This is a genomic window from Pseudomonas sp. S30, assembly GCF_016518545.1.
Taxonomy (GTDB): domain Bacteria; phylum Pseudomonadota; class Gammaproteobacteria; order Pseudomonadales; family Pseudomonadaceae; genus Aquipseudomonas.
Genome location: NZ_JACVTO010000012.1, coordinates 1 through 114023 on the forward strand (window position 1 = coordinate 1; position 114023 = coordinate 114023).

Genomic DNA, 114023 nt, shown 5'->3' on the forward strand with positions numbered 1-114023 from the left:
GGGCGGCGGCGGGCGGTGGAAGCGCCGGGGTTTTCGCGGCAGCTGGCCACGCTGCTCAAGGCTGGGGTACCGCTGCTGCAAGCGTTCGAGGTGATGGCGCGCAGTGGGGTGGATGAGAGGATGGTCGAGCTGCTGCGGCGTGTGCAACAGGATGTGGCGGCGGGGCTGGGGCTGGCCGATGCGTTGCAGCGTCAGCCGCAGGGGTTCGATGGGCTGTACTGCAATCTGGTGCGGGTGGGCGAGCAGTCCGGGACGCTGGATCGGCAGCTGGAACAGTTGGCGGACATGCTCGAACGGCGGCAGGCGCTGCGGCGGCGGGTGAAGAAGGCGATGCTGTATCCGATGATTCTGCTGCTCACGGGGCTGGGGGTGGCGGCCCTGTTGTTGCTGGAGGTGGTGCCGCGCTTCGAGGGGATGTTTTCGGGGGTGGGCAAGGAATTGCCGGCGTTCACTCGGTGGGTGATCGACCTGTCCGAGGGGTTGGGCCGGCATGTGCTGTGGTTATCGGCGCTAGTGGTGGGTGTTGGGCTGGGGGTGGGCAAGGCGTATCGGGATCACCTGCCGGCGCGGCTGTGGATGATTCGCCAGGCATTGCGGGTGCCGGTGTTCGGGCGCCTGCTCAGCCATGCGGCGCTGGCGCGGTTCGCGCGCAGTCTGGGCACGGCCTACGGCGCGGGGGTGGCGCTGCTCGATGCGCTGCACACGGTAGCGCCAGCCAGTGGCGATGCCTTGCACGAAGCGGCCATCCGGCAGTTGCGCCAGGGCATGGCCAATGGCTTGGGGTTGAATCAGGCGATGGCGCTGGAGCCGCTGTTCACGCCGTTGCTGGTGCAGCTCACGGCCATCGGCGAGTCCAGCGGCACGCTGGATGCGATGCTGAACAAGGCGGCGTGCCATTACGAGGAACAGGTGGGGCTGGCGCTGGAACAGTTGACCAGCCTGCTGGAGCCGGCCATCGTGCTGATCCTCGGCGTGCTGGTGGGTGGTCTGGTGGTGGCCATGTACTTGCCGATTTTCCAGTTGGGTAGCTTGATCTGACATGAACCTATGGACATTACTTGCCGAGCAGCCGGGTGTTTTCCTAGCGGGCGCGGCGTTACTCGGGCTGCTGGTGGGCAGCTTTCTGAACGTGCTGGTGCTGCGCTTGCCGGTGATGCTGGAACGTCAATGGCAGCACGAGGCCCGTGAGGTGCTGGGCCTGCCGACAGTGACCCATGCGCGGTTCGACCTGTGCCTGCCCGCCTCCCACTGCCCGGGGTGCGGGCATCGGATTCGGGCGTGGGAAAACATCCCTGTAGTGAGTTACCTGATGCTGCGCGGGCGCTGCTCGGCATGCCGGGGCCGCATCGCCGTGCGTTATCCACTGGTGGAGGTGGGCAGCGCGGGGCTGTCGCTGGTGGTGGCCTGGCATTTCGGGTTGGACTGGGCGGCGCTGCTGGGGCTGGTGCTGACGTGGTGCCTGCTGGCCTTGAGCCTTATCGATGTGGATCATCAGTTGCTGCCAGACAAACTGGTGCTGCCGACGCTCTGGCTGGGGCTGTTGGCCAATGCCTTCGGAATGTTCGTGCCGCTTACCGACGCAGTGTGGGGCGCGGCGCTGGGTTACCTGAGCCTGTGGTCGGTGTTCTGGGTGTTCAAGGGGATCACCGGCAAAGAGGGCCTGGGCTATGGCGATTTCAAGCTGCTGGCGTTGCTGGGTGCCTGGGGCGGCTGGCAGGTGCTGCCATTGACTGTGCTGCTGGCGTCGGTGGTGGGCGTGGTGATCGGCCTGAGCTTACTGAAGCTCAAGCGGACTTCGTTGCAGACCACCCTGCCCTTTGGTCCCTATCTGGCGATTGCGGGGTGGATTGCCTGGCTCTGGGGTGATGAAATATATGCTTCCTACATGCAACTGCTCGGATACTGATGACCACAGCAGCCTTCACCCCTTGGATTCTCGGGCTCACCGGCGGCATCGGCAGCGGCAAGAGTGCGGCGGCCGAGCGTTTCGTCGAACTGGGCGTGCACCTGGTGGACGCCGACCAGGCGGCCCGGTGGGTGGTGGAACCTGGCCGACCAGCGCTGGCGAGCATCGTCGAGCGCTTCGGCGCGGGGGTGCTGCTGGATGACGGCACGCTCGACCGTGCGGCGCTGCGTCAGCAGATTTTCGCCGACCCGGCCCAGCGGCGCTGGCTGGAGCAACTGCTGCACCCGTTGATCGGGCAGGAGATCTTCAGCCATCTGGCCAAGGCCGAGTCGCCCTATGCGGTGTACGTGTCGCCCTTGCTGATCGAGTCGGGCCAGTACCGGAAAACCCAGCGCATTCTGGTGATCGACGTACCGCAGCAGGTGCAGATCGCTCGCACGTTGCTGCGCGACGACACCAGCGAGGCGCAGGTGCAGGCGATCCTGGCGGCGCAGTTGTCGCGCGAGGAGCGGCTGCGTCATGCCGACGACGTGGTGACCAACGACCGTGACCTGACCTGGCTGCACGCGCAGATCGATCAATTGCATGCCTTTTACCTGACTTTACGAGGAGGCCAGCCTTGAGCCAGCCAATGACCGTCGATTGCCCGACCTGTGGCGCCCCTGTGGAATGGACCGCAAAAAGCCCCAACCGCCCATTCTGTTCCGACCGCTGCAAGCTGATCGACCTGGGCGCCTGGGCGGCCGAAGAACACAAGATCCCGGCAGCGCCGGAGTCCGAAGACGAGCTGTACTCGGGGGATCTGGAGCCGCGTCATTGAGAGGCCGACACTGCATGCCCCCAGCGTGCATCTGGCCTCACTCCTGCAAATACCGGGTACGGTCGAAGGTTTCCAGCCACTCCGGGCAGAACACCACCAGGGCGCTGATCACCGTGCCGTTGATGAACGCCTCGGGGAACAGCATCAGCCAGAGGTAGCCGACGAAGTCGCCCAGCCACTCGGGCATGGCGAACAGGCCGTCCCACCACAACAGGGTCATCGCCGCCAGCAGGCACAGCACGGTGGCCAGGGCGGCGGCGAAGAAGCCGGAGCAGAAGATGTAGACGAACAGGTTGCGCGGCTGGGCGCGCTCCACCAGGTTTGCGCAGGTTTCGGTGACCAGCACCGGCAGGCCGACGATCAGCAGGCCATTGATGCCCAGTGCGGCGAGGTCCTGGCGGCCCAAGGCGAGCAGGCCGAGCTGGGCCAGGCAACCGCCGAGCACGGCCAAGGGCCAGTCGAGCAGCAGGGTGACGGCGGTCATGCCGAGGAAATGGAAAGACACGCCCGAGTCGAAATCCCGCCGTACCAGCCACAGGGCGAACAACCCGAGCACGGTGCCGAACAGCAGGTGCTGGCGGCGCAGGTCGCTGAACAGCTCGATCCAGCGGGTGCGGCTGGCGGCCCACAGCAGCAGCGGCACATAGGCCAGCCAGCCGAGGGTCAGGCTGGTGGTGGACAGGACCTGGGCGCTGATCATGGCGAGCTCGGCTGAAGGCGGATGCAGCCGAGTCTAGTCCATTGCGCAGCCGCGATTATTGCGTGAAGACAAGCGCTTATCCTTCACAATTGCAGGCTAAGCTGTGTGCATGGATGACTCAGATTACCTGCGCCTGCTCACCATCCAGGCCGAACAAGCCAATGCCTTCCTGTCCAATGCCCGCAAATGGGAGCGCGAGCGTTGGGTCTGCCAGCGCCTGCTGCAAGGGCTGAACATTCCCTACCGCAGCGAGGACTTCACCCCTGCCGGGCAGGAGCCACCGGACGTGCTGTTTCGCGATGCGGCGTTCGAGGTGTTCTTCGTGCTCGACCAGGGCCGGCGCCTGAACGACGAGTGGCGCGAGGAATTGCAGCGGCGGCGCAGCGCCTTTTCCCTGGCCCAGCTGGTACGGCGCGAGGCGAGGCCACGGCGCATCAGCGCCCAGGAGCTGATCGGTCGTCTGGGGCCGACGCTGAACAAGAAGGCGCGCAATTACCGTGAACGTGGCCTGGTGCTGGGCGAGCTGGACATCATCGCCTTCGCCAGCCTCAAGCGCGAAGTGCTGGACCTCAACAGCCACTTCCCGCCGCCCACCGAGTACCTGCGCCAGGGCTGGCGCTCGCTGTCGCTGGTGGGGCCGACCTTCGCCCGGGTGTTGTTCGCCCACCCGGATGCCCCGGATTTCCTGCGCGCCAACCTGGGGCGCAGCATTCTGTTCGACGTGGGCATCAGCCTTTGAGTGGGTGCCGCAGCCGATGGTGATGATGGACACTCGGCAGCGCAGATGAAAGGGATTATCATCCGTTTCACCTGATCGCTCCGAGGCTCTGCGAACGTTGTACCGCCTTCGCACTCCAACACGTCTATCCCTGCGACACACCGCCCCGTCCCGGGCCGTGCCGTCGAGCCGCACGCCCTGTGGACCGGTGCTTCGAGCTGCCTTGCGCTCGCCCTCCCCTGTGCTGAAGCGGCCGGACCTCGTGTCCCCGAATTCCGTAAAACTTGTGAGATATTCCCATGACTCATCGCATCGTGATTGTCGGCGGCGGCGCCGGCGGCGTGGAACTGGCGACCCGCCTGGGTAAAAGCCTCGGCAAGCGCAAGCAGGCCGAGATCACTCTGGTCGACGCCAACCTGACGCACATCTGGAAACCGCTGTTGCACGAGGTGGCGGCCGGTTCGCTGAATTCGTCCGAGGACGAGCTGAACTACGTGGCCCAGGCCAAGTGGAACCACTTCAATTTCCAGCTGGGCCGCATGAGCGGCCTGGACCGTGAAACCAAGCGCATCCAACTGGCCGCGACCCTGGATGAAGACGGCCGCGAGCTGCTGCCGGCGCGCACCCTGGGCTATGACACCCTGGTGATCGCCGTGGGCAGCAACACCAACGACTTCGGCACCCTGGGCGCAGCGCAGCATTGCCTGTTCCTGGACAGCCGCAAGCAGGCCGAGCGCTTCCATCAGCAACTGCTCAACCACTACCTGCGCGCCCATGCCGGCGACGCGGCGAGCGAGAAGATCAGCGTGGCGATCGTCGGCGCCGGAGCCACCGGCGTGGAACTGGCGGCCGAATTGCACAACGCGGCGCAGGAGCTGGCGGCCTACGGGCTGGACCGGATCCGCCCGGAAGACATGCACATCACCCTGATCGAGGCCGGCCCGCGCGTGCTGCCGGCGCTGCCGGAGCGCATCAGCCAGCCGGTGCACAAGACCCTGGAGAAACTTGGGGTGAAGGTGATGACCAACGCCTCGGTGAGCGAGGTGACCGAGGATGGGCTCAAGACCGCTGGCGGCGAAGTGATCCAGGCCAGCCTCAAGGTGTGGGCGGCAGGCATTCGTGCGCCGGGCTTCCTCAAGGACATCGACGGGCTGGAAACCAACCGCATCAACCAGCTGGTGGTGCGCCCGACCTTGCAGACCACCCGGGACGACGACATCTTCGCCTTCGGCGACTGCGCCGCGTGCCCGCAACCGGACAGTGACCGCAATGTGCCGCCGCGCGCGCAGGCGGCGCACCAGCAGGCCTCGTTGCTGGCCAAGAGCCTCAAGGCACGGCTGGAGAACAAGCCATTGGCCACTTACACCTACAAGGACTACGGCTCGCTGGTGTCGCTGTCGCGCTTCTCGGCGGTGGGCAACCTGATGGGCAACCTGACCGGCAGCGTGATGCTGGAGGGTTGGCTGGCGCGGATGTTCTATGTGTCGTTGTACCGGATGCACCAGATGGCGTTGTATGGGGTGTTCCGCACGGCGATGCTGATGCTCGGCAGCAAGCTGGGCCGCAGCACCGAGCCGCGCCTCAAGCTGCACTGAGGGAGGGGGCGGGGGCGGCTGCCAGCGGCTCCCGCCTACCGGCTGGCTCTGTCTGAAAAACCTAGCCGTAAAGGTGCGCGAGCAGCCGTGACACGGTGTCGGCCAATGGCCCGGAATTATCCAGCACCCGCAGGCCCGGCTCGGCCTCGCGCGCCTCGCTGGCGAAGCGGGCGTTGCGCGCCAGGCGTGCCTGCACCTCCTCCAGCGTTTCCCGCCCGCGATCCAGCAGGCGCTGGCGCAGCACGTCCTGGGCGACGCTGAGCAGCACCACCTGCAATGCCGGATAACGCTCTCGGGCCTGGTTCAGGTAGCCGCGCGAGCCGTTGACCAGCACGTCGCGCCCCTGCGCCAGCCAGTCGTCTATCACCCGTGGAATGCCATAGTGCAAGCCATTGGCCTGCCAGTGCAGGGCAAATTCGCCTTGTTCGCGCATCTGTTCGAACTGCGCGGTGCTCACGGCCATGGCGGCCTCGCCGGTGGCCTCGGCGGAGCGGGTGATGACCCGCCGGGCGATGCACGCCCCCCTGGCCGTAAGCGGTTCGCGGGCCGCATCCAGCAAGCTGTCCTTGCCCGAGCCGGACGGCCCGATGAGGTAGATCAACCTGCCTGCCATCGCTTCCCCCTCTACCTTCGACGGCCCCGCCCCCGCGTGACCTGTCGTCATGACCGAATTGTCGCAGCCGTTGGCCGATATCGCGACATTCGCGCGCTCGGCGGCCTGGAGCCCGCGCTGTGCGCGGCTTCACGTTCTGCGACACGCTAGCACATGCGTACTATTTTCAGCGCGTCGACCCCTCCCGATACTTCCCCTGTTAACCCGTTGCACACAAGGAACGCCCTCGCCCACCGGGCTGGCAGCCACTTGCGTGGCCACTATGGAGTATCTGGAGTCACTATGAACCCCTTATTCAGACTATCCCCGCTCACCTTCGCGATCACGCTCGCCGTGATGCAGAATGCGCACGCGGCGGACTACACCTTGACCAGTGGACAGGAAACCTGGAGCAGCGATCGCGTGATCGACGGCTCCATACAGATCCGTCCCAGCAATGGCGTGCCGGCCACCTTGACCATCAACAGTGGCGCCGATGTCATCAGCCAGGGCGGCCGCGTCGGTGGCGTGTCGAGCAACAGCGCAGACTCCGCCGCCATGGCCACCGTGGTGGTCGAAGGCGCTGGCAGCCGCTGGGTAGTACCGCGCAGCAACGCCGTGCTGGGCAATACCATCGTCATTGGTGGCTCAGGCCAGGGCACGCTCAATGTGCTCAACGGCGGCGAGGTGTCGGTACGCGATCTGCAGCTCAGTGACAATGGCAACGCCGGCAACCAGTTCTCCCGCGCCAACCTGCTGGTCGACGGCCAGGGCTCGAAGGTGGACACGGTCAACGTGACTTCAGGTGGGGTGTTCCTCTACGACTCGCGCATCACCTTGCAGAATGGCGGACAACTGAGCAGCGAAAAGGTCGCCATCAACTCGATCAGCGACCTCTCCGGCGCAGGCACCCGCTGGGACAACACCGGCACGTTCAGGAACCGCAACGACCTGACCGTGCGCGATGGGGCCGTGCTCACCACCGATTCCATCGCCCTGGGCTCGGCCAACATCGACCGCAATACCGTCGTCAACGTGACCGGGGAAGGTACCCGCCTGAGCACCCGAGCGATGACCCTCGGTACCACCACCTCCACCACCAATCTGGTATTGGCCAATGGTGCAGAGCTGAGCAGCACCGAAGGGATCGACATCAGTGAGCTGACCAGCATCAACTCAGCCGGTCGTGGCACCCTGAGCATTGGCGGCGCCGCGGTCCGGAACGACGACCTGACCGACATCGACGCCATCACCGCAGGCACTGCGCAAGCGGCCGGCCGCCTCGACCCGCAGAGCGCGATCCGCTTCGGCGCCAGCGGTGGCGCCGTGGCCTTCAACCATACCGACAGCGACCTGCAGGTGAGCAACGCCATCAGTGGCGCGGGCCGGATCTACTCGTTCAGCGGCAACACCACCTTGAGCGGCGACCTCACCGGGCTGTCCGGCAGCACCGTGGTGCGCGGGGGGCGCTTGGTACTGGCCGGCAACGTCGACCAGACCAACCCGCGCGGCACCTCGCTGCTGAGCGTCGGCAACGGCACCCTGGTGGTGAACGGCATCGTCGGCCACACCGACAGCACCGGCGCCTACAGCAACCGCGCCCAGGTACTGGACGGCGGCGTGCTGGCCGGTACTGGGCAGATCGGCAACACCCAGGTCGCCTCGGGCGGTACGCTGTCGCCGGGCGAAGGGGCGCTGGGCACCCTGTCGATCAACGGCAACCTGGAGATGGCGGACGGATCGCGCTATGCCGCCGACATCGCTGGCGACGGCGGTGCCGACCGGGTCAACGTGACCGGTACGGCGACCCTGCGCGGCACCCGCGTGGACGTCACCACCCTCAACGAAGCCCAAAGCTACCAGAACGGCCAGACCTACACCCTGCTCGCCGCGCAAGGGGGCCTGGTCGATGGCGCCGCGGCAGGCACGGCCTACGCCCAGGCGTTCACCAACTCGGCGTTCCTCAACGTCAGCCTGCAACGTACGGCCAACGAACTGAACCTGACCATCGCGCAGAAGACCACCACCCCCGAGCCACCGGTCGAACCGCCCGTCGAGCCGCCGGTGCAGCCACCTGTGGAGCCGCCCGTCGAGCCGCCGGTGCAGCCGCCTGTTGAGCCGCCCGTCGAGCCACCGGTACAGCCGCCCGTCGAGCCACCCGTCGAGCCGCCGGTGCAGCCACCGGTAGAACCACCGGTCCAGCCACCGGTAGAGCCGCCGGTCCAGCCACCGGAAACCGGCGGTGGTTCGGGCACGCCAGGCATCTTCCAGACCGTCGCGCTGACCCAGAACCAGTGGAACACCGCCGGCGCCCTGAGCGTGCTGCAACAAAGCGGCGACCCGCTGCGCCTGTACAACAATCTGCTGGTGCTCGATGCCGACAGCGCCCGCAACGCCATCGACCAGCTTTCCGGCGACTTCCACAGCAGCACCGGCACCGCGCTGATCACCAACAGCCAAGTGGTCTCCGGCGTGCTGGGGACCCGCCTGCGCGGCCTGCTCGACAGCGGCACCGTGCGCATGCCGCTGGGCGCGTCGAGCTTCATGCCGACCACGCCTGAAGCCCCGGGCGGTGCCTGGGCACAGACCTTCGGCAACTGGTCGCGCACCGACGGCGGCAACGGCGCCAGTGGCCTGCACCAGAAGACCGGTGGTGTGCTGGTCGGTGCCGACGGCAGCATCACGCCAGACTGGCGCGCCGGGGTGTACGGCGGCTACAGCCGCTCGAAATTCGACGCCGACGACCGCGATGCCAAGGGCAACAGCGACAACTACCACCTGGGCCTGTACACCGGTGCCCAGCTCGACGCCCTGCGCCTGAGCGCGGACGTCGGCTACACCTGGCACAAGCTCGACAGCACCCGCAACGTGGCCTTCGCCGGCTTCGACGATCACCTCAAGGGCAAGCGCGACGCCAACACCCTGCAAGCCAGCGGCGAAGCGGCCTACCGCATCGGCCTGGGCGCGGTGGCGCTGGAGCCGTTCGTGGGCGTGTCCTACGTCAAGTACGACGCCGACAGCTTCCGTGAGAAAGGCGGCCCTGCGGCGCTGTCGGTGTCCAGCGAGAAGCAGGACACCTGGTTCTCCACCGTGGGCCTGCGCGCTTCCACCCACACCCGCGTCGCCGAGCGCGACACCGAGCTGTACGGCTCGCTGGGCTGGCGTCGTGCCTACGGCGATCTGGACCCGCGCAACGAGCAGTCCTTCGCCGGTGGACCGAATTTCGAGGTGCAGGGCATCGCCCAGACACGCAACGTGGCACTGACCGAAGTGGGGGCGAAGGTGCGCCTGACGCCGCAGACCGACCTGGGGCTGTCGTACCAGGGCCAGTTTGGCACGGACACGCGTTTCCATTCGGTGAACGCGGGCGTCACGGTACGCTTCTGAGTCGTCGTGGCGGCCTTTCCAGGTCGCCGCTCAGCCGCCCGGGCCCGACGCTGGATGACAGCGCCAGGCCCGGGCGTTTTCATGAAACCGCCCTGCCCCCACGAGTCCCCCATGAAAAAGACCTTGTCCACTGCCCTGGCAGTGACGATCGGCCTGTGCGTGACCATCAGCTGGCTGCCAGAGGCAACGGCTGATGTCGCCCCCACGGCTACCAAGAACCCGGCACCTTTCGAAGCCGCCAGGCTGCCGGTATCCAGCGTCGCCCTGGGCGCCTTTCCCTACCTGTCCCTGCCTGACGGCTACACCACCGGCAGCACACCGGAGGTCATCGACTTCGATGAGATTCCGTTCTGGACCGGCGACCGGCTACAGCCGGTGGAAGGTCGCGCATGGTCGGCCAACATCACGGCGGCCGAAGGCAGAACCTTCTCTCAGCTGGAATTGACGCGCAATATCGAGGCGCTAGTAAGGGCCATGGACGGTCAGAAGATCTTCGACGGCAGGTTCGACCAAACCACTCTCCAAGCCCTGGACACCTGGCCACGGGAGTTCACCCAACGCTACAACAGCGGTCTGGGCGATGTGTGGAACAACCCGGCGCAGGTCTTCGTGGTCCATCGCGCCGACCGCGACATCTGGATTCACCTGTGCAGCTACGCCTACGGCGCCGGCCTGCTGATCGCCGAAAGCAAGCCGCTGGACATCACCGCCCGGCTATTGCCGGCCGAACAGCTCAAGGCGCAGATGGACGCCAACGGCAAAGTGTCCTTGAACGTGAACTTCGCGACCGACCAAACGCAGATCCTGCCGACTTCGCGGCCGCAACTCGATCAGGTCGTGCAGTGGCTGCAGGCCGAGCCGTCGCTGCACTTGCAGATCGATGGTTACACCGACGACCAGGGCGATGCAGCCCATAACCAGGCGCTCTCCGAGGGCCGGGCCGGGGCGGTGATGGCGCTGCTGGTGACCCAAGGGATCGAGCCGGGCAGGCTGTCCTCGGCAGGCCTGGGCGCCGCCAATCCGGTCGCCGACAACGGCTCGCCGGCAGGTCGTGCGCAGAATCGTCGAGTGGAACTGGTCAGGCGCGCGCCCTGATCTTTCATCGGACTAGCACACCTGTACTAGCCCACGTGCGCTATTTCTAATGCGTATCGAGTCCGACATCATCGACGCCAATCATTATTGTGCCGAATGGATTCCACGTCCTCAAAATGACTTGCCGAATTATTGTGGCAGATGAACATCCGCTATATCGCGAGGGGATGATTGGGCTACTCAAATCCTTGATCCCCGACGCGACCATCGCGCAAGCGGGACACTTCGAACAGGTGCGTTCGCTACTTGAGGACGCGCCGCCGGTGGTGATGTTGATGATCGAACTTCGCCTGCCCGGGCTAAGTGCCGTCGCCGAACTTTCCAAGTTGCGCCAGTTGCAGGAACGTTCATTGATCGTCATCGTCGTCTCCGCCATCGAAGACCCGGAGCTGGTCGAACTGATCATGGACACCGGCGTCAACGGTTTCATCGGCAAGAGTTGCTGCGCCGACCAGGTGCGCAAGACCATCAGCGCCATCCGCAAGGGCCAGGTGGTGGTCAATTGCCAGGCCGTCGAAGTGCAGGCCTGCGAAGCGGACGAGCAGACCGGTCGGCTGACCGCGCGCCAGCGTGAAGTCTGGCAACTGGTCGCCCAGGGCAAGACCAACAAGGAAATCGCCGCGGCACTGGAGATCTCACCCTACACCGTGCGTATTCACGTCTCGTCTCTGATACGCACGTTGAACGTGCCCAACCGCGCGGTGGCCGCCGCGCGCTTCGCCGGTCGCTACACCAGCCAGGCGCTGTAGCGGGCCGGCCGCTCGCGCCCTCAGGCTTCGCAGCGCTCGCCGGCGATGGCCTTGACCTGCTCCAGCAACACCGCGCGCAGCTCGGGCGGGCGTACCGGCTTGGCCAGTACGGAAATGTTCAGGTCCGCCACCAGCGCGCGAATGCGTGACATCTCGTGACCGGTCATGATCATCGCCGGCACGTCCCAGCCTCGCTGCCTGCGAATGGCGGCGATGCATTCGGCGCCGGAAATCCGCCGACCCAGATCGTAGTCGGCGATGATGATGTCGCACTCGGTGACCACGTTCAGCCCGTCGCTGTGTCCCTCGACCTCGCAGCCCCACTTCTCCAGCAGCGCCGAGGTGGCCATCAGCACACTGGCGTCGTCTTCCACCAGGCACACCCGCAGCCCCTGCAAACGATTCTGGGTGGGGATGGGCCGTGTTTTCTCGATGCCCGGCGCGGTGCGCACCAGCCCATGAACCGTGGCCCGGGTACCGTGGCCCTCGCGGGAATCCAGCTGCACCTGCAAGTCGATCAGCCGGCCGATGCGCTGGACGATGGACAGCCCCAGGCCCAGGCCCTCGACGTCCTTGTCGCGCTCATGGCGCACCCGGTAGAACTCCTTGAACACTTCGGGCAGGTGCTCGCGGGCAATGCCGCGGCCCTTGTCGTAGAGCACGATGGCCAGCCCTGTGCCGCGCCGCCGCACGCCGATCAGCACCGGTTGGCCGGCGGCGTACTTGAGGGCGTTGGACAGCAGGTTCTGCACCATGGTGGTCAGCAGCCCCGGATTGACGTTCACCCAGTGCCGGCAGGGTCGCAGGCGCAGCTCGACGCCCGCCCAGCGGGCCGCTTCCTGGTTCTGCTTGACCACATCCTGCAACAGCGCGTTGAGGTTCACGGGCTCGGATTGCGGCTCGAACTGGCCGTTGTCCAGGGTATAGATGTCCAGGATGGAGCGGAACAGTTGCGAGACGGTGTGCAGCGAGCGGTCGATGTTGTCCACCAGTCGCAGCTCTTCGCGCCCCAGGTCGGCATCGCGCAGGCAGGCGGTGAACAGGCCAATAGAGTGGATCGGTTGGCGCAGGTCGTGACTGGCCTGGGCCAGGAAGCGGGACTTTTCCTGGTTGGCGGCCATGGCGTCCTGGGACGCCTGGCGCGTGCGCTTGAGCAGGATATCGGCGTAGGCCGGCACCACGATGGTGGTGACCATCAACGTCAGGAACATGAAGGGTTGCGAGTGCCAGTAGGGGTCGAACCAGAACACCAGCACCAGGGTGGCCAGCGCAATGACCGTGGCCCAGGCCAGGTAGCGCGAGCCGAAGCGCATGCCGTTGCCCAGGGTCACCCACAGCAACGCCGCGTAGATCGGCAACGCCGCCTCGCCCCCCAGCGCCAGGGCGAAGGCGATGCCGGCGTAGTCGTGGAGCATGGACAGCAGCCGTCGCCAGAAGAAATGCCCCGGCCAGCGCTTGATCGCCAGGCGCAGGAACACCGAGACCACGATGAAGGTGGCGATGTAGGTGACGATCGGCAGGTAGACCACCGCATGGTCGGCGCTGAGCAGGGCCAACGCCAGGATGTACAGCAGCGCCAGGCTACTGACGATCAGCCTCAGGGTGGCCTGGTCGACCTCGCTTTTCACCTCGGCCATGTTCAATGCACGGTGTCCCGCGCCAGCGCTGTTCAATGACAACCTCCTTGTTGAATGTCAGACCGCCAGGCGGGCCTGCTCCATGGCCTTGACCTGTTCGAGCAACACCGCGCGCAGTTCGGGCGGGCGCACCGGCTTGGCCAGCACCGAGATGTTCAGGTCGGCCACCAGCGCCCGGATACGCGCCATCTCGTGGCCGGTCATGATCATCGCCGGCACGTCCCAGCCACGCCGCTGGCGAATGGCCGCGATGCATTCGGAGCCGGAAATCTGCGTGCCTAGATCATAGTCGGCAATGATGATGTCGCACTCGGTGATCACGTTCAGCCCATCGCTATGGCCCTCCACTTCGCAGCCCCACTTCTCCAGCAGCGCCGAAGTGGCCATCAGCACACTGGCGTCGTCCTCCACCAGGCACACACGCAGGCCGTGCAGACGGCTCTGGATCGGCGCGGGACGGGCGACTTCCTGACGCGCGGCGATGACATTCAGGCCGTGAATGGTCGCGCAGGTGCCGTGGTCCACGCGCGAGTCCAGGCGCACCTGCAGGTCGAGCAACTGGCCGATGCGCCTGACGATGGACAGCCCCAGGCCCAGGCCCTCGACGTCCTTGTCGCGCTCATGGCGCACCCGGTAGAACTCCTTGAACACGTCCGCCAGATGCTCGCGGGCAATGCCGCGGCCCTTGTCGTAGAGCACGATGGCCAGCCCTGTGCCGCGCCGCCGCACGCCGATCAGCACCGGTTGGCCGGCGGCGTACTTGAGGGCGTTGGACAGCAGGTTCTGCACCATGGTGGTCAGCAGCCCCGGATTGACGTTCACCCAGTGCCGGCAGGGTCGCAGGCGCAGCTCGACGCCCGCCCAGCGGGCCGCTTCCTGGTTCTGCTTTACCACATCCTGCAACAGCGCGTCGAGGTTCACGGGCTCGGATTGCGGCTCGAACTGGCCGTTGTCCAGGGTGTAGATGTCCAGAATGGAGCGGAACAGTTGCGAGACGGTGTGCAGCGAGCGGTCGATGTTGTCCACCAGTCGCAGCTCTTCGCGTCCCAGGTCGGCATCGCGCAGGCAGGCGGTGAACAGGCCGATGGAGTGGATCGGCTGGCGCAGGTCGTGACTGGCCTGGGCCAGGAAACGGGACTTTTCCTGGTTGGCGGCCATGGCTTCCTGCGACGCGATGCGCGTGCGTTTGAGCAGGATGTGCGCATAGGCTGGCACCACGATGGTGGTGATCATCAGCATCAGGAACATGTACGGCTGCGAGTGCCAGTATGGGTTGACGTTGAACACGACGACCAGCATCGACAGGGCGATCACAGTGGCCCACGCCAGGTACTGCGAGCCGAAGCGCATGCCGTTGCCCAAGGTGACCCACAGGAGTGCGGCGTAGACCGGAAGTGCACCCTCGCCACCTACGCACAGGGCAAAGCAGATGCCGGCATAGTCGTGGAACATGGCGAACAGACGGCGCCAGAAGAAATGCCCGGGACGGCGCTTGATCAACATGCGCAGCGGCACCGCCACCGTGATGAAGAAGGCCATGTACCAGAGGATCGGCGAATACAGGGCGAAATCGTTCGACGGCAGGCAGGCGACGATGAAGATGTACAACGAAGCGCACGTACTGACCGTCAGGCGCAAGGTAGCCTGGTCCAGCTCGCTGTTTTTCTCCGTCATGTTCATGCACCGGCTCCAGCGCGGGTTCGCGCCTGAAAGTTGGGAAACCCCAGGTAAACGTTTGCGTTACTATGCCCGCATTCGAGCGAGGAATGGATCTGGGACATGTCGTGCAGAATCATCGTGGCAGATGACCACCCGCTATTTCGCGAAGGCATGCTGCGCACGCTCGAAAGGCTGCTGCCCACTGCCCAGGTGGAACAGGCAGGCGACCTGGAAGCGGTGCTGAAACTCGCGCGCCAGGGCGATGAAATCGATTCGCTGATTCTCGACCTGCGTTTTCCCGGCCTCACTTCCCTCTCCGTCATCGGCCAACTTCGCGCAGAATTCAAGCGAACCTCCATCATCGTGGTGTCGATGGTCGACGACCTGGATATCATTTCCCAGGTCATCGCCCAGGGCGCCGACGGCTTCATCGGCAAGAACGTCGATCCCGCGGGTATCGCCGAGGCCATCATGGCCATCCGCGAGGGCGAGGTGGTGGTGCGTTACAACCCGGAAAACCCGGTTCTGGATCCGAGCCTGTCAGCGCTCACGGTGCGGCAGAAACAGGTGCTCGGGCTGATTGCGGCCGGTAAGACCAACAAGGAAATCGCCAAGGAACTGGGCATATCGCCTTTTACCGTGCGCATTCACGTGTCCACGCTGCTCAAGGCCCTGGGTGTGCCGACGCGCGCGGCGGCGGCGGCCCAGTTCAGCAACTTCGCGAGCCTGTCGGGTTGGCCGCAAGAGCACTGAAGTGCAACGACCGAGCATGCGGAAGTGGCCAAGTTCTCGCCCCACAAGTGCCTATCAGGTGATCGAGCCCGCGCAGTTCGCCGACCGCCGATGATGGCCGCCGGCAATTATATACAAGCGGCCCTCAAGGGCACTTAGCACATGTGTGCTATAGCCTAACGCGACCGGCGCGAATACCCTTTCCCCGCACTTTAAACTCTTGAAATGACTGACCCAGCCGATACTTTGCTATATCGCTGGATGTGCCCCCGTGCGCGTCCCGCTCGATGCCCGTCGACAACTTCAGCTGGCGCAGTCGCTCTCCTCTACAGGTGATGTCATGGCGCATGCAAACATTAAACTCATGAATGTCGGATTCGCCCTGTGCCTGATGACTGGCGCACTCGCCGGCTGCAATGGCTCGGGCAACATGGACGTGATGAAGTCCTTGAACGCATTCAATTCCGGCTCGCAGAAATATGACGTGGCTTATTTGAAGAGCACCCTGATTCCGGGCAAGACCACCAAATACCAAGTGCAGCAATTGTTCGGTGCACCCGCGCAACAGTCCCTGGATTCGACCAGCCGTAGCAATGGTTCCAACTGGACCTACAGCAAGAGCGAAGAAGGCCTGGACAAGTATATGGCACTGGCTCACAAGTATGTGTCCACCGAAAACAGCTTGAAGATGTACAACGCCACCGCACAGCTGTCCAAGGCCCAGGGCGTGATGAACGATGTGGGCGGTGTCGCCGGCGTCACCGCACCGAGCGGTCAGCCCCAGGGCTCGCAGTTGATCATCTACTTCAAGGACGATGTCGTGGATTACTACCGGCTCTACTGAGGCCGCGCGCGGTTCGCCGTCCGTGGCAGGCTGCGCCGGACGCCTGGCACGGGCCGGGCGGTGAATGCGGGACCTGGCACGAACTGGAATATTCCGGCAACGGCCAGCAGGGGGGCTCGCTACAGTCGACCTCCCGCAACGACCCGCCGGCCTTCCTGCAATGACCCGTGCCTTCATCCGCGACTCTTCGCGCGAACACAGATCCCGATCATCGCTGCCCCGCGACTTCACCAGCAGCGCTCCTTTGGCCTACGCGCAGCCGCAGATCAACCTGCGCTCGCTGGAACTGGAGGGCTTCGAGATCCTGGCTCGCTGGGCCCATCCGCAGCACGGCCTGCTGCACCCGGCCCAGGTGCTGCCTCATATCGGTTTCATCCAGCACCTCAATGCCTTGACCGAGGCCTTGCTGCGCCAGACCTTGGCGCACATGGCCAGCTATCAGCCGCCTGTCGCAGACTGCCGAGTAGGCTTGAATGTCGCGCTGGGACAGCTGACCGATGACGCGTTCGTCGAGCGCCTGTGCCAGCTGTGCGATCAACGCACCTCGGGCCTGAGCCTCGTCCTGGAGATCACCGAGCAAGCGTCGATCGCCAGCGAACGGACGCCGGGCGCTGCGCAGCGCGCGCTGCAGCGACTGACCGGCTGCGGCTGGCTGATCTCACTGGACGACTTCGGCACTGGCACCTCGACCTACGAACGGCTCTGCACCTTGCCGGTGAGCGAGATCAAGATCGAGCGGCACTTCATCGAAAAACTCGGCGCGCCCAACGCCCGCGAAGAGATCATCGTGCAGCACCTGGCGCGGCTGGCCGCCGAACTCGGCGTGGACTGCGTCGCCGAGGGGATCGAGCGACGCGAGCAGTTGCTGACGGTACAGGCCCTGGGTTGCAGCCGTGGCCAGGGCTACTTGTTCAGCCCGCCCATGGCCTTGCAGAGCCTGCACAGCTGGTGCGCGGGGTGGCAGACGGCGCGCTGCCGCACGCAGTTTCTCGAGCAACTGCGCCAGGGCGCGGAGTTCACCGACGGGGCGAGCCGGTCATGAAACCGACCTGCCCGCTGTCGGTGTTCGTCTGCACCAGCAGCCCTTATCGACGCGCCACCTTGCAGAGCAAGCTCAACAACCTGCGCCAGTTTCACATCCATCACTGCTCCAGCCTGCAGCCCGCCCCGCTGATGCTCGCCCAGGCGCCCATCGGCCTGCTGTTGATCGATCCCGCCGAGCTCTACGACCTGGCCCCGCTACTGGTCGCGGCGCCAAGGCCGGTACGTGCGGTGCTGTGCACGCGAACCGTCGAGCGATTCGAGCAGCGCGTGCTGGCCCGCCTGTTGCGCGCCACGGGCGCGGAGTTGCTGGGTGAGCTGCCTGCGGATTGCCCTGTGGCCAGCCGCCAGCGCGCACTGTGGCTTCACCTGCAAGCGCTGGCGCGCTCGGCGACACCGCGCTGAAGACTGGAATTTTCCAAGGATCGGCGGCCCGTCCGACTTTTATTCTGGTCATGTAACCACCCTACCTCTAACACCCAAGGAGTACATGACCCATGTTTCACCCCCGTGCATGCCTGACCCTCAGCCTTCTGGCGCTGGCAATGTCCACCACGGCCGCGCAGGCGAGCGACGGCAAGATCACCTTCAACGGTTCGATCACCGATGCTGCCTGTGCCATCGCGATGGGCAGCGAAGACCTGACCGTCAATCTGCCTCAGGTCACCGCCCATGCATTGCCGAAGAAGAACGCCAAAGCCGGGAGCACCCCGTTCCAGATCAAGCTGGACGACTGCTCGGTGGAAACCTTGAAGAACGCCACCATCACCTTCAACGGCCGGCCCGATGACAGCGATGAGACCCTGCTGCACCTCAGTGGCGCCAAAGGCGTGGCGCTACAGCTGGGCTACGAGGACGGGTCATTGCTGAAGCTCAATACAGCCAGTACGGCGATGAAGCTCAACAAGTTCAGCAACGCGTTCGACCTGACCGCTGCCTACGTCAGGACCGCCGCCGATGCTACCCAAGGCACAAACGCCAACGACGCCAACTTCACCGTCGGCGCGGTCAGCGGCGTCGCCGACTTCACCATCAACTACAAGTAACGTCGGCCCGCACCCGCAGCCTGGAGATCGAGATGAACCACGCCTTACTCGCCAGCCTGGTGCTGCCATGGCTGATGGCAGCCCCCATGGTCCAGGCTGCGGTCGCCGTCGGCGCGACCCGGGTGATCTACAACGCCGCCCACAAGGAAGCCAGCCTCGGGGTGAGCAACAAGGGCGAAGGGCTTCCTTACCTCATCCAGTCGCGGGTGCTGCCCTATGCCAGCGACCAGCAGAACGACCATCCCGACTTCATCGTCACCCCGCCGTTGTTCAGGCTCGATCCGAACAGCGAGGGCGTGCTGCGCATCATCGCCACCCCGCAGAGCCTTTCCGACACCGAGGAAACCCTGCTCAGGCTGGAGGTCAAGGCCATCCCGGCGCTGCCCGAGCAGGCGGACAATCCGAACATGCTGCAGATCGCCATCAAGACCTCGCTGAAACTGTTCTACCGACCCGCAGCCCTGCAAGGCGACCTGCCCGGCGCCGTGCAAGCGTTGCGCTGGCGAAGCGAGAACGGTCGGCTGAGCGTGTTCAATCCTACCGGCTTTCACGTGGTGGTCGACAGGCTGACCTTGAACGGCCAGGCCGTCACCACTGATGCTCCGGTGCTCGCGCCGCACCGCAGCACCGCGTTGTCCGTCGCCACGCGCGCCGGCGCGCGCTTGCACATGGACTACATCAACGACTACGGAGGCGTTGCCGGCACTGCGTACACCGTAGAGTGATCCGGCGCTTCCTGGTATGGCACGACTGCACTCCCCTTCTCGTGGACCCGGCGCCGCCCTGGCACTGGGCCTGGCCTGGTCGGCCGGCTGCTGGGCCGACTACCGGTTCAACCCGATGTTCATCAGCCAGGGCCGGGCGCTGCCGGCGGAAACCGTCGCCCAGCTCGAACGCCTTGGCCGAGGACAGCTGCCCGGTACCTACGAGGTTGAACTGTCGATGAACGACCGGCTCGTCGGGCGCCGCAGAATCGAGTTCATCAGCGACACCCAGAACCTGGGCGGCTCGGCCAGTGGCCTGTACCCCTGCCTGAGCATCGAGCAACTACAAGCCCTGGGCGTGCAGGGCGACACCCTGCGCAGCATCACCGTGCAGGGCCAGCGCTGCGTGCTGTTCGGCAGCATCCTGGACGGGCTTCGCTATACCCATGATTTCAACCATCAACGCCTGCGCTTGCAAGTTCCACAGGCCTATCTGGGCAGACCATCCCTGCAGAGCATGCGCCAGCAGTGGACGCCTGGGGAAAACGTGGCATTTCTCAACTATGGGCTTTCGGGCAGCCAGCAGCAGTCCAGCCATGGCAGCCGACACCACCAGTTCGGCTCGTTGAACAGCGGCGTGAACCTGGGCAACTGGCGTCTGCGCAACTTTTCGACCCTGCGTTCGGGTTCATCGGGTTCGGGCACGCGGATGCAGTCCCTGGAGAACTACGCACAGCGCGACCTGCCCGACTTCATGGCGACCTTGACCCTGGGTGATGCCCAGACCGACGGCGAGCTGTTCGACGCCCTGCCCTACCGAGGCGTGAGCCTGGCATCGGATCTGGGCATGCTGCCCGACCAGGCCCAGGGCTTCGCCCCGGTGATTCGCGGCACTGCCACGGGCCGCTCGCGGGTGCAGATTCGCCAGAATGGCAACCTGATCAACGAGCGGTGGGTGCCTGGCGGGCCCTTCGTGATCGACGACCTCTACCAAACGGCCAACAACGGCGACCTGGACATCCGGGTGATCGGCGAGGATGGCACGGAGCAGCGCTTCACCCAGTCGTTCACCTCGGTCCCGTCCATGCTGCGCGAGGGGCAAACGGTTCATGCCTTCATGGCTGGCCAGTACCGCCCCGGCGAAGGCGCCGACCTCCAGCGCCCAGGCTTCGTGCAGCTCACCACGCGCCGCGGCCTGGCGTCGGATCGCACGCTGTATGGCGGCATCCAGGCCAGCGAGGATTACCAGGCTGCCGTGCTTGGCCTGGCCACGAGCCTGCGCTACTTCGGCGCGCTGTCGCTGGACGTCACCCAGGCTCACAGCGGCGCGGTCGGCCTGCGCCAACGCAGCCGTGACGGGCAGTCCTATCGCGTGCGCTATGCCAAGTCGTTCGCTCCCTCCAGCACCAACTTCAGTCTGGTCGGCTATCGCTATTCCACGGCGGGCTACTACTCGTTGCAGGAGATGCTCGAAAGCCAGCGCGACCAGCGACCGGACGATGCGCCGTGGGATGGCGGGCATGTACGCAGTGGCCTGACCGGCAACATCGTGCAGCCGCTCAATCGCTACGGTGCGATCTACGTGAGCGCCTCACGCCTGGACTACTGGAACCGGACGCGCGCCACGTCCTCACTGCAGGCCGGTTACAACTTCTCCTGGGGCGACGCGTCCTGGTCGCTGACCGCCAGTCACAGCAGCGGCAGCGGTCCGGCGTCGAACAGCCTGGCCCTGAGCGTCAGCCTGCCACTGGGCCGCGCCGGGAGCAGCCAGCGTTTGTCGCTGAGCCACAGCCAGGGCGACGATCACCGTCAGTTCAGCACCGCCACCCTCAGTGGCAATGCCCTGGCCGACCAGAGCCTGGGCTACAGCGTCCAGGTCGGGCAACGTACCGACGAGCGCCGCGCCGAAGCCAACTACACGCTGTCCGCCCGCTACACCGGCACCCAGGCCGATGTGCAGGCGTCCTACAGCGAGCAGTCGCAGAGTCGTCAGTTGGACTACGCCGTCCAGGGCGGCATCGTGCACTATCGCCACGCGACCGTGTTCACCCAGCCGCTGGGCGAGACCAACATCATCGTCGAAGCTCCCGGTGCGGCCGGTGTGCCGGTGGTCAATCGGCAATCGGTGGCCACCGACGCTGGCGGCTATACCGTCCTGCCCTCGACCCAGCCCTACCGCGTCACGCGCGTGGCCTTGCAAGCTGCCGAGTTGCCGGACGACATCGAAATCCGCGACCTGGTGCAGCGCGTCACCCCGACCCGTGGCGCCTTCGCGCTGGCGCGATTCGACACACGCCAGGGCCGCAGGATTCTGCTGACCCTCACCGACCTGCAGCAGCGGCCAGCGCCCTTCGCGGCCACGGCGGTGCTGCGCGACGAGCAGGGTCAGGTGCTGGGCGATGCCATGGTCGGCAACCAGGGCCAGGTGTACCTGACCGGCGTGCCGGCGCGCTCGCGCCTGAGCGTCAGGGTCGGCCAGCAGCTCTGGTGCCAGCTCGACTTGCAGCTGCCTCCAGAGACGTCCGCAGGTGTCCGGGTGCAGCGCCTGGAGCGACAGTGCCCTCGCCCGGCGCCGCATTGACCCCTTGCCGATTTTCCTTCGCTCGAGACCCATTACCCATGACTTCCCTATCGCATCACGTTCTGCGGCTGATCCCGCTCATCGGCCTGTCAATGTGGGCCAGCCTGGCCCAGGGCGAGGTCAAATGCTCAGGCTACTACGGTCACTCACTCCCCTGGGCCACCTCCACCATCAAGCTCGAGCCCGTCACGGTCCCTCCTACCCTGGCGGTCAACCAGGTCATCGCCCAGGTTGAAGACGCCAGTCTCAGCCAGGTGGGGGAGTTGCTCGATTGCGATGGCCTGACCGATGGTGAACTGGCCTGGAATGGCGGCGACTTCCCCCAGACCAACTTTCCGAGGGCAGGCGACATGGACTCGGGTATCCCGGGCGTGGCCATCCGCCTTGTGATCAGCCCAGGCAGTACCGGGCACTTTCTCAATTGGCCCACCGGCAGTTTTCCCCGACAGGTGTGGCATGTGAAGGGATGTCGCCAGTCCAGCGACTGGATTCATTTCTTCTGCGGCGGGATGTGGGGCAAGTTGACGGTGCAACTGATCAAGACCGCGGCGCGTACAGGCACCGGCCGCATCGGCTCGCGGCACTTGGCCGCGGCAGGATTCGTCAGGCGCGTACCGCATGCCTACAACTTCACCCTGGCGCCGGTGGACGTTCGCAGCAGCGGCTGCGAAGTGCGCACTCCCGAAATCAACGTGAACCTGGGCGAGGTGTCGAGCCGCGAGATGCAGGGCGTGGGCAGTACCTTCCAGGCCCAGGCCTTCAGCATCGGGCTGGACTGCATGGCCGAAACACGGATTCGCCTGAAGCTGGACGATGCCGGCGGCCGCAAGTCCGCGGTGCCCGACATCGTGTCGTTGACCGAGGCATCCGGTCACGCCAGTGGTGTCGGCGTGCAGATTCTGCACGGCAACGCGCCGGTGCGCCTGGGCGAGTTCATGGATGTCGGTCAGCCAGGCAGCGCCGGGGCTTACGACATCGCCCTCCAGGCCCGCTACTACCAGACCGAGGAACAGGTCAAGCCCGGCACGGCGAACGCGCTGGCGTTTTTTTCCTTGGAGTACCGCTAGAGCGCTAGACTCACCTCCAACGGATGGATGAAACGTTTCAGGAAAACACTCCAGAACCTCTCAGCCACCTTTCTGAATCCACTGGCCCTTCTCACTGACGGAGTATGGATGAAGCCACGCGTGATCATTGCCGACGATCATCCCGCCATCATCCATGGCTGCCGGTTCATTCTGGAAAAGGACGGCTTCGCCTCGCTCCAGGCGACCGCGGGCGATGCCCAGGCGTTGCTGCAAGCCTTGCGTGAGCATCCCTGCGACGTGCTCATCGTCGACTACTCAATGCCTGGCAAGGAGCTCGATGGCTTGCAGATGCTGGGCATGCTGCGCCGCCAGTATCCCAGACTGCCGATCCTGGTGCTGACGGCACAGGAGAACCTGGGCATTCTGCGGCTGATCCTGGCGTGCTCGGTCCAGGGCCTGATCCAGAAGAACAGCGATATCCTGTGCCTGCCACGTGCCATCCGCACGGCCCTGCGCGGCGGCTGCCACTTGAGCGACAACCTGCGCCTGGCATTGGTCGACAGCCAGCCGCCACGCCACGGGCCCTCGCCATTGACCGCGCGGGAACTGGAGGTGGTGCGACTGCTGGCCCAGGGTCACTCCCCCGACGAAGTCGCCGCCGTGCTGCACCGCAGCATCAAGACCGTGAGCTGGGCCAAGACATCGGCCAAACGACGCCTGGGGATCAGCTCCGACGCTCAGTTGTTCGAGTACTACGCCTCGCTGAACCACCCTGCCGAGACGTCATGAACTGGACCGCCCTGCCGCGCAGGATCTACCTCGTGGCAGCCCTTGTGCTGGTGCTGTGTACGCCTGCGAGCCTGGCGGACAGTCGCCGGGTGGTGGTGGTCGGCCTGCCCCAGCAGGCAGCGGCCCCCCTGGGGTTCTGGGAGGCCGACCAGCCCAGCGGCTTCAGCGTCGACTACCTGCGGGCACTTGCCGAACAGGCCGGGCTGGAGCTGAAGTTTCGCCGCTTCGCCACCTTCGAGCAGGCCACCGCCGCCCTGTGCGAGCGCCAGGTGGATATGGTCGCAGACCTGTTGACCAATGCCTTGCGCCAGCGCTGCATGATCTTTTCCAGGGCCTACCTCGATGCGCCACTGGTCATGGTAGTGCGCCGCAATACCCCGGCCGTGGCCACCGAGCGCCTGAGCCAGCGTCAGTTCGTCGGCGAGCAGGGCTACGTCACCAGCCAGTGGCTCGCGCAGCGCCTGACCCCTGGCCACCTGCGCCTATATCCCGATACCCGGGCCGCGCTGCTGGCGCTGCAGTCAGGCCAGGGCGATGCCTACCTGGGCGAACCCTACCCGTTGCACGCCCTGCTGCGCGACCCGGCCTTGAGAGACTTGCAGGTTCGAGCACAAGCGCTCTACCAGAATCCCGCCCTGCATCTGGGCATCCGCGCCGATCGGCCCGAGCTGCGCCAGGCCCTCGACCTGGCCATGACGCGCCTGCCGGCGGACGTGCTGCACCGGCTGCAGGAACGCTGGCTGGACCAGGCGCCAGCGTCGACCCAGGCGCCCGCGGCCGTGGTCGACGCCAGGCAACGTCGCTGGCTGGATCGCCTGCCCAGGTTGCGCGTGGGCTACAGCCCGGACATGCGTCCCTTGAGCTTTCGCGACGAGCACGATCGACCGCGCGGCCTGAGCATGAGCTACCTGGACTACCTGATGCAGGGCCTGGGCCTGGTCACGGTAGCGCAGCCGGTGTCGGATACCAGCGGCGACGACGAAGACCTGGACTTGCTGATTCCGGTCAACAGCGCCGCCGAGCATCGGCCAGGCTGGTTGTACACGCTGCCGTTCGTCCGCATTCCCAACGTGCTGGTGACGCGCAACGAGGCGCCGGCACAAACGGCCCTGGAGGAGATGAACGGCAAGACCCTGGCCATGCCTACCAGCCCCTTCTTCGCACGGCAGGTGCACCGCCGCCTGCCCGACAGCCAGATCGTCCAGGTCAGCGACGCCGCCGAGGGACTGGCGCAGGTCCGTGACGGCAAGGTCTACGGCTACCTGGGCAATCTGGTGGTGGTGGACCAGTTGCTGGGCAAGACCTTCGGTACCCAGTTGAAGATCGCCGCCACCACCGACATTCCCATGAACCTGTCGATCGCCGTCGCCGAGCGGCACGCGCAGTTGGTGCCGCTGCTGGACCGCATGATCCAGCGCGTACCCGCCGAACAGCGCGAGCTGTTCGCCCAGCAGTGGTTGCGCAACCAGTACAAGATCGGCATTTCCGCCCAGCGCCTGTGGTGGAGCCTGGGCAGCGTGGCAGCCGCCGCGCTCACCATCATCCTCGTCCTGCTGGGGGTGCAGCGTTCGCTCAAGGCCCGGCAGCGAGCGCTCAGCGAAGCGCAAACGCAACTGACGGCGCAACTGCGCTTCATCGAAGAACTGCTCGACGCCTATCCCTACCCGCTGGCGGTCAAGGATCGGCAACGGCGCTATCGGATGTTCAACAAGGCCTACGTGAACACATTCGGGCTCGATCCACACTCTGCCATCGGGCGCGCTATCGACGAACTGCAGCATTACCCGCAGGCCATTCGCCGACGCATTTCCCGGATGACCAGGACCGCACTCGCGCGCGACCGCCGCGAGCAGATCGAGCTGGTCATGGAGGACGCCAATGGTCGATCCCGCACCTGGCTCTACCTGGTCACGCCGTTTCACCAGGGCGCGGATCAGGCCCAGGGAGTGCTCACCACCTTCATCGACGTGACCAGCATTCGCGCCGCAGAACGGCTCGCCGAGCAGACCGCCGAAGCCAAGGCCGCGTTCCTGGCCACCATGAGCCATGAGATTCGCACGCCCATGAACGGCGTCATGGGGCTGCTCGAACTGATGGGGCACTACCGACTGCCGCCCGAACCCCATGCCATGCTGATCACCGCGCAGGAGTCGACCCGCGCCTTGCAACAGGTGCTGGACGACACCCTGGATTTTTCCCGGCTCGATTCGGGCAAGTTCAGGCTGGTCGAAGAGCCCGTGGACCTGCGGCGGCTGATCGACAGCGTTCTGCGCCTGATCGCACCCCAGGCCCAGGCCAAGGCCCTGGAACTGATCTGCGTGGTCGACCGCCGCCTGGCGAGTCGGTTGCGGGTCGACGGCAACCGCTTGCGCCAGGTACTGCTCAACCTGCTGAGCAATGCCTGCAAGTTCACCGAGCAGGGACAGGTGATACTCGAGCTGCGCGTGCTGCGCCAGGATGCGCAGAACCAGCGACTTCGGTTGAGCGTCATCGATACCGGCGTGGGCATGAGCTCGGCCCTGCAGCAGCGGCTGTTCAGCCCATTCGTGCAGGACGACAGCGACCGCGCCAGCCGCTACGGCGGCTCGGGGCTGGGCTTGATGATCTCGCGGCAGCTGATCGAGCTGATGGAGGGCAGCCTGCTGCTCGGCAGCCAGCCCGGTGAAGGCACGCGCATCGACATCTGCCTGCGCCTGGCCGTGGTCGAACCCCTGACGCCGGCCTTTCCCGGCATCAGGGCACGCCTGCCCGTCGGCGTCGGCCCGGCCTGTCCCGGCCTGGACGAGCACCTGGCGGCGTTGGGTATCCAGACGGTTGTGGATGACGCGCAATTGGCGATCGTCCTGGAGCCCGACGGCGCCGACCCTGACCTGCCTACCCTGTTCATCACCCACACGCCATTGAGCGCAGGGTATGCGAGCGAGGCCGGCCGGCTGCGCGTCAGCAGCCAGCCACTGGCCTGGAGTGCGCTGCACACTGCGGTGGAGCAATTGCTGCGCGAGGGCATGGCGCCGCCAGATCTGCCTGTGCCTGCGCGGCCCTGCCGCGTTCAGGGCCATGTGCTGGTGGTCGACGACCACCCCACCAATCGCCTGGTGTTGATGAACCAGTTGCAGCGCCTGGGCCTGAGCTATTCCCTGGCCGAGAACGGTCACCAGGCACTCAGCATCTTGCAGCAGGCCCCTGCGGACCTGGTGCTGACCGACTGCTACATGCCAGGCATGGATGGCTACGCGCTGGCGCGCAGTATCCGCCAACTGGCCGCACCCCATTGCGACGTCCCCGTAGTGGGCATGACCGCCAGCATTCATGCCGACGAGCAGGTCCAGGCCCGTCAGGCCGGCATGACCCAGTTGCTGCGCAAACCCTTCAGCCTCGACAGGCTGCGCAGGACCCTGGAGTCGGTGCTGTCCATGGACAGCGCGCCCGACGGCGCTGCCGGCGATGACCTGGGGCAACTGCGCGCCGCCATGCAGGCGAGCTTCGTCGAGGAAACCCTCAAGGACACCACCGAGCTGGAGGCGGCGCTGCGCCGCGACGACCGGCAACGGGTCGACGACCTCCTGCACCGGTGGATCGGGTGCCTGCGGCTGCTCGAGCTCGACGGCCTGGCCGACCAGGCGCAAGCCCTGTGTGGCGAGCCGAGCGACAGCGCCGCGATGAGCCGCTTCATCGACGAACTGCACGTCGCCCTGCGCAGTCTTGGCTAAAGCGAAGGTCGCCGAGATCGAAGAACAGCCGCCGCAGCCCATCAGCGTGTGGCGGATACGCGCAGCAGCACGTAGTCGTCATTGTCGAAGTGCCCGTTCAGCAGCACGGGAGCATCGCTCAAGCGCGAGTGCTCGAGCGCCTGCCAGTCATCGCGGCTCATCATCACGTAAGCAGGCCACTGGGAGGCTTCCAACTGCTCGCGGGTGTCGGTGAACAGTGGGCGCAGGTCCTCATGCACGTTGACCATGAACTTGATGCCCTTGGCATCCTTGCCCATCTGGTGCAGGAGCAGGGGCAGATCGTCCTCGCGCTTGACCTCCAGCACCTGCTGGGTGAAACGCTGAGTGTCGTACAGCCGTCTCTGGACCGTCTCGACCACGGTGATGTAGGTGCCCCAGACGGCCAGCACCGCACAGGCCGGCAGGCCATGAAGACGCCACCGGGCACTCATGAGCAGTGCCAGCGCAAGCAGTTGCGCCGCCACCAGCGCGGCCAGCAGCGGCATGATGTCGCCGAATGTCTGCGGCAGGCGCGAACGCACCGCCCATAGCGTCGCCACCAGCACCCCGGGAATGCAGCAGCAGATCGCCAATGTGGTGCCTCGCAGTACCGCGAAGGCCTTGCCGGTCGACACCTGGAACGGGTAGGCCGCCATGATGGCGAGCATCGGTGCCATCGGCAGGATGTACCTGGCTTTCTTGGCCTGGGGAATCGACAGGCCGACCATCACCGTCGCGGCTGCGAAGGCGCAGAGGTAGAACAGCGACAATGCCGGGGTCGGTTGCCGGCGACCGCTCAGCCCGACCACCACCAGCGCCAGCAAGGCCAAGGGATACGCCAGCGCATAGTTGCCCATGGCGCTGGTGAAATACCAGAACGGCGGGCTCGCGCCCTCGGTGCCATCCATGCGCGAGGTCACCTGCATGCGCAGCACCTCGGCCAGAAACGCCTCGCCGCCGCTCAGCCATGCCAGCGACAGCAGCACCGCCGCGCAGGCCACCAGCAACACGGCCGCGGCCGGAGCGAAGGTCAGTAACCGGCGCCATTGGCCGCTCAAAAGGTAATAACTGCAGACTACCCCTGTGGGCACCACGAGCCCGATCGGGCCACGAATGGCGAAGCCCAGGGCCAGCAGTACGAAGATCCAGCCCAGTCGCCGGGGCGCAGCGAAATGATCGGCCGCATAGGCCAGGTAGAACACCGCGAAGGTGACCGTCGCCAGCATCTGGTCCAGCGACACCGAGCGGGTCTCGGTGATGAAGGTATTGCTCAGCAACAGCAAGGCGACGCTCAGCCATGCCCAGCTTCGGGAATAAGGCACCAGCAGGCGGTACATCAAGCCTACGGTGACCGCCGAGGCCAGGCTGGTGGGCAACCACGCCGAGAAGCTCGTCACCTGGCCGAACGGCAAGGCGCCCAGGTAGATGAGCCAGGTGGAGAAGGCCGAATAGTCAGCGTAAGGCTCGCCGTAGGTGGTGGGGAAGAAGCCCGGGCCGTGGCGCAGCATCTCCTGGGCGAACAGCACGAAGCGCGAGTCGAAACCCACGATACTCAGGTTCCAGCTGGCCGCCACGAACAACGACAGGGCCAGTACGCCCGCGCACCCGGCCTGACGGCGTGCCTGGGCTGGCGTGACGCCGGAGGGTGAATCGAAAACCGCTGTGCTCAAGGGATACTCCTGGGTCGATGGCGCCACGATATGCGCCTGGGCGCGTCATGAAGGTGGCGGACGCTCGGGACGCTGGGTATCCGCCGCCGCCTCGCCAATTCGCTCAGGGGTTGTCGTGCGCGGCAAGGCTCAGGCGCATTGTGCTCAAGAGAAAGCACCTGGGCCTGTCTGAAAAACCTGGGGATGCCGGCAACACCTGAGCAACAGGACGATGCGCAAGCGTGCTCGAGCAGCATCGAGGTGTCGGCGAAGCGGGCGTTGGATGGGGTGATGATGGGCCTAGTCGCCGTGGAGTTCGTCGCGACTTACCTGAGCGTGCTGTACGACTCATCGTCATCGATCGGGCAATGACGTTCATGGCTGAGCTGGCCGACGAGATTTTCTCTCGGAAACGAAAAAGCCCGCCATAAAGGCGGGCTATTCGATATTCCTAGGGGTTTCCCATACCAGGTCGACTCTTGCGAGCCTTCATTCACCGGCACGGACAAACCGCTGCGAATATGGTGGGTCGTGTAGGATTCGAACCTACGACCAATTGGTTAAAAGCCAACTGCTCTACCAACTGAGCTAACGACCCGGAAAATGGTCGGGGTGAGGGGATTCGAACTCCTGACATCCTGCTCCCAAAGCAGGCGCGCTACCGGACTGCGCTACACCCCGAAATTGGCTCCGCGACCTGGACTCGAACCAGGGACCCAATGATTAACAGTCATTTGCTCTACCGACTGAGCTATCGCGGAACTGCACTTCGTACAACCTTTACAGCTTCGAAGAGTGTTTCAGCTTCGATCTCTTCAGCGTTGTCGCTGCTGAGGTCGGCTATTCTACATTCTTCGTTTTGCTTGTCAACACCTTTTTTCAATCCAACTTACTGATTTGTAAGTTGTTTTCAGATCGACGTTACCGCTGCCGATCTGGGTAGTGCGTGACAGCGGGGCGAATATTAGGCGCACTCTTTTCCACGCGCAAGTGTTTTTTTTCAAAATTTTCAGCGGCTTAGGTCGAAAGCCGGAAAATCAGGGGGTTGCGGGCGAGCATCACACTCCACCGCGCTCTAGCAGGTCAAAAGAAAGGGCCGCGAAGCGGCCCTGGAATCACAAGATGACGTGGCGAGCGCCTCAGGCGAAGACGATCTCGTCGCCTTCCACTTGCGCCGTGATCGCCGCGCCCGGCACGAACTGGCCGGCGAGGATCAATTGCGCCAGCGGGTTCTCGATCCAGCGCTGGATCGCCCGTTTCAGCGGCCGCGCCCCGTAAACTGGGTCGTAGCCGACGGCAATGAGCTTGTCCAGCGCCTCGGGGCTGAGGTTCAGCGACAGCTCGCGCTCGGCAAGCCGACCACGCAGGCGGCCCAGCTGGATCTCGGTGATCCCGGCGATCTGCTCGCGGCCCAGCGGCTCGAACACCACCACTTCGTCGATGCGGTTGATGAACTCGGGACGGAAGTGCGCCCCAACCGCGTCCATCACCGCGGCACGTTGCGCCTCGCGGTCGCCCACCAGTTCCTGGATCTGCGCCGAGCCCAGGTTGGAGGTCATCACGATCACGGTGTTGCGAAAATCCACCGTGCGCCCGTGGCTGTCCGTCAGGCGACCGTCCTCGAGCACTTGCAGCAGCACGTTGAACACGTCCGGATGCGCCTTCTCGACTTCGTCCAGCAGCACCACCGAGTAGGGTTTGCGCCGCACCGCTTCGGTCAGGTAGCCGCCTTCTTCGTAACCCACGTAGCCTGGCGGTGCGCCGATCAGGCGAGCCACCGAGTGCTTCTCCATGAACTCGGACATGTCGATGCGCACCATGGCTTCTTCGGTGTCGAACAGGAATTCGGCCAGGGCCTTGCACAGCTCGGTCTTGCCGACCCCGGTAGGCCCGAGGAACAGGAACGAGCCGCTGGGGCGATTAGGGTCGGACAGCCCGGCACGCGAGCGGCGCACGGCATTGGCCACCGCGGTCACCGCTTCGTTCTGACCGATCACCCGCTGGTGCAGCAGGCCTTCCATCTTCAGCAGCTTGTCGCGCTCGCCTTCGAGCATCTTGGACACCGGGATGCCGGTCCACTTGGAGACCACTTCGGCGATCTCCTCCTCGGTCACCTTGTTGCGCAGCAGTTGGTTGTCGGTCTTGCCGTGCTGGTCGACCATCTGCAGGCTGCGCTCCAGGTCCGGAATGACCCCGTACTGCAGTTCGGCCATGCGGCTCAGGTCGCCCTTGCGCCGGGCCGCTTCCAGCTCCTGGCGGGCCTGCTCGATCTTCTGCTGGATCTGCGCCGAGCCCTGTACTTCGGCCTTCTCCGACGCCCAGACCTCTTCGAGGTCGGAATACTCGCGCTCCAGCCGAGCGATTTCCTCGGTAAGCTTTTCCAGACGTTTCCTGGCGGCCTCGTCTTCTTCCTTCTTCAGCGCCTGGGATTCCACCTTGAGCTGGATCAGGCGACGGTCCAGGCGATCGAGCACCTCGGGCTTGGAGTCGATCTCCATGCGAATGCGGCTGGCGGCCTCGTCGATCAGGTCGATGGCCTTGTCCGGCAGTTGCCGGTCGGTGATGTAGCGATGGCTGAGCTTGGCCGCCGCGATGATCGCACCGTCGGTGATGGCCACCTTGTGGTGCACTTCGTAGCGCTCTTTCAAGCCACGCAGGATGGCGATGGTGTCTTCTTCGCTCGGCTCCTCGACCAGCACTTTCTGGAAGCGCCGCTCCAGGGCCGCGTCCTTCTCGATGAACTGGCGGTACTCGTTGAGCGTGGTCGCGCCGACGCAATGCAGCTCGCCACGGGCCAGGGCCGGCTTGAGCATGTTGCCGGCGTCCATGGCGCCCTCGCCCTTGCCGGCGCCGACCATGGTGTGCAGTTCGTCGATGAACAGGATGATCTGGCCTTCCTGCTTGGACAGCTCGTTGAGCAGGCCCTTCAGGCGCTCCTCGAACTCGCCGCGGTACTTGGCGCCGGCGATCAGGGCGCCCATGTCCAGGGCCAGCAGGCGCTTGCCCTTGAGGCCATCGGGCACCTCGCCGTTGATGATGCGCTGGGCCAGGCCTTCGGCGATGGCGGTCTTGCCCACGCCGGGCTCACCGATCAGCACCGGGTTGTTCTTGGTGCGGCGCTGCAGGACCTGCACGGTGCGGCGGATCTCGTCGTCACGGCCGATCACCGGGTCGAGCTTGCCCTCCTCGGCGCGCTTGGTCAGGTCGACGGTGTACTTGTCCAGGGCCTGGCGCGATTCCTCGGCGTTGGGGTCGTTGACCGCCGCGCCGCCGCGCAGGTTGTTGATGGCGTTCTCCAGGGCTTTCTTGCTGACACCCTGGCCGAGCAACAGCTTGCCGACCTTGCTGTTCTCGTCCATGGCGGCGAGCAGCACCAGCTCGCTGGAAATGAACTGGTCACCTTTCTGCTGGGCCAGGCGATCGGCCTGGTTGAGCAGGCGTGCCAGGTCCTGGGACATGTTCACATCGCCGGTGGGATTCTGGATTTTCGGCAGTTGGTCCAGTTCCTTGGTCAACGCCTTGCGCAGGCCGTTGATGTCGAAGCCCACTTGCATCAGCAGCGGTTTGATGGAGCCGCCCTGCTGCTCGATCAGCGCCTGGAACAGGTGCACGGGTTCGATGGCCGGGTGGTCCATGCCCACGGCCAGGGATTGGGAGTCGGATAACGCGAGTTGCAGTTTGCTGGTCAGTCGGTCTATTCGCATGGGATACCTTCCTCTAAAAAGGGCAGGCGGAGCGATGGACAGCCCCCATCAGAAGAACCTGCCGGAGATGAGCAATAGATATGGCTGATTCCGGAAGATTCAAGCTTAGCGGGGTTGACCAGGGGGCAGGAGCGGCGCTTTGCCGCTCCTTGGGGGGCTTCAGCGCACGCCGCTTTGGCGCAGGGCGGCAGGCTGGAAGTCGGCCTTGTTGGCCGTGAAGGTGAAGTCGTAGGAGCGTTTCTCCTCGTTCTTCATGCCCAGTGCCAGATAGCGCCCGGACTGCAGGTCGTAGATGGCTTCGAGGGTGTACCACGGCACCTGGCTGTTGTAGTACGGCTGGGCGAAGGCCTCGGATACCCGCCACAGCTGACCGCGACCGTCGTACTGGTCGATGACCGCCGCCTGCCAGGTGTCCTCGTCGATGTAGAAGTCACGCTTGGCATAGATGTGCTTCTGGCCAGGCTTGAGCGTGGCCACCACGTGCCACACCCGGCGCAGCTCGTAGCGGGCCAGGTCCTGGTTGATGTGGCCCGGCTTGATGATGTCGGCGTACTTGAGCTTGGGGTCGTCGAGCTTGAAGGCGTTGGAGGCGATGTACATCTCCTTCTTGCCTTCGAGTTTCCAGTCGTAGCGGTCCGGAGCGCCGTTGAACATGTCGAGGTTGTCGGAGGTGCGCAGGCCGTCGGCGGCGGTGCCCGGCCCGTCGTAGGACACCTGGGGCGCCTGGCGCACGCGGCGCTGGCCGGCGTTGTAGATCCACGCCTTGCGCGGCTCCTTGACCTGGTCGAGGGTCTCGTGCACCAGCAGCACGGTGCCTGCCAGGCGCGCCGGGGCGGTGACCTCTTGCTTGAAGTAGAACAGCACGTTGCCAGGATTGCTGGGGTCGTAGTCCTTCATCTTGTCGCGGAACACGAACTGGTCGCTGAAGTACACCAGGCTGTAGGAGCCGTTCTGTTGCGGGGTGGCCTGGGTCACCAGACGCGAGACGCTGCCGCCGCGGTAGCGGGTGATGTGGTTCCAGACCACCTCGACGCCACTCTTGGGAATCGGGAACGGCACCGCGCCGCGGAAGTTGTTCAGGCCGTTGCCGCCCTCGACCAGGCTGGCACCGGTGGCGTTGGCCTTGATGTCGGCGTACACCGAATCCGGCACCGTGGCGCCGCGATGAGTCTTGTACACCGGCAACTTGTAGCTGTCCGGATAACGCTTGAGCATCGCCAACTGACCAGGGGCGAGTTTGTCCTTGTACTGCTCGGCATTGGCGGCAGTGATGGTGAACAGCGGTTTCTCGCTGGCGTAGGGATCGGACAGGAAGCCGCGCGCATCGACGCTGCCGGCGCTCTTGCCCAAGGGCTCCCACGGGCCGATGGAGCCGTCGGCGTTACCGGCCTTCTCGGCCCCCATCGGCGTGAGCGTGCTACCGAGCTTGGCCGCCTCGTCGGCGGACACCGCCGCCATCACGCTGGTGGCCAGCAAGGACAGTCCCAGCACACCGGCTTTGAGCAGACTGGTGGTCATCTTCATCGTTGTCATCCTGGGTCTGAGTGCTTAGAAGTTCACGCCGAAGCTGAGGGCGACGAAGTCGCGGTCATCCACGGTGCTGTACTTGCCATCGAAGAAGTTGGTGTAGGAAAGGCTCGCCGTGTAGGTGTTCTGGTACTCGGCATCCACGCCCAGGCTGATCGCCTTGCGGCCTTCCTCGAAGTTGCCGCCCGGACCTGGCGAGTAGCCGGACACGTCGTGGGACCAGGCCACGTTGGGCTTGAGGTTGACGCCGGCGAACACGTCGTTGTAGTCCCAGATCACCCGGGCGCGGTAGCCCCAGGAGGTGCTGGTGGTGTAGCCGTCGTTCTCGCACTTGCGGTTGAGGTTGGCGGTGGAGGCTCCCGCGCCGGCCCCGGCGATGGTGCTGGCATTGAGCGCCTGGCAGGTGTTGGCGCCGCCGGTGGCCGGCAGCGGGCCCGGGCCGAACACCGGGTCGCGGCCGTACCGGGTGTCGTAGGCGCTCTCCAGCCCACCCACATGGGTCACGCCGACCTCGCCGACCACGGTCATGCGGCTGGCGCCCATCACCTGATCGAAGAAGTGCGTGAGGGTGGTCTGGAACTGGGTGATTTCCTTGCGCTGGTAGCCGTGCAGGTCCTGCCCGGGCGTGCCGCTGAGCAGCGAGGCGTTGGCCAGGGCGCCGCCCAGTGGGCGCACACCGGCGAACAGGATGTCGGTGGTGTTCAACTGCACGGGAGCGTTGGGGCGATAGCTGATCTCGCCACTCCAGGCGGTGCCGGTGGGCAGGGTGGTGGAGAAGCTCAGGCCGTAGAGACGGATGTCTTCGGGGTACTCGACGAAATAGCGCGAATTGCCGGCGACGATCAGTGGCGCCAGCGCGCGCAGGTTGGCCGGCAGTGACGGGATGCCGGCGAACACGCTCGCCGGTGCCCCGGTGGCGCTGAAGATCGGTGCCCGGCTGTGGTAGTTCATGAAATAGGCGCCGAACTCGGTGTCCAGCGGTTCGAACATGTAGCGCATGGCCACGCCGAACTGCCCGCTGTCGCGAGCGTCTCGGTCGGCGCCACGGGCCACCTTGACGCCTTCCTGGTCGATGTCCACGCCCCGGGTAGCCAGGAACTGACGCGCAGCGGCCGGCACCGTGCGGCTGCTGTTGAGCACGCGCAGGTTGTCGGTGCAGCCGTCGGAGATGATGTCGGGCTGGGAGAAGAACGTGCCGCAGTTGTCGGTGACGGTCTGGTCCCATTCCAGTTGGTAGAAGGCTTCGGCCGACAGGTTGTCGGTCAGGCTCTGGGAGATGTAGAACATGTTGACCGGGATCAGGCCTTCCTTGATCTCCGCGCCGGGTCGGCGGAACGCGGCGACGTCGATGGGGTTGATCGCGTTGATGCCGCTGCCGATGAAGGTACTCTCGCCCCAGCTCACCACCTGCTTGCCCAGGCGCACGGAGCCGGGCATGTCGCCGATGGAGTAGTTGTGGTAGACGAACGCGTCGAGCAATTGCGCGCCCGAGGACTTGGCGCCGGATTTGCGCCCCGAGTCGCTTATGTTCTTGAATTCGCGGTTTTCATCCTTGAGTTCGAAGTCGTACCAGTACTTGCCGCGCACGAACACGCCGGTGTCGCCGTACTTGAGTTCGAGGTCGTGGATGCCCTTGAAGATCTTCGAGAAGGTTTCGCCCTTCTTGAAGTTGAGGTGGCCGTCGTCCGAGGTCTGCGACAGACCCTTGCCACCGTTGTTGACGCCGATCAGGTTCTTGTTCGGATTGGCCGTGGACCAGCTGGCCCCGATGGAAAGCGACGAATCGAACTGACCTTCGATTTCCCCGATGTTGAAACTCACAGCGAAAGCAGGACTTGCCAGCGTGGAAGCGAGGCTGACGGCCAAGGGCAGCTTGGCCCGTCGCCAGAACGGGTGTGCAGATGTCATCGACGCTACTCCATGTACATTTTTTTGTTATGGCAGTGGGTACTTGCAGAAACGGCTCCGGCCTGTGGTTCGCACAGGCCGCAGCGGATGACACGCGTAGCGCGCCCCTCCCCTGTCGCTGAAAATTCCCTGAACCGACTATAGCCAGCGCTCGCGGGCGCTTGATCCCTCTAAAGTGTGATTTGCGTCTTTTCGCGGGCGGCGACGGCAAGCCGCCAGCGCCTGGGCTGACCGTGCTGAAGCATGGCTGAAATTGCGCGTTTGACAAGTGGCGATGGCTCTAGCGCAACGCTTGAGTCGTCGCCGAAGGTGTTCACAGGGTCGACAGGAAGGCGCTGTTGCTGGCCTGCCATTGACCGATGTCGACGCGGATGCGTTTCTTGTCCAGCTTGCCGACGCTGGTCTTGGGAATTTCAGTAACAAGGGCGATCTGGCTGGGAATGGCCCACTTGTTGATATGGCCCTGCTCGACGAAAGGCTTGAGGTGCTCCTTGAGCTTGCGCGCGTCCAGCGCCTGGGCTTCGTGCAGGACCAGCAAGGCGAAGGGCCGCTCGCCCCACTGCGGGTCGGGCACGCCGACCACGGCCACCTCGCGCACCGCCGGGTGACGGCTGATCAGGTCTTCGAGGTCCAGCGACGACAGCCATTCGCCGCCGGTCTTGATCACGTCCTTGATACGGTCGCGAATGTCGATGAAGCCCATGCTGTCGAGGGTGGCGACATCACCGGTGTGCAACCAGCCACCGGCCCAGAGCTCGTCGCTCTTCTGCGCTTCGCCGTAGTAACCCATGCTCAGCCAGGGGGCGCGCAGCACCAGCTCGCCCTGGGACTCGCCGTTGGCCGGCAGGAACCGCCCCTGCTCGTCGACGATAGCGGCCTCCACCAGGGGCACCGGCACGCCGGCCTTGATTCGGTAACTGACCCGCTCGTCCTCGCTGCCGGCCAGCAACTCTTCGTTCAGGTGCGCACAGGAAATCAGCGGACAGGTCTCGGACATGCCGTAGGCCGCAGTGAGCTGGATGCCGCGAGCCAGCGCCGCCTGGTACAGGCTGCGGTTGAGCGCGCTGCCACCGATGATGATCTTCCAGCCGCCGAAGTCCTGCCCTTGCCCGAGCGGGCAACTGAGCAGCATCTGCAGGATGGTCGGCACGCAGTGGGAAAAGGTCACCCGCTCTTCGCGCCACAGGCGCAGCAGCATCTCGGGCTCGTAGCGGCCAGGGTAGACCTGCTTGATGCCCATCAGCGTGGCCACGTAGGGAATGCCCCAGGCATGCACGTGGAACATCGGCGTGATGGGCATGTAGACATCGTCGCTGCCCAGCAGGCGCACACTGTCCAGGCCGCCCAGCACCGAAGTCTCGGCCAGGGTGTGCAACACCAGCTGGCGATGGGTGAAGTACACGCCCTTGGGGTTGCCCGTGGTGCCGGTGGTGTAGAAGGTGGTGGCCACCGAGTGCTCGTCGAAATCGGGAAAGTCGTAGTGCGGGCTGGCCGCAGCGAGCAGTTGTTCGTACTCACCCACCAGGTTCGGCAACTCGGCACTGCGGTCCGGGCCGTCGGTGATCAGCAGGGTCTTCTCGACCGTGGTCAGTTGCCCGGCAATGCTCTGGTAGAGGCCGACGAAATCGCTGTTGACCAGCACCAGGCGATCCTCGGCGTGGTTCATGGTGTAGAGAATCTGCTCCGGCGAAAGGCGCACGTTGATGGTGTGCACCACCGCGCCGATCATCGGGATGGCGAACATGCATTCGAGGTAGCGATGGCTGTCCCAGTCCATCACCGCCACCGTGTCGCCGGCCTTGACCCCCGCCTCGGTGAGCACGTTGGCCAGCCGCGCGATGCGTTCGCCCAGTTCGCGGTAGCTAAGACGCACCCGGTCGCGGTAGACGATTTCGCGAGTCTTCTCGTAGCGACTGCCGGACAGCAACAGGCGCTTGATCAACAGCGGGTACTGGTAGGCGTCGTTGGCGGGTTTGAGGATGCGGGTCTGCAGCATGATTGTCCCTTTTCTGAAAATGCGTGCTGGAGGTTCGAGCAGCCTACTGTAGAGCGCCGGGTCCAGGGCCAAATCAGCCGAAGGAATGATTTGGCGCAGATCGTGAGCAGTGGCAAGGTGGGCAACCGGCCAGATTTCGTCCACGAGCGCCGCCGAGCTCGTCCCTCTGCAGAAGGTACCGTCAATGCTGCGACACGCCGTCTTTCTCGACCATCACTCGCTGGACCTGGGCGACCTGGATCTCGAACCGCTCAGGCAGGCGTTCGACCGCCTGGACCTGCACCCTGCAACCGACGCGAGTGAAGTCGGCCAACGGCTCGATGGCGCCACGGTGGCGATCACCAACAAGGTCGTGCTGGACGCGCCGGTACTGCAAGCCAACCCGCAGTTGAAGCTGATCCTGGTGGCCGCCACCGGCACCAACAACGTCGACCTGGCTGCCGCCCACGCCCAGGGCATCACCGTGTGCAATTGCCAGGGCTACGGCACGCCGTCGGTGGCCCAGCACACCCTGGCCCTGCTGCTGGCCCTGGCCACGCGCCTGTGCGACTATCGCCAGGCGGTGCGTGACGGCGCGTGGGCGCAGGCCAGCCAGTTCTGCTTGCTCGACTTCCCGATCGTCGAACTGCAAGGCAAGACCCTCGGCCTGCTCGGCCATGGCGAGCTGGGCGGCGCGGTGGCGCGACTGGCCGAGGCGTTCGGCATGCGCGTCGTGAGTGGACAGATCCCCGGACGCCCCGCACGCGCCGACCGATTGCCGCTGGACGCGCTGCTGGCGCAGGTCGACGCGCTGACCCTGCACTGCCCGCTGAACGAGCATACCCGCCACATGCTGGGCGCCCGCGAACTGGCCCTGCTCAAGCCGGGCGCGCTGGTGGTCAATACGGCACGCGGCGGCTTGATCGACGAGCAGGCGCTGGCCGATGCCCTGCGCAGCGGCCATCTGGGCGGCGCGGCCACCGATGTGCTCAGCGTCGAGCCGCCCACACAGGGCAATGCGCTGCTGGCGCCGGACATTCCCCGCCTGATCGTCACGCCCCACAGCGCCTGGGGTGCGGTAGAGGCGCGCCAACGGATCGTTGGGCAACTGGCGGAAAATGCCCAAGCCTTTTTCGCTGGAGCGCCGCGCCGAGCGGTCTGAGCGACACGGCCCGCCGATCGCTTGCAGCCGACCGCGGGCAGCTCGCCGCAAATGCTACACTCCGCGCTTTTTCCAGGAGATCTCCGAATGGATCCGCGCAGTGAAGTGTTGCTCCGCCAGGCGGACCTGTTCCAGGGACCACTGCTGATCGCCGGGGCGGCAGCCGATGGCGCACTCGGGCAGTTGCCCCAGGCCAACGTCTGGACCTGGCATGCTGGCGACCACGCGCTGCTCCAGCAGCGCTTCCCGGGCCGCTGTCACTTCGGTGTCGAGGTGCCGGACGTCCCCTTCGACGCGGCCGTGCTGCTGCTGCCCAAATCCCGCGAGCTGGCCGCCTACCTGCTGGACGCACTGGCCGCGCGGCTGGCAGGGCGCACCCTGTACCTGGTGGGAGAGAAACGCGGGGGCATCGAAGGGGCGGCCAAGCGCCTGCAAGCCTTCGGCAGACCGCGCAAGCTCGACAGCGCGCGCCACTGCCAGCTCTGGCAGGTCACGGTGGACAGCGCCCCGGCCGCCTCGCCGCTCGAACACTGGGCCAAGCGCTTCGATCTGCCCCTCGAAGACGGTCCGCTTCAGGTCGTCAGCCTGCCAGGGGTGTTCAGCCATGGTCGGCTGGACCGTGGCAGCGCCTTGTTATTGCAGCACCTGGAACACCTGCCCAAGGGCCATGTACTGGACTTCGGGTGTGGCGCCGGAGTACTGGGTGCGACGCTCAAGCGGCGTTACCCCGACAGCCAGGTGACCCTGCTCGACGTCGATGCCTTCGCCGTGGCCGCCAGCCGGCTGACGCTGGCGGCCAATGGTCTGGAGGGGGACGTAATTTGCGGGGATGGGATCGACGCCGCCCCCGATGGACTGAATGCGATCGTAAGCAATCCACCCTTTCATACAGGGGTCCATACCGATTACCAGGCGTCGGAAAACCTGCTGCTAAAATCAGCGAAAAAGCTACAGAAATCGGGTGAAATTCGCGTAGTTGCCAACACGTTCCTGCGCTATCAGCCGCTGATCGAGGCTGCACTCGGCAACTGCGAAGTGCGCGCCGAGGGCGACGGATTCCGCATTTATCGCGCCGAACGCCGTTGAAAAAAAGCGCTTGCCGAAACGGAAACGGCTAGGCAGAATCCGCTCCGTCCTAGGGGAGTAGTCTCCCGCAAGCACCCTCTGCTTGCCCGGTACGCGTCAACACACTTGGTCCGCAGACCATGGCGCGTACGACCTTACGGCTCACACAGATGAGCCCGGGGTTTGACAAGACCTATGACACGCACACCTTACCCGGGGCGGGAAGGCTGTACGTGTCATAGCCGTGTCGACCCGCCCCCGTAGGAACCCTGATGCTGGAATCCCTGCTGGTCCCCACCGCCATCGTTGCGCTCGCCGAAATCGGCGACAAGACGCAACTGCTCGCGCTCATTCTCGCGGCCCGCTTTCGCAAGCCGTGGCCGATCATCGCCGGTATCGTCGCGGCAACCCTGGCCAACCACGCGGCCGCCGGTGCGGTGGGCGCCTGGGTCAGCGGATTCTTCACCGAGAGCGTGCTGCACTGGATCCTCGCCGCCAGCTTCACCGCCACCGCACTGTGGACCCTGGTCCCGGACAAGATGGACGATGACGAAGCCAGCAACGCCCGCCGCTTCGGCCCCTTCCTGACCACGCTGATCGCCTTCTTCCTGGCCGAAATCGGTGACAAGACCCAGGTGGCCACGGTGATGCTGGCCGCCCAGTATCCACACCTGATCCTGGTGATCGTCGGCACCACCCTGGGTATGCTGATCGCCAACGTACCGGTGGTGCTGGCGGGCAACTTCGCCGCCGACAAACTGCCCCTGACACTGATTCGCCGCCTGGCAGCGGCTGCGTTCTTCGTGCTGGCGGCCGTGGCGGTGTACTCGGCCATGAAGACCAGTGGCTGGGTGTAGGGGCCGCGTCATGAGTGACGTCGCCCGCGGCTGCAACGGCCGGCGCGCCTGGCGCCGACCGCATCCTGCTACCCACTTGCCGCCTTCAGCGCTTGGCGGCCTGGTACAGCGGCATCACCTTGGGAATGGCCGCCTGCAACGAAGCGATACGGCTGCTGGAGGCCGGGTGGGTACTCATGAATTCGGGCGGAGCACCTTCGGACGCCTTGCTCATCTTGTTCCACAGCGTGATCGCGGCGTTCGGGTCGTAACCGGCGCGCGCCGACAGTTCGAGGCCGATCAGGTCGGCTTCGTTCTCGTTGGCCCGGCTGTTGGGCAAGGTCATGGCGTAGTTCACCACGGTGTCGGCCAGCGCCATGCTGTCCTGACCCAGGCCCAAGAGCGCGCCGGCACCTTGTCGCGCCATGTTCACGCCATAGGCCTTGGACATCGCTTCACGGCCGTGCTCGCGCAGCGCATGGGCGATCTCGTGGCCCATCACCGCCGCCAGCTCGGCATCGGTGAGCTTGAGCTGATCGATCAGGCCGGTGTAGACGATGATCTTGCCGCCCGGACCGCAGTTGGCATTGAGCTCGTCGCTCTTGATCACGTTGACTTCCCATTTCCACTGCGCCGCATCGGGGCGGAACTGGGGCGCCTGGGCGATCAGCCGGTCGGCGACCAGCTGCACGCGGCGAGCGTCGGCGCTGGTCTTGTCCAGCACACCCTTGCTCGACGCCTCGCCCAGTGTCTGCTGGTACGACTGCGCGTACATCTGATTGACCTCGTCGGTGGACAGCATGCTGAACATGTACTGCTTGCGCTCCACGCCCACCGAGCCACCGCTGGTGGTGTTGACCGCCTGGCAGCCGCCCAGCAGGACGCTGGCGCTCAACAGGCTGACCACGAATGACTTACGCATGAAAAGACTCCCTCTTTTTACATGCCGCGTATCCTAGGCGCTGACGCGCGCCCCTGCCAGGGGTTGGCGCGAGATTTCCGATCTGCCACCCTCATGCTTTGCTTCGCCCACGCCGATAACCCGGGACAACGATCTCCTGGCATGGGGCTTTTCGATCATGAAGTTCAAGTCGATCCAGTTTTCCGTGGCGGCGCTGGCCGGCGCCATCGTGTTGAGCATCGTCGCCGCGCTGGTGCTCTACGCCGTCTGGGCTGGCGCGAAAACCCAGGCGCTGGTGCAGCACCGCACCCAGCAGCAGTTCGAGGCGGTCATCGAGCAGCGCCTGTCGGCCCTGGCCCGCACCCAGATCAGCGAAATCCAGCGCGGACTGGAAGCGCCGCTGACCATCAGCCGCGGCCTGGCCACCCTCAGCAGCCTTATCGGCCAGCAGGATGCCGACGGCAAGCCGCTGCTGCAGATCGATCGCGCCTACCTGAGCAACCTGCTCAAGCGCACCGTCGAGGACAACCCCAACGTGCTGGGCGCCTACCTGGGCTGGGAGCCCAACGCCCTGGATCACGCCGACGTCAATGGCCAGCGCTTTCTGCCCTGGTGGTTCCGCAATGCCGACGGCACTCTCGGCCAGGACCGGCTGGTGGACGTCGACGACCAGACCGTGCTGGCCACCGGTGTGCGCGCCAGTGAGTACTACCTGTGCCCCAAGGAAAGCCGCAAGGCCTGCGTGATCGACCCAGCACCTTATAAGGTGGGTGACAAGACGGTGATGCTCGCCTCGTTCGTCGAGCCGATCCTGGTCAAGGGTCAGTTCCAGGGCATCGCCGGCGCCGACCTTTCGGTGGACTTCATCCAGGACCTGCTCAATGCCGCCGACCGCCAGCTGTACGACGGCGCGGGCGAACTGGCGCTGGTCTCCGGCAACGGCCGGCTGGTGGCCTACACCAAGGATCCGGCCAAGTTCGGCGAGAAAGCCAGCGACGTGCTCGATGCAACCGAAGCCACCGCCCTGGCGAGCAAGGACGACAACCTGCACTACCAGATCGACCGCAGCAAAGACCGCATCGAGCTGTACCTGCCGTTCCACATCGCCAACACCGACGCACGCTGGACGCTGCTGCTGCAACTGCCCTTGAGCACGGTGATGGCCGATGTCACGCAACTGCAACAGGACCTGGCCTCGCAACGGCGCAACGACATCGCCGGCATGACCGGCGTCGGCCTGGGTATCGCCGGCCTCGGGCTGCTGGTGATCTGGCTGCTGGCCCTGGGCATCGCCCGGCCGTTGAAGCAGATGGTGACCATGCTCGACGACATTGCCCAGGGCGAGGGCGACCTCACCCGGCGCCTGCACAGCGACCGCGCCGACGAACTGGGCGCCATCGCCAGCGGCTTCAACACCTTCCTGGGCAAGCTGCAGGCGATGATCAGCCAGGTGGTGAGCTCGGTGCAGAAGGTCAGCGACTCGTCCGAGCACACCGCCGACATCGCCATTCGCACCAACCAGGGCATGCACCGGCAATTGGCGGAGATCGACCAGGTGGCCACGGCGGTGCAGGAAATGACCGCCACAGCCCAGGACGTCGCGCGCAACGCCACCCATGCCGCGCAGGCGGCCACCCACGCCGACCAGGCTGCCAGCCAGGGCATGCAGATCGTGCGTGACACCTCGCACTCGATCAGCGCCCTGGCCGGCGAAATCGGCCGGGCGGTGGGCGTGGTGCAGAGCCTGGCCCGCGACAGCGAGAACATCAATGCCATCCTGGTGACCATCCGTGCCATCGCCGAGCAGACCAACCTGCTGGCCTTGAACGCCGCGATCGAGGCCGCGCGAGCCGGCGAGCAGGGCCGCGGCTTTGCCGTGGTCGCCGACGAGGTGCGCAACCTGGCGCAGAAAACCCAGCAGGCGACCCAGGAAATCCAGCAGATGATCCAGCAGTTGCAGCAGGGCACCCGCGATGTGGTCAAGGTCATGGAGGACAGCCAGGGCAAGACCGACGACAGCGTGCAGCAGGCCAGCCGCGCCGCCCAGGCGCTGGAGAGCATCACCCAGGCGGTGTCGGTGATCACCGACATGAACACGCAGATCGCCAGCGCTGCCGAACAGCAGAGTGCAGTGGCCGAGGACATCAACCGCAACGTCACCAACATCGGCCAGGTGGCCGGTGAAGTGGCAGGCGGCGCCGACGAGTCGAGCCAGGCCAGCGCCGAACTGACCCGGCTTGCCGAGCAGCAGCGGCGGCTGATCAATCAGTTCAGAGTGTAGGGCGCAGCGTCGCGGCGCGCCCATCGTGGGCACGCCGCGACCGAACGCAGCGCTGGTTCACCCGCGATGGCCACGCCCAGGAGTCAGGCCGGCGTCAGGCACTGCGGTCCGTCGAGTTGCGGATCATTGACCAGGTGCGCCAACGCCCGCTCACGCAAGCTCGCCTGCGGGCTGGCCAGCAGCTCCTGCAACCGCACCAGGGGTGTCTGGGGGTCCAGCCAGGCCGCCTGCCCCGCCTCATCGAGGATCAATGGCCGACGCTGGTTCATGGCCGCCTGGGTGACCACTGCACAGCTGAGCCACACCTGCTCCTGCACGGGATAGGCTTCCCAGATACCGGCATAGAACAGCGAGGCACCCTCCCCTGGCGTCACCCAATAGGGCCGCTTGCGTGCCGTACCCCGCCACTCGTAGAAACCGTTGGCCGGCAGCAGGCAGCGACGCAGGCGAAACGCCTCGCGGAACATCGGCTGCTCGGCGAGGGTTTCGGCGCGGGCATGGGCCGGGGTGCGCGACAGGTCGGTGAGCCACGGCGGCGTAAGCCCCCATCGGGCCCTGGCCAATTGCACCTGACCGTCGAGCTGGCGCTGGATGAGCACCGAGGCACCGGGCGAAATGTTCCATTGCGCCCTCTGGTCGCTCGGAAACCCCGGCAGCGCAGCGAAGGCCTGGGACCAGCGAAACAGGGCATAGCGTCCACACATATAAAGAAGCACACCTAACAGATCAAGGTGCCGGGAAAAGCCTCTGGCTCATCACCGGCGAGGGGCTGGGCGGCATTGTACGCATCGATCAGCTGCCGTGCGTAGCCCGCCTGCTCATCGTCCACCGCCAGGGCCAGCAGTCCCTGCAAGGGCAGGTCGCCCATGGCGCCGACCAGATCGGCGCCGATCAGGTGCACCGCCACGCCTTCGCTGGTCAGCATGCCGATCAGCATCTGCGCTTCCATCAGGCTCGCCGGTTCGTAGATCCTGCGCATCAGGCGTCATCCTCCCGGCGTGCCTCGAGCATCCATTGGTCATCGTGCACCTGCAGGATGAACACGATGGGCTGGCAGCACACCTGGCAATCCTCGGTGTAGTGCTGGTCGCCGGCGGACAGGTCGACAGTGGTTTCGACGCGTTCGCCGCAATAGGGACAGTCGTAGGAGTCGATTTCGAGCATCGGGGGCCTGTGCAGTGACTTATGCGTATAATTGCCGGTCTGTCTACGGGGTCCGTGTGTGTCCGAGCCGTTTTCTTGGCCCCGCCCCTACCTTATTACTCTAGCCGTTTCCAACAAGAGAGCATGATGGGCGAATTCGATGCCATCCGACCTTACGACGACGCTGAAGTCCCTGCCGTTCTGGCACGCCTGCTCAGCGATCCGGCATTTCTCGATATCCTCACCCACTTCCGGTTCCCGCGCCTGGCCGGTGCCTTCGGCTGGCTGCTCAGGCCGCTGATCGCCCGACGCCTGCGCAAGGAGTTCGCCGGCGTCAGCAGCGTGGCGACCTTGCAGGACAAGGTCGAGTACTACGTCGATCGCACCATCGACCGCGCCACCGACGGGGTCACCTACACCGGTGTCGAGCAGTTGAAATCCGGCAGTGCCTACCTGTTCCTGGCCAACCACCGCGACATCGTCATGGACCCGGCCTTCGTCAACTACGCCGTCTACCATGCCGGCCTGCCAACCCCACGCATCGCCATCGGCGACAACCTGCTGCAAAAGCCCTTCGTCAGCGACATGATGCGCCTGAACAAGAGCTTCATCGTGCACCGCTCCATCAGTGGCCGGCGCGAGAAACTGGCGGCCTATCAGTTGCTGTCGGCCTACATCAACCATTCGATCCGCAAGGATGGCGCCTCGATCTGGATCGCCCAGGCCGAGGGGCGCGCCAAGGATGGCGATGACCGCACCGATTCGGCCATTCTCAAGATGTTCCACATGAGCCGCAAGGAGGAAGCCTTCGGCGCAGTGGTGCAGAGTCTGAACCTGATCCCGGTGTCGATCAGCTACGAATACGACCCATGCGATCAGGCCAAGGCCCGCGAGTTGTACATCCGCGCCACCACCGGCAGCTACACCAAGGTGCCCGGCGAGGACGACAACAGCATCGCCCAGGGCATCACCGGCTACAAAGGCCGGGTGCACATCAACTTCGCCGCGCCCATCACCGAGTACCACGAGGACACCAAGCAATTGGCGCAGGCCATCGATCGACAGATCCTCGGCGGCTACCGGCTGTTTCCCGCCCACTACCTGGCCTACGCCATGTGGGACGAGCAGGACCCGGCCCTGGCCGTGCCCAGCGCCGAAGCGGTGTTCCCCGCCGAGGAGCTGGCGCGGGCACGGGAGCAATGGCAAAGCCGGCTGGACGCCTGCCCGGTCGAGCACCGGCCCTACCTGGTGTTGCAATACGCGACGCCGGTACGCAACCAGTATCAGGTCAAACGCCAGGCCGAGATCGCGTGAGCCCAGGGGCGCTCCGCGGGTGCGCGGGAGGCCGCTGGTAGAGCCGTTCGGCGGCCCTGCCCGGCACGCCCTAAATTTCGCCTGTCATACGCTCGTCATCCGAGAAGGCCACTCTATCGGCCTTCTCGAGACCGGAGCTTGACATGCTGCATGCCGAAAACCAGGACCGCCTCTATCTGGTCGCCCAGAGCGACGAGCAGCAGGCATTGATCGACGGCTGTTCGATCAACGTCCATGACCGCCGCTGGCTGGTGTATTGCGCCCTGGGCGGGCATGCCCATGACGACCTGCCGGAACTCGACCTGCAGACCGGCCTGAGCCTGCTGAATTTCGGTATCGAGGCCGCCTGAGGCCTCGAGGCGGCCTGTGCCTTGCCCGCGCCCACAAAAAAACCCGCCGCCCGGAATACCGGCGGCGGGTTTTTTCATGAGGCTGAAACCCGTTACTGAGCCAGCATCTGGCTGATCGACGGGTCCTTGAACAGCCGGGTCAGGGCATCGCTGAGCACGTCGCTGACCAGCTTGGTGTTGGTTTCCTGGTTCGGCGCCATGCCGAAGCGCTGATCCAGGGACGCACCATAGCGACCGCTGTAGCGGCGGTTGCCGTTGTTCACGTCGGCGCGGAAGGTGGCGCCGATGGTCGCTTCGGTGACGTACATCTTGTCCTTGGGCGACTGGTACTTGAGCTCGGCCAGGGTCACGGTCAATTGCGGCGCATTGCCTGCGCCGCGGGTCGGGGTGAAGCCGAGCAGGCGCACGGCTGCCTCGGCCTGAGCCTGCAGCTTGGGCACCACGTCATTGCCACTGACGCTGATGGTGCTGGTCTCGGGGTACATGCCGCCGCGAGTACCCAGCGACTGCGAACCACGCCCGTCGACCACCTTGACCTCGACCGGCTGGCCACGGCCGACAGGGTTGAGCTGGGCCGTGAGCTTGGGTTGCGGGCTCAGTTGCTGCGGGCTGTGGGCACAGCCGACCAGGCTCAGGGTAGCCACCGCCATCAAACCGAACAACAGACGTTGCAGCATGCGCATTTCTCCAGAAAAAGCGGCAAAGGCCCACAGTATAACGAGTGGCACGACCCAAGCGGCAAGCTTCGGAACATGAAGCTGCAGCCAGGATGCAGGCGACGTTTGTCATGGCGAACGCATGCTTCTGTCACGTGCGCTTCATGGCCGCACCGCTATGCTGGCGCCACCTCCGATCAGACAGGACTCGCCACCATGGCCTCGCTCTGGAACCTGCTCTTCAAACGCTCGCGTGACAACACCTACGCCCGCCTCGACGGCGAAGGCAAGTGCCTGGCGTTCAAGCGCTGCGGCCAGGCGCCCACGGGCAGCGGCTGGGTTCAGGTCAGCGAGGCGCACCTGGCCTGGCTGGGTCGGCCACTGCCTGGCAGTGCGCGGGTGTGCACGCCGGCCAGACGCCGTTGGCCGGAGCGCCTGCTGGCAGCCTGACAAACACGGTAATAAAAAGCCAAGAAGTACGACCTTTCTGCCCGCGACCTCGTTATAATCTCCCCCCGATTATAAGGACGTCTCCTGATCGGGCCCTGCACTCGCCGCTTGACCCCGGCACCTTCACCGCCTTGCCCACAGAGAGCCTTCCACTCAGGTCCTGCATCGGCTGTCGTGCCTGCTGTCTCCGGCCGTCCGCTGCCCATGAACCTGCGGGTTGCCCTCGCGCAGTCCACTTTTGAGGTTCACGTCTCCAAAAGAGCGTGGAAAAACGGTTTTCACAACTTCACGAGAGTGTGGCGAGCAAATGAACAGTCTGGCATGTGCAACAGCGGCAACGGCGTTTTCCTCAGCCCCGAGCAGTCGGCCTGGGCGCTCATCCTGGATGGGCGCCTGAGGCCGGTCCATAACCCACGACGGATCACCTGACCATAAGTCGAATTGCCGCAGTGCTGGCAAATGGCGTTCAATGACCGAACACCCGAAGACCGATTGGCGGTGTCCGCTGGAGTTGCAACAACTGCGAAGAGTCGGACATGGCGATCCTGGCCAACCCAGGGGTCCTATGCTGTCAATTAGGTGCTGTAGATTGTGGAGACGCGTTAATGGCGCAGAACGAATCGGTTGATGTGGTACTGGTAGGCGCTGGCATCATGAGTGCCACCCTGGCCGTACTGCTCAAGGAGCTGGACCCTGCGATCACGCTGGAAGTCGTCGAGGCGATGGACTCCGGGGCCGCGGAAAGCTCCAACCCCTGGAACAACGCCGGCACCGGCCACGCCGGCCTGTGCGAGCTGAACTACACCCCGCAGGCCGCCGATGGCAGCATCGACATCAAGAAGGCCGTGCACATCAATACCCAGTTCGAGGTCTCGCGCCAGTTCTGGGCCTACCTGAGCCGCAAGGGTGGGTTCGGCCCTGCGCGCGACTTCATCAACGCCGTGCCGCACCTGAGCTACGTCGAGGGTGACAAGGGCATCGCCTTTCTGAAGAAGCGCTTCGAGTTGCTCAAGCAGCATCACGCCTTCAGCCACATGGAATACACCGAAGACAAGTCCGTGATGCAGCAGTGGATGCCGCTGATGATGCCCGGTCGCCCAGCCGACCAGCACATCGCGGCCACCCGCGTGCTCAAGGGCACCGACGTCAATTTCGGCGCCTTGACCAACAAGCTGCTCAAGCTGCTCGGCGACAGCCCTGCCGCCCAGGTCAAGTACAGCAAGAAGGTCACCAACCTGCACCGCAAGGGCAACGGCTGGACCGTCACGATCAAGGACGTCAACAGCGGCAGCAGCCGCGACGTGGACGCCCGCTTCGTCTTCCTCGGCGCCGGCGGCGCTGCCCTGCCGCTGCTGCAGGCCTCGGGCATCCCGGAAAGCAAGGGCTTCGGCGGCTTCCCGGTCAGCGGCCAGTGGCTGCGTTGCGACAACCCTGCCATCGTCAGCCAGCACCAGGCCAAGGTCTACAGCCAGGCGGCAGTGGGCGCCCCGCCGATGTCGGTGCCGCACCTGGACACGCGCGTGGTCGATGGCAAGAAGTCGCTGCTGTTCGGGCCTTATGCCGGCTTCACCACCAAGTTCCTCAAGCACGGCTCGCTGATGGACCTGCCGCTGTCGGTGCGCATGGGCAACATCGGCCCGATGCTGGCCGTCGCCCGCGACAACATGGACCTGACCAAGTACCTGGTCAGCGAAGTGATGCAGTCGATGGAACAGCGCCTGGACTCGCTGCGCCGCTTCTACCCTGAGGCCAAGGCCGAGGACTGGCGCCTGGAGGTGGCCGGCCAGCGCGTGCAGATCATCAAGAAGGACCCGAAAAAGGGCGGCATCCTGCAGTTTGGCACCGAGCTGGTCTCGGCCGCCGACGGCAGCCTGGCTGCGCTGCTCGGCGCCTCGCCAGGTGCCTCGGTGACCGTCTCGATCATGCTCGAGCTGCTCGAGCGCTGCTTCCCCGAGCAGACTCGAGGCGCCTGGGCAGCCAAGCTCGAGGAAATCTTCCCGGCCCGCGAGAAGACCCTGGCCACCGATGCGGCGCTGTATCAGCAGATCAGCGCCGCCAACGATGCCGCCCTGGGGCTGGGCGAAGCCGAGCCGCTGCAACACGCCGAAGACGGGCAACGCCAGTCGGTCTAGGCCCTGCCTGAGCGGCGAAGGCCGGGCCTGCCCGGCCTGACGCCCACCACGGCGCTGACGGTCACGTCGCGCCTGGTGGCGGGCCGACGCGTCAGCCGCGCGCCTTGTCGATCACCTCGATGTATTCTGGTGCGTTGCGCTGGTCGACGATCGCCTCGGCGAAGGTCTTGCCCTGCTCGTCCTTGCCGTCCACGTCATGGCCGGCCTCGACGAAGAACTTCACGAACCGCTCGAAATCGTCGATGCGAAGGCCCCGGTAAGCCTTGATCAGCTTGTGGTGCGAAGGCGAGGTGCGGCCATCGGCCGGCTCGAACTGAAGGAACGTCTTGATGTAGTCGTCGCTGATCTCGTCACCGATAACCTGCTTCTTGTCTTTACGCATCTACCGACTCCAACTGGGCTTTCACGGGCCATTTCTAAGGCGGGCAGTGTACCCGGCGCGGCCCTCGCCTCTCAACGCGCGCGTACGCTGCCGGTATGCAGGTCGGCCCACACATGGCCGTTGGCATAACTGAGGAACTGCACGTACAGCGTCTCGTTGCGCAGCAGGTCCATGATCACCCGGTAGTCGGCCTGTGGATAATTCAACGTCAGGGTGCGTGTGGCGTCGTCGAAGGTGGGCCGCTTGAGGCTCTTGCCGCCCTCGCCGTCGAAGCTCACCAGCACCTGGCTGAGGGTGGCCCCTTTGTTCAGCGGCTTGCCTTTCAAACGCAGAGTCACCGACGCGGTGATGGGGATCGGCTGCTGGCTGGATTGACGCTGAGCGCCCACCACCACCGAGTACTCGGTGACCTGCAGCAATTGCTGGGCTTCGGGCGCCTGCTGGCGCAGGGAAAGGTCGTCCGGCGGCAGGAACTGGCTGTGCAGCGGGGCAGCGGCGAGCGGCAGGCTCAGCGCTAGCAGCAGAGGGAGGAAGGCACGCATGGGAGGCTCCTTGGCAAGGCCCCCTAGCATGCCTATTCAGCGGCGATCAGTCGAACTGCGCGCGCATCCAGTCGTGGTAGCCAGGCCCTACGGACAGCGATGGCAAGGCTCTTCCATCTCATGGAAGTTGTGGTGCTGACGGCCGCGCGGGTTGCCCGCAGCCTTTTCGGCCAGCCCGTCGAACAGCGTCTTGTCGATGAAAGCGGGCTGGCGCACGGCTTACATCCCCTTCACGGCGAAGATGCCATTGGCGTTGCGCCAGTAGCCCTTGTAGTCCATGCCATAGCCGAAGATGTAGCGATCCACGCACGGCAGGCCCACGTAGTCGGCCTTCAGGTCGGGACTGGCCTTGCGGTCGTGATCCTTGTCGATCAGCACGGCGGTGTACACCGAACGGGCGCCGGCATGCTTGCAGAAGTCGATGATCGCGCTGAGGGTGTGGCCCTCGTCGAGGATGTCGTCGACGATCAGTACGTCGCGGTCGATGAACGAAACTTCCGGCTTGGCCTTCCAGAACAGCTCGCCGCCGCTGGTCTGGTTGCGGTAGCGCGTGGCGTGCAGGTAGGAGGCTTCAAGCGGGAACTGCAAGTGGGTAAGCAGCTTGCCGGCGAAGATCAGCCCGCCGTTCATCACGCAGAACACCACGGGATTCTTGTCGTGCAGGTCCTGGCAGATCCGCTCGCCGACCTGGGCGATGGCCGCTTCGACCTGGGCTTCGGAATACAGGCAATCGGCCTCGCTCATCACTTGGCGGATATGCTCGAGATCGGCGGACATGGGGCGCTCTCCGGGAGGTGCATTTTGGAAAAGCGGGCAACGGTACGCATCCGCTGGCTACAGATCAAGTGTTTATGGACTAACGTGCACAATGACTGCACGACATCAGGGACTGAATAGATTAACCTAGCGCGGTTTTTTTGCCCGCCTTCCGGAGCTTTTCCTATGCCCACTCGTGAGATCCGCCATCCGCTGATCCGCCACAAGCTCGGCCTGATGCGCCGCGCCGACATCAGCACCAAGAATTTTCGCGAACTCGCCCAGGAAGTCGGCGCGCTGCTGACCTATGAAGCCACCCAGGACCTGCCCCTGGAAACCTACGAGATCGACGGCTGGTGCGGCAAGGTCCAGGTCGAGAAGATCGCCGGCAAGAAGATCACCGTGGTACCAATCCTGCGCGCCGGCATCGGCATGCTCGACGGCGTGCTCAGCCTGGTGCCAGGTGCCAAGGTCAGCGCCGTGGGCGTGGCGCGCAACGAGGAAACCCTCGAAGCCCACACCTACCTGGAAAAGCTGGCGCCGGACATCAACCAGCGCCTGGCGCTGATCATCGACCCGATGCTGGCCACCGGCAACTCCATGGTCGCCACCATCGACCTGCTGAAAAAGGCCGGCTGCCGTGAAATCCGTGCCATGGTCCTGGTCGCCGCCCCGGAAGGCATCGCCGTGGTCGACAAGGCCCATCCCGACGTACAGATCTACACCGCTTCGATCGATCAGCGCCTCAACGAACACGGCTACATCGTGCCGGGCCTGGGCGATGCCGGCGACAAGATCTTCGGCACCAAGCAGAAGGACGCCTGATCATGCAGGACGGCTTCAACGACCCGCTCTGGCGACAGGTCGTTTCGGGCGCCCAGATGCTCTTCGTGGCCTTCGGCGCCTTGGTGCTCATGCCGCTGATCACCGGGCTGGATCCCAACGTGGCGCTGTTTACCGCGGGCCTGGGCACCCTGTTGTTCCAGCTGGTCACGGGCCGTCAGGTACCGGTATTCCTGGCATCGAGCTTCGCCTTCATCACCCCCATCATTCTGGCCAAGGGCCAGTTCGGCCTGGCGGCGACCATGGGCGGGGTGATGGCGGCCGGCTTCGTCTACACCTTCATGGGCCTGATGGTGAAGATCAAGGGCACCGGGTTCATCGACCGCATGCTGCCACCGGTGGTGATCGGGCCGGTGATCATTTCCATCGGCCTGGCCATGGCGCCGATCGCCGCCAACATGGCCATGGGCAAGGGCGGCGATGGCAGTGCGCTGATGTCCTACCAGACCGCCATGCTGATCTCCATGCCGGCCCTGCTCACCACCCTCGTCGTCGCAGTGTTCGGCAAGGGCATCTTCCGCCTGGTGCCGATCATCGCCGGCGTGGTGGTGGGCTTCGCCCTGTCGTTCGCCTTCGGCGTGGTCGACACGGCGAAGATCGCTGCCGCGCCCTGGCTGGAACTGCCGAAGTTCACCGCCCCGGAATTCAATTGGCAGGCCATTCTGTTCATCGTTCCGGTCGCCCTGGCGCCCGCCATCGAGCACATCGGCGGAGTGATCGCGGTCGGCAGCGTGACGGGGCGCGACTACCTGAAGCAGCCCGGCCTGCACCGCACCCTGTTCGGTGACGGCCTGGCCACCACCGCTGCGGGCCTGTTCGGCGGCCCGCCCAATACCACCTATGCCGAGGTGACCGGCGCGGTGATGCTGACCAAAGCCTACAACCCGAAGATCATGACCTGGGCGGCGGTGTTCGCCATCACCCTGGCGTTCATCGGCAAGTTCGGCGCCCTGCTGCAGAGCATTCCGGTACCGGTGATGGGCGGCATCCTGTGCCTGCTGTTCGGCTCGATCGCTGCGGTGGGCCTCAATACCATGATCCGCCACAAGATCGACCTGGCCGAGGCGCGCAACCTGGTGATCGTGTCGGTGACGCTGGTGTTCGGCATCGGCGGCGTACTGATCGGCAGCGGCGACGGCCCCGACGACTGGGGCCTGAAAGGCATCGCCCTGTGCGCAGTGGTGGCCATCGTCCTGAACCTGATCCTGCCGGGCAACGACGGCTGGAAGAACAAGCGGCTCGACGACCCGCTGCCTTGAGCTGCGCGTGAACGAAAAGGGGCCGCAATCGCGGCCCCATTTCGTTGCAAGCGTTATGCCTCAGGCCTTCTCGCTCACGCCTTCTCGCAAAGCCCGGCGAGCACCTGCGCCCAATGCCGGTCATCATTCAAGCAAGGCACCAGCACCAATTCTTCACCGCCCGCTTCGATGAACTGCTCCTTGCCGCGATCGCCAATCTCTTCCAGTGTCTCGATGCAGTCGGCGACGAACGCCGGGCACATCACCAGCAACTTCTTGACTCCGGCCGCCGCCAGTTCGTCCAGGCGCGTTTCGGTGTAGGGTTCGATCCACTTCGCGCGCCCCAGGCGCGACTGGAACGAGGCCGACCACTTGCCGTCAGGTATGCCTGCGGCCTTGGCGAAGGCGGCTGCACTGGCCAGGCACTGGGAGCGATAGCACACCTTGCGCACCGCGGCGCAGGCGGTTTCGCAGCAGTTGGCGCTCTGCAGGCAGTGCGAACCGGTGGGATCGAGTTTCTTCAGGTGCCGCTCCGGCAGGCCGTGGAAACTCAGCAGCAGGTGATCGTAGTCCTGCGCCAGGTACGAGCGGGTGCTGTGGACCAGGGCCTGGATGTAGTCAGGCTCATCGTAGAAGGGTTGCAGCACGCGCATGTCCAGGTCCAGCTTGCGTTCGGCCAGGGTCTGGCGCGCCAGCTCCACCACCGTGGTGACGGTGCTGTCGGCGAACTGCGGGTACAGCGGCGCCAGCGTTACCCTGCGTACACCCTGGCCGGCCAGGCGCTCGAGCACCTCGGGCAGTGCCGGCTGACCATAGCGCATAGCCACTTCGACCGGCCCGTGGGGCCAATGCGGGGTGATGGCCGCTTGCAGGCGACGCGTCAGCACCACCAGTGGCGAGCCCTCTTCCCACCAGATCGACGCATAGGCGTGGGCAGACTGCTCAGGGCGCTTGATCAGGATCAGCGACACCAGCAACCGCCGCACCGGCCACGGCAGGTCGATGACGTAGGGGTCCATGAGGAACTGGTTGAGGTAGCGGCGCACGTCGGCCACCGAGGTGGAGGCCGGTGAACCCAGGTTGACCAGCAGCAGAGCGTGATCGGTCATGCAACATCCTAATGTCAGAGGCGCTCGGACAGGTCATCCAACGCCGTTTGCAGATCGTCGAAGCGGAAACCGAAACCGGCCTCCAGCAGCCGCGCCGGGCGGGCCCGTTGCCCGCCGAGCAGCAGGTTGGACATCTCGCCCAGCCCTGCCTTGAGCAGCAATGCCGGCACCGGCAACACCGCCGGGCGATGCAAGGCATGGCCCAGCGCCTTGGCGAATTCGCGGTTGCGTACCGGCTGCGGTGCGCAGGCATTATAGGGACCGCTGGCATCGTCGCGCTGCAAGAGAAAATCAATCAGGGCGATTTGATCGTCCACATGCACCCAGGGCATCCACTGCCTGCCATTGCCCAGCGGCCCGCCCAGACCCAACTTGTAGGGCAGGCGCAGGCGCGCGAGAAACCCGCCGTCGGCGGCCAGCACCAGCCCGGTCCGCACCAGTACCACGCGCAGGCCGAGTGCCTGTGCACGCAGTGCGGTTTCCTCCCAGGCGATGCACAGCTGGCTGGCGAAGTCTTCCTTGACCGGCGGCGACGCCTCGGTCAGCTCACGCTCGCCGCCGTCGCCGTACCAGCCCACCGCCGACCCGGAGATGAGTACCTCGGGCCGCTGGCTGCGCTGCTCCAGCCAGGCCAGCAGGTGCTCGGTCAGGCTGATGCGACTGGCCCACAGCACCTGCCGCCGCGAGGCCGTCCACGGGCGGTCGGCGATGGGCGCTCCGGCCAGGTTGACCACCGCATCCACAGGCTCGGATGCAGCGATCTCGTGCAGATCGGCGACCCCTCGCACACGCTCCCCACAAAGCTGGGGTATCCGCTCGGGCGTGCGGCTCCACACCGTCAGACGATGCCCCTGAGCCAGCCAGTGCTGACACAGATGCCGCCCGATCAAGCCTGTTCCACCTGTCAGCACGATGTGCATGGCGCTGTCCTCTTATGCTGGGGGTCATGGTCTATTTTTAACTTCAAAGGCACTTTTTCCACGCAGTGCTCTCGGATAAACATAGGCCAACCTGTTCCTCTTGATGGAATAACCTTATACAAAACTTCTGCGTTGTACAGGTTTGTTTGCCAGGGTAGTCTGCTCCAAGCACGGTTCCAAGAGGCCAGCATGACAATACCTATCGCTATCATCGGGGCCGGCATCGCCGGCCTGTCCGCCGCCCAGGCCCTGCAGAAGGCCGGGCAGATCGTCCATCTGTTCGACAAGGGCCATGGCAGTGGCGGTCGCATGGCCAGCAAGCGCAGCGACGTCGGGGCGCTGGACCTCGGCGCGCAGTATTTCACCGCGCGCGACCGGCGTTTCGTCGACGAAGTGCAGGGCTGGGTGGCCGCTGGCTGGGCGGCGCAATGGAAACCCCAGTTGTACAACTACCGCCACGGCCAACTCACCCCCTCCCCTGACGAGCAGACCCGCTGGGTCGGCGTGCCGCGCATGAGCGCAATCACCCGCGGCCTGCTCGACGACGTTACGGTGCACTTCGGCTGTCGCATCGCAGAGGTGTTCAGGGGCACCGAGTTCTGGCACCTGCAGGACACCGAGGGCGCCATGCACGGCCCCTACAGTCGCGTGGTGATTGCCGTTCCCGCGCCCCAGGCCACACCGCTGCTGGCGGCGACGCCGAAACTGGCCGCCGTCGCGGCGGGTGTGCAGATGGAGCCGACCTGGGCGGTGGCCCTGGGCTTCAGCGCCTCCCTGGACACGCCGATGCAGGGTTGCTTCGTGCAGCACAGTCCGCTGGACTGGCTGGCTCGCAATCGCAGCAAGCCGGGCCGTGACGAGTCACTGGACACCTGGGTGCTGCACGCCACCGCTGACTGGAGCCGCCAGGGGATCGATCTGCCCAAGGAGGCCGTGATCGAGACGCTGCGTGGGGAATTCGCCGAATTGATCGGTTGCGTGGTACCGGCGCCCGCCTTCACCCTGGCGCACCGCTGGCTGTACGCGCGGCCGGCGGGCAGTCACGAATGGGGCGCGTTGGCAGATGCCGATCAGGGCCTGTACGCCTGTGGCGACTGGTGCCTGTCGGGCCGAGTGGAAGGCGCCTGGCTCAGTGGTCAGGAGGCCGCACGTCGACTGCTCGAACACCTCGAATAACGTGTACGGAAAATTTTTCTTGCATACTTTTTTTTCGATATGCTGGAATAAACCTGTACATAAAATTCGTCTTGTACAGGTTTAACGGAGATTCAGCATGGACACCCAGGGCGTCATCGACAAACCCCGCATCGCCATCAGTGCCTGCCTGGCGGGTCAGGACGTGCGCTTCAACGGCGGGCACAAGGCCTCGGACCTGTGCCAGTCGCTCGGCGCCCATTTCGACTGGGTGCCCCTGTGTCCCGAGGTCGCCATCGGCCTGGGTACGCCTCGGGAAGCGATTCGCCTGGTGGGCGACCCGGAGGCGCCGGAAGTGATCAATCCACGCAACCCCGGGACCGACCTGGCCGCGCCACTGCGTGCCTACGGCGAACAGATGGCCGAGGCGCTGGACGATATCTGCGGCTACGTGTTCATGCAGAAGTCGCCGTCCTGCGGCCTGGAGCGGGTCAAGGTTTATCAGGACAACGGCCGCCCTTCGGTGCATGGGGGCCGCGGCGCCTATGCTCAGGCCTTCTGCGCACGACGCCCCGACCTGCCCGTGGAAGAAGAGGGTCGCCTGCATGATCCCGTGCTGCGGGAAAACTTCATCAGCCGCGTCTATGCCTATGCCGATTGGCAAAACCTGCTGCGCGAGGGCCTCACGCGCGGTGCGCTGATCGACTTCCACTCGCGCTACAAATACCTGTTGATGGCGCATAATCCCCAGGCTTATCGCGAACTCGGCAGCCTGCTCGGCAAGATGAACCGTCATGACGATCCAGAAGTTCTCGGCCCACGCTACTTCAGCCAACTGATGCAGGCGCTGCGTCGCTGCGCCAGTCGAGGCACTCACAGCAACGTGCTGCAGCACCTGTGCGGGTATCTGCGCGACGCACTGGACGGCAGCGACAAAGCGGAAATGCAGCAGCTGATCAGCCAGTACCATGAAGGCATCGTGCCGCTGGTGGTGCCGCTGACCCTGCTCAAGCATCATCTGCGTAACCATCCGGATCCGTACCTCATGCAGCAGGCCTATCTGCAGCCGCACCCTGAAAACATGGGATTGCGCAATGCGCTCTGAAGATCACCTACCGATCGGCGAGCTGGCCCGGCGCACCGGGGTCAACCCTGTGACCCTGCGGGCCTGGGAGCGACGCTATGGTCTGTTGATTCCGGATCGCACTCCCAAAGGCCACCGGCTGTATCGCGAGGCGCATGTACAGAAGGTCCTCGATATCCTCCAATGGCTGGAACGTGGTGCTTCGGTCAGCCAGGTTCGAGACCTGCTGGAAAACAGCAACAGCACGCCACCGGTGCTCAATGGCGATTGGCAGGCGCGCTGCACGCAGTTGATCGAGGCCATCGCCAACCTTGCCCAGCGTTCGCTGGATCAGCAGCTGAACCAGGCCATGGCGCTGTATCCAGCGACCACTCTGTGCGATCAGCTACTGCTGCCGCTGCTCGAACAATTGGAGCAGCGTTGGCGTCATCATTTCGATGCTGGGCTGGAGCAGTCCTTCTTCCACACCTGGCTGCGCAGCAAGCTCGGCGCGCGGGTGTACCACGACAACCATTCCCTCGAAGGCCCACCCGTGCTCCTGGCCAGTGTGGCCGAACAGCCGTTCAACGAACGGCTGTGGCTGACGGCCTGGCTACTCAGCAGCAGTGGCGTGGCGGTCGAGGTGCTGGAGTACCCGGTGACGGGCAAGCAGCTGGTGCACGTGGTCGACAGGCTGCAGCCGCGGGCGGTGGTGCTGTACCTGGGCGCACGCCTCGACGTCCCTGCACTGATGCCGCTGGAGGGTGTAACGCAATTGAAACTACTGGGCGGTATCAGCGCTCCCATTCATCAGGAGCGACTGGAGACCATGGGGCTTGCCAATTCCCAATTGTTCGAGACCCCGCAGCAGGTCCTGCGGCTGATCCAGCAGTCCACCCCGAGCCTCGATGCGAGACCCTGAGATGCATTTGATCTGGTTGCGCAGCGATCTGCGCGTCGACGACAACACGGCCCTGAGCGCCGCGACCCATGAAGGGCCGACGATCGCCTTGTGGATCGCCAGCCCACAGCAGTGGCAGGCCCATGACGACGCACCGGGCAAGGTGGATTTCTGGCTGCGTAACCTGCGCGACCTTCGTCACTCACTCGAGTCGCTCAACATTCCCCTGCTGATCGCCCACACCGACACCTGGCAACAGGTCCCCGAGACCGTATTGGCGGTCTGCCGCAAGCACAAGGTGCAGTCGGTGCACTGGAACGACGAGTACGGCCTGAACGAGGCACAGCGCGACCAGTGCACCCGCGATGAGCTCGAAGGCGCCGGTATCGCCGTGCACACTCACCTGGACCAGGTGTTCTTCAAGCCCGGCACGCTGTTGACCAAGGCCGGCAACTATTTTCAGGTGTTCGGGCAGTTCCGCAAGGCATGCCTGGAGCACTTGCACCGTAGCGTGCCCTCCCTGGCTCATCCGGCGAAGCGCCAGGCGAAGCTGTCTATCGCCAACGATCCCATCCCCCAGCACCTGCAAGGCTTCGACAAACCCCGACAGAGCCTGCGCGAGCATTGGCCGGCCGGAGAGAAGGAAGCGCAGGCGCGCCTCGCCCGCTTCGTCGACCAGCGCATCGACGACTATCACGTGGCCCGCGACCTGCCCGCCACACCCGGCACCAGCCAGCTGTCGGCCTACCTGGCGGCCGGGGTGATTTCCCCCCGCCAGTGCCTGCACGCCGCCCTGGCCAGCAACCAGGGTGAATTCGACAGCGGCAGCAAGGGCGCTCGCACTTGGATCGAGGAACTGCTCTGGCGTGAATTCTACAAGCATATCCTGGTGGGTTATCCACAGGTCTCGCGCCACAAGGCCTTTCGCGCCCATACCGAAGCGTTGCCCTGGCGCGACGCGCCCGAAGATTTCAAGGCCTGGCAGGAAGGGCGCACCGGCTTTCCGCTGATCGACGCCGCCATGCGCCAGCTGCTTGAGACCGGCTGGATGCACAACCGCCTGCGCATGGTGTCGGCGATGTTCCTGAGCAAGAACCTGTTGATCGATTGGCGCAAGGGCGAACAGCACTTCATGCGTCACCTGGTTGATGGCGATCTGGCAGCGAACAATGGCGGCTGGCAATGGAGCGCCTCGACCGGAACCGACTCCGTGCCTTACTTCCGGATCTTCAATCCAGTCACTCAATCCCAGCGGTTCGATCCAGATGGACGCTTCATTCGTCATTGGCTACCCGAACTCACTCATTTGGATGACAAGAACATCCATTTACCAGTGAAATCTTCAGGGTTATTTGATACAAGTTCATACAGCAACCCCATTGTCGACTTGCGTAAGAGTCGAGAACGGGCACTTGCGGCATTCAAGGGGTTGCCCGCCGCCATCAGTTAGTGGGTATGCAATTTGAGCAGTAGTCGCATTTTCTGGCTCACCGGAGCCGGTAGTGGTCTTGGCTTGGCGATGGCAGAGGACCTGCTTGGCTCCGGCCATCGAGTCGCGGTCAGCGGCCTTGATACTCAACGCCTTCAAGCCTTGAAGGCCGAGTACGATGACACCCTGCTGTGCCTTCCGGCGGGTCTGCATCACCTCGACCAGGCTCAACTGGCCGGCCAGCAGTTGCAAGCGCGCTGGGGCGCAGTGGACACGCTGATCGTCGATGCGGGTACCTGCGAGTACCTGCCGACGGATGTGCCGACCAACGAGATGTTCGATCAGATCCTCACCACCAACTGGCAGGCCTGCGAGCACGCGCTGGCAGTAGCTTTGCCCCTGCTGGCACGAAGTGAGCAGCCCCGTATCATGGCGGTTTTCAGCCGCTATTCGGCCTTGCAGCGGTACTCTCCCGCTCAGAGCCCGGCCGGCCACAACAGCCTGCCTCATTGGCTGCGCGAGCAGCGCAAGGCGCTTGCCGACCTGGGTGTGCAACTGACGATAGTCGCCCCACCCTCGACCAAGGCGCCGCTGACCACTGCGCAAGCATTGCCCGAATTGTGGACCGCCGACAGTGCCGCGAAGGAACTGCTCGATCGGTTGCAGACCAGACAGGCCGAACTGGTGCTCGAGGTGCTGGACCCTGCGCTGCTATGGCCGCTGCCCGAGCCGCGCTGAGTTCACGTCGTCTCTCATTCCTCGAAGGGTTGCACCTGCACGCTCGATGCCTGCCCTAGCCCGGGCAGGACCGCTTGCAGGCGGCCTGGATCGGCGCTGCTGTAGAACACTGCCTGCCGCGCAGGCCCGCTCGCCAACAGATCCCCAGCCTGCAGCAGGCGCTGCAACTGCCGGGCTACCGCTGCGCCCGTATCGATGATTGCGACCTGCTCCGGCACCTGCTCGGCCAGCAGCGGCCGCAGGAAGGGATAGTGCGTACAGCCCAGGATCAATGTGTCGCACCCGGCCTCCAGCAGTGGCTGCACGTAGCCTTGCAGCAACTGACGCAGCGCCGGGCTGGTGAGATCGCCTTGCTCGATCAACTCGACCAGGCCAGGGCATGGCTGGGTGACGACGCGCACATCACCGGCGAAACGATCGAGCAAAGCGGCGAACCTGGCGCTTTGCAGGGTACCGGTGGTGGCCAGCACCCCGACCACGCCGGAACGGGTGGCCGCCGCTGCCGGTTTCACCGCCGGCTCCATGCCGACGATCGGCCACTGCGGGTAACGCGCGCGCAGGTCGGCGACAGCGGCTGCCGTGGCCGTGTTGCAGGCCAGCACCATCGCCTTGGCGCCCTGGGCCTGGAAGAACGCGGCGATGCGCCGGCAGCGCTCGCGAATGTAATCGGCAGACTTCTCGCCATAGGGCACATGCCCGGCGTCGGCCAGGTACAGCAACGATTCGGCCGGAAGCAGGCGACGCACCTCGGCCAGCACCGAGAGGCCGCCCACGCCCGAGTCCATCACGCCGATGGGCGCTGCACGATCAATCATGGCGGCCTGCACACACCGTGCAGCCCGGGTCGCGCTTGACCCGCAACTCGCGCATCCGGCTGCCGAGGGCATCGATGAGCAGCAGACGCCCTACCAGCGGCTCGCCGAAGCCGACCAGCAGCTTCAGCGCCTCGAGCGCCTGCAGGCTGCCGACCATGCCCACCAGCGGGCCGATCACGCCGGCCTCGCTGCAGGTCAGTTCGGCTTCGCTGCCATGACCGTACAGGCAGTGATAGCAAGGGCTGTGCGCCTGGCGTGGATCGAAGACCGACAACTGCCCTTCCAGACGAATCGCCGCGCCGCTGACCAGTGGCTTGCCCGCCGTCACGCAGGCGGCGTTGACCGCCTCGCGGGTGGCGAAATTGTCGCAGCAGTCCAGCACCAGGTCGACCGCACCGACCGCCGCCGCCAGGGTCTCGGGATCCAGCGCCTGGCGGTGGCCAACCAGTTCGATCTGCGGGTTGATCGCGCGCAGGCGTCGCAGCGCCGAATCGACCTTGCTCAGGCCGAGGCTCTCGCTGTCGTGAATCACCTGGCGCTGCAAGTTGCTCAGGTCGACGTGGTCGAAATCGGCCAGATGCAGCTCGCCCACGCCTGCGGCTGCCAGATACAAGGCCACCGGCGAACCCAGCCCGCCCAATCCGACCACCAGCACCTTGCTTTGCTTGAGTCGCAGCTGACCCTCGACATCCACCTGCGCCAGCAGGATCTGTCGGCTGTAGCGCAGCAGTTCGTCGTCGCTCAGCACGGCAGGCGCCCAAGGCTGATGCGCTCGTGACCGCCCAGATCGCGATGGCTGGCGACCTCGACGAACTGGCTGTCCTGCATCAGCGCGCGCACGGCGCTGGCCTGGTCGAAGCCGTGTTCGAGCATCAACCAGCCGCCAGGGAGCAGGTACCGGGGCGCCTGGGCGACGATCAGGCGCAAGTCGTCCAGGCCATCGTGGCCTGCCACCAGCGCACTGCTGGGTTCGAAGCGCAGGTCGCCGGCACTCAGGTGAGGGTCGTGGGCGGCGATGTAGGGAGGGTTGCTGAGGATCAGGTCGAAGCGCTCTCCGTCCAGGGCGTCGAACCAGTGGCTGGTACGCACCTGCACGTTGTCCAGGTGCAGCCGCTGGCGATTGCGCTCGGCCAGGGCCACGGCCTGCTCGATGCGGTCCACCGCCATCACCTGCCAGGCCGGGCGCTCGCTGGCCAGCGCCAGGGCGATGGCACCGCTGCCGGTGCCCAGATCCAGTACCCGTGCGGCCTGGGCCGGTAGACGTTGCAGGGCGGATTCCACCAGCAACTCGGTGTCGGGCCGAGGGATCAGGGTGTGCGGCGCCACCTCCAGGTCGAGCTTCCAGAACCCCTGCTGGCCGAGGATGTAGGCCACAGGCTCACCCGTACGGCGGCGTTCGATCCAGGCATCGTAGGTGTCAGCCGCTTCGCGGCTGACGATGCGCTCGGGCCAGGTGTGCAGGTAGCTACGCGACTTGCCCAGGGCGGCCGCCAGCAGCAGCTCGGCGTCCAGGCGTTCGGTAGGCGAATCGGGCAGGTGCGCATTGCGCAGCAGGCTGGCGATGATGGTCATCAGTCCCCCAGGGCGGCCAGTTGATCGGCCTGATATTCGGCGAGCAGGGGCTCGATCACCGCATCGACGCCACCGGCCAGTACATCGTCCAGCGAATACAGCGTCAGGTTGATGCGATGGTCGGTGACCCGACCCTGTGGATAATTGTAGGTGCGGATACGCTCGGAGCGGTCGCCCGAGCCCACCAGCAGCTTGCGCTCGCTGGCGATGGCGTTCTGCGCGGCGCTGGTCTGCAGGTCGTTGAGCTTGGCCGACAGCCAGGACAGCGCCCGGGCGCGGTTCTTGTGCTGGGAGCGCTCTTCCTGGCACTCGACCACGATGCCGGTGGGCAGGTGGGTGATGCGGATGGCCGAGTCGGTCTTGTTCACGTGCTGGCCACCGGCACCGGACGCGCGGTAGGTATCCACGCGCAGGTCGGCCGGGTTGATCTCGATGGCCGCCTGTTCGTCCGGCTCGGCCAGCACTGCGACGGTACAGGCCGAAGTGTGGATGCGGCCCTGGGACTCGGTTTCCGGCACGCGCTGCACGCGGTGCGCACCAGACTCGAACTTGAGCTTGCCGTAGACGCTGTCACCTTCCACGCGGGCGATGATTTCCTTGTAGCCGCCATGTTCACCCTCGTTCTCCGAGAGGATTTCCAGGCGCCAGCCGCGCTTCTCGGCGTAACGCGAGTACATGCGGAACAGGTCGCCGGAGAAGATCGCCGCCTCGTCGCCGCCGGTGCCCGCGCGGATTTCCAGGAACACGTTGCGTCCGTCGTTGGGGTCCTTGGGCAGCAGCATGCGCTGCAACTGCGACTCCAGGTCCAGCAAGCGCTCCTTGGCCTCGCGCACCTCCTCGACGGCCATTTCGCGCAGGTCCGGGTCGCTGTCCTTGAGCAGCGCCTGGGCACCCTCGAGGTCGTCCTGGACCTTGCGCCAGGCGCTGTAGGCGGCGAACACCGGCTCGACCTCGGCGTACTCGCGGGAGTAGGCGCGAAAGCGGGTCTGGTCGGAAATGACCTCGGCATCGCCCAGCAGGGCGGTGAGTTCTTCGAAGCGGTCCTGGAGGATGTCCAGTTTTTTCAGCAGCGACGCTTTCATTGCGGGGTCTTGTCCGTGGCGCCTTCGTGAAGGGCAAAGAGTTCCTGAGCCATGGCCAGCGCATCGACGCGGCCTTCGGCGGTGAGCTTCTTCAGCTGCACGCTGGGGGCATGCAGCAGCTTGTTGGTCAGCCCGCGAGCCAATTGCGCGAGCACTTCTTCGGGGTTGCCGCCATTGGCCAGCAGGCGCTGGGCCTTGAGCAGTTCCTCGTCGCGCAGGCGTTCGCTCTGCTGGCGGTAGGCCCGAAGCACGTCCACCGCCGCCAGCTCGCGCAGGCGCGCCATGAAGTCCTCGGCGCCGGCGCTCACCAGTTCCTCGGCGGCCTGGGCCGCGCCCTGTCGGCTCTTGAGGTTTTCCGCGACCACCTCGTGCAGGTCGTCGACGGTGTAGAGGTAGACGTCGTCCAGCTCGCCCACCTGTGCCTCGATGTCCCGCGGCACGGCGATGTCGACCATGAAGATCGGCTTGTGCCGGCGCTGCTTGAGCGCACTTTCCACCGCGCCCTTGCCGAGGATCGGCAACTGGCTGGCGGTGGAACTGATGACGATGTCGCTGTTGGCCAGTTCCTGGGGAATGTCGGCCAGCAGCACGGCATGCGCACCGAACTGCTCGGCCAGCAGGCTCGCGCGCTCCAGGGTGCGGTTGGCCACGACGATACGCTTGACGCCCTGCTCGTGCAGGTGGCGGGCGACCAGGGTGATGGTCTCTCCAGCGCCGATCAGCAGTGCCTGGCTGCGGCCCAGGTCGGCGAAGATCTGCTTGGCCAGGCTGACCGCGGCGAAGGCCACCGAGACCGGGTTCTCGCCGATGGCGGTGTCGGTGCGCACCTGCTTGGCGGCGCTGAAGGTGGCCTGGAACAGGCGGCCGAGCAGCGGCCCGACGGTGCCGGCCTCGCGGGCCACGGCGTAAGCCGATTTCATCTGGCCGAGGATCTGCGGCTCGCCCAGCACCAGCGAGTCCAGCCCGGAGGCGACGCGCATCATGTGGCGCACGGCGTCGTGGTCTTCGTGGACATAGGCGCTGGCCCGCAGCTCGTCCAGGCTCAGGCGGTGATAGCTGGCCAGCCACTGCAGCACGTCGTCGGCGCCGAGCGTGTCCTGCTCTATATAGAGTTCGCTGCGATTGCAGGTGGAGAGGATCGCCGCCTCGCGGCTGGCGGTCAGTCGGCAGAGCTGCTGCAAGGCGTCGACCAGCTGCTCGGGCGTGAACGCCACGCGCTCGCGGACGTCGACCGAGGCAGTCTTGTGGTTGATACCGAGGGCGAGAAAGGCCATGCAAGATCGCTGGTGGGGACAGGAAGCCGATAATTGTCCTACTTCACAGGACTCAGAACAACCACCGTTCGCTATCGACACCATGACCCTGGCCTATTGTCGCCAAGGGCAGTAGCCATGCTCGCGCCCTGCCCGTCCGAACATCCCGGTGGCCGTGCGGTCACACATCTGGCGGGTGGGTTTGCCCCCACGCTTGTGTCATCATGCCCCGACCGCCGGTTAGCCCACCAAAGGCCTATGAACAGACCCTACGCATTGCTGCTTGCCTTCGCCCTGCTCCAGGGCTGCCAGAGCCTGGTCCCGCACAAGAGCGAGGAGCAGCAGGCCGTCGTCGAGGCCGACAAGCCCGAAGCCAAACCCACCGTGGTCTATGGGTCGTTCAAGCCTGACACCCTGTACAGCCTTTTGGTGGCCGAGCTGGCGGGCCAGCGCAACCGGTTCGACATCGCCCTGGCCAACTATGTCGACCAGGCGCAGAAGACCCAGGACCCCGGTGTCTCCGAGCGCGCCTACCGCATCGCCGAGTACCTCGGGGCCGACGAGCCGGCGCTCGACACCGCACTGATCTGGGCGCGCAACGACCCGCAGAATCTCGATGCCCAGCGCGCCGCCGCCATTCAGCTGGCCCGTGCCGGGCGCTATGACGACGCCATGGCCGCCATGGAGAAGGTGCTCCAGGGCCAGGGCGACACCCATTTCGATTTCCTCGCCCTGTCTGCCGCCGAGACCGACCAGAGCACCCGCGACGGCCTGCTCAAGAGTTTCGACCGGCTGCTGCTCAAGTACCCGGATAACGGCCAGCTGGTGTTCGGCAAGGCCCTGCTGTTGAACCAGGACGGCAAGACCGAGCAGGCGCTGGACTTGCTCGAAGCGCATCCCCCGCACAACGGCGAAATCGCCCCGATCCTGCTGCGCGCTCGCCTGTTGCAGACGCTGGAACGCGGCGATGAAGCGCTGCCGCTGCTGCGCAAGGCGATCCGCGACAATCCCGACGACAAGCGCCTGCGCGTCACCTATGGCCGCACGCTGGTCGAGCAGAACCACATCGCCGAGGCCAAGGCCGAGTTCGAGAGCCTGTTGCAGCAGTACCCCGACGACGACGAGCTGCGTTATTCGCTGGCGCTGGTGTGCATGGAGAACAAGGACTGGGACGAGGCCGAAGGTTACCTGCAGGAAATGGTCGAGCGCGACAGCAACGCCGACGCCGCGCACCTGAACCTGGGGCGCATCCGCGAGGAACGCAACCTGCCCGCCGCCGCCCTGCGCGAGTACGCACTGGTAGGTCCCGGCCCGGATTATCTGGCCGCGCAACTGCGCCAGGCTGACATCCTCATCGCCAACGGTCGCAGTGCCGAGGCCTCGCGCCACCTGGCCGAGGCGCGTGAAGCGCAGCCGGACTACGCCATTCAGCTGTACCTGATCGAAGCCGAGACCCTGAGCAACAACGACAAGCTGGCACAGGCCGACCAGGTGATGCAGCAGGCGATCAAGCGCTACCCCGACGACCTCAACCTGCTGTACAGCCGCGCCATGCTGGCGGAGAAGCGCGACGACCTCCCGCAACTGGAGCAGGACCTGCGCGCGATCCTCGCCCGCGAGCCAGAAAACGCCATGGCGCTCAATGCCCTGGGCTACACCCTGGCCGACCGCACCACCCGCTATGGCGAAGCCAAGGCACTGATCGAGAAAGCGCGCCAGATCACCCCCGACGACCCTGCCGTGCTCGACAGCCTGGGCTGGGTCAACTATCGCCTGGGCCACCTGGACGAGGCCGAGCGCCTGTTGCGCCAGGCCCTGGAGCGTCTGCCCGACCCCGAAGTGGCCGCCCACCTGGGCGAAGTGCTATGGGCCAGCGGCAAGCATCGCGAGGCGCGTCAGGTGTGGGCCAAGGCCTTCGCCGACCAGCCCGACAACCCTACCCTGCGCAAGACCGTCCTGCGCCTGACCGGATCCGAGAACCTCTGAACCATGCCTGTGCGTCATCTCGTCACCTTCGCCCTCATCGCCCTGCTGGCCGGCTGTGCCGGCACCGGATCCCGTGAAGCCGTCCAGGGCCAGGGCAGCCCGCAGCTGTGGCGCGAGCACAAGCAGCAACTGAGCAGCCTCGACGGTTGGCAGATCAACGGCAAGGTCGGTATCCGTGCCCCGCGCGACTCGGGCAGTGGCACCTTGTTCTGGCTGCAGCGCCAGGACTACTACGACATCCGCCTGGCCGGCCCGCTGGGCCGTGGCGCCGCCCGCCTGACCGGGCGCCCGGGTGCCGTGGTGCTGGAAGTGGCCAACCAGGGCCGCTTCGAGGCGGCCGACCCCGAAGCGCTGCTCGAAGAGCAACTCGGCTGGCGCCTGCCGGTGTCGCACCTGGTGTGGTGGGTCCGCGGCCTCCCGGCCCCGGACAGCAAGAGCCAGCTCACCCTGGACGGCGACAGCCGCCTGGCGCGCCTGAGCCAGGATGGCTGGGAAGTCGAATACCTGAGCTACAGCGAGCAGAACGGCTACTGGCTGCCCGAGCGCCTGAAGCTGCACGGCGAGAACATCGACGTGACCGTGGTGGTGAAGGACTGGCAGCCACGTCAGCTGGGGCATTGAGTCCGTGGCTCGCCTGACCCTGCCTGCACCGGCAAAGCTCAACTTGTGGCTGCACATCACCGGCCGCCGCGCCGATGGCTACCACGAGCTGGAAACGGTGTTCCAGTTCCTCGACCATGCCGACCAGTTGTCTTTCCAGGTGCGCGACGACGGTCAGATACACCTGCACACGTCCATCCATGGCGTGCCCCACGACAGCAACCTGATCGTGCGCGCCGCCCGTGCCCTGCAAGCACAGGCCAGCTGCGCGCTAGGCGCGGACATCTGGCTGGACAAGGTCCTGCCCATGGGCGGCGGCATCGGCGGCGGCAGCTCCGATGCCGCCACCTCCCTTCTGGCCCTGCACCACCTGTGGCAACTGGACTGGGACATCGATCGCCTGGCCGCACTGGGCCTGACCCTGGGCGCGGACGTGCCGGTGTTCGTGCGCGGTCACGCCGCCTTCGCCCAGGGGGTGGGCGAACAGCTGACACCGGTCGACCCCGACGAGCCCTGGTACGTCGTGCTGGTGCCGCAAGTGTCTGTCAGCACAGCGGAAATTTTTTCGCATCCAGAGTTGACACGTGATTCCCTCCCCCTTAAGATGCGCCCCGTTCCCGAGGGAAACAGTCGAAATGACTGCCAACCGGTGGTAGAGCAACGGTATCCAGAAGTTCGCAATGCGCTGAATTGCCTGGGTAAATTCACCGAAGCTCGAATGACCGGTACTGGAAGTTGCGTGTTTGGGGCCTTCCCAAGCAAAGTCGAAGCTGATAAAGTTCTGGCCCTTCTTTCAGATACCCATGCAGGGTTTGTAGCAAAGGGAAGCAACGTTTCGATGTTGCATCGCACGCTGCAAAGTCTGGTCAAGAAGTCGAGCGCATAAGCGTTCGCAGCAACAGATACAGGGGCGTCGCCAAGCGGTAAGGCAGCAGGTTTTGATCCTGCCATGCGTTGGTTCGAATCCAGCCGCCCCTGCCATTTCTTATACTCATCCAGGTTACCCTCAGCCTCCAGGTACTGCGCGTGTCCAAGATGATGGTCTTCACGGGGAATGCCAACCCCGATCTGGCTCGGCGTGTCGTACGTCAGCTGCATATCCCACTGGGTGATGTTTCTGTCGGCAAGTTCTCCGACGGCGAAATCAGCACTGAGATTAATGAGAACGTCCGCGGTAAGGACGTGTTCATCATTCAGCCGACCTGCGCCCCGACCAACGATAACCTGATGGAACTGGTAGTGATGGCCGACGCCTTCCGCCGCTCCTCAGCTTCCCGAATCACCGCCGTGATTCCCTACTTCGGATACGCCCGCCAGGACCGCCGTCCGCGTTCGGCACGTGTAGCCATCAGCGCCAAAGTCGTCGCTGACATGCTCACTGTCGTGGGTATCGACCGTGTACTCACCGTCGACCTGCACGCTGACCAGATCCAGGGTTTCTTCGATATCCCCGTCGACAACATCTACGGCTCGCCCGTACTGGTCGACGACATCGAAGACCAGCGTTTCGATAACCTCATGATCGTCTCCCCCGACATCGGTGGCGTGGTGCGCGCACGCGCCGTCGCCAAGTCGCTGGGTGTCGACCTGGGCATCATCGACAAACGCCGCGAGAAAGCGAACCACTCCGAGGTGATGCACATCATCGGCGACGTCGAAGGACGCACCTGCATCCTGGTAGACGACATGGTCGACACCGCCGGCACCCTGTGCCATGCGGCCAAGGCCCTGAAAGACCATGGCGCGGCCAAGGTCTACGCCTATTGCACGCACCCTGTACTGTCGGGCCGTGCGATCGAGAACATCGAGAAGTCGGTGCTCGACGAGCTGGTGGTGACCAACACTATCCCGCTGTCCGCCGCTGCTCAGGCCTGTGACCGTATCCGCCAGCTGGATATCGCACCGGTCGTCGCTGAAGCGGTCCGCCGCATCAGCAACGAAGAATCGATCAGCGCGATGTTCCGCTAAGCGGAACCCTCGCTGACGAAAAGCGCCCCGCCCCAGCACTGGTTGTTGGGGCGGGGCTTTTTTGCCATCCCCGACGGCGCTGGTCGCAAACGCCCCGGGGGGCTATTTTGGAGAAACGAAATGACTGATTTCACCCTGAACGCCCAAGCGCGTACTGACCTGGGGAAAGGTGCGAGCCGCCGCCTGCGTCACTCGCTGAACATCCCTGCCGTCGTCTACGGTGGTAACCAGGACGCCGAGTCCCTGACCATCCTGGCCAAGGAAATCACCAAGCTGTTCGAAAACGAGGCTGCCTTCAGCCACGTTCTGGAACTGAACGTCGACGGCAAGAAGCAGAACGTCATCGTCAAGGCCCTGCAGCGTCACCCGGCCAAAGGCTTCATCATGCACGCCGACTTCGTTCGCGTCGTCGCTGGCCAGAAGCTGACCGCCAAGGTCCCGGTTCACTTCGTCAACGAAGAAGCTCCGGTCAAGAAAGGTGGCGAGATCTCGCACACCGAAACCGAGATCGAAGTGTCCTGCGAAGCCAAGGACCTGCCCGAGTTCATCGAAGTCGACCTGGGCAACGCTGAAATCGGCACCATCGTTCACCTGTCCGACCTCAAGGCGCCCAAAGGCGTCGAGTTCGTGGCACTGGCCCACGGTGACGACAAAGCCATCGCCAACGTGCACGCTCCGCGCATCGTTGCCGAAGAAGAAGGCGAAGAAGGCGCTGCCGAGTAATCACTCGCACGCCGGCGTCGGTCGGGTTACAGTGCTGCGCGCTGTGGCCTGACCACTCCAGAAGAGAGCTCCTGACGTGACCGCCATCCAGTTGATCGTCGGCCTGGGTAACCCCGGCCCCGAATACGAACAGACCCGGCATAACGCAGGGGCTCTTTTCGTTGAACGTCTTGCCGACGCCCAGCGCGTGTCGCTGACCGTCGACAAGAAATATTTCGGCCTGACGGCCAAGTTCAGCCATCAGGGCAACGATGTTCGTTTGCTCATCCCCACCACCTACATGAATCGCAGCGGCCAGTCCGTCGCGGCTCTGGCCAATTTCTTCCGCATCAAGCCGGAAGCGATCCTGGTGGCGCACGACGAACTCGACCTGCCTCCGGGCGTCGCCAAACTCAAGCGCGGCGGCGGACACGGCGGGCACAACGGCTTGCGCGACATCATCGCGCAGCTCGGCAACCAGAACGACTTCCACCGCCTGCGGCTCGGCATCGGCCACCCGGGCGACGCGAAACTGGTGTCCAACTTCGTCCTGGGCCGCGCACCGCGCGCCGAGCAGGACAAGCTCGATGCCAGCCTCGATTTTGCCCTCGGCGTGCTGCCGGACGTGCTGGCCGGCGACTTCGCCAAGGCCATGCGCGAGCTGCACAGCCAGAAGGCCTGACTTTCTAGAAAGGGGAATTCCCATGGGTTTCAACTGCGGCATCGTCGGCCTGCCCAACGTCGGCAAGTCCACCCTGTTCAACGCCCTGACCAAATCCGGTATCGCGGCCGAGAACTTCCCCTTCTGCACCATCGAGCCGAACAGCGGCATCGTGCCCATGCCCGATGCCCGTCTGGCGGCGCTGGCCGAGATCGTCAAGCCCAACCGCATCCTGCCGACCACCATGGAGTTCGTCGACATCGCAGGCCTGGTGGCCGGTGCCTCCAAGGGTGAAGGCCTGGGCAACAAGTTCCTGGCCAACATTCGCGAAACCGATGCCATCGCCCACGTGGTGCGCTGCTTCGAAGACGAGAACGTGATCCACGTGTCCAACAGCGTCGATCCCAAGCGCGACATCGAGATCATCGACCTTGAGCTGATCTTCGCCGACCTCGACAGCTGCGAGAAGCAGTTGCAGAAGGTGGCGCGCAACGCCAAGGGCGGCGACAAGGAAGCCCTGGCGCAGAAAGCCATTCTCGAGCAGTTGATCCCGCACTTCACCGAAGGCAAGCCTGCGCGCAGCCTGATGAAGCACATGAGCGCCGAAGACAAGGCCGTGGTGCGCAACTTCCACCTGCTGACCAGTAAGCCGGTGATGTACATCGCCAACGTGGCTGAAGACGGCTTCGACGACAACCCGCACCTGGACGTGGTTCGGGCCATCGCCGAGGAAGAAGGCGCGGTGGTGGTGCCGGTGTGCAACAAGATCGAAGCCGAGATCGCCGAGCTGGACGACGGCGAGGAAAAGGACATGTTCCTCGAAGCCCTGGGCCTGGAAGAGCCTGGCCTGAACCGCGTGATTCGCGCAGGCTACGAGCTGCTCAACCTGCAGACCTACTTCACTGCCGGCGTGCAGGAAGTACGCGCCTGGACCGTGCGCGTGGGCGCCACCGCCCCGCAGGCGGCCGGCGTGATCCACACCGACTTCGAGAAAGGCTTCATCCGCGCCGAAGTGGTGGCCTACGACGACTTCATCCAGTTCAAGGGTGAAGCCGGCGCCAAGGAAGCCGGCAAGTGGCGCCTTGAAGGCAAGGACTACATCGTCAAGGACGGCGACGTGATGCATTTCCGCTTCAACGTCTGACGTTTTTTGCTGGATCTCGGTGGCGCTCAGTAGCGCTTGGTGGACAGAATAGCCCATTTGAAATCAATGGGTTGTGCAAACAATACGGTCTACTGAGCGTTCCTATTGTTCATCGAGGTCTGAAAAAATCGGGGGTAGCGTTGGGGGTACTCGTGTTCAACCGTGGGGGTACATCTCCCCACAGTGGAGTCCAACGATGCCCGAGAATCTACTCACCGACGCCAAGATCAGGTCGGCCAAATCGACTGATCGAGATTGGAAACTATCAGACGGCGGGGGGCTGTTCCTGCTGGTCAAACCCACCGGCGGCAAGCTCTGGCGGTGGAAGTATCGCCTGCAAGGCAAGGAGAACCTCTTTGCTATTGGCGGCTTTCCTCAAGTAAGCCTTGCTGAGGCGCGCGCGGCCCGCGAGAAAGCGCGTGCCTTGGTCAAGCAAGGTATCCACCCTGCCCATGAGCGGAAGCAGGTCAAGCAGCGCAACCTGGAGGCGCTGGAGGAACGCAAGCGTGCCCGCGAAAGCTCGTTCGCCAAGGTGGCGAAAGCGTATCTGGCCGAGATCAAGCCAGTCTTCGCGGTCAGTTCCTACCGCACGAAAGAGTCCCGCATCAGGAAGTACCTGTCGCCCAAGTTCGACGGGATGCCGATGAGCGACATTGGCGTGAAGCAGATCCGCCCGCTGCTGGAGGAATGCAAAGCTCATGGCGCGTGGGCGGCGATTCACGTCAAAGGCGATCTGTCGGCCATCTTCGAATTCGCGGTGGTGCGGGGTCTGGTCGAGGCAAATCCAATTCCCAGCCTGCGCGGGCTGCTACGCGTGCCGTTCAGCGAGAGCAAGGCGGCGATGACGCGAGAGCAAATCCAGAGGTTCTATCAGGAGTTGCGCGGCTACCGGGGCTACCCGGAAACTTCGTTGTGCCTGCGGCTGATTGCGCTGACCGCCTGCCGTCCAGGGGAAGCGGCGGATGCTGAGTGGGATGAGTTCGACTTTGAGGATGCTCTGTGGCGTCGGCCTGCGGCGAAGATGAAGGCGCGGCGTGACCATGTCAGTCCGTTGTCCACGCAGGCCATAGCGGTGCTGAAAGACTTGCAGCACATCACGGGTGGCGGGCGCTATCTGTTTCCGCACCGAAGCGGAAAGGGTTTCACTACGCCCAACCGGCTCACCTACGCGATGCGCGACATGAACCTGGGCCGGGGCACGACGCCGCATTGCTGGCGGACGACCTTTTCGACCTGGGCCAATGAGAATGGATACCGGCCTGATGCGATTGAGCGGCAGCTTGCCCATGTGGAAAGCAACAAGGTGCGGGCGACCTACAACAAGGCGCTGTTGCTGGATGTGAGGCGAGAAATCCTGCAGGCATGGTGCGCGTACCTTAGTGACGCCGAGGGCCACTGAGGAGAGAATCATTGGCCTAGCGACGCGACTAATCTGGCACTTTTAGACAGGATTGGGCAGTACGTTTTTCGCCAGCAGAAAACGTTAACTGATAGACGAAGAACAATTTTTGCGTCTACAATCGTCCGTCTGAGTGGAGGCGCATCAGATGATGACTACAGACGCGATTCGTGAGACGACGCTAAGAGAGCTTGTTGATACTCGATCCGTCAGTTCGATATCAGCGATAGGTCAAGAAGGTGGTTTCACCATAGCGGTTCACTGCGGGAAAACAACACGCGTTTTGGGTAGTACGCGTGGGGGTGTTCGCATGTTCTCGAATCTGACCAGCCTCGCCACATTTTTGAAGGGGCTGGGCGTTTCTGGCTTTGTAGTCGATGCCCAGCACTATGCTCCAGGCCGCATTCGCCCACCGAGACCTGATAGGTCTGAGGCGCTAAAGCGAACCCGGACTAAACCGCAACAAACTGAACTTTTGGGGTGATGGCAAATGGCCAATCAATCAATGACCACAGAGTCCGACCTCATTGCGGCGGCAATTGCCCTGGGTGCCACTGATGTCTCAGGTATCTCCTCCGCAGAGATTGATCTAATCAATGACGTCCAGCCCCTCGGGAAAACACACGCGCAGAAACTCAAAAAGGAGATTCGTGCGGGTGGCGACCCTCTGGGTGCGGCCTTTTCGATCATCCGTAATGCTGAGCAGCGGAGAGAGTCTGGAGCTACCTATACCCCTGACAGCATTGTCAATGCGATGATGGCTTGGGCCGTCAAACAACCATTGCCAGATCGCATAGTCGACCCTGGCGTTGGTTCAGCAAGATTCCTTTGTGCGGCAGGTCGTCGATTTGCGAAAGCACAACTTCTCGGGTTAGAGGTTGACCCACTGGCCGCGCTGATGGCCCGGGCCAATCTAGCGGCGGGAGGGTTTGCGGATAGGTCGTGCATCGAGCTCGTAGACTACAGAAGCCCCCAGTCGGAATTCAAAGGGCGAACTCTATTCATCGGCAACCCGCCTTATGTCCGCCATCACCTGATTTCTCCAGAATGGAAGCGCTGGCTGGTTGAGTCCGCAGCCCGCCATAACCTGAAGGCAAGTCAGCTGGCGGGGCTGCATGTGTATTTTTTCCTCGCAACCGTTTTGCATGCAGCTCCCGGCGATTCCGGTGCATTCATTACTGCATCCGAGTGGCTGGATGTGAACTACGGCCAGTTGGTACGAGATCTCTTTCTTGGCCCGCTTGGGGGACAAAAAATCATCGTCGTCGAGCCCACCGCGACCCCCTTCCCTGATGCTGCTACAACTGCTGCTATTACAACGTTCCAAATTGGGGAGAAGCCTTCTTCAGTGAAGCTTCGCCGCGTAAAAAAAATGGCCGATCTGACAGATCTGGAAGGGGGGCGTCCAGTACGTAGAGAGCGACTTGAGACGGAAACCAGATGGTCACGCCTTACGCATTCTGGTCGTGGATGTCCGGAAGGATTTATTGAGCTAGGCGAATTGTGCAGAGTCCACCGAGGCACTGTCACTGGCGCAAACGCAACATTTATCGCTACTCTGGATGAATCAGATATCCCAGAGCGCTACAAGCTCAAAAGCATCACCAAGGCACGCGAGCTCATAGCGGCCGGCCGTGTCCTTACTGACACTTCCAGTTTACGCTGTGTTGTCGATCTACCGGATGACTTAGATGAACTGATGGCCGAGGAGCGTGTTGGGGTAGAGCGGTTCTTGGAACGCGCAAGAGCACGAGGTGCTCACGAGGGTTATGTCGCAAGGAATCGGCGTGCTTGGTGGTCTGTTGGAATGCGAGCGCCGGCTCCCATCCTGGCAACCTACATGGCACGCAGAGCCCCGTCATTTGTACGGAATGCTGCTGAAGCAAGACACATTAATATCGCTCACGGGTTGTATCCACGAGAGTTTCTTACAGAGGCCCAAATGCTTCGACTGGTAGATTATCTGTCTACTGGGATCAGCGTTTTGGATGGACGTACTTATGCAGGGGGGCTAACCAAATTTGAGCCCGGTGAGATGGAGCGTCTTTTTATCCCGTCTCCTGCCCTGCTAGCCGAGGTAACTGCATGACGCTTCCTGCGCATTGGACTGAAGAGCAATTAGAAGAGCAACGATTAGCCGCTATTGAAATATTCCGGCGGCGCCGTATGGAAGAGCCGTTAGAACAGTACATTGCCAACTTCGATGAGTATCAGGGTGTAATCGAGGAGCTTCTTGAGTCCACCCTTGATCTCTCTGATATAGACAGTCGTCTTGTCGATGTACTGACGGCACCAAAGCTATTGGAAGCCTTTCGCTATCTTGCAGGCCCTCCCATCTCGGACGATGATCTAAAGGTGGTTGCAGAAGCAGCCCTGTCTCGACAGCGAATCTTGCGTGACCCGGAAATGGTCGGGAGGATCAAGCAAGTTGTTTTGAGTGGATTGGATCGCCGACGGTTTCCATGGGTAATTGAGGGTCGTGAACCGACAGAAAGTGAGCGTGAAGCAGCGATTGTCGCCTCCGCTGCGTTGATAGCGACTCGCCGGCTGGAGACGAGGCGGCGTAGCGATGGAAAGCGTGAGCAAGAAGCCGCCGTGCATGCAGCCCTTCGAGATATGGGATTCACACAGGTTGCATCGCGTAAGGTATCTGTTCTCAGCGATGCCCCTGCCCCAGGTGAATTCTGTGCAGAAAGTGATCTTGGAGGACGCAAGGCAGACGTGCTTGTAGGTTTATGGGATCGTCGGGTGATGCCCATTGAGTGCAAAGTTTCAAACTCTTCTACCAACTCGGTGAAGCGTTTAAATAACGATGCGGCAGTAAAGGCGGAGACCTGGCGAAAAGACTTTGGGCAGCTTCAAATGGTGCCGTCCGCAGTTCTTGGCGGTGTTTACAAACTGCACAACCTTCAAGACGCACAACGCCGTGGTCTTTCCCTTTTCTGGGCGCATGACCTTAACTCCTTGACCAGTTGGATATCGAGTACTCGGCGATAGGTTACTTTATCGGCCTAGATACACTGCGGTGACTTGTAGTCTCTCATGTCCCAGTTCACGGCTGATCGTCTGCCGTGCACTGGTGTCCAACAAACGTTGGGGTGGCGCTAAATTTTCAGCGCATGGCCCACCTAATGCCGGAGCCTTCCAGCCAGTGAGAGCTTCGTATCGACTCTGAGCATACTGATGGCGCAAGCCGTGCATGTGACTCAGCCCCGCCGCCTTACACTGGCCATCGTAAACGTGTTGCTGCTGGATGAAGGTCTTGTGTGCTGGAATCAATGACCCCGCTCCCGCCAGACGATGTGCTGCCTGGAGTACCTCACGTTGCTCTGCCGTGGTGATCGGTACAATTCGCTCCCGGCCGCCCTTCGTCCACGCCCCCTTGAGGGCAATGTGATCCCCACGATCCGCATAGCTGGGCTGAAATTTTATCGCTTCCTTCCGACGCAACCCGAATGCGGCTTGCAACTGAAGGCTCAGGCGCACGTGGGCATCGGTAACCTGGTCAAGACCTGTGCCCAGTTCCCGGGCCTTACTGATGTTAGTCACATAGCGGCGCTCGGCTACGCCAAGCTTCGTGTTGTCCGCCGGCAAGATCCCAGACTTGCCGATCTTCTCAGCCCACCAGCGCAGGTGAGAGAGCCGATTCTTGATAGTACCAGACGATAAGCATTCGCCTTGCCAGCGATCCAGCAGCACCTGGACGTGCTTACCCTTGAGCGACGATGCCTTCATCTGCCTGAAACCAGCCTCGCGCAATTGCCGCGCAACCAAGGCCAGTGAACGCATCCGGTCAGCCTGCGTAGTGTAGCTACCGTCACGGTTGCGCTGGCAAAGCTGCCGCAGGGTGTAGGTCAAGTCGTCCATCTTCCGGCCTCCAAGTAAAACGCCGTACTGCGTTGCCCTGAAACTCAATGGTTAGTGTTGGTGCCAACTCGCCAAAGCGAGATCCCGTGAGGGCAAGGGCATGGTGTTCAGGAGACACCAGAGCCTCGAATGAGGCATCCGTCTTGCTTCCTGCTGGAAGGCCGGGCGGAGGCCGTGCGAGATGAACGAGCTGTCAGCGTGGATGAGTCCTCCTTTGAAGAGAGTGGGATGAAAGAAAGCGGCGGGAGCCCCGTGCATTGCGCACGGATAATGACCGCAAGAGACAATGCGCCAGGCGGCGCGCAAGGGATGACGGCAAGCAGAGGAAGAAGGCTCCGCCCATGGGTAGGGCCGGTATGCGATCGGAGCCTGGGCATACCTGGGGTGGTTCCACCCTGTTGGGCCAGCGCCTGCAGGAACCTGCGCTGTTGGGGTTGCCGATGTACAAAGCCCATCGGTCTTGGCAACTTCCCGGTCAGTGTATGCGGCCATCATCACGTCTGCTGCACACAATAGGATATGGCGTTCGCCCGCATTGTTGCTGGCTTGTGCGGGGCCGTCACTGCGGCTTGCAGTGACGGCCCATTTCGGCTTGCCTGTCCATGCGAAGGGCAAAGGGCGCGGCGGCAGATGTGGATATGCCCCTGCCTGCGGCACTGACGCGGCGTTCGCCTTGTCGGCTACCTGCGCAGGCGCGGCATAGTGCCCATGCCACTCCTGCACAGGCAGCTTGTGCATGAAGCGGGTCGCACGGCATCCAGGGCGCGCCATGACTCTGAGCGGGTTTCGCGCGTAGTGGGGGTCAATGGCGGGCGCGCAAGCCGCAGCGGAGCGCAGCCGCAGGCGAGCACCGAACGGGTGAGCACCCGGCGCAGCGCACCATTGACGTCCATGCAGCGCACCAGCCTACCGGCTGGGTGCAGGGGGATGTTCTTTCCCCCGGCACCCTTGCCCTTCGGCGAGAACGGCGTTCCAAGAGGCAGCGCCTCTTGGTCAAGGCCGCAGGCCGCGAAGGCAGGGAGAACTAAGCTGGGCGAGGCTTCCATCCCCGGGCCTGCATCATCTGTGCGGCAAGATCGCCCGCATTCATCGGCGCGTGGAGCATCTTGCGAATATTGGCGATGTGCGCCAGCACCGTTTCACGTGAGGCCGGTGGTGCGGGCGGCTCAGGGCGGACTTCCGTACGGATAACAACGGGAGCGTGATTTTCGACAGATTGAGGAGAGGGTGCAACATCCTTGCGTCCTGCCCACAAGCGGAACTCACCCGCAAAAACGCGCTTCACCAAGGCGAAGAAATAGGCCACGACATTGCGCACGGCGCCGCTCTGGCTGCGTGCCTGCAACTCGTCGAGTACTTCCTGGCGATACTGGGGCGGCAGTCGCCGCAAAGCGGCCTGCACGTCCTTTTGCTGATCTGCCTGGGCATTGCTCAAGCAAGGCGGCAAGCTCACCGACTGCGATGCCGGATCGTCGTCGCCTTCGCGCGCGCAGTACGTACGTTCTTTTTTATACATATACGTCTTATACGTACTGCCCTGCTCTGCCGTCATGTGGCGAGCCTGTCCTGTCTGTTGCGCAACAAGTGTGCTGCCAGCGGACTCGCCAGACAATGGCAGTGGGTCGGCTGTCTCGCTCGCCTGCGACGGCGGCGTCGGGGGCAAATCATCGTCATCGTGGCGCTGATCGTGGGCCGAGAGGGAAGCCGCTTCAGGCGCTTGCGCCAGCGTTGCCTGGATGTGGATGGCCACCCGATCCACCTGATTGTTTTCGTGACCGATGGAGGCTTGCAAAAGCTCGGGCAGACTGGCATCAAGCGCGCAGGCCTGCTGGAAGTCCAAAGCGCTTTCGTGAACCTGGTACAGCTCACTGAGCACATGGCCGGTCAGAGGGTCGCGGTGCTGGCCTACGAGACTGATCCACCCCGTCAGCCGAAGCACGATGAGAACGCGCCAGGCCGTCTCGTATCCGGCACGCTGGCCCAGCGGGGTAGAGGTGAGGTAGCGGCGCAGTTGCCCCAGGTTCGCCAGCGGGCTGATACCCTCGGCGGCGCGCAACATGCGCAGTACCTGCCATCCGTTACGTTCCAAGGGTGTGAGGCGAGCATCGAGCATGAGCGAGGCCGGCGTGGCGAACAGGGCGTTTTGCCCCAGCGGGTTGTGACGGGTGTGATGGTCTACCATGAGAGATCTCCAGGGTATGGGCCGCAGTGGCCCGTTCCCCTGCATCTCATCGCGCGCCAAGCATCACGTCAGCCAACAATGCGGTCTGCGCCAGAACCGTTTTATCCGACAGGGCACAGCCTGGCAACCGCATCCAGACTGATCTATCATCCCGAAATCCCCTTGGGGGTACAACTGGGGGTACTTCCAGCGATTCCCGCAAAGCCTGTGGCCCGATTTCCCCGCGAAACCTAGTGCTCACGGCCCTTTGCCGATCGATCAACGTTTAAACGTGTGATCAACGTCTGACCGCCGCAGCGCAGGGGCCTGTCCTAGGCCCCTGCCGATGTCCTCAGCACCGTCCAGCGCGAGCGCTTCGAGCCTCTCGCATCAGTTCATGATTTTCTGAACTGATTATTTGCCCCTGCCGATTCTTCCCGCCCCTGCCCCGCTCCAGAATCCCCTCATCATAATCACAATGACCGTGAGGCCACTCCCGTGGACCAGACCCTGCAAGTGCAGCAGGCGGCTGCCGAGCTCGTCGACGCCTTCGCCTGTAACGACACCCCGCGCTACTTCGCCTGCTTCAGCGAAGAAGCCACCTTCCTCTTCCACACCCTGGCTCAGCCGCTGCTGTCGCGCCAGGCGTACGAGCGGCTGTGGGCACAATGGCAAGCGGACGGCTTCGCGGTGCTCGGTTGCACCTCGAGCAACGCCCAGGTGAGCCTCCAGGGCGATGTGGCGATCTTCATGCATGACGTGGCGACGCGTGTGCGTATCGACGGGCAGGTCCACGATTTGCAAGAGCGCGAGACCATCGTCTGGCGCCGGCACGGCGAGCGCTGGCTGGCCTGCCATGAGCACCTGTCGGTACTGTCGCCCACCTGAGTTTCTTTTCGCGGCCCTGCCGCACTGCCATCGCACCCACAACAAGGCCTGCCACAGGTCGACAACATTCGCGCTGGAGCTGCACCATGACCCACTCGACCGGTATCGAGACCAACGGTGTCGAACAGATCCCCGACGATCAACGCGACGCCACCCCGCTTGACCTGTTCCGCCTGATCTTCGGCGGCGCCAACACCTTCGCCACAGCCGTGCTCGGCAGCTTCCCGGTCCTGTTCGGGCTGTCGTTCCAGGCCGGGCTCTGGGCCATCCTGCTCGGGGTCGCGGTCGGCTCGCTGATCCTCGCCCCCATGGGCCTGTTCGGCGCCCTCAACGGCACCAACAACGCGGTGTCGTCCGGCGCTCACTTCGGCGTGCACGGGCGCATCGTCGGCTCGTTCCTGTCCCTGCTGACGGCCGTGGCGTTCTTCTCGCTGTCGGTGTGGAGCTCGGGCGATGCGCTGATCGGCGGCGCCAAGCGCCTGGCCGGCCTGCCGGAAACCGACCTCACCCTGGGCATGGCCTACGGCCTGTTCGCCGTGCTGGTGCTGGTGGTGTGCATCTTCGGCTTCCGCTTCATGCTGTGGGTCAACAGGATCGCGGTGTGGGCTTCGAGCCTGCTGTTCCTGCTCGGGGTCGTCGCCTTCGCCGGCCCGTTCGACGCGCAGTTCGCCGGCAGCGTCCACCTCGGTCAGCCGGGGTTCTGGGCCGCCTTCGTCGGCGCCGCGATCCTGGCCATGAGCAACCCGGTGTCCTTCGGCGCGTTCCTGGGCGACTGGTCGCGCTACATTCCTCGGCGCACGCCCAAGCTGCGCATCATGCTGGCGGTGATCCTGGCCCAGGGCGCCACCCTGATTCCATTCCTGTTCGGCCTGTGCACCGCAACCCTGGTGGCCAGCCAGGCCCCGGACTACATTGCCGCCAACAACTACGTGGGTGGCCTGCTGGCGATCTCGCCCACCTGGTTCTTCCTGCCGGTGTGCCTGATCGCCGTGATCGGCGGCATGTCCACCGGCACCACCGCCCTGTACGGCACCGGTCTGGACATGTCCAGCGTGTTCCCGCGCCTGCTCAGCCGCGCGGCGGCCACGCTGTTGATCGGCGTGCTGGCGATCGCCTTCATCTTCATCGGTCGCTTCGCCTTCGACCTGGTGCAGAGCGTATCGACCTTCGCCGTGCTGATCATCACCTGCACCAGTCCCTGGATGGTGATCATGATCCTGGGCCTGATCACCCGGCGCGGCTTCTACCACGCCGACGATCTGCAGGTCTTCACCCGTGGTCAGCGCGGTGGACACTATTGGTTTCTGCATGGCTGGAACTGGCGAGGCATGGGCGCCTGGCTCCCCAGCGCGGCCATAGGCCTGTGCTTCGTCAACCTGCCGGGCCAGTTCGTCGGCCCGCTGGGCGAACTGGGGGGCGGTGTCGACCTGAGCCTGCCGGTCACCCTGGGCATGGCCAGCGTGCTGTACCTGCTGCTGCTCAACCTGTTCCCTGAACCAGCGGGTGTCTACGGCCCCGCCGGCCCGCGCTGGGTTCGCTGCAAACGCGCGCCCGTGATTCCCGTGACCCTCGCCAACCCGGCCTGAAAGGACCCTGCCATGCCCGCTCATCATTACATCGACGGCCGTTGGGTCGACGGCCAAGGTAGTGACCGTATCAGTGTCTGCGATCCCGCCCTCGGCCAGCCGTTCGCCACACTGGACTCGGCCAGCGCCGCTCAGGTCGACCAGGCGGTGCAGGCCGCGCGTCGTGCGCTGCCCGCCTGGAAAGGCACCGCTGCCAGCCGCCGAGCCGAGGTGCTGCGCGGCTTCGCCGAACAGTTGCAGGCTCGCCGTGACAGCTTGATCGCAGCACAGATGCGCAACAACGGCAAACCGCGTCACGAGGCCGAAGTCGACCTGGACGACGCCATCGCCACCTTCGCCTATTACGCCGACCTGGCCGAGCAGTTGCCGAACAGCAATGCCGAAGTCCCTCTGGCCGCCCAGGGTTTCAGCGCCCGCACCCGGCTCGACGCGGTGGGCGTGGTGGGCCTGATCGTGCCCTGGAACTTCCCTCTGGTGACCAGCGCCTGGAAGCTCGCCCCGGCGCTGGCCGCTGGCTGTACGGTGGTGCTCAAGCCTTCGGAGGTTACGCCGCTGGCTGAGCGAGTGTACGGCGAGATCGCCGAGTACCTGGGCCTGCCAGCGGGCGTGCTGAATATCGTCAACGGCCAGGCCGAGACCGGCAAGGCCCTGAGCGCGCATAGCGGCCTGGACAAGCTGTCGTTCACCGGCAGCAATGCCGTGGGCAGCCAGGTGATGCGCAGCGCCGCCAGCCGCTGCCGCCCGGTCACCCTGGAGCTGGGCGGCAAGTCTGCGATCATCGTGTTCGACGACTGCGATGTCGACCAGGCGGTGCAATGGATCGTCGCGGGCATCACCTGGAACGCCGGACAGATGTGCTCGGCCACTTCCCGCCTGCTGATCCAGGACGGGATCGCCGACCGCCTGCTGCCGCGCTTGCAGGAGGTGTTCGAGCAGTTGCGTGTGGGTAATCCGCTGACCGAGGACGTGGAGATGGGCCCCCTCACCAGCCAGGCGCAATGGCGAGAGGTGGCCGACTATTTCGTCCTGGCCCGCGAAGAAGGGCTGGACTGCCTGACCGGTGGCCGGACGCTGGAAGGCGAAGGCTGGTTCGTTGCCCCGACGCTGTATGGGGATGTGCCGCGCGATAGCCGCCTGTGGACCGAAGAAATCTTCGGCCCGGTGCTCTGTTCACGGCGCTTCGAGACCGAAGCCCAGGCGATCGAGCTGGCCAACGAAAGCACCTTCGGGCTGGTGGCCACGGTGTGCTCGGCCGACCTGCAACGTGCCGAGCGGGTAGCCGACGCGCTGGACGTCGGGCATGTGTGGATCAACTCGGTGCAGGCGGTGTTCGTCGAAACCTCGTGGGGTGGCACCAAGGGCAGCGGCATCGGGCGTGAGCTTGGCCCTTGGGGGCTGTCGGGGTATCTGTCGGTCAAGCATGTGACGCGGTGTTTGGGGTGAGGGCGGTGGAGCGCGTAGGGTGCAAGCTTCGCGCTCGCTCGGGCAGTGCTGGAAAAACGCTTACCTGAGCGGCAACATCATGGTCTTGGGTGATAAATCCGGACACGACATGAAACCCGCTTTGCCATAAAAAGACTCCAGCCGCTCGGTCAAGGGATGCACGATCAATGCGACGCTTCCTACCATCTGACTGGCGAGCAGTGTCCGTTCAACCGCGTCTTGCACCAAGTCCGTAGCGACGCCCCGCCCTGAGATTTCAGTAGTGACACCCATGCGCCCCAACACGACGACAGGAAGATCGTTTGGGGCGTTGCGACGAATCCTTGCGCTAGCACCATGGACTCTAGCCACCGAGCCATTGGACAGCGTGTAGAACCCTGCAACGCGGTTAGTACCCTGAAAACAGATGACATACACCACCGCATGCCTGGCCTGCTGCGCATCCAGTGCGCGATACCACAGGTAGTGATTGATTGAAATCTCGCCGCAGTCGAAAGCGCTCACGTCGTGACGCTCTTGCAGCCGACAGGGCGCGCTCAACTCCAGCGTTTGGGCCTTGCCAACAGCTTCTTCACGCATGCGTTGCTCCTGATGGAATGGTCTTCCAATGCCTGAGCGAACCGATCGAACGCCTGATGATCGAGCAGGAAAAGGCGCTGCTCGAGCAGAACTTCCTCCGCACGTTGGCAAGCGGCATCGAGAACGAACGTTGTGCGATCGCCGCCAACGATTTCTACAGCGGCGTCGATCAGGTCGCGACGATGTTCCGCGACCCGCATGTTCAGGGGCACTGATTTTCCCCGTTCACTGCTGTGCGGTTCACTCATGGAGAACTCCTGAGGGCTTTAAGGCGCATAGGGCGCCTGGAAGTAATGGTACGAGCGTGTAGACTCAACGTGTAGATGTATAGCGAAAGGCGTTACAGATAACAAGTGTCAGATATTTCTGAGATCGCTACACCCTCCAGGCACAAAGGGCACTTGGAAGTGTCCCGTCGTTTCGACATACGAAAATAAGGCACTGGATATAGTGCGTAAGATCTTTCCGAAAATATGACAGCCCCCTACAGGCTGCCACCACTTCAGAACTATCCTACTGCCGCGCCAGAAGCGTCGCTGTTGTTGCACAGGCTAACCAGGGCTAATTTCCCCCAGTCGCTCGTCAGCGACCGGGTGTGAGAGCCCGAAATCTGGTTTGCACCCACTGCGGTAGCTGCGTGCGGGCAGGATTCGTCCTGGCCGGGTTCCCGGGTTTCCGGTCTCTCACCCCGCGCCCAGCTGCCACCCAATCCTGTGAGAGGGAGCAGGTGCAGCGATCGATCAACCGCTCTTCACCGTCCGATCGGATACATCCAACCAGGACGCCCTCGCCCACCTCATCCAGCTGCTCCATGGCATCGAAGCGACCCAGGACGAATACTGCTGCGCCAACGCCGGAGTACCTGGGATCGCGATGCTGTCAATGCCGCGCACAACGCCCAGATGGGCCGCTCATTGGCCGAGCACGTGCTGTCTCATCCGCCAGGGCTACCGGCGCCACGGCAGCCCCGGCTACTCCTCGAAGATGAAATCGAACCCCGTGTCGAACAGTGTCTTCAGGTACGCGGTGAAGTCGCTGGCGATCACCTTGTAGCTGTCCGGGTCGTGCAGGTAGCGCACCACCTGCCCGACGCTGCCGCCCGCTGCCGGGTCGAAATCGACGTACAACTGCGAGGTGCCGCCGTTGTTGATGCAGTAGGCGAAGCACAGCCGCCGGTTCAGCGGCACCTGGGCATCGACACCGGCACCGAGCAGTTCGGGGTCTTCGTCCAGGTACTCCTCGTAGATCTGCGCGATGCTCATCGGCTCGGCGGCGGCGTCTTCGAGGATCTGCTGTACGGAGCGCAGGTAGTACGGGTATTCGAACACGTCCGAACCCAGCATCGGCACGGCGATTTCGCCGCCGGGATAATCGCGCCAGTGGGTACCGTCCACCTCTTGCAGCAGGGCAATCAACGCCCCAGGGCAGTGGGGATAGCGTTGCACCAGGCGCTGCAGGTCGGCAGCCGAGGCGCCCTGGGCGCGGGCGAACTGCGGCGCCTCGTCCTCGCCCAGGCGCTTGCGGATTTCAGCCAGGTACTCGGTGACCAGGCGTTGCTCATCGGCTGTGGGGTTCATGTCGCGGGTTCCTCCGGGGCACGTTGGGCATCCTGCAGCAACACCATGCTCTGCGGCGACGACAGGGCGATGCCCTCGTCACGCAGGCGGCCGAGGATGGTGAACAGCAGATCGCTGCGCGCGCCGCCGACTTGCCGCGGGCTGGCCACGTAGCCGCTGGCGCTGATCAGCATGCCGCTGGCGGTCAGGTCCTTGAACGTCACCGACGGTGCCGGCGCATCGAGAATGCCCTCGTGCTCCTGAAACGCCTGCATCAGCAGCTCGCGAACGCGGCCGGCGTCGGTGTCCAGCGGCAGGGTCAGGGTCACACCCACCACGCCCAGGGCATTGGCCATGGTCACGTTGCGCACGTTCTGGGAAATGAACTGCGAGTTGGGCACGATCACCGTGGAGCGGTCGGACATCTGGATCTCGGTGGCGCGCACGTTGATGCGGCGAATGTCGCCTTCGACGCCGGCCAGGCTGACCCAGTCGCCCACCTTCACCGGTCGCTCGGTGAGCAGAATCAAACCGGAAATGAAGTTCTGCACGATCTGCTGCAAGCCGAAACCGATACCCACCGACAGCGCACTGACCACCCAGGTGAGGCTGGTCAGGTTGATGTGCAGGGTGGACATCACCAGCATGGCCAGGAACAGGAAGCCCAGGTAGCCGACCAGGGTCACCAGCGAGGCGCGCATGCCGGCGTCCATGTCGGTTTCCGGCAGCAGGCGCTCGCTGAGCCAGCGCTTGAGCACGCGAATGGCGAACAGCCCGACGAGGAAGATCGCCAGCGCCAGGAAGATGTCCTGCGGCACGATGTTGAGGTTGCCCAGCAACTTGCCGCCGCTGCCATCCCAGTCGCCCAGGCTGTCGAACAGCTCACCCGGGCTGGTGCCCGACGGCATGAAGGCCAGCAGCGCGGCGATGAACAGCATCAGCGTGCGCCCGACGCCTGCCAGCAAGGTGCTGGCCTGGGCCTGGTGACGATGTTGCAGGCCCAGCGCCGAGGCCAGGGCCGCACCGCCAGGTTGGCGAGGCGAGAGCAGGGTCTCGCAGAGGTCGCCGAACACGGTGACCAGCAGGTAGGCACAGACCGCCACCACGCTGATCCACAGCAACTTGATGGTGAGGAAATAGGCCAGGGTCAGGTAGCCGGTCAGCAGCGCTGCGAGGATCGCCACCACCCAGAGCATGACGACGAAGGGAATCAGCCCGGCAAGGCCCGCCGGGCGCTCCAGGCCGTGCTGCCGGCGGGTACGGCGGTACCGCACCAAGGCGAAGAAGAACACCCCCGACACCACCAGCGCAGTGAGGCCGTTGGTGGCCAGGGTGAGCGCCAGGCTGGTGCCGATCACGCTGTTGATGCGCTCCTGGGTCAGCAGCAGCACCAGAGCCAGGGCCAGTACCTGCGGGAACCAGCCCAGGGCGCTGGCGACTTCGTCGGGAATCGGCGGCAGGCGCCAGGACGGGCGTTGCAGCATCAGCATGGCGCGTCCCAGGCCGGAGATGAAGGCGCTGAACACCACCAGGGTGAGGACATGGTTGGTCAGGCTGGCCAGGTCCGCGCCCAGTTCGGCGCTGCTTTCCAGGCCCCAGCGCAGCAGCGACACGGAACCGGAGATGGTCGCCAGGGTGGCCAGGGCCACGCTGAGCGCCAGGGCACTGCGGCGCAGGCGCCCTTCGGGCAGCCAGCGGATCATGGCATTGGCCAGCAGCCGTTCGAGCACGCGACGCACCAGGGTCCAGACCAGGATCGCCGCGATCAGCGCACTGACGAACCACCAACGGTGGGCCGGGCTGAAGGCACTGGCCACCGCGTCGGCCGCTTCACCGCGCAGGTCGTTCAGGCGCGACACGTCCTCGTCGGTGGGACGAATCAGGCTCGACCAGAACGCCGGGCTCAGCGGGCTGGCCGCACGGCTGGTGATCTGCGAGTTGAACAGGCTGCGACGCAGGTTGACGATCTGCGTGGACAGGTCGCGGGCCGACTGGGTCAACTGAGTGGCCTCGGTCTGCTCGCCCACCAACCCCTTCTTCTGCTTGTCCAGCTGCTGACGCTGACGGGTCAAAGCGTCGGGTTCGTCCGGCTGGACCGGCCCGAGCACATTGAGCTGGTCGTCCAGGCGGGCGACGTCGGCGGTGCGCTGGGTGGCCAGGGCATCGGCCTGGCGCTGCACCTGCAACGCCGACTGGCGCAGCTGCGACAGCACGTCGTCGTTGGCGTTGGTGGTGACGCGCTGGCGGATCTGGTCGAGCCGGTCGCTCAGGTCCTGCAGGCTGGCGTCGTCCTGCAGGGTCTGCTGTTCGGCGGCGGCCAGGCCCGAGGCCGGCGTATCGGCTGCCGACCAGGCGGGCGTCGCCACGCACAACAGCAAGGCCATGATCACTACATAAAACCGCTCAAGGCTGATGCGCCTCATCGAATTCCCCTCTATGCAACTCGATAGGCGAAGAATACTACGCTGCCGGCGCGCTCAAGTGAGCACCGTTTCTCGTTTCAGCAACGCGCGTTTGCGCTCCACGCCCCAGCGATAGCCACTCAGATCCCCATCCCGGCGAACCACGCGGTGGCAGGGAATGGCCACGGCTATGCGGTTGGCCGCGCAGGCCGCGGCCACGGCGCGCACGGCCTTGGGCGCGCCGATGCGCTCGGCGATGTCCGAATAGCTCACCCGACTACCGGCCGGTACCTCGCGCAGGGCCTGCCACACCCGCTCCTGAAAGACCGTGCCCTGCACGTCCAGCGGCAGGTTCAGGCCCAGCGCCGGGGCTTCGACGAAGCCGATCACCTGCGCGACCAGGCGCTCGAAGTCGTCATCGCCGCCAACCAGCTCGGCCTTGGGAAACAGGTCCTGAAGGTGTTCGAGCAGCGCCTGGGGGTCGTCGTCCAAGAGGATCGCGCAGATACCGCGTGCGCTCTGCGCCACCAGGATCGCGCCCAGCGAGCACTGGGCCAGGGCGAAGCGGATGCGGATGCCGGCACCGCCTGCGCGGTAATCCCGGGCGCGCATGCCCAGGCGCTGGTCGGCATCGGCGTAGAAGCGGCTGTTGGAGTTGAAGCCGGCGTCGAAGATCGCTTCGGTGATGCTGGCGCCCTGCTCCAGGCCATCTCGCAGGCGTCGGGCACGGAACGCCGAGGCGTAGGCTTTTGGGGTGAGACCGGTTTCGGCCTTGAACAGCCGGTGCAGGTGGTAGGGGCTCACGCTCAGCCGTTCGGCCAATTGGGCCAACGGCACGGCCTCGTCGCCGGCCTCGATCAGGCGACAGGCACGGGTCACCAGGGCGCTGCGCTGCGCCTGCGGATCGCGGCGCGGCGTCGAGCAGCGCTTGCAGGGCCGGTAGCCGGCGGCCTGGGCCGCTGCGGCGGCGTCGAAGAACTCGACGTGCTCGCGCTTGGGCAACCGCGCGCGGCAGCCGGGGTGGCAGTGGATGCCGGTGGTGCGCACGGCGTAGACAAAGTGACCGACAGCCGCGGAGTCACGGGCCTGGACGGCCTGCCAGCGCTGGTCATCGGTGCGGTAGGAGGTGGCGGACATGCTCGAAGCCTCGTTCGGGGTCGGCAATCAAGGTGACAGGTTATCCACGTGCGGGCTCTCCGCTTCTTGCGCGGTTATTCGCCACGGGATTCAGGCGCGCCACAGATACCAGGCCGCCAGGGTGCGGTAGGGGCTCCAGGCCTCTCCCAGCACGCGCAACCGGGCAGGCGTGGGCGCCACTTCCAGCCCTTTCAGTCGACGGTAGCCCTCGCGCACGCCAAAGTCATCCACCGGCAGGATATCCACTCGCGCCAGGCTGTAGATCAGCAGCATCTCCACCGTCCAGCGACCCACCCCCGGCAGCGTCACCAGGCGCTGTACCAGCGCCTCGTCGTCCATCGCCAGTGCAGCCTCCAGCCCCGGCACCTGGCCGTCCAGACGCGCCTGGGCGATGGCCTGCACGCTGCTCAGCTTGCGCGCCGACAGGCCGCAGTCGCGCAGGGCCTGCGGCGCGGTCGCGAGCAGTTGCTCGGGCGTAGGAAACGCCTGCCCGGGGTACAGTGCCAGCACCCGCCCGAGAATCGCTTCGGCGGCCCTGGCATGCAATTGCTGATAGGCCACGGCACGCACCAGCGCCTCGAACGGCTCGCGGTGCATCTTGGCCTGGTGCAGGCAGGGCCCGACGGTGGCGATGAGCCGCGCCCAGTCCGGGTCCAGGGCGCTGAGCGCGCTACGCCCCGCTTCGAGGGTGGCGGGCGTGAGATCGGCAGGGGTCATGGAGTCACCGAGAGCCTGGATGCAAAACGGCCATGGTAGACCAATCGCCGGTCCGGGTATCCCCGAAAGCTGCGCCGCTAATTACCGATTCGGCATTGCTGACGGTGCCATCGGCGCATAGAATTGAGAACCATTAACAATCGCGCCTACCCTCCCCCGCCCTCCAGGACCGCCGCCAGATGCCGCGTAACGACACGTTCGAGCCTGCCGAAATCGGCCAGCTCTACAACAGCCACCATGCCTGGCTGCGCGGCTGGCTGTGGGCGCGGGTCGGCTGCCGCGAGCATGCCGCCGACCTTGCGCAGGACACCTTCGTGCGCCTGCTGCGGGCCCGCGATGTGTCGCCGCTGAAGGAGCCGCGCGCCTACCTGAGCAGCATTGCCCGGGGCCTGATGATCGATCAGTTCCGCCGCCGAGCCCTGGAACGCGCTTACCAGCAGAGCCTGGCGGATCTGCCAGAACGCGAAGCGCCGAGCGAAGAGCAGCGCTTGCTGATCCTCGATACCCTGGAGCGGCTGGATCGCGCCCTGCACCAGCTCAGGCCGCGCGCGCGCGAAGCCTTCCTGCTGGCCCAGCTCGACGGCCTGAGCCTGGCGCGCATCGCCGAGCGCCTGGAGGTCTCGCGGGTCACGGTCGAGCGCGACCTGGCCAAGGCCCTGGCCGCCTGCTATCGCGTGCACTATGCCGAGTGCTGAGCCCACGCCGGCCCAGTCCCAGGTGGACGAAGCCATCGCCTGGCTGGTGCGCCTGCGCTTCGACGAACCGAACCCGCAGCGCGAGCGCCAGTTCCAGTGCTGGCTGGCCGAACATCCGCACAATACCCTGGCCTGGCAGCGGGTCAGTTCACTGGGCGACTCGCTGGCTGGGCTGCCTGGCGCCTTGAGCCGTCGCACGCTGGAAAACACACGGCGCCAGCGGCTCGGGCGTCGCGATACTCTCAAGCTGCTGGCCGGGCTGGCCGTGGGCACCGGGGCGGCCTGGACCCTGCGCGAGCCCTTGGGCCTGCCGGCGCTGATGGCCGACAGCCGCACCGCCACCGGTGAGCGCCGCGACCTGCGGGGCAGCGATGGCAGCCAGTTGCAGCTCAACACCGCCAGTGCCATCGACCTGCGCTACAGCGCCAGCCAACGCCTGCTGAACCTGATCCGTGGCGAGGTGAGCCTGGCGAGCAACCCGAACGACAACCGGCCGTTCCATATCCGCACGCGCATTGCCCAGTTCAGCACCCGCGATGGCCACCTCGTGCTCCGCGAGAACGAGGCAGGCCTGCTGCTGGCGGTGCGCCGTGGCGAGGTCCAGCTGGCGGGCCCATCGGCGCCTTCCCGGCGCATCGGAGCGGGCGAGGTGCTGCAGTTCGACGCCACCGGCCACGCTGAGCCGGTTCGCCTGGCGGCCGACCCCTGGGGCTGGACCGACGGCGTGCTGAGCGTGCAGCGCATGCCGCTGGGCGCGTTCCTGGCGGAGTTGTCGCGCTATCGGACCGGCATCCTGCGCTGCGCGCCCCAGGTCGCCGACCTCCAGGTATCGGGCACCTATCAGCTGGACGATACCGAGCAGATCCTGCGTCTGCTCGCTACCACCCTGCCGGTGCGTGTCAGCTATCGGACGCGCTACTGGGTGTCGGTCGAAACGGCTTGAACAGCGAGCCCTGAAATAAATGAGGGAGAATCTCATTCTCGTCCGTCCTGTGTGAATTCAGCCTATTTACGGCTCTCGTTCACCGTCAGGAGCGCTTCATGATTCGCCCGTGTGCCCTTGCAACTACCGCACTGCGTCGTACCGTCCACGCCGCCGCCCTTGGCCTTGGCATGGCCGGCGGCGCCCTGTCACCGCAGGTCCTCGCAGCGCCGGCGGATCAGCGCCAGCCACTCACCTGGCGCGTGGCGCCCGGGCCACTGGCCCCTGCCCTGGAGCAGATGGCGCGCCAGGGCGGCCTGAACCTCTCGTTCGATGCCGCCAGTTTCAATGGCAAGACCACCGCAGGTGTGCAGGGCCAGTACGACAGCGCCCAGGCGCTGTCCATCCTGCTGCAGGGCAGCGGCGTGCAGGTTCAGCAACAGAGCGCCAACAGCTTCATCCTGATGCCGGCGATCGACGTCGGCAACGCCCTGGAGCTTGGCGCGACCAGCATCTCCAGCGATCGACTGGGCGAAACCACCGAGGACACCGGCTCCTACACCACCGGCGCGGTGACCATCGGCAAGACCCCGCAGAGCATCCGCCGTACCCCGCAGTCGGTGACGGTGGTCACCCGCCAGCGCCTGGACGACCAGCACATCACCAACCTCACCAACCTGCTCGAGCAGACCCCGGGGGTGGTGGTCAACCTGACCGACAGTGAGCGGGTGCAGTACTACTCGCGCGGCTACGCCATCGATGCCATCCAGTACGACGGCGCCACCGTGGTGCAGAGCAGCGGCGGCGGCTCGTTCATCCAGAGCGACGCGGCGATTCTCGACCGTGCCGAGATCCTGCGCGGCGCCACGGGCATGCTGCGCGGCTCGGGCAACCCCTCCGGCACGGTGAACCTGGTGCGCAAGCGCCCCACCTACGAGTACCAGGGCAGCGGCAGCGTCACCCTGGGCACCTGGGATTCGCAGCGCTATGTCGCCGATCTCTCCGGGCCGCTGACCGAGACCGGCAACGTGCGCGGACGGATCATCGCCGTGCACGACGACAAGGACCACTTCCAGCGCTCGCGCCAGGAGCGCAAGGACGTGCTGTACGGGGTGCTGGCGTTCGACCTGAACGACAGCACCACCCTCACCACCGGCCTGGAATGGACCCAGCTCGATGCCACCGGCGCCTGGGGCAACCTGCCCGCCGACTACGATGGCTCGCCACTGCCACTGGGACGGCGCACCTACCTGGGCGCCGACTGGAACCGCTGGAACCGCAGCAACCTGCAGAGCTTCGCCGAACTCGAACACCGCTTCGACAACGACTGGAAGCTCAAGCTGATGGCCCAGCGTACCCACTTCCAGCTGGCCGACGACGGCTTCAAGCAAACCTACTTCACCCGCGCCACGGGCGACGCGAACCCCACGCGCAACCCGTACCTGATGAGCTACCAGGTCACCGAGGGCGATGGCGGCGAGAGTGTGCAGAACAACCTGAGCGCCACCTTCAATGGACCTTTCGACCTGCTCGGCCGGACCCATGACCTGATGCTCGGGGTGGAGCGCATTCGCAACGACTCCTACGCCTCGGCCACCAATTTCGTGCAGTCCGGCCTGTTCGACATCCGTACCTGGGACCCCAAGACCAGCCTGCCCAACCCGGCCATCGACATCACCGCCCACCCTGTGCGCACCCGCACCACCCAGGAAGGCGCCTACGCCACCTGGCGCATCTCGCTGGCCGATCCGCTGACGGCGATCATCGGCGCGCGCAGCAACTGGTACGACTACGAGCAGGAGAACAACACCCGCTCCAACGGCCGCTTCAGCGTCGACAACAAGGTGGTGCCCTACGCCGCGCTGATCTACGACCTGAACGACAATTTCAGCACCTACGCCAGCTACACCGAGATCTTCAACCCGCAGACCGCCACCAACGCCAGCGGCTCGGTGCTCGCGCCGGTCACCGGCGAAGCCTACGAGACCGGCATCAAGGGCGAGTTCTACGACGGCCGGCTCAACGCCTCCCTGGCGCTGTTCCGCATCTATCAGGTCGGCAATCCCCTGGACGACATCAGCGGCCCCAACCCCTGCCCGCCGAACTACACCAGCGGCTATTGCAAGGTCGCCGCCGGAAAGAACCGTAGCCAGGGCTTCGAACTGGAGATTTCCGGCGAAGTGCTGCCGGGCTGGAACGTGTCGGGTGGCTATACCTACAACAGCACTGAGTACCTCAAGGACACCACCGGCAACGCCGGCAATGCCATTCGCACCACCGACCCCAAGCGCATGCTGCGCCTGTTCTCCAGCTATCGCCTGCCCGGCGAGTGGCAGGCCTGGACCGTAGGCGGCGGCGTGCAGGCGCAGAGCGACATCTACAATCGCAGCGGCAACGCGGTGGCCAGCCAGTCCGGCTATGCGGTGTACAACGCGATGGTCAACTACCGCTTCAACGAGCAGTACTCGCTACAGGTCAACGCCAACAACCTGTTCGATCGCAAGTACTACCGCCAGGTGGCGCCGACTCCGACCGGCTACTACTGGGGCGATCCGCGCAATGTGTCGGTGACCTTGAGCGGGCGCTTCTGACCTGCGGGGCATGAGCCGGCCTCTTCGCGGTTGAACGCAGCGGCGAAGCGGCCGGCCAGGCGCTCAGTCGCCCGTCACCCGCAGCCTGCCCACCCGGCGCCAGGCCTGCCGGGCGAAGCAGACGAACAGCCCGGCCATCAGCGCCAACGCCATTGGCAGGCCGTGGGGCGCCACGTCCATCGCGGCGCCGCTGACCAGCGGCCCGACCAGGCTACCGGCGCCCCACAGCAGCCCGACGCTGGCGTTGGCGGTCACCAGGTCGCGGCCCCTGAAGCGCTGGCCAATGAGCACCAGCGCCAGGGTATAGATCCCACCCGCCACAGCGCCGAGCAGCACCAGCAGCGGCCACAGCAACCAGGTGAGGTCCAGCAGCCAAGGCAAGGCGATGCCAATGGCCATCGCCACCAGCCCGCAGGCCAGGTGCAGCCCGGTGCGTTCGACCCGGTCGGCCAACCAGCCCAACGGCAGCTGGAACAGCATGTCGCCGGCGAACACCACGGTCACCATCAGCGCCGCCACGCTCACGGCGAAGCCATGGCTGCTGGCGTACACCGGCAGCAGCGACAGCACCACGGCATCGAAGAACGAGAAGAACAGCACGGCCACGCACAGCGCCGGGGCCACGCGGAAGAAGCCTGCCAGGGTGAAGCTGCGCGCGTCGGCGTCGTCATGCTCGACGCGGTCGGCGGGCACGGTGAACACGATGCACAGCAGCGCCAGGCCATAGCAGGCGGTGACCACGCCGGTGATCCACGGGCTGTCGGCGCCGACCAGCGCCAGCAGCGCCGGGCCCAGCACCTGAAAGCCGGTGAAGCTGGTGGCGTACAGGGCCATGATCTTGCCGCGATTGTGCTCCGGGCACAGGGCGTTGACCCACGACTCGCCGAGAATGATCGCGATGCCCATGCCGACACCCAGCGCCAGACGCAACAGCGCCAGCAGCCACAGGCGCTCGAAGGCACTGTCCAGCAGGCCGATGCTCAGGGCGCAGAGGCTGAAGCACAGCAGGTACAGGGCACGGCGGGTAAACCAGCGGCAGCAGGCATCGACCATGAACGCCGACAGCATCATGCCGGCCGCAGGGATGGCCGAGACGATGCCGATTTCCAGAGTGCCAGCCCCGGCCTGGTGCAATCGCAACGACACCAGCGGCAGGCTGGCCCCCAGGCTGAAACCCACGACCGACACGGCGAACAACAGGCCCGCCAGCAAACGCATGTTCATCGATGACTCCAACGCTCGAAAGATCGACAGGCGCGAACGCCCGATGCCACGCCGGCACGGCGCAGCACACACAGACTTGAATCAGTGCGAGGTGGAGTGTGGCGAGAAGGTGAAGGCGAACAGCACGCTGCGCCTGCGCTCGAGCACCGTGTCGCTCGGCCACGGGCGGCGCGCTGTCGGGGCGACAGTGCAGCGCGGGTGGAGAACATGGCAGGTGCGACGCATGGCGTGATTCGCTGACCTAGAGTGAGGGAGGCTGGACTGTAGTGTGGTGTATCACAAGTAAACGCTGTAAATGCCGGCGCTTTTCATGCTCATGCGGCGTTGCCGCTCCTCGCCGTAGCTGGGCTACGACTCGTCGCGGCGCCTTGCCTGAGCATGAAAATCACTCGGCCTTGATCAGCGTTACTTGTGAAACACCACACTAGGCCAGGGCCGCGCGCGCCGTCAACCACCGCGCCACCGCCCTGCCCCCTCTGCCGATCAGCGCTTGCCGGTGGAAGGCAGGAACACCGCCAGCAGCCCGAACAGCGGCAGGAACGAGCACAATCCGTAAACGTACTCGATGCCGCGCAGGTCGGCCAGATACCCCAGCAGCGCCGCGCCGATGCCGCCGAAGCCGAACATCAGGCCGAAGAAGATGCCGGCGATCATGCCCACGTTGCCCGGCACCAGTTCCTGGGCGTACACCACGATGGCCGAGAACGCCGACGCCAGGATGAAGCCGATCACCAGGCTCAGCACGGTGGTCCAGAACAGGTCGGCGTAAGGCAGCGCCAGGGTGAAGGGCGCCACGCCGAGGATCGAGAACCAGATCACCGCCTTGCGCCCGATGCGGTCGCCGATCGGCCCACCGAAGAACGTACCGGCCGCCACCGCGCCGAGGAACAGGAACAGGTGCAATTGCGAACTGGCCACCGACAGGTCGAATTTCTCGATCAGGTAGAAGGTGAAGTAGCTGGTGAAGCTGGCCATGTAGAAGTACTTGGAGAACACCAGCAGCCCCAGTACCACCAGTGCTGCCAGCACGCGCTGGCGTGACAGCCCGTGGCTGGCGACACCGCCCTTGCGCGCCTTGTACTGGTTCAGGTGATCCTTGTACCAACGCCGCAGGATCAGCGTCACGGCGAAGAAGAACAGCGCCGCCACGCCGAACCAGGCCACGTGGGTCTGGCCGAAGGGAATGACGATGGCCGCCGCCAGCAAAGGCCCGAAGGCGGAGCCGGCGTTGCCGCCGACCTGGAAGGTGGACTGCGCCAGACCGAAGCGGCCGCCAGAGGCCAAGCGAGCGATGCGCGAGGTTTCCGGGTGGAAGGTCGACGAGCCGATGCCCACCAGTGCCGAGGCCAGGAGGATCATCGGGAAACTGCCGACGAAGGCGAGCATCACGATGCCGACCAGGGTGCAGAGCGTGCCCAGGGGCAACAGGTTGGGCGTCGGGCGCTTGTCGGTGTAGAAGCCGACCCAGGGTTGCAGCAGCGAAGCGGTGACCTGGAAGGTCAAGGTGATCAGGCCGATCTGGGCGAAGCTCAGGTCGTAGTTGGCCTTGAGCATGGGGTAGATCGCAGGCAGCACCGACTGGATCAGGTCGTTGATCAGGTGCGCCAGGGCGCAGAAGGTGATGATCCGCATCACCAGCGGACTGCTGCCGGAACTCGGCGCAGCGCTGGGAATCGCGGGGCTGGACGGGGTACTGCTGAGGGCCATGGGCTCGACATCCGTGCGCGGGTTGGGCACCGATTATTAGAAACATCTGGACATGAAGCCACCCCTAATTCACTCGACGAGCGCCATCCATCCGAAGCGTACTTGTAAATGGTTCTCACTATATTTAGCATCTCCAGCTCATTCACCGATCCCCGGACACCTCGTCCTCCTTCGTGAGCCGATTCCAGCATGAGCCCGATGCCTGCCCAGCGGTACGAGCACGACCCCCAGCGTGAGGCGCTGGAATGGATGGCACTGCTGGCACAGGCCGGTGGCGACGCACAGCGACGCAAGGCCTTCGCCCAATGGTGCCAGGACCCGGACAACGCCCGGGCGTTCGCCGCCTTGCAGTCGCCGGTACCCGCGCCCCGGCCGGTCGCCCCGCCCCCGCGTCCGCGCCCCCGACCTGTGGAAATGCGCCGCAGCCCGTGGGGCAAGTGGCTGGCCGCGCTGTTCCTGGCGATGCTGGCGGCGCTGGCCTACCTCTACTGGCCCCTGCTGCAGCGCCTGGGCAGCGAACTGCACACGGCCCCCGGGGAACGGCGCAGCGTGCGCCTGCCGGACGGCTCGACCCTGCACATGGAAGGCGCGAGCGCGATGAACGTGGACCTTCGCGGTCGTACCCGACAGCTGCAGCTGGTTCAGGGGCAGGTGGCGCTGGAGGTCAAGCTGGACGGCCGCGCCCTGGAGATACAGGTGGACGATGCCCTGATCCAGGTGTTCGGCACGCGCCTGGCGATCGCTCGATACCCTGATCACGACGAACTGCTGGTGCTCAGCGGCAAGGCGGCGATCAGGCAGGGCGGCGATTCGCGCCTGCTCTCGGCCGGCGAGCGGGTCGCCTTCGATGCTGCGCGCATCGAGCCAGTCGAAAAAATGACCGACACCGCACTCGCCGCGCTGCGCAAAGGGCGCTGGTCGGTCCATGACCAGCCGTTGCAGCGGGTACTGGATCGCCTGGCCAGCCCTCGGGGTTTGCGAGTGTGGGTGCTGGACGACCAGATCGCCAACCGAGCGATCACCGGCGACTTCGACCAGAACCCCGCCAGCGATGCTCTAGGGAGCTTCATCGCAGACCAGGGGCTGCAAGCGCATGAGCTGTTCGGGCAGGCGTTGATCGTGCGGTGAGCGACCGACGGAGCCTAAGCGTCTGAAACCCCGTAGATTTTTTTTGAGATGAGTGTTGACACGAGGGCATCACCAGAGAATAATGCGCGCCATTGGCTACATAGCTCAGTTGGTTAGAGCATAGCATTCATAATGCTGGGGTCCGGGGTTCAAGTCCCTGTGTAGCCACCAAACCTGAAAAGGGCTTACCGCAAGGTAAGCCCTTTTTCTTTGCGCGCGCGGTCTAGTTCAACGCACCCCCGCCACCGCTACCGCCAACCCCAGGCCGATCAGGGCCACGCCGATCACCCGGTCCACCAGTCGCTGCCGTTCGATCATCGCCCGGCGCAATCCCGCGCGCGAGAAGAACAGCGCCACCAGGCTGAACCAGGCCCAGTGAGCCAACGACATGAACGCGCCATAGCCCAGGTTCACCGCCAGCGAACTGCCGGGGGTGACCACCTGGGTATAGGCGCTGATCACGAACAGCATGGTCTTTGGATTGAGCGCGTTGGTCATAAAGCCCGTGCGCAGCGCGGCCCACACGCCAGCCACCCGCCCCTGGGCGGAATCGTCCAGGCGGATGCGCTGGGTGTTGGTCAGCGACTTGTAGCCCAGGTAGACCAGATACCCCGCCCCTAACGCCTTCATCACCAGAAACAGCGCGGGGCTGCTCTGGATGATCAGGGCGATGCCGAACAAGGTGTAGCACACATGCACCTGCACGCCGAGGGCGATACCCACCGCCGCCGCCAGGCCCGCCGGGCGTCCTTGGGCATAGCTGCTGCGGGTGACCAGGGCGAAGTCCGCGCCGGGGCTGATGACGGCGAGCACGGTGAACAGGGCGACGGCGAGCAGTTCGGTCAATTGAGGCTACCTCGATCGATGATGAAACGTTGCAGATGGACTGAGTATCAGGCACCGCGGGTAGCAACAAAAACGATGTGTCAGCCGGTTATCTGCTAGTTTTCATCACCTGTTTCCCACATGCATGACGGACCGCCCACCATGAAGCTTCCCCACCTCGCCGCCCTGCGCTACTTCGACAGCGCCGCCCGTTACGAGAGCTTCGTGGCCGCCGCCGAACATCTGAACGTCACCCATGGCGCGGTCAGTCGCCAAGTACGCCTGCTAGAAGAGGGCCTGGGCGTAGCCCTGTTCGAGCGCCGTAATCGCGCGGTCTTCCTCACCGCTGCCGGCCGCACGCTGTTCGACACCACCCAGACGCTCTTCGAGCAACTGGCCACCACCGTGCAGCGCCTGCAACGACCGCAGCATGACGACATCCTGGTGTTGTCCTGCGAGCCGACGCTGGCCATGCGCTGGCTGATCCCGCGCCTGCCTGATTTCCACGCCCACCACCCGGACCTGCACCTGCACCTGGTCACGGCAGGCGGGCCGGTGGACTTCGCCCGCGGCGGTGTCGACCTGGCCCTCAGGCGCGATGACTTCCATTGGGACGGCGCCCTGCACAGCCGCAAGCTGTGCGACGAGTGGATCGGCCCGGTGGGCGCCTCACCTGCCTCGCGCACCCTCGACGGCCAGCGCCTGCTGCACAGCGCCACCCGCCCCTCGGCCTGGGGTGCGTGGCTGCGGCTGAGCGGCGAGCAGGCCACAGGAGCGGTACGTGGCGACTACCAGCATTTCTACCTGTCGATCCAGGCCGCCAGCGCCGGGCTCGGCCTGGCCATGGCCTCGGCGCTGATGGTTCGCGACGACCTGGACAACGGCCAACTGCAGGCGCCCTGGGGCTTCCTGCGCGACGGCTCGGCCTATCACCTGCTCAGCCCGCTGCCGCTGGACGACGGTGGCAAGCGTCAGCGCTTCGCCGACTGGGTGGCGCGGCACTGCCGTGCGAGCCTGGCTCAGTGTGGGCTGGCACAGAACGACGAGCCCGCGCCACCGTCGGCACCCCAGGTGCGGTAGCCCGCCGTGTCCAGGTGGATACGGCCCGAGGGATATCGCCCAGGGCCCATGTTCCAGGCCCTGCCATGCTGCTGCCAGAAGGCGCACAACGGGTTAGGGTCCGCCCAGTCCGGTAGTACCAAGTCGACCGCGAAGGCGCGGGTGTGGGCGCTGCCCACGGCGCCACCCGCACAGGCGTTGAGCGCCGGATCGCGGTAGGCCGACAGCACCTCGAAAGGCCCCAGGATGCCCTGCTGCTTCAAGGTGAGCAGCAGCGCCAGGGTCGAGCGCACCGCGGGCCACTGGGCAGCGGGCGGCACGGCATAAGGGGCTGCGCGACACAGTCGCCAGTCCGAGGCCGAGCGCAGCAGCTGGTGGATCGGCACCACGCCGTACAGCCGCGCCTGCACCAGCATCTGGCGAAACGGCCCGGTCGGGTGATCGCCTGCCCACAGGGCGAACGACCGTTGATCACGGGACTCGGCGCAGGCCGTGCCGACACCGGCCAACAAAATGGCAAAAAGCCATGTATTGCGACTGTTCATCTCCCCGTCCCTTGTTCCAGTATGAGCGGCCGCCGCCCCTGGCGGCCCATAACAAGGAGTTAAGCATGCATAAGCTGGCTGCACCGACACTGGCCGCCCTGGCCTTCAGCGGCCTGGTCCAGGCCGACGCGCGAATCGACCTGGGCGATACGCAACGGGTCACGCGCCTGTTCGCCTTCCCCAACAATTGCCATGTCATCTGCTACCGCGACTGGACGCTGGAGCAGACCGTGGAGCATTACCTGACCCAGAGCGTGCGCCGCGACGGCTACGCCACTGCCCAGGTGAAGATCACCCGCGACGACGACCACGTGCAGGCGCTGATCAGCGAAGTGCCCGCCAGCTACGCCGAGCCGCTGCGCCAACTGCTCGACAGCGGCGAGCTGGCCTACCAGGGCGCCACCCGCTTGAACAAAGACGGCAAATGGTCCTATGACTGGTACCTGTTCCTGCCGCTGGGCATGGCCCTGGAGAATCGCCGCAGCATCGAGCTGCTGCACTTCCCGCCGGACTACTCCCTGACCCAGGCCCAGGACTACCTGCGCTCCAGTACCACCGACCGTTGGGCGCAGCTGCTGACCTTCAACGGCGTCGACGCCAGCCAGACACCGGCCTACCAGACCATCGTCGACATCGCGCCCATCGCCGCGCCCGCCAGCGCCGGCAAGACACTGGAAGGCACCTACGGCTACTTCAGCGACTACCAGACGCGCATGGTGAAACAGATGACCCTGCCTTCGGACACCCAGTCACTGCCGATGGTGGCCTTCGGCGCGCCGGTGCGCAGCTGGATCCAGCAGCAGTACGGGCCGAAGGTGGATGTGCTGGGCCTGGTCAGCATCAGCCCGCAGGCCGGTCGCCAGGTACCGGTGCTGGGCGCCAACCACCCCAGCGCGATCTGGTACGCGGCGGACAAGAACAACACCGGGGGCGATCAGGACAAGGCCGACGCCGCGGGCCTGAAGATGATGGGCCAGGACCTTACCGCTGCCTGCTGGCAGGCGGGCATGGGCCGCAATCCCCAGGCCGATGGCACGCTGACGCTCCAGGCCTGCGCGAACAAATGGCAGGTGACCCAGAAAAAGCAGACCTGCGAGCTGTTCTTCCGCACCATCCGCGACTACACGCCCGAGCAGGCCGCCGCCAAGTGCAACACCGCCAGCACGACCCGCAGCCTGCGCGACCTGCGCGCGCCACTGGAGGTCGAACCGCCGGCGATCTGACGGCCGTTCAGTCCTCGAACAGGGTGCAGGCCATCACCAGGGCGTCTTCACGCCCGCCGGCCGCCGGGTAGTAATCCCGGCGCCGGCCGATTTCGTTGAAGCCGAAGCGCTCGTACAAGCGATAGGCCGACTGGTTGCTGGCGCGCACTTCCAGGAAGCACTCCCGGCCGTTGAGCTGCCAGGCCCGCGCCATCAGGTGGCCCAGCAGCCGCAGGCCCAGGCCACGCCCCTGGTTTTCCGGCTTGACGGTGATGTTGAGCAGGTGGGCTTCGTCGATGATCACGTTGATCACGCCATGGCCCACCTGCTGCTGGCCGTCGAACATCAGCCAGACCTCGTAGGACTTCAGCGCATCGAGAAAGATGCCGCGGGTCCAGGGATGACTGAAGGCGGCATATTCGATCTTCAGTACGCTATCCAGATCCGCCTCGGTCATGGGGCGGAAACTGATCGAGTCACTCATTCGACAGGCTTCCAGCGCGCCATCAGCTGGCGCATGGCTTTCCAGACGTGCGCCTTGCGCTGCGGCTCGTCCATCAACGATTCAAGACCGGGCAATGCCCAGACGTCACCCAGCCCCTGGACCGCCAGCACCTGGCCATAGACTTGGTCGTCGGCGTCGGCGGCGAAGCGCACGGCAGGCAGGCCGACCAGCCACAGGCAGGCGCAGGGGCTTTCTTCCAGGCGCGCCTGAACGAAGCCCTGAACGAAGTCCCGGGCCGCCTCCGGCCCTTGGTCCATGTTGCCGCGCAGGAACAGCGGCCAGCGCACCGGCTCGCCGATGATCTGCGGCGCGTCGGGCAAACCGGCTGCGCGCAGCATGTCCTTGAGCAGCAGGTAGGACGGGTCGCGGCTCTGGAACGGCTGGCCGGTGGCCAGTTCGACCAGCAGCAGGCAGCGGCCGGCGCGCAGCAGTTGCAGGGCGAAGCGCGGTGGCGGTGTCGGTACCGGACGCGCCGGCCGGGACGCCTGCGCCTCGACATCCACGGTGCTGGCCGGTGCCTTGGGCGCAGTGCCTGGGCGCGGGATCTCGATCTTCGGTCGCTCGGCCTGGCGTGCCTCGACTTGACGAACCTGGCCGGCGACCGGCATCACCGGCGCGTGGGCCTGGGCAACCGGCGCCGCGTCGAACTCAGGCGCTTGCAGCGGTGCCACCGGCAGCAGCAGCTCGGGCCTGGAAGGCGCGGCGAACGGCAGTTCGGCACGCGGCAGCCAGTGCACCACTTGCATGGCGGACAGGTAGGCGCGGCGGCGAGGCTCGGTCAACACGGCTCGAGGTTCCGGGGTCTGTTCGGGTCGGGCATTCTAACGCCGTTGGCGCTGTCGCGGCGCATCGACCGGGCGGAAATTTGCGCAGCGCCCATGGCCTGGCGCCGCGAACGCGTGGCATGGCCAGGTGATTGCCGCAATTCCCGGACCAAGGGGTGAAATCCCACCGGCCTGATGCAGTACAATCGCCGCTTTTATTTGGCAACGAGTCGACCCGCCAATGATCGAACCCAAGCGCGTCCTGCGCGCCCTCGCCGAACACTGGGCGCTGATCGAGCCGCTGTGCGAGCGCTTCGACCAGGGCACCCTGAGCCTGGTCGAGCTGCGCCAGCAACTGGCTCGCCAGCAGGTGGAAAGCACGGCGCAGGACATCACCCAGCTGCTCGACGTGTGGATCCGCCTGGACATTCTGGTCCCGGTGGCGAAAAGCCCCAACCGTTTCGAACTCAACGCCCAGATCCACGACTTCCTCGCCTACCTGCGCCGCGAGCACCGGCTGGGCCTGTGCCTGGAGATCGAGGCCTACCTGCGCCATCTCGAACGCCTGGCCGGACACATCCAGGACGCCTTCGACAACCGCGACAGCGATGACCTGGCGCGCCAGCTGCGCCTGCTCGACATGCGCGTGCGCGATGTGCTGAAAAAACTCGACAACGACGAGCAGGCACTGGTGGCCGTGGCCGAGCGGGCCAAGACCAGCAACCGGCAGATCCCCTTGCGCCAGCGCTACGCCGAAGTGCTGGCGACCTGGGACGAGTACGTCGAGCCGATGATCCAGCTGGTCAACGCCGACGGCGCCTTCGAGCAGGGCGTGCGCAAGGTCGAGACCGTGCTGTTGCGCCTGCTGGGCGAGCAGGCACGGCTGGGCCACCTGGTGGACGACGACATGCTGCTGCGTACCCACGCGCGCATCCTGGAAATGCAGACCAGCGCCCAGCTGACCCTGCGCCACGCGCGCGAGCTGCTGTTGCCGCTGCGTGAGGAAGCGCGTCGGCACAACGCCGTGACCCGCGGCGCGGCACTGGCCCTGTCGGTGATCCGCAAGAAGGGCCTGGACGCCGTGCCGCAAGCCGCCATGCCGCTGTTCACCCGCCCGCAGAGCACCTTCCTCGGCAGCGCCAGCCAGGTCGAGGTCTACGTCTATGCGTTGGCGCGCTTCGAGCCCAAGCCGGCGCGCTTTCCCAAGGCGCACAAGACCGACAAAGGCCCGGCGCCGCGCGCTCCGCGTACGGTCAAGGAAATGCTCGAACGCTGCGAAGACGCCCTGCCGCTGCCGGACCTCATGGTCTGGCTGCTGGAGCAGGAGCCCGAAGGCGCCACCGACGAACTGCTGTACTGGTTCTCGCGCCTCTCCCGCGAGAAGCGCTTCAGCCGCGAGCGCCTCGACCGCCAGGACTACCACACCCGCGAACACCGGGTCAGCCTGCGCTCCTTCGCCCTGACCTCCAGCCGCGAGCAACCGCCGGCAGCCACCGATTCCACCGCGAGCCCCGCCCATGCATCTTGATCTTTCCGAACTGTCCCAGCTCGCGCCGATCTTCCGCGAGCTGTTCAAGGGCTTTCACATCAGCCGCCGCGACCCGGAGCTGTACGCCCAATTGTCGAACTGCCAGGACACCTACCGTACCTTGTTCAAGGCCCTGGGCTTCGAACTGGTGTGCGATACCCGCGGCTTCTACTACTTCGTCCCCGAGCAGGCTGCCGCGCAGGTCAACAAGACTGCCCAGCGCCTGGCGCTGTTCACCTTCATCCTGGTCGAGCACCTGGCCGACCAGGGCCGTGACCCCATCGCCGTGCTCGACGGTGGCAGCCTTGGCCGCGACGAGTTGCCTTCGCTGCTGGAGAAATACCGCGACCTGTTCCTGCAAGCCGAGGTGCAAACCGTCGAGGAGCTGGAAGAAAAGATCCTGCGCCGAATGACGCAACTGGGCTTCGCCTTCGAGGAAGGTGGCATATACCGCTTCCTGCCGCCGATGCACCGTTTCCTCGACGTGTGCCTGTCGGTCCAGCAGGACCGCGACCTGGCCGCCACCCTGCACAGCGACCTGCCACTGCCCACCCCGGTACTGATCGAAGAAGAAAGCCCCGAGCAACTGAACCGCACCGACGACCCGCTGGACCTCACCCCGTTCGAGGGCGACGAGTCCGAGGAAGACGCCCTGGCCCGTGCCATCGGTGAAGAGCAACAGGAGATCGACGCATGAGCCAGGCACGCTACGGCATTCGCCGCTTCGCATTGCTCAACACCGCTGGCTACAGCCTCGGCCTGTTCCCACTGGAACACCCGCTGTCGGTGTACGGCGCCAACAACCTGGGTAAGTCGGCGTCGATCAACGCGCTGCAGTTCCCCATTCTGGCGCGCATGTCGGACATGGCCTTCGGCAAGTACAGCCTGGAGCAGTCGCGCCGCTTCTACTTCGCCAGCGACACCAGCTACATCCTCTGCGAACTGGACCTGCCCCACGGCCCCCATGTGATCGGCGTGGTCGGCCGCGGCCCCGGTGGCGGCTTCGGCCATCAGTTCTTCGCCTACCAGGGCGAGCTGGACCTGGCCCACTATCAGAAAGACGACACCTGCCTGCGCCAGAAGGAACTGTTCACCAACCTCGAGCGCAATGGCCTGAAGGCCTACGAGCTCAAGCCCGACGAACTGCGTCGGTTGCTGGTGGGCGGGCACACCTCGGTGCCGCTGGACCTGACCCTGATTCCGCTGCGCTCGACCAGCGAGCAGAGCCTGAAGACCTTCCGCGCCTTGTTCATCAACCTGCTGCACATGCGCGAAATCACCGCCGCCAAGCTCAAGCAATTGTTCCTCGATGCCTTCGAGCACAGCCTGCGCTCGGGCAGCGTCGACTATATCGCCGCCTGCGAAGAAGCCTTCCGCGACGTGCGCCGCATGGAGCAGGACTACAACGCCCTGGTCGCCGCTGGTCCGCTGGTCGAAGCGCTCGCTGGCGGCGTGGCCCAGCGTGACGTGTTGCGTGGCAAGCTGCATCGCCTCTCGCCCCTGCTCGACAGCCTGCTCGGCACCTGGCAGGACTACGCTGCGGCGCGCAAGGAAGAGCTGGTGATCCAGGCCGAGCACTACCGTGCCGAGCAGGACGCGCTGCAGAACGACCAGCGCGGCGGTACCCAGGAGCTGATGCGACTGGAGCGGGAAATCACCGGTATCCAGCGCTGGCTTGGCGAGCTGTCGGTGCTCAAGCACCGCTTCGCCCTGGTCGACGACGTGAAGGTGCTCGAACAGCAACTGCTGGCTGCCAAGGACGCCCACGACGAACTGGCCGGCGCCCTGGCCCAGTCGCGACAGTTCTCCGCCGAAGACCTCGACGAGCGCGTGCGCGACCTGGAAAAACGCCTGAAGGCGGTGAAGCAGCAGCTCGAACACGCCGACAACAACAGCTACGCGCGCCTGCGCGAGGAATTCTCGCAGCAGGACGTCGACCGCCTGATGCGCCTGTTCAACGGGGCGCTGTTCAGCTTGCCGCTGGGCGAGCGCGGCATCGAGGTGGCGGACGGCGATCAGTGGGTCAGCACCCTGGAAAGCGTGCTCGACCGCTTCAAGGGCGAGCGCTTCGAGGTGCCGGGGCTGTCCATCGACCTGTCTCACATCGAGCCCCCGGCGCTCCAGGCCCTGGCCGACCGCGCGGCCCTGCGCGACCAGAAGGAGCGCCTGGACAAGGAATTGCGCCAGCTCAAGACCCAACAGGCCGTGGCCCTGGACCGCGCGGCGAGCAAGGCGCAGACCGAGACCCTGTACCAGCAGGTGCTGGATGCGCAGAAGGCCCTGGAAGACTTCCGCCGCAGCGAGACCCTGAGCGCCGAGGAGCCGGAAAAACTCGAACAGCTGGCCCAGTTCGAAGCGGCCCAGGACGAGCTCAAGCGCTCCAGCGATGCCTTCACCGAGCGCGTGCAGCAGCTGTCGGCCAAGTTGCAGCTGGTGGGCCGGCAGATCTCCGACATGGAAGCCAAGCAGCGCACCCTGGACGACGCCCTGCGTCGCCGCCAGCTGCTGCCGGCCGACCTGCCGTTCGGCACGCCGTTCATGGAGCCGGTGGACGACTCCATGGACAACCTGCTGCCGCTGCTCAACGACTACCAGGACAGCTGGCAGGGCCTGCAACGTGTGGACAACCAGATCGAGGCGCTGTATGCCCAGGTGCGCCTCAAGGGCGTGGCCAAGTTCGACAGCGAGGACGACATGGAGCGGCGCCTGTCGCTGCTGATCAATGCCTATTCGCACCGCACCGAGGAAGCCCTGACCCTGGCCAAGGCCCGCCGTGCGGCGGTCACCGATATCGCCCGAACACTGCGCAACATCCGCAGCGACTACGACAGCCTCGAGCATCAGCTGGCCCTGTTCAACCGCGAGATCAACCGTCGCCAGGTGTCGAACCTGGAGAGCTTCCGCGTGGTGCTGGCACCGAACAAGGAAGCGCTCAAGCACATCGACCAGATCATCCACAGCGCCGGGCAGTACGAAGAAGGCGAGACGCTGTCGGTGTTCGACCTGACCCAGAGCGCCGAACAGGACAACAAGAACGAAGAGGCCAAGGAGTACCTGGCGCGGCTGGTGGCGGCCAACCACAACCAGTTGGGCCTGAAGGACCTGTTCGAGCTGGCGTTCGAGATCACCAAGGTCAACGGCCAGCCGGTGATCCACGCCGACATCGACGGCGCCGCGTCCAACGGCACCACCATGACCATCAAGGCGCTGACCAACATGTACCTGTTGCTGCACCTGATGGACCGCGACCTGGCCAGCCGCATCCGCCTGCCGTACTACCTGGACGAAGCGGCGGACATCGACGAACGCAACCAGGCGGCGTTGCTGGAGACCAGCCAGCAATTGGGCTTCGTGCCCATCCTGGCGAGCGTCAAGCCACAGGTGTCGGCGCGGGTGGCGATCGACCTGGAAGGGGGCAGCGGGCCGAACGGGATCTACATCGACGAATCGGACTGGAAGTACATCAGCCGGCGCGACGTGGAGAAAGCGGTCGTGCGCGAGGACACGGCCGAGACGACGGCCTGACGGCCATCAGGACGGGGCCTGCCCAGGCCCCGATCTGAATTCCGGCAGCCTTGCATTAGCGTTTTTACAGGAGTGGATCGCTTCGTTAACGTTCTAGCGCGAGCGTTAACGTTCCAGGCTGTTTTCGTTCGCAGGAGATCAGGCGTACCAGGCGGGCGAAAGATATCGTGGAGATGCTGAGCCAAGCAGCCTGAGAGCCGTGCGCTGCACACGGCAAGACGAGAACCGCAACGAAAACGCTTCAAGCCTCAGCCTGCAAGAGCATGCCGGCTGAGACCGGCCTGCCCCACTGGAAAAATCTATTGCGCCCAAGGCCTAATCGGAATGGCCGTCACCGCGTTCTGCGGGCTGCCTTCGACGACGCGGTCGCTGTACACCAGATACACCAGCGTATTGCGCTTCTTGTCGAGGAAGCGCACCACCTGCATGGTCTTGAACACCAGCGAGGTGCGCTCCTTGAACACCACGTCGCCATCCTTGATGTCACCCTTGAAGCTGATCGGCCCCACCTGGCGGCAGGCGATCGAGGCCTCGGCGCGGTCTTCGGCCAGGCCCAGGCCGCCTTTCACACCGCCGGTCTTGGCGCGCGACAGGTAGCAGGTCACGCCCTCCACCTTGGGGTCGTCGAACGCCTCGACCACGATCCGGTCGTTCGGGCCGAGGAACTTGAACACGGTGGATACCTGGCCGATCTCGTCGGCCCCGGCCAGCATCGGCATGGCCAGCGCCATCATGGCAATCATTCGCTTCAGCATCTCGACGCTCCTCACACCAGTACCAGGTTGTCGCGGTGAACCAGCTCAGGCTCGGCGCTGTAGCCCAGCACCCGCTCGATCGCATCGGAGGCCTGGCCGATGATCTTCTGTGCCTCCAGGGCGCTGTAGTTGGCCAGGCCACGCGCCACTTCCAGGCCGTCGGGGCCGACGCAGACCACCATTTCGCCACGGCGGAAGCTGCCCTGCACGGTCTTCACCCCAACCGGCAGCAGGCTCTTGTTCGACTCGCGCAGAGCCTTCACCGCGCCGGCGTCGAGCACCAGGGTGCCGCGGGTCTGCAAGTGCCCGGCCAGCCACTGCTTGCGTGCGGCGAGCATGCCGCGCTCGGGCGACAGCAGGGTGCCGAGGCGCTCGCCGGCCTTGAGGCGGTCCAGCACGCGCTCGATGCGCCCGCCGATGATGATGGTGTGGGCACCGGAACGCGCGGCCAGGCGCGCGGCGCGCAGTTTGGTCTGCATGCCGCCGCGGCCCAGGGCGCCACCGGTGCCGCCGGCCACGGCGTCCAGGGACGGGTCGTCGGCACGGGCTTCATGGATCAGCTGGGCCTCGGGGTTGTTGCGCGGATCGGCGTCGAACATGCCGTCGCGGTCGGTGAGGATCACCAGCAGGTCGGCTTCCACCAGGTTGGCCACCAATGCGGCCAGGGTGTCGTTGTCGCCGAAGCGGATCTCGTCGGTGACCACCGTGTCGTTCTCGTTGATCACCGGCACCACGCCGAGATCGACCAGGGTGCGCAGGGTGCTGCGGGCATTGAGGTAGCGCTTGCGGTCGGACAGGTCATCGTGGGTGAGCAGGATCTGCGCGGTGTGCTTGCCATGCTCGCCGAAGCTCGACTCCCAGGCCTGCACCAGGCGCATCTGGCCGATGGACGCAGCCGCCTGCAACTCGTTCATCGCGCTCGGTCGGGTGGTCCAGCCCAGCTGGCTCATGCCCGCCGCCACCGCCCCGGAGGACACCAGCACCAGCTCCACACCGGCTTCGCGCAACGCCACCATCTGCTCGACCCAGACGGCCATCGCACCCCGATCCAGGCCCTTGCCGTCGGCGGTCAGCAGCGCGCTGCCGATCTTCACCACCCAACGCCGGGCGCCCGTCACCTTGCTTCGCATCTTCTCTTCCAACCCATGTCGAATCCGTAGATACCAAAACGCCGCTCATGCGAGCGGCGTTCAGTGTACTGCAACCGTACGGCAACCGGTCAGTCGCGCACGTAAATGATTTCCGGACCGTCTTCGTCGTCTTCGAAGTCGTCCCAGTCGTCATCCTCGCCGATGTCGTGCACGCTCTTTACCCCGGTGCGGCGCAGGGTACGGGCGTCGTCCAGGGCCTGCAGCTGGGCACGGGCCTCGTCTTCGATGCGCTGGTCGAGGTCGCTGAGCTCGGCCGCGTAGGCCGGGTCGTTGGCCAGGCGGTCGGCGCGGTCTTCCAGGTAGCGCATCAGGTCATGGCTGAGCTGCTCGGTGCCCTGCTTGGCGATGGCCGAGATGACGTACACCGGGCCTTCCCAGTTCAGCCGCTCGACCACTTCCCTGACGCGCTCGTCGCGCTCTTCCTCCAGGATCATGTCGGCCTTGTTCAGCACCAGCCAGCGCTCGCGATCGACCAGCGCCGGGCTGAACTGCGCCAGCTCGTTGATGATGATCTCGGCGGCATCGGCCGGGCTGCTCTCGTCCAGCGGCGCCAGGTCGACCAGGTGCAGCAGCACGCGGGTGCGGGCCAGGTGCTTGAGGAAGCGGATGCCCAGGCCGGCGCCTTCGGAAGCGCCCTCGATCAGGCCGGGGATGTCGGCGATGACGAAGCTCTTCCAGCGGTCGACGCTGACCACGCCCAGGTTCGGCACCAGGGTGGTGAAGGGGTAGTCGGCGACTTTCGGCTTGGCGGCCGACACCGAGCGGATGAAGGTGCTCTTGCCCGCATTGGGCAGGCCCAGCAGACCCACGTCGGCCAGCACCTTCATTTCCATCTTCAGGTCGCGCTGCTCACCCGGCTTGCCCGGCGTGGTCTGGCGCGGTGCACGGTTGGTGCTGGACTTGAAACGGGTGTTGCCCAGGCCGTGCCAGCCGCCCTGGGCGACCATCAGCTTCTGCCCGGGGGTGATCAGGTCACCGATCACTTCCTGGGTGGAGGCGTCGATCACCGTGGTGCCGACCGGCACGCGCAGGAACAGGTCCTCGCCCTTCTTGCCGGTGCAATCGGTGCTGCCGCCATTCTGCCCGCGCTGGGCTTCGTGGTGACGGGTGTAGCGGTAGTCGACCAGGGTGTTGAGGTTCTCGTCGGCCACCATGAACACCGAGCCACCGTCGCCACCGTCACCGCCGTTGGGGCCACCGTTCTCGATGAATTTTTCACGGCGGAAGCTCATGCAACCATTGCCGCCGTCGCCGGCTTTGACCCGGATCGATACTTCGTCTACAAACTTCATTCCACACCGCCTCTCGTCACTCGACGAGTTGAAAACCAGAAAACCCTGAGGCGCTTGCAAAGATGAGCGCGGCGGCCCCGTATCATCAGAAACCAACGCCGGCAGCCCAGACAAACAGCTTTGCAAGAGGCTCAACAGAAACGAAAAAGCCCCGTCGCATGACGGGGCTTCAGGAGCGACGTCGCGATCAGGCGGCGACGATGCTCACGTAGCGGCGGCTGAACTCGCCTTTCTTCTCGAACTTGATCACGCCTTCGATCTTGGCGAACAAGGTGTGGTCCTTGCCCATGCCAACGCCGTAGCCTGCGTGGAATTCGGTGCCGCGCTGACGGACGATGATGTTGCCTGGCTTGATGACCTGGCCGCCATACATCTTCACGCCAAGGCGTTTCGATTCTGAATCGCGACCGTTACGAGTACTACCACCAGCTTTTTTGTGTGCCATGGTTCAATTCTCCAATAAATTCAGGGGATCGCGGCGATTAAGCCTGGATACCGGTGATTTTGATCTCGGTGAACCACTGGCGGTGGCCCATGCGCTTCATGTGGTGCTTACGACGACGGAACTTGATGATGCGAACCTTGTCGTGGCGGCCTTGGGAAACGACTTCGGCCACTACGGTGGCGCCAGCTACGACTGGAGCACCGATGGTGACGGCGTCACCGTTGGCCACCAGCAGAACGCGATCGAAGGTCACGGATTCGCCAGTGGCGACTTCCAGTTTCTCGATCTTGAGGTATTCACCTTCAGCGACTTTGTACTGCTTGCCGCCGGTAACGATTACTGCGTAGGACATTTTGAATCTCCGATAATCCTGCTCACCCAGCGCTTTATATGATGAGTATTGGCTGGCATGGCTGCACGAGGCTGGAACGGCCCGGTGCAATTGCGTAAGGCAGGTGCTGCCCAGGAAGTTAGGGTGCGCGATTGTACGCAACCGGCCGAGGCCTTGCAAGTGCCGGCCCCGGCCGCTGGCCACGCGCCTTGACACACCTGGACCCGCGACCTAGCATGCCGCGCAACCTCACTGGAGCAGCCGATGCAACCCCAATCCTTCTACCGCGCGGTGGCGGACGATTTCAGCGCCGTCGACGAGATCATCAAGAAGCAGCTGACCTCGCGCGTGCCGCTGGTATCGAAGATCGGCGATTATATCACATCGGCTGGCGGCAAGCGCCTGCGGCCGTTGCTGGTGCTGCTGTGCGGCAAGGCCCTGGGCCGCGATGGCGACGACCTGCGCCTGCTGGCCGCGACCATCGAGTTCCTGCACACCGCCACCCTGCTGCACGACGATGTAGTAGACATGTCCGGCATGCGCCGCGGCCGCTCCACCGCCAATGCCCTGTGGGGCAACGCGCCCAGCGTGCTGGTCGGCGACTTCCTCTATTCGCGCTCCTTCGAAATGATGGTCGAGCTGAACTCGATGGCGGTCATGCAGATCCTCTCCAAGGCCACCCGGGTGATCGCCGAGGGCGAAGTGCTGCAGTTGTCGCGGGTGCGCGACGCCAGCACCACCGAGGAGGTCTACATGGAAGTGATCCGTGGCAAGACCGCCATGCTGTTCGAAGCCTCCACCCACAGCGCCGCGGCACTGGCCGGTGCCAGCGAGGCGCAGCGCGAGGCGCTGCGCACCTTCGGCGACCAC

At 64.9% G+C, this 114023-nt stretch carries 101 protein-coding genes, 5 tRNA genes, 2 pseudogenes and 1 riboswitch (1 of these 109 running past the window's edge); of the genes and pseudogenes, 61 read left to right on the forward strand and 47 right to left on the reverse strand.

Features of this window, described 5'->3' with window-relative positions:
- The 4 genes from IAE34_RS14490 to yacG all read left to right on the forward strand — a co-directional run.
- A partial coding sequence (locus IAE34_RS14490; RefSeq protein ID WP_200139653.1) for a type II secretion system F family protein occupies positions 1-1038 on the forward strand: 1038 nt, incomplete at its 5' end.
- Position 1039: 1 nt separating this feature from the next.
- Positions 1040-1906, forward strand: coding sequence for a prepilin peptidase (locus tag IAE34_RS14495; RefSeq protein ID WP_200139654.1), 867 nt, complete (start codon positions 1040-1042; stop codon positions 1904-1906).
- Positions 1906-2529 carry a dephospho-CoA kinase gene (gene coaE, locus IAE34_RS14500; RefSeq protein ID WP_200139655.1) on the forward strand — a complete coding sequence of 208 codons (624 nt, stop codon included), beginning with the start codon at positions 1906-1908 and terminating at the stop codon, positions 2527-2529. Before IAE34_RS14495 ends, coaE begins: the two co-directional genes overlap by 1 nt.
- Positions 2526-2726 (forward strand): DNA gyrase inhibitor YacG, encoded by a 201-nt coding sequence (yacG, locus tag IAE34_RS14505; protein WP_200139656.1) that lies wholly within the window; start codon positions 2526-2528, stop codon positions 2724-2726. Before coaE ends, yacG begins: the two co-directional genes overlap by 4 nt.
- A 37-nt stretch (positions 2727-2763) precedes the next feature.
- On the opposite strand, the gene IAE34_RS14510 is transcribed toward yacG, so the two are convergent.
- Complete coding sequence (locus IAE34_RS14510) at positions 2764-3426, reverse strand: energy-coupling factor ABC transporter permease (RefSeq protein ID WP_200139657.1); 663 nt, start codon at positions 3424-3426, stop codon at positions 2764-2766.
- 109 nt (positions 3427-3535) lie between these two features.
- Between IAE34_RS14510 and IAE34_RS14515 the strand changes: the two genes are divergently transcribed.
- Positions 3536-4165, forward strand: a complete 630-nt coding sequence (locus IAE34_RS14515) for a DUF1780 domain-containing protein (RefSeq protein WP_200139658.1) — start codon at positions 3536-3538, stop codon at positions 4163-4165.
- A 278-nt stretch (positions 4166-4443) separates the two neighbouring features.
- Positions 4444-5739 (forward strand): NAD(P)/FAD-dependent oxidoreductase, encoded by a 1296-nt coding sequence (locus IAE34_RS14520; RefSeq protein ID WP_200139659.1) that lies wholly within the window; start codon positions 4444-4446, stop codon positions 5737-5739.
- A gap of 61 nt (positions 5740-5800) precedes the next feature.
- Here IAE34_RS14520 and phnN read toward each other — a convergent pair whose 3' ends face one another.
- Positions 5801-6352 carry a phosphonate metabolism protein/1,5-bisphosphokinase (PRPP-forming) PhnN gene (gene phnN, locus IAE34_RS14525; protein ID WP_200139660.1) on the reverse strand — a complete coding sequence of 184 codons (552 nt, stop codon included), beginning with the start codon at positions 6350-6352 and terminating at the stop codon, positions 5801-5803.
- A 282-nt stretch (positions 6353-6634) separates the two neighbouring features.
- Here phnN and IAE34_RS14530 point away from each other — a divergent pair, with 282 nt between their 5' ends.
- From IAE34_RS14530 to IAE34_RS14540, 3 genes are all read left to right on the forward strand, one after another.
- Positions 6635-9718: an autotransporter domain-containing protein gene (locus tag IAE34_RS14530; protein WP_200139661.1), complete on the forward strand. Its 3084-nt coding sequence runs from the start codon at positions 6635-6637 to the stop codon at positions 9716-9718.
- Between the two features lie 111 nt (positions 9719-9829).
- On the forward strand, positions 9830-10813 hold the full coding sequence (locus IAE34_RS14535; RefSeq protein ID WP_233631157.1) for an OmpA family protein: 984 nt from the start codon (positions 9830-9832) through the stop codon (positions 10811-10813).
- A gap of 116 nt (positions 10814-10929) precedes the next feature.
- The gene (locus tag IAE34_RS14540; RefSeq protein WP_200139663.1) at positions 10930-11562 is read left to right on the forward strand and encodes a LuxR C-terminal-related transcriptional regulator; all 633 of its coding nucleotides are present in this window, start codon (positions 10930-10932) and stop codon (positions 11560-11562) included.
- 20 nt (positions 11563-11582) lie between these two features.
- Here IAE34_RS14540 and IAE34_RS14545 read toward each other — a convergent pair whose 3' ends face one another.
- Both IAE34_RS14545 and IAE34_RS14550 read right to left on the reverse strand, forming a co-directional pair.
- On the reverse strand, positions 11583-13199 hold the full coding sequence (locus IAE34_RS14545; protein WP_200139792.1) for an ATP-binding response regulator: 1617 nt from the start codon (positions 13197-13199) through the stop codon (positions 11583-11585).
- A 57-nt stretch (positions 13200-13256) separates the two neighbouring features.
- Positions 13257-14873 carry an ATP-binding response regulator gene (locus IAE34_RS14550; protein WP_200139664.1) on the reverse strand — a complete coding sequence of 539 codons (1617 nt, stop codon included), beginning with the start codon at positions 14871-14873 and terminating at the stop codon, positions 13257-13259.
- Positions 14874-14978: 105 nt separating this feature from the next.
- Here IAE34_RS14550 and IAE34_RS14555 point away from each other — a divergent pair, with 105 nt between their 5' ends.
- The 10 genes from IAE34_RS14555 to IAE34_RS14600 all read left to right on the forward strand — a co-directional run bounded on the left by IAE34_RS14555 (position 14979) and on the right by IAE34_RS14600 (position 27333).
- On the forward strand, positions 14979-15611 hold the full coding sequence (locus IAE34_RS14555) for a response regulator (protein WP_200139665.1): 633 nt from the start codon (positions 14979-14981) through the stop codon (positions 15609-15611).
- 250 nt (positions 15612-15861) lie between these two features.
- Entirely contained in the window at positions 15862-16434 is a 573-nt protein-coding gene (locus IAE34_RS14560; protein ID WP_325100996.1) for a hypothetical protein, read from the forward strand.
- Positions 16435-16594: 160 nt separating this feature from the next.
- Positions 16595-17476 carry an EAL domain-containing protein gene (locus tag IAE34_RS14565; RefSeq protein WP_200139666.1) on the forward strand — a complete coding sequence of 294 codons (882 nt, stop codon included), beginning with the start codon at positions 16595-16597 and terminating at the stop codon, positions 17474-17476.
- Positions 17473-17880 carry a hypothetical protein gene (locus IAE34_RS14570; protein WP_200139667.1) on the forward strand — a complete coding sequence of 136 codons (408 nt, stop codon included), beginning with the start codon at positions 17473-17475 and terminating at the stop codon, positions 17878-17880. Before IAE34_RS14565 ends, IAE34_RS14570 begins: the two co-directional genes overlap by 4 nt.
- 92 nt (positions 17881-17972) lie before the next feature.
- A complete protein-coding gene (locus IAE34_RS14575; protein ID WP_200139668.1) occupies positions 17973-18521 on the forward strand; it encodes a fimbrial protein in 549 nt (182 codons plus the stop codon).
- Between the two features lie 32 nt (positions 18522-18553).
- Positions 18554-19246: a fimbrial biogenesis chaperone gene (locus IAE34_RS14580; protein ID WP_200139669.1), complete on the forward strand. Its 693-nt coding sequence runs from the start codon at positions 18554-18556 to the stop codon at positions 19244-19246.
- A 16-nt stretch (positions 19247-19262) separates the two neighbouring features.
- Positions 19263-21806: a fimbria/pilus outer membrane usher protein gene (locus IAE34_RS14585; protein ID WP_200139670.1), complete on the forward strand. Its 2544-nt coding sequence runs from the start codon at positions 19263-19265 to the stop codon at positions 21804-21806.
- Positions 21807-21844: 38 nt separating this feature from the next.
- The gene (locus IAE34_RS14590) at positions 21845-22873 is read left to right on the forward strand and encodes a fimbrial protein (protein ID WP_200139671.1); all 1029 of its coding nucleotides are present in this window, start codon (positions 21845-21847) and stop codon (positions 22871-22873) included.
- Between the two features lie 108 nt (positions 22874-22981).
- Entirely contained in the window at positions 22982-23623 is a 642-nt protein-coding gene (locus IAE34_RS14595) for a response regulator transcription factor (protein ID WP_200139672.1), read from the forward strand.
- Complete coding sequence (locus IAE34_RS14600; RefSeq protein WP_200139673.1) at positions 23620-27333, forward strand: ATP-binding protein; 3714 nt, start codon at positions 23620-23622, stop codon at positions 27331-27333. The genes IAE34_RS14595 and IAE34_RS14600 overlap by 4 nt, the downstream gene beginning before the upstream one ends.
- Positions 27334-27374: 41 nt before the next feature.
- On the opposite strand, the gene IAE34_RS14605 is transcribed toward IAE34_RS14600, so the two are convergent.
- The gene (locus tag IAE34_RS14605; RefSeq protein WP_200139674.1) at positions 27375-29003 is read right to left on the reverse strand and encodes an ArnT family glycosyltransferase; all 1629 of its coding nucleotides are present in this window, start codon (positions 29001-29003) and stop codon (positions 27375-27377) included.
- A gap of 183 nt (positions 29004-29186) precedes the next feature.
- On the opposite strand from IAE34_RS14605, the gene IAE34_RS14610 reads away from it, so the two are divergent.
- Complete coding sequence (locus IAE34_RS14610; RefSeq protein WP_200139675.1) at positions 29187-29354, forward strand: hypothetical protein; 168 nt, start codon at positions 29187-29189, stop codon at positions 29352-29354.
- A 150-nt stretch (positions 29355-29504) separates the two neighbouring features.
- Here the strand turns inward: IAE34_RS14610 and IAE34_RS14615 are convergent.
- The 7 genes from IAE34_RS14615 to IAE34_RS14645 form a co-directional block, all read right to left on the reverse strand.
- A tRNA-Lys gene (locus IAE34_RS14615) sits at positions 29505-29580 on the reverse strand.
- 6 nt (positions 29581-29586) lie between these two features.
- A tRNA-Pro gene (locus tag IAE34_RS14620) sits at positions 29587-29663 on the reverse strand.
- 4 nt (positions 29664-29667) lie between these two features.
- A tRNA-Asn gene (locus IAE34_RS14625) sits at positions 29668-29743 on the reverse strand.
- Between the two features lie 378 nt (positions 29744-30121).
- Positions 30122-32686: an ATP-dependent chaperone ClpB gene (clpB, locus tag IAE34_RS14630; protein WP_200139676.1), complete on the reverse strand. Its 2565-nt coding sequence runs from the start codon at positions 32684-32686 to the stop codon at positions 30122-30124.
- A 159-nt stretch (positions 32687-32845) separates the two neighbouring features.
- Positions 32846-34210, reverse strand: a complete 1365-nt coding sequence (locus tag IAE34_RS14635; protein WP_200139677.1) for a DUF1329 domain-containing protein — start codon at positions 34208-34210, stop codon at positions 32846-32848.
- Positions 34211-34234: 24 nt separating this feature from the next.
- Positions 34235-36121, reverse strand: coding sequence for a DUF1302 domain-containing protein (locus IAE34_RS14640; RefSeq protein ID WP_200139678.1), 1887 nt, complete (start codon positions 36119-36121; stop codon positions 34235-34237).
- Positions 36122-36434: 313 nt separating this feature from the next.
- Positions 36435-38117, reverse strand: coding sequence for a fatty acid--CoA ligase (locus tag IAE34_RS14645; protein ID WP_200139679.1), 1683 nt, complete (start codon positions 38115-38117; stop codon positions 36435-36437).
- A 184-nt stretch (positions 38118-38301) separates the two neighbouring features.
- Between IAE34_RS14645 and IAE34_RS14650 the strand changes: the two genes are divergently transcribed.
- The 3 genes from IAE34_RS14650 to IAE34_RS14660 all read left to right on the forward strand — a co-directional run bounded on the left by IAE34_RS14650 (position 38302) and on the right by IAE34_RS14660 (position 41180).
- Positions 38302-39258, forward strand: coding sequence for a 2-hydroxyacid dehydrogenase (locus IAE34_RS14650; protein ID WP_200139680.1), 957 nt, complete (start codon positions 38302-38304; stop codon positions 39256-39258).
- Between the two features lie 87 nt (positions 39259-39345).
- Positions 39346-40344, forward strand: a complete 999-nt coding sequence (locus IAE34_RS14655; RefSeq protein ID WP_200139681.1) for a class I SAM-dependent methyltransferase — start codon at positions 39346-39348, stop codon at positions 40342-40344.
- A gap of 39 nt (positions 40345-40383) precedes the next feature.
- A riboswitch (yybP-ykoY riboswitch) is annotated at positions 40384-40508 on the forward strand.
- A gap of 87 nt (positions 40509-40595) precedes the next feature.
- Positions 40596-41180: a TMEM165/GDT1 family protein gene (locus IAE34_RS14660; protein WP_200139682.1), complete on the forward strand. Its 585-nt coding sequence runs from the start codon at positions 40596-40598 to the stop codon at positions 41178-41180.
- 85 nt (positions 41181-41265) lie between these two features.
- Here IAE34_RS14660 and IAE34_RS14665 read toward each other — a convergent pair whose 3' ends face one another.
- The gene (locus IAE34_RS14665) at positions 41266-42081 is read right to left on the reverse strand and encodes a M48 family metallopeptidase (protein ID WP_200139683.1); all 816 of its coding nucleotides are present in this window, start codon (positions 42079-42081) and stop codon (positions 41266-41268) included.
- Positions 42082-43282: 1201 nt separating this feature from the next.
- Between IAE34_RS14665 and IAE34_RS24775 the strand changes: the two are divergent.
- A pseudogene (locus IAE34_RS24775) lies at positions 43283-43486 on the forward strand (HAMP domain-containing protein); the annotation flags it as partial.
- A gap of 99 nt (positions 43487-43585) precedes the next feature.
- On the forward strand, positions 43586-44341 hold the full coding sequence (locus IAE34_RS24780) for a methyl-accepting chemotaxis protein (protein ID WP_442793200.1): 756 nt from the start codon (positions 43586-43588) through the stop codon (positions 44339-44341).
- Between the two features lie 83 nt (positions 44342-44424).
- On the opposite strand, the gene IAE34_RS14675 is transcribed toward IAE34_RS24780, so the two are convergent.
- Genes IAE34_RS14675 through IAE34_RS14685 form a run of 3 tightly spaced genes read right to left on the reverse strand, consistent with a single transcriptional unit; the run spans position 44425 to position 45505 of the window.
- Positions 44425-45045: an SOS response-associated peptidase gene (locus IAE34_RS14675; protein ID WP_200139685.1), complete on the reverse strand. Its 621-nt coding sequence runs from the start codon at positions 45043-45045 to the stop codon at positions 44425-44427.
- Between the two features lie 14 nt (positions 45046-45059).
- A complete protein-coding gene (locus IAE34_RS14680; protein WP_200139686.1) occupies positions 45060-45320 on the reverse strand; it encodes a putative signal transducing protein in 261 nt (86 codons plus the stop codon).
- Positions 45320-45505: a CPXCG motif-containing cysteine-rich protein gene (locus IAE34_RS14685; protein ID WP_200139687.1), complete on the reverse strand. Its 186-nt coding sequence runs from the start codon at positions 45503-45505 to the stop codon at positions 45320-45322. The genes IAE34_RS14680 and IAE34_RS14685 overlap by 1 nt, the downstream gene beginning before the upstream one ends.
- Positions 45506-45631: 126 nt before the next feature.
- Between IAE34_RS14685 and IAE34_RS14690 the strand changes: the two genes are divergently transcribed.
- On the forward strand, positions 45632-46798 hold the full coding sequence (locus IAE34_RS14690) for a 1-acyl-sn-glycerol-3-phosphate acyltransferase (protein ID WP_200139688.1): 1167 nt from the start codon (positions 45632-45634) through the stop codon (positions 46796-46798).
- Positions 46799-46941: 143 nt separating this feature from the next.
- A complete protein-coding gene (locus IAE34_RS14695; RefSeq protein ID WP_200139689.1) occupies positions 46942-47148 on the forward strand; it encodes a hypothetical protein in 207 nt (68 codons plus the stop codon).
- A gap of 92 nt (positions 47149-47240) precedes the next feature.
- Here the strand turns inward: IAE34_RS14695 and IAE34_RS14700 are convergent, their stop codons facing one another.
- Complete coding sequence (locus IAE34_RS14700) at positions 47241-47825, reverse strand: YajG family lipoprotein (protein WP_200139690.1); 585 nt, start codon at positions 47823-47825, stop codon at positions 47241-47243.
- Positions 47826-48020: 195 nt separating this feature from the next.
- Here IAE34_RS14700 and IAE34_RS14705 point away from each other — a divergent pair, with 195 nt between their 5' ends.
- Positions 48021-48254: a hypothetical protein gene (locus tag IAE34_RS14705; RefSeq protein WP_200139691.1), complete on the forward strand. Its 234-nt coding sequence runs from the start codon at positions 48021-48023 to the stop codon at positions 48252-48254.
- Positions 48255-48859: 605 nt separating this feature from the next.
- Positions 48860-50386 carry a malate dehydrogenase (quinone) gene (gene mqo / locus IAE34_RS14710; RefSeq protein ID WP_200139692.1) on the forward strand — a complete coding sequence of 509 codons (1527 nt, stop codon included), beginning with the start codon at positions 48860-48862 and terminating at the stop codon, positions 50384-50386.
- Between the two features lie 91 nt (positions 50387-50477).
- On the opposite strand, the gene IAE34_RS14715 is transcribed toward mqo, so the two are convergent.
- From IAE34_RS14715 to IAE34_RS14730, 4 genes and pseudogenes are all read right to left on the reverse strand, one after another.
- Positions 50478-50768, reverse strand: a complete 291-nt coding sequence (locus IAE34_RS14715; RefSeq protein ID WP_200139693.1) for a PA4642 family protein — start codon at positions 50766-50768, stop codon at positions 50478-50480.
- Positions 50769-50839: 71 nt separating this feature from the next.
- Entirely contained in the window at positions 50840-51310 is a 471-nt protein-coding gene (locus tag IAE34_RS14720) for a hypothetical protein (RefSeq protein ID WP_200139694.1), read from the reverse strand.
- A gap of 96 nt (positions 51311-51406) precedes the next feature.
- Positions 51407-51526 (reverse strand): annotated as a pseudogene (locus tag IAE34_RS14725) (WbuC family cupin fold metalloprotein); the annotation flags it as partial.
- 3 nt (positions 51527-51529) lie between these two features.
- Positions 51530-52087, reverse strand: coding sequence for a hypoxanthine-guanine phosphoribosyltransferase (locus tag IAE34_RS14730; RefSeq protein ID WP_200139695.1), 558 nt, complete (start codon positions 52085-52087; stop codon positions 51530-51532).
- 165 nt (positions 52088-52252) lie between these two features.
- On the opposite strand from IAE34_RS14730, the gene upp reads away from it, so the two are divergent.
- Both upp and IAE34_RS14740 read left to right on the forward strand, forming a co-directional pair.
- A complete protein-coding gene (gene upp, locus IAE34_RS14735) occupies positions 52253-52891 on the forward strand; it encodes a uracil phosphoribosyltransferase (protein ID WP_200139696.1) in 639 nt (212 codons plus the stop codon).
- A 2-nt stretch (positions 52892-52893) separates the two neighbouring features.
- Positions 52894-54168, forward strand: coding sequence for a uracil-xanthine permease family protein (locus IAE34_RS14740; protein WP_200139697.1), 1275 nt, complete (start codon positions 52894-52896; stop codon positions 54166-54168).
- A 74-nt stretch (positions 54169-54242) separates the two neighbouring features.
- Here the strand turns inward: IAE34_RS14740 and hemH are convergent, their stop codons facing one another.
- Both hemH and IAE34_RS14750 read right to left on the reverse strand, forming a co-directional pair.
- Positions 54243-55256: a ferrochelatase gene (hemH, locus tag IAE34_RS14745; protein WP_200139698.1), complete on the reverse strand. Its 1014-nt coding sequence runs from the start codon at positions 55254-55256 to the stop codon at positions 54243-54245.
- A gap of 14 nt (positions 55257-55270) precedes the next feature.
- Positions 55271-56176, reverse strand: a complete 906-nt coding sequence (locus tag IAE34_RS14750; RefSeq protein WP_200139699.1) for a TIGR01777 family oxidoreductase — start codon at positions 56174-56176, stop codon at positions 55271-55273.
- Positions 56177-56365: 189 nt separating this feature from the next.
- On the opposite strand from IAE34_RS14750, the gene IAE34_RS14755 reads away from it, so the two are divergent.
- From IAE34_RS14755 to IAE34_RS14775, 5 genes are all read left to right on the forward strand, one after another.
- Positions 56366-57352, forward strand: a complete 987-nt coding sequence (locus IAE34_RS14755; protein WP_200139700.1) for an NAD(P)/FAD-dependent oxidoreductase — start codon at positions 56366-56368, stop codon at positions 57350-57352.
- 97 nt (positions 57353-57449) lie between these two features.
- Positions 57450-58415 carry a YbgA family protein gene (locus IAE34_RS14760; protein ID WP_200139701.1) on the forward strand — a complete coding sequence of 322 codons (966 nt, stop codon included), beginning with the start codon at positions 57450-57452 and terminating at the stop codon, positions 58413-58415.
- Positions 58405-59295, forward strand: coding sequence for a MerR family transcriptional regulator (locus IAE34_RS14765; protein WP_200139702.1), 891 nt, complete (start codon positions 58405-58407; stop codon positions 59293-59295). Before IAE34_RS14760 ends, IAE34_RS14765 begins: the two co-directional genes overlap by 11 nt.
- A 1-nt stretch (position 59296) precedes the next feature.
- Complete coding sequence (gene phrB / locus IAE34_RS14770) at positions 59297-60724, forward strand: deoxyribodipyrimidine photo-lyase (RefSeq protein ID WP_200139703.1); 1428 nt, start codon at positions 59297-59299, stop codon at positions 60722-60724.
- 12 nt (positions 60725-60736) lie between these two features.
- Positions 60737-61441: an SDR family NAD(P)-dependent oxidoreductase gene (locus tag IAE34_RS14775; protein WP_200139704.1), complete on the forward strand. Its 705-nt coding sequence runs from the start codon at positions 60737-60739 to the stop codon at positions 61439-61441.
- 14 nt (positions 61442-61455) lie between these two features.
- On the opposite strand, the gene murI is transcribed toward IAE34_RS14775, so the two are convergent.
- The 5 genes from murI to hemA are packed head-to-tail and all read right to left on the reverse strand — an operon-like array spanning position 61456 to position 66184.
- Positions 61456-62256 carry a glutamate racemase gene (gene murI, locus IAE34_RS14780; RefSeq protein ID WP_200139705.1) on the reverse strand — a complete coding sequence of 267 codons (801 nt, stop codon included), beginning with the start codon at positions 62254-62256 and terminating at the stop codon, positions 61456-61458.
- Positions 62249-63004 carry a molybdopterin-synthase adenylyltransferase MoeB gene (locus IAE34_RS14785; RefSeq protein WP_200139706.1) on the reverse strand — a complete coding sequence of 252 codons (756 nt, stop codon included), beginning with the start codon at positions 63002-63004 and terminating at the stop codon, positions 62249-62251. The genes murI and IAE34_RS14785 overlap by 8 nt, the downstream gene beginning before the upstream one ends.
- Positions 62998-63828, reverse strand: a complete 831-nt coding sequence (prmC, locus tag IAE34_RS14790) for a peptide chain release factor N(5)-glutamine methyltransferase (protein ID WP_200139707.1) — start codon at positions 63826-63828, stop codon at positions 62998-63000. The genes IAE34_RS14785 and prmC overlap by 7 nt, the downstream gene beginning before the upstream one ends.
- Positions 63828-64910 carry a peptide chain release factor 1 gene (prfA, locus tag IAE34_RS14795; RefSeq protein WP_200139708.1) on the reverse strand — a complete coding sequence of 361 codons (1083 nt, stop codon included), beginning with the start codon at positions 64908-64910 and terminating at the stop codon, positions 63828-63830. Before prfA ends, prmC begins: the two co-directional genes overlap by 1 nt.
- Positions 64907-66184 (reverse strand): glutamyl-tRNA reductase, encoded by a 1278-nt coding sequence (hemA, locus tag IAE34_RS14800; RefSeq protein ID WP_200139709.1) that lies wholly within the window; start codon positions 66182-66184, stop codon positions 64907-64909. The genes prfA and hemA overlap by 4 nt, the downstream gene beginning before the upstream one ends.
- 237 nt (positions 66185-66421) lie before the next feature.
- On the opposite strand from hemA, the gene IAE34_RS14805 reads away from it, so the two are divergent.
- The 11 genes from IAE34_RS14805 to IAE34_RS14855 all read left to right on the forward strand — a co-directional run bounded on the left by IAE34_RS14805 (position 66422) and on the right by IAE34_RS14855 (position 77620).
- Positions 66422-68149 (forward strand): tetratricopeptide repeat protein, encoded by a 1728-nt coding sequence (locus IAE34_RS14805; protein WP_200139710.1) that lies wholly within the window; start codon positions 66422-66424, stop codon positions 68147-68149.
- A 3-nt stretch (positions 68150-68152) separates the two neighbouring features.
- Positions 68153-68770, forward strand: coding sequence for a lipoprotein insertase outer membrane protein LolB (gene lolB, locus IAE34_RS14810; RefSeq protein ID WP_200139711.1), 618 nt, complete (start codon positions 68153-68155; stop codon positions 68768-68770).
- A 4-nt stretch (positions 68771-68774) separates the two neighbouring features.
- Positions 68775-69635, forward strand: coding sequence for a 4-(cytidine 5'-diphospho)-2-C-methyl-D-erythritol kinase (gene ispE / locus IAE34_RS14815; RefSeq protein WP_200139712.1), 861 nt, complete (start codon positions 68775-68777; stop codon positions 69633-69635).
- A gap of 20 nt (positions 69636-69655) precedes the next feature.
- Positions 69656-69730, forward strand: a tRNA-Gln gene (locus tag IAE34_RS14820).
- A 45-nt stretch (positions 69731-69775) separates the two neighbouring features.
- Positions 69776-70717, forward strand: a complete 942-nt coding sequence (locus IAE34_RS14825) for a ribose-phosphate pyrophosphokinase (protein WP_029614333.1) — start codon at positions 69776-69778, stop codon at positions 70715-70717.
- A gap of 120 nt (positions 70718-70837) precedes the next feature.
- Positions 70838-71440, forward strand: a complete 603-nt coding sequence (locus tag IAE34_RS14830) for a 50S ribosomal protein L25/general stress protein Ctc (protein WP_200139713.1) — start codon at positions 70838-70840, stop codon at positions 71438-71440.
- Between the two features lie 76 nt (positions 71441-71516).
- Entirely contained in the window at positions 71517-72101 is a 585-nt protein-coding gene (gene pth, locus IAE34_RS14835) for an aminoacyl-tRNA hydrolase (protein ID WP_200139714.1), read from the forward strand.
- A 22-nt stretch (positions 72102-72123) separates the two neighbouring features.
- Positions 72124-73224: a redox-regulated ATPase YchF gene (ychF, locus tag IAE34_RS14840; protein WP_200139715.1), complete on the forward strand. Its 1101-nt coding sequence runs from the start codon at positions 72124-72126 to the stop codon at positions 73222-73224.
- 196 nt (positions 73225-73420) lie between these two features.
- Complete coding sequence (locus IAE34_RS14845) at positions 73421-74623, forward strand: tyrosine-type recombinase/integrase (RefSeq protein WP_200139716.1); 1203 nt, start codon at positions 73421-73423, stop codon at positions 74621-74623.
- 490 nt (positions 74624-75113) lie between these two features.
- Positions 75114-76712 (forward strand): N-6 DNA methylase, encoded by a 1599-nt coding sequence (locus IAE34_RS14850; protein ID WP_200139717.1) that lies wholly within the window; start codon positions 75114-75116, stop codon positions 76710-76712.
- Positions 76709-77620 (forward strand): XamI family restriction endonuclease, encoded by a 912-nt coding sequence (locus IAE34_RS14855; protein WP_200139718.1) that lies wholly within the window; start codon positions 76709-76711, stop codon positions 77618-77620. Before IAE34_RS14850 ends, IAE34_RS14855 begins: the two co-directional genes overlap by 4 nt.
- Before the next feature lie 6 nt (positions 77621-77626).
- Here IAE34_RS14855 and IAE34_RS14860 read toward each other — a convergent pair whose 3' ends face one another.
- Together IAE34_RS14860 and IAE34_RS14865 are read right to left on the reverse strand one after the other, a co-directional pair.
- Entirely contained in the window at positions 77627-78490 is an 864-nt protein-coding gene (locus tag IAE34_RS14860) for an integrase domain-containing protein (RefSeq protein ID WP_200139719.1), read from the reverse strand.
- A 1024-nt stretch (positions 78491-79514) separates the two neighbouring features.
- Positions 79515-80672 (reverse strand): STY4528 family pathogenicity island replication protein, encoded by a 1158-nt coding sequence (locus IAE34_RS14865; RefSeq protein WP_200139720.1) that lies wholly within the window; start codon positions 80670-80672, stop codon positions 79515-79517.
- Between the two features lie 477 nt (positions 80673-81149).
- Here IAE34_RS14865 and IAE34_RS14870 point away from each other — a divergent pair, with 477 nt between their 5' ends.
- The 3 genes from IAE34_RS14870 (at position 81150) to IAE34_RS14880 (ending at position 84568) form a co-directional block, all read left to right on the forward strand.
- Positions 81150-81539 (forward strand): YybH family protein, encoded by a 390-nt coding sequence (locus IAE34_RS14870; protein WP_200139721.1) that lies wholly within the window; start codon positions 81150-81152, stop codon positions 81537-81539.
- A gap of 86 nt (positions 81540-81625) precedes the next feature.
- A complete protein-coding gene (locus tag IAE34_RS14875; RefSeq protein ID WP_200139722.1) occupies positions 81626-83125 on the forward strand; it encodes a purine-cytosine permease family protein in 1500 nt (499 codons plus the stop codon).
- A 12-nt stretch (positions 83126-83137) separates the two neighbouring features.
- Positions 83138-84568, forward strand: a complete 1431-nt coding sequence (locus IAE34_RS14880; protein WP_200139723.1) for an aldehyde dehydrogenase family protein — start codon at positions 83138-83140, stop codon at positions 84566-84568.
- 60 nt (positions 84569-84628) lie between these two features.
- Here IAE34_RS14880 and IAE34_RS14885 read toward each other — a convergent pair whose 3' ends face one another.
- The 6 genes from IAE34_RS14885 to IAE34_RS14910 all read right to left on the reverse strand — a co-directional run bounded on the left by IAE34_RS14885 (position 84629) and on the right by IAE34_RS14910 (position 90959).
- The gene (locus IAE34_RS14885; protein ID WP_200139724.1) at positions 84629-85147 is read right to left on the reverse strand and encodes a hypothetical protein; all 519 of its coding nucleotides are present in this window, start codon (positions 85145-85147) and stop codon (positions 84629-84631) included.
- Positions 85105-85395, reverse strand: a complete 291-nt coding sequence (locus tag IAE34_RS14890) for a type II toxin-antitoxin system TacA family antitoxin (RefSeq protein ID WP_200139725.1) — start codon at positions 85393-85395, stop codon at positions 85105-85107. The genes IAE34_RS14885 and IAE34_RS14890 overlap by 43 nt, the downstream gene beginning before the upstream one ends.
- 723 nt (positions 85396-86118) lie before the next feature.
- The gene (locus tag IAE34_RS14895) at positions 86119-86724 is read right to left on the reverse strand and encodes an SMI1/KNR4 family protein (RefSeq protein WP_200139726.1); all 606 of its coding nucleotides are present in this window, start codon (positions 86722-86724) and stop codon (positions 86119-86121) included.
- Positions 86721-89126, reverse strand: coding sequence for a DUF3772 domain-containing protein (locus tag IAE34_RS14900; protein WP_200139727.1), 2406 nt, complete (start codon positions 89124-89126; stop codon positions 86721-86723). Before IAE34_RS14900 ends, IAE34_RS14895 begins: the two co-directional genes overlap by 4 nt.
- A gap of 54 nt (positions 89127-89180) precedes the next feature.
- Positions 89181-90242 carry a bifunctional DNA-binding transcriptional regulator/O6-methylguanine-DNA methyltransferase Ada gene (gene ada, locus IAE34_RS14905; protein ID WP_200139728.1) on the reverse strand — a complete coding sequence of 354 codons (1062 nt, stop codon included), beginning with the start codon at positions 90240-90242 and terminating at the stop codon, positions 89181-89183.
- Positions 90243-90332: 90 nt separating this feature from the next.
- Entirely contained in the window at positions 90333-90959 is a 627-nt protein-coding gene (locus IAE34_RS14910) for a DNA-3-methyladenine glycosylase family protein (RefSeq protein WP_200139729.1), read from the reverse strand.
- Between the two features lie 179 nt (positions 90960-91138).
- Between IAE34_RS14910 and IAE34_RS14915 the strand changes: the two genes are divergently transcribed.
- The 3 genes from IAE34_RS14915 to IAE34_RS14925 all read left to right on the forward strand — a co-directional run bounded on the left by IAE34_RS14915 (position 91139) and on the right by IAE34_RS14925 (position 95167).
- Positions 91139-91654: a sigma-70 family RNA polymerase sigma factor gene (locus tag IAE34_RS14915; protein ID WP_200139730.1), complete on the forward strand. Its 516-nt coding sequence runs from the start codon at positions 91139-91141 to the stop codon at positions 91652-91654.
- Positions 91641-92597 carry a FecR domain-containing protein gene (locus tag IAE34_RS14920; RefSeq protein ID WP_200139731.1) on the forward strand — a complete coding sequence of 319 codons (957 nt, stop codon included), beginning with the start codon at positions 91641-91643 and terminating at the stop codon, positions 92595-92597. The genes IAE34_RS14915 and IAE34_RS14920 overlap by 14 nt, the downstream gene beginning before the upstream one ends.
- A 98-nt stretch (positions 92598-92695) precedes the next feature.
- The gene (locus IAE34_RS14925) at positions 92696-95167 is read left to right on the forward strand and encodes a TonB-dependent siderophore receptor (protein ID WP_200139732.1); all 2472 of its coding nucleotides are present in this window, start codon (positions 92696-92698) and stop codon (positions 95165-95167) included.
- Between the two features lie 63 nt (positions 95168-95230).
- On the opposite strand, the gene IAE34_RS14930 is transcribed toward IAE34_RS14925, so the two are convergent.
- Both IAE34_RS14930 and IAE34_RS14935 read right to left on the reverse strand, forming a co-directional pair.
- Positions 95231-96391 (reverse strand): MFS transporter, encoded by a 1161-nt coding sequence (locus IAE34_RS14930; RefSeq protein ID WP_200139733.1) that lies wholly within the window; start codon positions 96389-96391, stop codon positions 95231-95233.
- Positions 96392-96874: 483 nt separating this feature from the next.
- On the reverse strand, positions 96875-98098 hold the full coding sequence (locus IAE34_RS14935) for an MFS transporter (RefSeq protein WP_200139734.1): 1224 nt from the start codon (positions 98096-98098) through the stop codon (positions 96875-96877).
- Positions 98099-98287: 189 nt separating this feature from the next.
- On the opposite strand from IAE34_RS14935, the gene IAE34_RS14940 reads away from it, so the two are divergent.
- Positions 98288-99226 carry a FecR family protein gene (locus tag IAE34_RS14940; RefSeq protein WP_233631159.1) on the forward strand — a complete coding sequence of 313 codons (939 nt, stop codon included), beginning with the start codon at positions 98288-98290 and terminating at the stop codon, positions 99224-99226.
- 94 nt (positions 99227-99320) lie between these two features.
- Positions 99321-99397 (forward strand) — tRNA-Met (locus IAE34_RS14945).
- Between the two features lie 57 nt (positions 99398-99454).
- Here IAE34_RS14945 and IAE34_RS14950 read toward each other — a convergent pair.
- The gene (locus IAE34_RS14950; protein WP_200139735.1) at positions 99455-100072 is read right to left on the reverse strand and encodes a LysE family translocator; all 618 of its coding nucleotides are present in this window, start codon (positions 100070-100072) and stop codon (positions 99455-99457) included.
- A gap of 141 nt (positions 100073-100213) precedes the next feature.
- Here IAE34_RS14950 and IAE34_RS14955 point away from each other — a divergent pair, with 141 nt between their 5' ends.
- Positions 100214-101131, forward strand: a complete 918-nt coding sequence (locus IAE34_RS14955; RefSeq protein WP_200139736.1) for a LysR substrate-binding domain-containing protein — start codon at positions 100214-100216, stop codon at positions 101129-101131.
- Here IAE34_RS14955 and IAE34_RS14960 read toward each other — a convergent pair.
- The gene (locus IAE34_RS14960; RefSeq protein ID WP_200139737.1) at positions 101071-101655 is read right to left on the reverse strand and encodes a D-Ala-D-Ala carboxypeptidase family metallohydrolase; all 585 of its coding nucleotides are present in this window, start codon (positions 101653-101655) and stop codon (positions 101071-101073) included. The two genes, IAE34_RS14955 and IAE34_RS14960, sit on opposite strands and share 61 nt — an antisense overlap.
- Positions 101656-101720: 65 nt before the next feature.
- Between IAE34_RS14960 and IAE34_RS14965 the strand changes: the two genes are divergently transcribed.
- On the forward strand, positions 101721-102878 hold the full coding sequence (locus tag IAE34_RS14965) for a hypothetical protein (protein ID WP_200139738.1): 1158 nt from the start codon (positions 101721-101723) through the stop codon (positions 102876-102878).
- 7 nt (positions 102879-102885) lie between these two features.
- Here the strand turns inward: IAE34_RS14965 and rimI are convergent, their stop codons facing one another.
- Positions 102886-103341 (reverse strand): ribosomal protein S18-alanine N-acetyltransferase, encoded by a 456-nt coding sequence (rimI, locus tag IAE34_RS14970; protein ID WP_200139739.1) that lies wholly within the window; start codon positions 103339-103341, stop codon positions 102886-102888.
- Positions 103338-104147: an energy transducer TonB gene (locus IAE34_RS14975; protein ID WP_200139740.1), complete on the reverse strand. Its 810-nt coding sequence runs from the start codon at positions 104145-104147 to the stop codon at positions 103338-103340. The genes rimI and IAE34_RS14975 overlap by 4 nt, the downstream gene beginning before the upstream one ends.
- A gap of 220 nt (positions 104148-104367) precedes the next feature.
- Between IAE34_RS14975 and mksB the strand changes: the two genes are divergently transcribed.
- From mksB to mksF, 3 genes are read left to right on the forward strand one after another with little or no spacing between them, the layout of a single operon-like run.
- The gene (gene mksB / locus IAE34_RS14980) at positions 104368-105654 is read left to right on the forward strand and encodes an Mks condensin complex protein MksB (RefSeq protein WP_233631160.1); all 1287 of its coding nucleotides are present in this window, start codon (positions 104368-104370) and stop codon (positions 105652-105654) included.
- Positions 105644-106351 (forward strand): Mks condensin complex protein MksE, encoded by a 708-nt coding sequence (mksE, locus tag IAE34_RS14985; RefSeq protein WP_200139741.1) that lies wholly within the window; start codon positions 105644-105646, stop codon positions 106349-106351. Before mksB ends, mksE begins: the two co-directional genes overlap by 11 nt.
- Positions 106348-109179, forward strand: coding sequence for an Mks condensin complex protein MksF (mksF, locus tag IAE34_RS14990; protein ID WP_200139742.1), 2832 nt, complete (start codon positions 106348-106350; stop codon positions 109177-109179). Before mksE ends, mksF begins: the two co-directional genes overlap by 4 nt.
- 299 nt (positions 109180-109478) lie before the next feature.
- Here the strand turns inward: mksF and IAE34_RS14995 are convergent, their stop codons facing one another.
- From IAE34_RS14995 to rplU, 5 genes are all read right to left on the reverse strand, one after another.
- Positions 109479-109934: a CreA family protein gene (locus tag IAE34_RS14995; protein ID WP_200139743.1), complete on the reverse strand. Its 456-nt coding sequence runs from the start codon at positions 109932-109934 to the stop codon at positions 109479-109481.
- A gap of 11 nt (positions 109935-109945) precedes the next feature.
- Positions 109946-111064, reverse strand: coding sequence for a glutamate 5-kinase (gene proB / locus IAE34_RS15000; protein WP_200139744.1), 1119 nt, complete (start codon positions 111062-111064; stop codon positions 109946-109948).
- 89 nt (positions 111065-111153) lie between these two features.
- Entirely contained in the window at positions 111154-112377 is a 1224-nt protein-coding gene (gene cgtA / locus IAE34_RS15005) for an Obg family GTPase CgtA (RefSeq protein WP_200139745.1), read from the reverse strand.
- 187 nt (positions 112378-112564) lie between these two features.
- Entirely contained in the window at positions 112565-112822 is a 258-nt protein-coding gene (gene rpmA, locus IAE34_RS15010; protein WP_200139746.1) for a 50S ribosomal protein L27, read from the reverse strand.
- A 37-nt stretch (positions 112823-112859) separates the two neighbouring features.
- Complete coding sequence (rplU, locus tag IAE34_RS15015; RefSeq protein ID WP_200139747.1) at positions 112860-113174, reverse strand: 50S ribosomal protein L21; 315 nt, start codon at positions 113172-113174, stop codon at positions 112860-112862.
- Positions 113175-113417: 243 nt separating this feature from the next.
- On the opposite strand from rplU, the gene IAE34_RS15020 reads away from it, so the two are divergent.
- A protein-coding gene (locus IAE34_RS15020) for a polyprenyl synthetase family protein (protein WP_200139748.1) crosses the window boundary here: on the forward strand, positions 113418-114023 show its 5' portion. The gene runs 363 nt beyond the window's last position; only the first 606 of its 969 coding nucleotides appear in the window; it begins with the start codon at positions 113418-113420; its stop codon lies off the right edge, out of view.

Coding starts and splice junctions, on each gene's coding strand:
- mksE (WP_200139741.1), top strand. CDS start 105,644: ATGCATCTTGATCTTTCCGAACTGTCCCAGCTCGCGCCGATCTTCCGC.
- proB (WP_200139744.1), bottom strand. CDS start 111,064: ATGCGAAGCAAGGTGACGGGCGCCCGGCGTTGGGTGGTGAAGATCGGC.
- IAE34_RS14925 (WP_200139732.1), top strand. CDS start 92,696: ATGATTCGCCCGTGTGCCCTTGCAACTACCGCACTGCGTCGTACCGTC.
- IAE34_RS14570 (WP_200139667.1), top strand. CDS start 17,473: ATGAAACCGACCTGCCCGCTGTCGGTGTTCGTCTGCACCAGCAGCCCT.
- IAE34_RS14510 (WP_200139657.1), bottom strand. CDS start 3,426: ATGATCAGCGCCCAGGTCCTGTCCACCACCAGCCTGACCCTCGGCTGG.
- IAE34_RS14865 (WP_200139720.1), bottom strand. CDS start 80,672: ATGGTAGACCATCACACCCGTCACAACCCGCTGGGGCAAAACGCCCTG.
- IAE34_RS14610 (WP_200139675.1), top strand. CDS start 29,187: ATGCCGGCAACACCTGAGCAACAGGACGATGCGCAAGCGTGCTCGAGC.
- IAE34_RS14660 (WP_200139682.1), top strand. CDS start 40,596: ATGCTGGAATCCCTGCTGGTCCCCACCGCCATCGTTGCGCTCGCCGAA.
- IAE34_RS14730 (WP_200139695.1), bottom strand. CDS start 52,087: ATGTCCGCCGATCTCGAGCATATCCGCCAAGTGATGAGCGAGGCCGAT.
- IAE34_RS14650 (WP_200139680.1), top strand. CDS start 38,302: ATGCTGCGACACGCCGTCTTTCTCGACCATCACTCGCTGGACCTGGGC.
- IAE34_RS14555 (WP_200139665.1), top strand. CDS start 14,979: ATGTCGTGCAGAATCATCGTGGCAGATGACCACCCGCTATTTCGCGAA.
- IAE34_RS14520 (WP_200139659.1), top strand. CDS start 4,444: ATGACTCATCGCATCGTGATTGTCGGCGGCGGCGCCGGCGGCGTGGAA.
- IAE34_RS14495 (WP_200139654.1), top strand. CDS start 1,040: ATGAACCTATGGACATTACTTGCCGAGCAGCCGGGTGTTTTCCTAGCG.
- IAE34_RS14935 (WP_200139734.1), bottom strand. CDS start 98,098: ATGGCCCTCAGCAGTACCCCGTCCAGCCCCGCGATTCCCAGCGCTGCG.
- upp (WP_200139696.1), top strand. CDS start 52,253: ATGCCCACTCGTGAGATCCGCCATCCGCTGATCCGCCACAAGCTCGGC.
- hemH (WP_200139698.1), bottom strand. CDS start 55,256: ATGACCGATCACGCTCTGCTGCTGGTCAACCTGGGTTCACCGGCCTCC.
- IAE34_RS14855 (WP_200139718.1), top strand. CDS start 76,709: ATGACGCTTCCTGCGCATTGGACTGAAGAGCAATTAGAAGAGCAACGA.
- murI (WP_200139705.1), bottom strand. CDS start 62,256: ATGATTGATCGTGCAGCGCCCATCGGCGTGATGGACTCGGGCGTGGGC.
- hemA (WP_200139709.1), bottom strand. CDS start 66,184: ATGGCCTTTCTCGCCCTCGGTATCAACCACAAGACTGCCTCGGTCGAC.
- IAE34_RS14995 (WP_200139743.1), bottom strand. CDS start 109,934: ATGCTGAAGCGAATGATTGCCATGATGGCGCTGGCCATGCCGATGCTG.
- IAE34_RS14875 (WP_200139722.1), top strand. CDS start 81,626: ATGACCCACTCGACCGGTATCGAGACCAACGGTGTCGAACAGATCCCC.
- IAE34_RS14515 (WP_200139658.1), top strand. CDS start 3,536: ATGGATGACTCAGATTACCTGCGCCTGCTCACCATCCAGGCCGAACAA.
- phnN (WP_200139660.1), bottom strand. CDS start 6,352: ATGGCAGGCAGGTTGATCTACCTCATCGGGCCGTCCGGCTCGGGCAAG.
- IAE34_RS14760 (WP_200139701.1), top strand. CDS start 57,450: ATGGACACCCAGGGCGTCATCGACAAACCCCGCATCGCCATCAGTGCC.
- IAE34_RS14535 (WP_233631157.1), top strand. CDS start 9,830: ATGAAAAAGACCTTGTCCACTGCCCTGGCAGTGACGATCGGCCTGTGC.
- IAE34_RS14645 (WP_200139679.1), bottom strand. CDS start 38,117: ATGCTGCAGACCCGCATCCTCAAACCCGCCAACGACGCCTACCAGTAC.
- IAE34_RS14530 (WP_200139661.1), top strand. CDS start 6,635: ATGAACCCCTTATTCAGACTATCCCCGCTCACCTTCGCGATCACGCTC.
- IAE34_RS14690 (WP_200139688.1), top strand. CDS start 45,632: ATGGGCGAATTCGATGCCATCCGACCTTACGACGACGCTGAAGTCCCT.
- mksF (WP_200139742.1), top strand. CDS start 106,348: ATGAGCCAGGCACGCTACGGCATTCGCCGCTTCGCATTGCTCAACACC.
- IAE34_RS14635 (WP_200139677.1), bottom strand. CDS start 34,210: ATGAAGATGACCACCAGTCTGCTCAAAGCCGGTGTGCTGGGACTGTCC.
- IAE34_RS14850 (WP_200139717.1), top strand. CDS start 75,114: ATGGCCAATCAATCAATGACCACAGAGTCCGACCTCATTGCGGCGGCA.
- lolB (WP_200139711.1), top strand. CDS start 68,153: ATGCCTGTGCGTCATCTCGTCACCTTCGCCCTCATCGCCCTGCTGGCC.
- IAE34_RS14590 (WP_200139671.1), top strand. CDS start 21,845: ATGACTTCCCTATCGCATCACGTTCTGCGGCTGATCCCGCTCATCGGC.
- IAE34_RS14805 (WP_200139710.1), top strand. CDS start 66,422: ATGAACAGACCCTACGCATTGCTGCTTGCCTTCGCCCTGCTCCAGGGC.
- IAE34_RS14900 (WP_200139727.1), bottom strand. CDS start 89,126: ATGAGGCGCATCAGCCTTGAGCGGTTTTATGTAGTGATCATGGCCTTG.
- prmC (WP_200139707.1), bottom strand. CDS start 63,828: ATGACCATCATCGCCAGCCTGCTGCGCAATGCGCACCTGCCCGATTCG.
- IAE34_RS14750 (WP_200139699.1), bottom strand. CDS start 56,176: ATGCACATCGTGCTGACAGGTGGAACAGGCTTGATCGGGCGGCATCTG.
- mqo (WP_200139692.1), top strand. CDS start 48,860: ATGGCGCAGAACGAATCGGTTGATGTGGTACTGGTAGGCGCTGGCATC.
- IAE34_RS14565 (WP_200139666.1), top strand. CDS start 16,595: ATGACCCGTGCCTTCATCCGCGACTCTTCGCGCGAACACAGATCCCGA.
- IAE34_RS14685 (WP_200139687.1), bottom strand. CDS start 45,505: ATGCTCGAAATCGACTCCTACGACTGTCCCTATTGCGGCGAACGCGTC.
- IAE34_RS14920 (WP_200139731.1), top strand. CDS start 91,641: ATGCCGAGTGCTGAGCCCACGCCGGCCCAGTCCCAGGTGGACGAAGCC.
- IAE34_RS14740 (WP_200139697.1), top strand. CDS start 52,894: ATGCAGGACGGCTTCAACGACCCGCTCTGGCGACAGGTCGTTTCGGGC.
- rplU (WP_200139747.1), bottom strand. CDS start 113,174: ATGTCCTACGCAGTAATCGTTACCGGCGGCAAGCAGTACAAAGTCGCT.
- IAE34_RS14965 (WP_200139738.1), top strand. CDS start 101,721: ATGCATAAGCTGGCTGCACCGACACTGGCCGCCCTGGCCTTCAGCGGC.
- coaE (WP_200139655.1), top strand. CDS start 1,906: ATGACCACAGCAGCCTTCACCCCTTGGATTCTCGGGCTCACCGGCGGC.
- cgtA (WP_200139745.1), bottom strand. CDS start 112,377: ATGAAGTTTGTAGACGAAGTATCGATCCGGGTCAAAGCCGGCGACGGC.
- IAE34_RS14540 (WP_200139663.1), top strand. CDS start 10,930: ATGACTTGCCGAATTATTGTGGCAGATGAACATCCGCTATATCGCGAG.
- clpB (WP_200139676.1), bottom strand. CDS start 32,686: ATGCGAATAGACCGACTGACCAGCAAACTGCAACTCGCGTTATCCGAC.
- IAE34_RS14860 (WP_200139719.1), bottom strand. CDS start 78,490: ATGGACGACTTGACCTACACCCTGCGGCAGCTTTGCCAGCGCAACCGT.
- IAE34_RS14955 (WP_200139736.1), top strand. CDS start 100,214: ATGAAGCTTCCCCACCTCGCCGCCCTGCGCTACTTCGACAGCGCCGCC.
- IAE34_RS14680 (WP_200139686.1), bottom strand. CDS start 45,320: ATGCGCAGGATCTACGAACCGGCGAGCCTGATGGAAGCGCAGATGCTG.
- IAE34_RS14695 (WP_200139689.1), top strand. CDS start 46,942: ATGCTGCATGCCGAAAACCAGGACCGCCTCTATCTGGTCGCCCAGAGC.
- IAE34_RS14640 (WP_200139678.1), bottom strand. CDS start 36,121: ATGACATCTGCACACCCGTTCTGGCGACGGGCCAAGCTGCCCTTGGCC.
- IAE34_RS14575 (WP_200139668.1), top strand. CDS start 17,973: ATGTTTCACCCCCGTGCATGCCTGACCCTCAGCCTTCTGGCGCTGGCA.
- IAE34_RS14705 (WP_200139691.1), top strand. CDS start 48,021: ATGGCCTCGCTCTGGAACCTGCTCTTCAAACGCTCGCGTGACAACACC.
- IAE34_RS14600 (WP_200139673.1), top strand. CDS start 23,620: ATGAACTGGACCGCCCTGCCGCGCAGGATCTACCTCGTGGCAGCCCTT.
- IAE34_RS14880 (WP_200139723.1), top strand. CDS start 83,138: ATGCCCGCTCATCATTACATCGACGGCCGTTGGGTCGACGGCCAAGGT.
- IAE34_RS14890 (WP_200139725.1), bottom strand. CDS start 85,395: ATGAGTGAACCGCACAGCAGTGAACGGGGAAAATCAGTGCCCCTGAAC.
- IAE34_RS14930 (WP_200139733.1), bottom strand. CDS start 96,391: ATGAACATGCGTTTGCTGGCGGGCCTGTTGTTCGCCGTGTCGGTCGTG.
- IAE34_RS14755 (WP_200139700.1), top strand. CDS start 56,366: ATGACAATACCTATCGCTATCATCGGGGCCGGCATCGCCGGCCTGTCC.
- IAE34_RS14910 (WP_200139729.1), bottom strand. CDS start 90,959: ATGACCCCTGCCGATCTCACGCCCGCCACCCTCGAAGCGGGGCGTAGC.
- IAE34_RS24780 (WP_442793200.1), top strand. CDS start 43,586: ATGCACCGGCAATTGGCGGAGATCGACCAGGTGGCCACGGCGGTGCAG.
- ada (WP_200139728.1), bottom strand. CDS start 90,242: ATGTCCGCCACCTCCTACCGCACCGATGACCAGCGCTGGCAGGCCGTC.
- IAE34_RS14940 (WP_233631159.1), top strand. CDS start 98,288: ATGAGCCCGATGCCTGCCCAGCGGTACGAGCACGACCCCCAGCGTGAG.
- IAE34_RS14675 (WP_200139685.1), bottom strand. CDS start 45,045: ATGTGTGGACGCTATGCCCTGTTTCGCTGGTCCCAGGCCTTCGCTGCG.
- ychF (WP_200139715.1), top strand. CDS start 72,124: ATGGGTTTCAACTGCGGCATCGTCGGCCTGCCCAACGTCGGCAAGTCC.
- IAE34_RS14700 (WP_200139690.1), bottom strand. CDS start 47,825: ATGCTGCAACGTCTGTTGTTCGGTTTGATGGCGGTGGCTACCCTGAGC.
- IAE34_RS14895 (WP_200139726.1), bottom strand. CDS start 86,724: ATGAACCCCACAGCCGATGAGCAACGCCTGGTCACCGAGTACCTGGCT.
- IAE34_RS14960 (WP_200139737.1), bottom strand. CDS start 101,655: ATGAACAGTCGCAATACATGGCTTTTTGCCATTTTGTTGGCCGGTGTC.
- IAE34_RS14830 (WP_200139713.1), top strand. CDS start 70,838: ATGACTGATTTCACCCTGAACGCCCAAGCGCGTACTGACCTGGGGAAA.
- mksB (WP_233631160.1), top strand. CDS start 104,368: ATGATCGAACCCAAGCGCGTCCTGCGCGCCCTCGCCGAACACTGGGCG.
- IAE34_RS14585 (WP_200139670.1), top strand. CDS start 19,263: ATGGCACGACTGCACTCCCCTTCTCGTGGACCCGGCGCCGCCCTGGCA.
- IAE34_RS14550 (WP_200139664.1), bottom strand. CDS start 14,873: ATGACGGAGAAAAACAGCGAGCTGGACCAGGCTACCTTGCGCCTGACG.
- rimI (WP_200139739.1), bottom strand. CDS start 103,341: ATGAGTGACTCGATCAGTTTCCGCCCCATGACCGAGGCGGATCTGGAT.
- IAE34_RS14885 (WP_200139724.1), bottom strand. CDS start 85,147: ATGCGTGAAGAAGCTGTTGGCAAGGCCCAAACGCTGGAGTTGAGCGCG.
- IAE34_RS14715 (WP_200139693.1), bottom strand. CDS start 50,768: ATGCGTAAAGACAAGAAGCAGGTTATCGGTGACGAGATCAGCGACGAC.
- rpmA (WP_200139746.1), bottom strand. CDS start 112,822: ATGGCACACAAAAAAGCTGGTGGTAGTACTCGTAACGGTCGCGATTCA.
- IAE34_RS14720 (WP_200139694.1), bottom strand. CDS start 51,310: ATGCGTGCCTTCCTCCCTCTGCTGCTAGCGCTGAGCCTGCCGCTCGCC.
- IAE34_RS14655 (WP_200139681.1), top strand. CDS start 39,346: ATGGATCCGCGCAGTGAAGTGTTGCTCCGCCAGGCGGACCTGTTCCAG.
- IAE34_RS14845 (WP_200139716.1), top strand. CDS start 73,421: ATGCCCGAGAATCTACTCACCGACGCCAAGATCAGGTCGGCCAAATCG.
- phrB (WP_200139703.1), top strand. CDS start 59,297: ATGCATTTGATCTGGTTGCGCAGCGATCTGCGCGTCGACGACAACACG.
- IAE34_RS14765 (WP_200139702.1), top strand. CDS start 58,405: ATGCGCTCTGAAGATCACCTACCGATCGGCGAGCTGGCCCGGCGCACC.
- IAE34_RS14665 (WP_200139683.1), bottom strand. CDS start 42,081: ATGCGTAAGTCATTCGTGGTCAGCCTGTTGAGCGCCAGCGTCCTGCTG.
- IAE34_RS14915 (WP_200139730.1), top strand. CDS start 91,139: ATGCCGCGTAACGACACGTTCGAGCCTGCCGAAATCGGCCAGCTCTAC.
- prfA (WP_200139708.1), bottom strand. CDS start 64,910: ATGAAAGCGTCGCTGCTGAAAAAACTGGACATCCTCCAGGACCGCTTC.
- IAE34_RS14595 (WP_200139672.1), top strand. CDS start 22,982: ATGAAGCCACGCGTGATCATTGCCGACGATCATCCCGCCATCATCCAT.
- IAE34_RS14545 (WP_200139792.1), bottom strand. CDS start 13,199: ATGGCCGAGGTGAAAAGCGAGGTCGACCAGGCCACCCTGAGGCTGATC.
- IAE34_RS14580 (WP_200139669.1), top strand. CDS start 18,554: ATGAACCACGCCTTACTCGCCAGCCTGGTGCTGCCATGGCTGATGGCA.